Origin of the sequence: Sphingosinicella xenopeptidilytica (assembly GCF_042676985.1) — a bacterium.
Taxonomy (GTDB): Bacteria; Pseudomonadota; Alphaproteobacteria; order Sphingomonadales; family Sphingomonadaceae; genus Sphingosinicella; species Sphingosinicella xenopeptidilytica.
Window position 1 is genome coordinate 1 of the sequence record NZ_JBHTIK010000012.1, and the last position, 111575, is coordinate 111575.

A 111575-nucleotide genomic window follows, 5' to 3' on the forward strand; every position below is an offset into this window, starting at 1 on the left:
AGCCCACCAGGGCGACCACGACCGCCGGAACTCTCTCTTATCCGGTGGACCCGCCTAATGGGGCAGGTCACTTTGATGCGGCCAGCGGACAAGATGACAAAGGGTGGCTTTCAAAAAGCCCGTGCAATCCCTCTAACGTCAGCTCTGTCGGCGCTATCCGTCGATGGACTGATAAGTGATCCTCACGCCGGAAACTGCTTCGTTCTGCATGAACAGTCGAGATTTTGCAGCATATCGGATGAGCAAGTGATCTGACGAAAGCCACTGCATTTCTGCCCATGGACCGCCCCAGTCGCCTACGCGTGTCGTACCCTGATTGTTGTCGGAGCGAAATGCGTTACCGCCTTCAGAAATCTTACCTTCTGGGTTCAAGATCGAGATTTGTGTCGAGAACCCTGTTGTCGCTCCGCAATCACGTTGAAACAGGGTCGCGGTGTGGCGGCCGTCAGGCGATAGGCTGTGTGAAGCTATATCATTGTGGCAGGCATCTGAGCATCCAGCGCAGGCCAGTAGAGCGGTGAGCGATAGCGACCCCTTCATTGGGTCTCACGGTAACGCAAGCTCGATCTCCGTCAACAGCAGGTTTCGGCGAGCGCATTTCGCGCTCTGAACGTCAGCTCTGTCGGCGATCTACCAGAAGCCGAAGTTCTGCAAGGGGCCGAGAGCTTCATCAGACATGTACGCATCCATCTTTTAGTGTTTTGGCTGGTGATGGCAGAGCCCGCAGGATTCCCGGCCATACGTGCCGATGATGGGCGCAATACATAGCTCGAGCATGCCCGTCATATTGTTGCGCTATACGAGACAATGTTGCGTAATGTGTTGATGAAATATCTTGGCAGTGATACGTCTGCCGCAATGTCCGTGAAGTGTTCCGCGCAGGTAAGACGCGGAGGCGGCCGGGCAACGAGGATGGGAGCTATGCGGAGGGGGTTATGAAGACCAGGAATCGTGTGCTTTTCGGCGGTTGCGCATTTGCCGTGCTTGCTCATGCGTCAATTGCAGTGGCTGATCAGGCCGTGGCGGCTGCGGCCGATGCTCCGGCGTCGCCTGCTGAAGTGTCCGATGCGGAAATTATCGTTACCGGCTCGCGTATCGCGTCCACGGGATTTACCGCGCCGACGCCGACGACCGTTATCGGCGAAGAGTTGATCGAAGCGCGCGGCATCACCAATGTCATCGATGCCATAAACGAGGTTCCGGCATTCCGGCCGAGCCAGACACCGGCCGCAGCGGCGCGGGGCGGCACGTCGAGCGGCGGCAGTTTCGTCGATCTTCGCGGTCTCAGCGCGGTTGGCGGCGCGCCGACCGCGCGCACGCTGGTGCTTGTCGATGGCCGGCGGTTCGTGCCGTCGAACCAGATCGGTCAGGTCGACCTCAACCTCATTCCCACGAGCCTCATCCGGCGGACGGAAGTGGTGACGGGTGGCGCGTCGGCGGCGTGGGGTTCGGATGCGGTTGCGGGTGTCGTCAACCTGCTGCTGAAGGACAAGCTCGAGGGTTTCGAAGGGTCGATCGCCTACGGCCAGTCCGATGAAAGCGACTACAAGGAATATTCGCTGAGTCTGGCGGCGGGTACCGGTTTTGCCGGCGGACGCGGCCATATCATCGCGGGCATCGATTACGTGGACAACAAGGGTGTCCCGGATGCATTCAACTCGCGCGACTGGGGCAGGGAGGCTTATGGCAACCTTGCGCTCTCCGCGCGCCCGGCAGGAACGCCGTCGCGAAACATTCTTCCGGATGTGCGCATCTCGGATCGCATGGCGCCGGGCGGCGTGATCGTAGGTGGCCCGCTCGACAACATCGAGTTCCTGCCCGACGGGATCACGCGCACATTTACGCCGGGAACGCTTGTTGGCGGTAACCAGATGCTGGGCGGCGGGGCGAACAACAGCAACGACGGCATCTATTTCGCTGCCGGTTCCAACCTCGTGAACCCGATTGAGCGCTATGCGGCGTTCGCGCGCCTCACCTACGAAGCGTTCGACGGCGTCGAGTTCTTCGTCGAGGGATCGCGAGCCGAATCGAAGTTCTCGGGCTATTCCGCGAGCCACCGCGACGATGCGAACCTCACCATTCGGGTCGACAATGCCTTCCTTCCAGAAAGCGTTCGTACGCAGATGCAAACGCTCGGTCTGCAGTCGATCACGGTTGGGCGCATTGCCTACGACGACAATTTCGGTTTCTACAAGCTGAAGACCGACCAGGAGGTCGATCGCATCGCGCTCGGCGCCAAGGGCAAGCTGTCTGAACGCTGGTCGTGGGACGCCTACTATCAGTGGGGTCGCAGCAATTACGTGCAGCGCAACGAAGGCACCGATATGTCGAATTATCGGGCCGCTATCGATGCCGTTTTCGATGGCACTGGAAATACCGTTTGCCGTTCCGGAGCGACGGGCAGCCCGGATGCGGGCTGCGTACCCTTCAACATTTTCGGCCAGAACTCCCCTTCGGATCAGGCTGTGGATTATGTTCGAAAGATCATGATCAACGATGTGACGACGAAGCAGCAGGTGGCGGCTGTCAATGTTGCCGGTGATGCGTTCGATCTCTGGGCCGGTCCGGTGTCCGTGGCATTCGGTGCCGAGTACCGCGAAGAAAAGGTGCACAGCACCGTCGACGCGGATTCGCAGGCGCGCCGCTTCGATTATGGAAACTATCAGGCGATCAGCGGCAAGTACGATACGAAGGAGCTGTACTTCGAAACGGTCGTGCCGCTGGCGCGTGATGCGGCGTTCGCGAAATCGCTCGAACTGAACGGCGCGATCCGGCTTACAGATTATTCCACCAGCGGCACGGTCACGACATGGAAGATCGGTGCCAGCTACGAGCCGTTTTCCGACCTCAGGTTCCGTGCGACGCAATCCCGCGACATCCGCGCGCCGAACCTCAACGAACTGTTCGCAGGCGCGGTCGTCGGGCGTGGCCTCGTCGTCGACCCCGTCCTGGGCACGAGCTATCAGGTCAATTCGATCGTCAGCGGCAACCTTGATCTCGATCCCGAGAGGGCGGACACGTTCACCGGGGGCGTGATTTATCAGCCGGAATGGTTGCCGGGGTTCCGTGCATCGGTGGATTACTACAACATCAAGATCAAGGACGTGATCACGCAGCTCACCGCGCAGAACATCGTCGATCAATGCGAGGACGGCGACCTTGATCTGTGCGCGCTCATCATCCGGAATACCGGCGGAACGATCACCGAGGTGCGCGGGCAATCGCTCAACTTCAATTCGCTGAAGACGGAAGGCGTCGATGTCGAGCTGTCCTATGCATTGCCGGAGGATACCCTGATCCCTGGCAGCATCACGCTGCGGGCGCTCGGTACCTATGTCGACAGACTGGTGCTCACTGGCGTCACCGGCCCGATCGATCGCGTGCGTCAGCTCGTCCCGAAATGGACGTGGAATGCGTCGATCAACTATTCGAACGGCCGATTTGGTGCGATGGCGCAGCTCCGCTACCTCGGATCGACGCTGTTCGACTCCACCCTGGTCGGCCCGGACGATCCCGATTACGATCCCGCGAGTTCGGACAGCATCAATCTCAATCGCCGCTCGCCCGTCGCCTACCTCAATCTTTCGGCGCAGTACGACATCGTGCAGGATGGGGACCGATCGTTGCAGCTGTTCGGGGTCGTCAACAATGTCTTCGACAAGGATCCGCCGCCGATGGGTGGTTACAACCCGGTCGGCGGCGTGCTCTACGATCTCATCGGGCGGGCCTATCGTGTCGGCCTGCGGTTCAAGTTCTAGTGCAGTAGAGGAGATTGTCGGTGATGGACGATGATACAGGGGCTGGCTCCGTCGGCAGGCGCCGTTTCCTCCGGGGTGCGGCGTTGACTGCGGCGGGCCTGGCTTCGGCGCCCGCCTTCGCGCAGCAGGCCGCGGACCATTCGGCGTACAACCCCGCCCATGGCGCGCCCGGCCACGATCATGCGAAGATGATGGCGGAGGGCGGACGCCGGCCGATGATGGGCGTGTTCGGGGCCGGCGGGCGCGGCCCGGGCCGCCCGGTGATCGCGATGCTCATCCACCCTGCGATGGTGATGCAGGATTTCATCGGTCCGCTCACCGTGTTCAACCTCATGCATTCCGAAATTCACCTCGTGTGGAAAGACCTGAATCCGGTCTCGACAGAGGTCGGCATTCCGGTGACGCCGAGCACGCTGTTCGCCGATTGTCCGAAGGATCTCGATGTCCTGTTCGTGCCGGGGGGCCTCAACGGGTCGATGATGGTGATGCAGGATGCCGAAGTGCTCGCGTTCCTCGCCGATCGCGGCAAGACGGCGCGCTATATTACCAGCGATTGTACGGGCGCGCTCGTGTTGGGCGCGGCCGGACTTCTGCAAGGCTACAAGGCAACCGGGCATTGGCAGATTCGGGATCAGCTCGCGCTGATGGGTGCGACACCGGTTCACGCACGCGTCGTCGTCGATCGCAACCGCGTGACCGGCGGTGGCGTGACGGCGGGGATCGATTTCGGCCTGACGCTCGCGGCGATCCTGAAAGGCGAGGATGAAGCGAAGCGCGTCCAGCTCACGATCGAATATGCGCCCGCGCCGCCGTTCGACGCGGGAACGCCGGAAACGGCGCCCAAAGCGATCTACGACCGGATCATGACGTCTCGTGGCCCGACGATTCAAAAGGCTGCGGATCTCGCCGCTGCGGCGGGAAAACGGCTCAAGGTTTGAATAAATGGAGCGAGCTGGGTGATTTCGGAATTACGCAGCCTGCTCTCTTTGTCGGCGCTTCGTCTTTAGCGCAAAGCCGATTCCCGCTTTTGTGCAAGACTGCCTAGCGAACCGCCGGAAAGCGGATCGAGGAACCGAGCTGGCGTGAACAGGTTTCCGCGCACGCCAGCAGCGCCGCGACAAGGTCGGCGGGCGGCGCCGCGTCGGCGATTTCGTGGCTCGGCAGCATGACGGTCACGCTTGCGATGAGCGCCATGTCCCGGTCGAAAACGGGTGCGGCGATGGCGGCATAGCCGTGGCTGAACTTGTTCGCGTCCCATGAATGATAGCGGCGCTGGATCGCCGAGACCTCGTCTTCGAATGCGGCCTCGTTCTCCAGCCGGAAGCCGGGCTCGCGGCGGCGCAGATGTTCGATGAGCGCCTTGCGCGTTTCGCGGGGCTGGAACGCGTAGCAGACACGGGCCGTGGGCGAATGCGGCAGGGCGAGCAGCAGGCCGGTTTGAACATCGATGCGAAAGGCGCTGGGCGCCGGGAGACATTGAATGACGATCGCATCGCCGCCGGCAGCGGCACACAGCAGAACGGTCCGTCCGCTGCGTTCGTTGAACGCGCGAAGCGGCTCGGCCAGAATCTGTGCGAGCGCCATGCGGCTGGAAGCGATCTGTCCCCAACGGATCGTGCGCCAGCCGAGCCGGAAGCCGCGGCCCGAACTGCCGCGCGCGACCAGGCCGAGCGATTCGAGATTGGTCATGTGCCGCGAAACCCGCGATTTCGTCATGCCGAGCAGATCGGCAATGGCTTGCACGCCGAGCGGCTCCTCGCGTTCGGCGAGCAGGTCGACGATCGCGGCGGCGGTTGCGACGGTTTCGATGCTGGCGGGCGCAGACAAGGGCGCGCGGCGGCGAGGATCACGTTCCGACATGCGCGCACCATACGATGAAGTTTCGTATAACGCAACTTATCATTCAATTTGTTGCGATATACGTGAGAATTTGACCATTTCTTCGCTCATGAAAAAGAACAGGGAGATCATCGGGTGAGAGCCGGTCAGAACGAGCGCTTGACGCGCGTTGGGGCGGGTACGCCGATGGGCGAATTGCTGCGCCGCTACTGGCATCCGATCGCGGCGACGGCGGAGCTTGATGATCGGCCGGTGAAGCGGGTCCGCCTGCTTTGCGAGGATCTCGTTCTGTTTAAGGCGGCGAGCGGCGCCTATGGCCTCGTCGCCCGCAACTGTCCGCATCGCGGCGCCGACATGGCGCACGGCATCATCGAGCACGATGGGCTTCGGTGCAGCTATCACGGCTGGTGTTTCGCCGCGTCCGGTCAATGCCTCGAACAGCCGTTCGAGGATGTCGCGAATCCCCGCGCACGCTTCCGCGACAAGATCCGCATCACCGCTTACCCCGTGGAAGAGAAGGCGGGTATGCTGTGGGCGTATCTCGGCCCGCAGCCCGCCCCGCTGGTGCCGAACTGGGAGCCGTTCACATGGGAGAACGGTTTCCGGCAGGTCGTGTTCGCCGACGTTCCGTGCAACTGGCTCCAGTGTCAGGAAAACAGCCTCGATCCCGTGCATTTCGAATGGATGCACCGCAACTGGTCGTCGCGGCTTTTCGGCAACGGCGCCTATGGTCCGACGCACCTTGAGCTGAAGTTCGACGAGTTCGAATTCGGCCATATCTACCGCCGCGTGCGCGAGGATACGGACAAGGACAACCAGCACTGGACCGTCGGCGCGACGGCGCTGTGGCCCCATGCGTTCTTCCTCGGTGACCACATCGAGTGGCGCGTGCCGGTGGACGACGAGAACACGCTCAGCATCACGTGGATGTTCCACCGCGTGCCGAAGGATCGCGAGCCTTACGTCCAGAAGCGCGTGCCCTACTGGACGGGTCCGGTGAAGGACGAGAACGGCGAATGGATCGTCAGCCACGTGCTCAACCAGGATATCGTGGCCTGGGTCGGGCAGGGCACGATCGCCGACCGCACCAGGGAGCATCTCGGGCAGAGCGATCGCGGCATCGCGATGATGCGGCGCGCGTATGAGGACAGCATCAAGGCGGTCGAGGAAGGGCGCGACCCAAAGGGAGTCATCCGCGATCCCGAATTCAATCGCTGCGTCGAATTGCCGATCAAGCATAGGGAATTGTTCACGACATCCATGTCGCTCGAGGAAAGCCGGGCTCTGGGCGACTCGCTCGCCTACCGCCTCAACCGGCCGGACTATCAGCACCAGATCGGGCAGCCGGATACCGTGAAGCGCGAATATCAGGAGGCGATGGGCATGATCCCGGAAGGTGCCGACCTGATCTGAATCGAAGACCAATAAAAACAGGACTGCCGCGCTGCGGCGAGGAGAGGAGCGACCATGAAACTCGGGACGATCAGGTATCAGGAAAGGCCCACGGTGATCGCGCGCGTGGCGGACGACAAGGCCGTCGCGCTTGAATACCGCTGGATGGAAGATCTCATCGAGGCGGGAAATGCCGGGCTCGATGCCGCTGCAGCTGCGATCGAGGCGGCGATCGCGGGCAAGTTTCCGATCATTGATCTTGCGGATGCGGACTGGATGGCGCCCAATCCGCGCCCGTCCAAGATTCTCGGCTGCGCGGTCAACAACAACAATCTGAACCAGTATGCCGTGCGCCCGATGACGGCGCCGATGTTCTTCACGAAGGGACGCTCGGCGCTCACCGGGCACAACAAGACCATCGATATCCTGAAGGATCACGGCCAGTCGATCCCCGAGCCGGAGCCTGTCGTGGTGTTCGGCAAGACGGCGAAGAACGTGCCGCCCGAAAAGGTCATGGATCATGTCTTCGGCTACACGCTCACCAACGACGTGACGGCGAGCGGCGTCAAGTTCTCGCAGGATTCGATCGCGCTCAAGCAGCGGCCCGAGGTCATCAAGCCGCATCATCTGGCGTGGCGCCCGAAGTTCGAGGGCGAGGACACCTATCTGCTGTTCATCTATCACAGCAAGTCGAAGGGCGCGGACACGTTCGCTTCGATGGGGCCGTGGCTGACGACGAAGGACGAGATTCCCGATCCCAACGCCCTGCGCGTGCGCGGTTATATCGACGGCGAATGCTACGCGGACGACAGCACGGCGAATTATTTCTTTCCGGTCGAGCGCGTTCTTTCCGAAGCGACCAAGTGGTTCACGATGGAGCCGGGCGACTGCATCCACACCGGCACGGCGTCGAAGGGCACGGAGAAGCATCCGCGCGGCAACATCGGAACCTATCTTCACCTCTACGACGGCAAGCTGACCGACGTCGAGGTCGAAGGTCTCGGCCGCCTCTCCAACCGCATCAACCTGGAGAAATAGCCGCCATGCCCGTCATCGACGTTCACACCCACATGCTGAGCGCGTCATGGGTGGAGGAACTCCGCCGCCACGGCGCCCCCAAATACGATGTCCGCCCGACGAAGGCCGGGCAGGAATCGGTGTTCCTCCGCGGCGCGCCGTTCGTCACGCTGACCCCCGAGATGTTCGATTACGACCTGCGCGTGAAGAACATGGACAAGGCGCGCGTCGATGTCGCCATCGTCTCGCTGACCTGCCCGAGCGCCTATTGGGGCGGGCCGGAGGTGAGCGCGGCGACGGCGGCGGCGATGAACGATCTGATGGCATATCAGCAGGGCCGCTACCCGGATCGTATCCGCTGGTTCGCGACGCTGCCGTGGCAATATGCCGACCGCGCGGTCGCGGAACTGGACCGCGCGGTGAAGGCGGGCGCAGCGGGCGTGTTCGTAACCGCGAATATCGATGAGAAGAACCTCACCGATCCGGCGTTCGCGCTGGTGTGGGAAGCGATCGATCGCCATGCGCTGCCGGTGCTCGTCCACCCCACGGCGCCGCAGGGTGCGGATGCGATGGGCATGGACGAATACGGTCTGGTGCCGCCCGTCGGCTTCATGTTCGATACGACGCTCGCGATCTCGCGCATGATCTTCGACGGCTTCTTCGATCGCTACCAGAAGCTCGGTATCATCGCGGGGCACGGCGGCGCCGCGCTGCCCTATCTCGCCGGGCGGCTCGATCGCTGTCACGAACGCATTCCGGCATGCGCCGAAAAGATCAGCGCACGGCCGTCCAGCTACCTGAAGCGCATCTACTACGACACGGTGGTCTATGAAAAAGGCGCGCTCGATCTCTGCATCGAAGTCGCGGGCGGGCCGGAGCGGGTGATGTACGGTTCGGATTATCCGCACAACATCGGCGACATGGAAGGCTGCCTCGCGCGCGTCGACGCGCTCGGCGGCGATGCCGCGCGCATGGTGCGGAGCGGCGCGGCGGAAAGGCTGTTCCGGCTATGAGCACGCCCGTGCTGATCGTGGATGGAAAGCCGCTGCAAACGGCCGCGACATTCCCCGTCATCAATCCTGCGACCGGCCGCGCCTTCACAGCGTGTCAGCTCGCGAGCCTCGACGATCTGGAAACCGCCGTGGCGGCCGCCCGGCGGGCGTTTCCCGGCTGGTCAGCGACCCCGGTCGATATGCGCGCGGCGGCGCTCGCCGCCATTGCCGACGCGGTGGAGGCAGAGAAGGAGGCGCTCGGTCGCCTCCTTTCCTCCGAGCAGGGCAAGCCCGCGCGCACGGCGGCGATGGGCGAGATGAACGCCGCGATCATGTGGACACGCGCGACCGCGAAGCTGCGGCCTGCGATGGAAACGATCCGCGACGATGAGAGCGGCACGGTGCAGGTGCACCGCCTGCCGCTTGGCGTCGTCGGTTCAATCACGCCATGGAATCACCCCGTGCTGATCGCCGTATGGCACATCATGCCCGCGCTGCTCGCGGGGAACACGGTTGTCATCAAGCCGTCGTCCTACACGCCGCTCAGCACGCTGCGCCTTGTCGAGATCGCAAGCGCGCATCTGCCCCCGGGCGTGTTGAACGTCGTGACGGGCGAGGGTGACATGGGTCGCGCGATCTGCGCACGTCCGGGCATAGACAAGATCGTCTTCACCGGCTCGACGCCCACAGGCCGCAGCATCATGGCGAGCGGCGCGGCGAACCTCAAACGCCTCACGCTCGAACTCGGCGGCAACGATGCCGCCATCGTGCTTCCCGACGCGGATGTCGATGCCATCGCGCAGAAGATCTTCCTGAAGGCGTTCAACAACAGCGGCCAGACCTGCGCCGCGCTGAAGCGGCTTTACGTGCACGAAAGCCTTCACGATGCGCTCGCCGAACGTCTCGCAGACCTCGCGCGTGCGTCCGTGATGGGGCCGGGCGACGATGCGGCGAGCGAATACGGCCCCATCCAGAACAAGGCGCAGTTCGATTTCGTCTGCAGCCTCGCCGAAGATGCGATTGCGAACGGCGGACGCTTCCTCGCGGGCGGCGCGCCGCTCGACCGCGACGGCTATTTCTTCCCGCTCTCGATCCTCGTCGATGTAACCGACGGGATACGCGTCGTGGACGAGGAGCAGTTCGGCCCGATCCTGCCCATCATCCGCTATACGGACGCGGAGGATGCGCTCGCCCGCGCCAATGCAGGGGAAAACGGTCTCGGCGGGTCGGTATGGTCGTCGGATATCGCGGCGGCGACGGCGCTGGCGCGGCGTCTCGTCTGCGGAAACGTCTGGGTGAACGATCACTCGGTCATATCACCGGACGCACCGTTCGGCGGCGCCAAGCAGTCCGGCATCGGCACCGAGTTCGGCCTGCACGGGCTTGATGAATACATGCAGCTCCAGACGGTACGTGTTCCCCGTTAATCGGGCCGCGCGTCGATCGTGTTGCGAAGGATGCCGATGCCTTCGACCTCGAGTTCGATGACATCGCCGGGTTCGAGATAGCGCCCTGTCTCGAACCCGCAACCGTTTCCGGCGGTGCCCGATCCGAAGATATCGCCCGGATACAGCGTCTCGTCGCGCGATACGAAGGCGATGCAATCCGCGAAGCTGTGGCGCATGCCCGATGATTGTGCCCGCCCCTGCACCGCGCCGTTGATGCGCGATTCCATCGAGAGATCGGAAACGTCGGGGAGTTCGTCGCGCGTCACGATCCATGGCCCCATGGCATTGCCGGTATCGAAGTCCTTGCCCTTCGATGGCCCCATGCGGAATTGCTGGTCGCGAACCTGCTCGTCGCGCGCGCTGAAATCGTTGTAGATCGTGTAGCCGAAGATGCAGTCGCCCGCGTCTTCGCGCGCGACATTCACGCATGTCCTGCCGATCACCGCCGCGAATTCGAGCTCGTAATCCAGCGTCGTCGTGAAGCGCGGCCAGCGGATCGTCGCATCGTGCCCGGAGCAGGTCATGCGATTGCCCTTGAAGTAGAAGGGACGCTGATACCAGATCGGCGGCAGGTCATAGGCGCCGCTCGCCTTGAAGCGCGCATAGGCCGCCTCCGGGTCCGCCTCGCCGTGTGCGCGCGTTCTCATGCTGGTTTCCAGCGCCTGCAGGCAGTGCAGCTCGAAATTGGCGAAATCGCGGATCGAATTGGGAACGGGGAGCGGCGGCAGGAAGCGCACGCTTTCCGGTGTATGGGCATGATCGCCGCGCCAGCGTGCCGCTAGCGCGCGCGCTGTATCGAGGCCTGCGTCGCCCGCTTCGATCAGCGTCTGCATCGAGGTGAAAAATATGCGTTCGTCCGGGTTCGCGGCGGCAGCGAGGTCGAGCAGCACATCGCCCACAAGAGCGCCGATGCTGACCCGACCGCCGGCTTCGAATGTCACGAGTTTCATCGTAAACGCATCCGTTGTTGTATCGTAAATCGTAATATTGTAACGAATAACGTAACAAAGTGGCAGGTCAAGCGAGGAGTGATTGTGGCGAAAATCGTGCTGGGAATCGGATGCGCGCACACGCCGCAACTGCACACGCTCGCGCGCGACTGGGACCTGCGCGGCGATCGCGATCGTCAGGACGGTGTGCCGCTGTGGTTCCGGGGGCGAAAACTCTCCTACGCGGAACTGGAGCGTGAGCGTGCCGCCGAAAATCTCGGCCGGTATCTCGATATGGCGACGCGCGAGGAATCGCTCCGCCGAAGCTTCGCGGCGATGGACGCGCTTCACGCATCCTTCGTCGCGGCGGCGCCCGATGTCGTTGTGATCGTCGGCAACGACCAGAAGGAAATCTTCTCCGACATGATCCCGGCCTTCGCCGTGATCGCGGCGGACAGCATCGTCAACGTGCCCAGAACATCCGAACAGAACGCGCGCCTCCCGATCGGTATCGAGATTTCCGATCACGGCCATCTGCCGAACGATCGGACGATTTATCCCGGCCACCGCGCGCTCGGCCTCCACCTTGCGTCGCATCTCGTCCGCGATGGTGGCTTCGATGTCACGCTCTGCCATGAAAAACCCACGGTGCAGGATGATCGCTCGCTGCTCTTCGGAATGCCGCACGCTTACGGTTTTCTCTACAAGAACGTGATGCGCGATCATGTCGTGCCGCACGTCCCCGTCGACGTGAATTGCTGGTACTACGAGAACAGCCCCACGGCGGCGCGCTGTCACGATTTTGGCACCGCGCTCGCCGATGCCATCGCCGCGTGGAACGTCGATGCGAGGGTGGCGGTCCTCACGACGGGCGGCCTCACCCATTTCGTCGTGGATGAAGCCTGGGACCGCATGTTCCTCGAAGCGATGCGCACGCGCGACGCGAAAACCCTGCGGGCCTTGCCCCAGAATGAACTCATGGCGGGCACGTCCGAGTGCAAGAGCTGGATCGCGGCGTCGGCCGCGATGGATCGGGCGGGGTTGTCGATGACGGTGGTCGATTATCAGAAGCTGTACCGCACGGAAGGGGGCACGGGCTCGTCATGCGCGTTCACGCGCTGGCTGCCGGCGGCGTGATCGAGGCGGATCGGGAACGGGCTTCTCGGTGCCGGGGCGACATGTTAGAGCCGAATGAACAGGCAGGCTCTCCCTGCGGGCATGGGAAGACGAATGGCGGCAGGAAGAACGCGAAGCAGTGAAGGCGCGGCCTCGGCGCGGGTCAAGAGCGTCGAGGTCACCGTGCAGATTCTGGACGTGCTTTCGGAAGCCTCGGGCGCGGTCCGTGTCACCGATCTCGCCCGCCAGCTCGATATGACCAAGGCGCGCGTCTCGCGCCATTTGCAGACGCTCACCAATCTCGGGCTGGTCGATCGTGCGCGCGAGGGCGAGGGCTATGTGTTCGGCCGCAAGCTGCTGAAGTTCGGGCGGGCGGCCGTCTACCGCAGCAATATCGTGGAAATCTCGCGGCCCTTCATCACCGATCTCCATAATGCGACCGGGCACACCGCGCTGCTTTCCACGCCGACACGCGGCGGCGCGATGGTCGTACTTTCGGTCAACAGCCAGTTCGAGCCGGGGATCATGATTCATCCCGGCGCGGTCCTGAGCCTGCCGGAATCGCCCGCGGCGCGCCTGATCTATTATTTCGAAAAGAAGAAACCGACCCCGCCGCGCGTGGTGGAAAACCTGAAGCGTTATGCCGTCGATTTCGAGGCGAACGTGCGCGGTAACGGACTCGGCGGCATCGCGGCACCGCTTTTCGAACCGGACGGGCTCATCGCCGCCACGGTCAGTATCATCCTCTCATCGGCGCTTCTGATACCCGATCCTGATCCGGAACTTCTCGAAAGCGTGAAGGCGACCGCGCGCGCGATTCAGGATGAATATGCCGAAGGCGTGGTTTCACCTCTGATGCCGCCGCAGGGCGCATAGCCGCGTTTATTCGAAAGGGATTGTCGCAAGACGATCCATGAAATCCTCGCAAAGCGCGAGCTGATCCAGCAGAACGAACTCGTCGGGCTTGTGGGCCTGGCTGATCGAGCCGGGGCCGCAGATCACCGCCGGTATGGCGCTGGCCTGAAAAAGCCCGGCCTCGGACCCGAAGGTCACATGGCGCGGCGCGGCGTTGCTGCGATTGAGCCGCTGCACATAGCGGGTCAACGGCGCATCCTCGTCGATCGCAAAGCCGGGCACATGACCGATCCGTGCGATCTCGATGGCGGCGTTCGGCGCGATTGTGCGCATACGCGGCAGCAGCGCGTTTTCGGCATAATCCCGGATTTCCGCGATCAGCGTTTCGGCATCGGTCCACGGCAGCGTGCGGATGTCGAAACGGAATGTGCAGGCGGCGGGCACGATGTTGGCGGCATGGCCTCCGCCGATCACGCCGGTCTGCATCGTGGAGTAGGGAACTTCATAGCCATCGTGGCGGCGTTCTTCCTGCGCCAGGCGCTCGGCGATCTCTGCGATCCGGTTCACCAGCCGCGCGGCATATTCCACGGCGTTCACGCCCTGCGGCGCGAGAGAGCTGTGCACTTCCAGCCCCGAGACCGTGCAGGAATAGACGGCACCGGCCTTGTGGCCGACAACCGTGTTCATCCTCGTCGGCTCACCGACGATGCAGCCGCGCGGAGCAAGGCCGCGCGCGGCCAGATCGCTGAGCATGTGGCCGACGCCCTTGCAGCCGATCTCTTCGTCGAAGGAAAAGGCGAGGTGGATGGGCTCCCGCCCCGCTGCCGCCTTCAGCACGGACACCTTGGCAAGCGCGACCGCGATGAAGCCCTTCATGTCGCACGTGCCGCGACCATAAAGCTTCCCGTCGCGTTCCGTGAGTGCGAACGGGTCGGTGGACCATGCCTGCCCGTCGACGGGCACGACATCCGTATGGCCGGAGAGCACGATGCCGCCGTTACCGCTGCCGATCGTGGCGAAGAGGTTCGCCTTGCGCGCGTCCTCGCCGCGCGTCAGCACGCTGTCGATGCCGTGCCCCGCCAGATAGTCCCGCACCCATTCGATCAGATCGATGTTGGAATCGCGGCTCACCGTGGGAAAGCCGACAAGCGTTTTCAGAATGTCGATCGTTGCTGGATCGGGGCGGCGCATGATCTGGCGGGTTCCTTTCAGCGCACCTTGCGCCCGTGCACATGCTTCCACGGCGAGGCGGTCTTGCCAAGGTCGCTCGGCACCTCGATCAGCACCGGCCCGTCGACGGTTTTCGCGCGGGCAAGGGCTTCGCGCAGGCCCTGCGGCCCCTCGGCGCGGATACCCGTTGCGCCGAAGGTTTCGGCAAGGGCCACGAAATCCGGATTGTGAAGATTGGAGGCGATCAGGCGGCCGCCGTACTTGTTCGCCTGTATCCGGCGAACGTTGCCGAAATTCCCGTCGTTGAAGACGATCGCGATCAGCGGGATGCGGTGCAGCACCGCGGTTGCGAGTTCCGGCATCGTATACAGGAAGCCGCCGTCGCCGTTCACCGAGATCACGCGTCGTGCGCCCGCGCCGACCTGCGCGCCGAGCGCGGTGGCGAAGCCGTACCCGAGCGTGCCCTGGTAGCTGGAATTCACATAGGTGCGCGGCGTGTGGATCGGCAGGCCGTAGCGGGAGGCGTAGCCGACCTGCGTCATTTCATCCACGAACACGTCGTCGTCCGCCATCGCCTCGCGGATCACGTCGAGGAACGACATCTGCGGCTGGATGTCCCGTTCGATCTCCTCGCGGAACGCGGCGCGAATCGCGGCGAACGCCGCCGTGCGGGCCGGTTTTTCAACGCCGCGCGCGGCGAGCGCGTCGGCCAGCAGCGCCGTGGCCTCCGCGGCATCGGCGCAGATGCCGACGGTCGGTGGTGTCACGCGGGTCATTTCCGCCTGATCAAGGTCGATGCGGATGACCTTGAGCGCTGAATCGTATCCCCATTCCCGAAGCTGCTGCAGCCGCGTGCCGATGCCGATCACGACGTCGACATCCTTCCAGTGCGGAAGCGCGGCGGCGGCGGGCAGGGCATAGGCATCGTCCGATCGCACGACGCCGCGCCCCATGTGGCGGCTGACGACTGGCGCCTGCAGGATTTCCGCGAGCCGGCGAATCTCCGGTCCGGCGTCCTGCGCGCCGCTGCCGACGACGATCATCGGTCTTTCGGCATCCGCGCACAGTGCCGCCGCTTCCGCGATCATGTCGGGGTCGATGTCGGGGGTCGTGAGCGCGGGCTTTTCCGGCCATGCGATCATCGCGGTCTGCGCGAGGATGTCGGGCGGAACTTCCAGCGCAACCGGGCGTGGACGGCCGGTCAGAAGCTGGCGGAAGGCCTCGTCGAGAAGCGCGGGGATTTCGCTCGCGTGCGCGGCGCGCGCGCTCCATTTCGTCAGGCTGCGGAGCAGGCCGTCCTGGTCGTTGATCTCGTGCAGCGCGCCCTGGCGGCGATCGATGAGCGCGCTGTTCACGGTGCTCGTCAGGCACAGCACGCGCGCGTTGCACGCATAGGCCGTGGAAAGCGCCGCGCCGGCGTTGAGGAGGCCGGGGCCGGGCACAACGGCGCAGACGCCGGGGCGCCCCGTCACCGTCGCATAGCCGAGCGCCATGTAGGCCGCGCCCTGTTCGTGGCGCGTGTGAACGAGCCGGATGTCCCCGCCGTTCCGGTGGAGCGCGTCGAATAGCTCGTCGAGCTGCACGCCCGGCACCCCGAACATGTCGGATACCCCCCAGCGCTGCAGCCCCGCGACGAGAATGTCGCCGCCCGTCATCCGCTTCGCCGTTGCCGTCGATATCGCTTTTGCTTCGTTCCCCACGCTCGCTCGTCCTGCAATATGTTACGTAATACGATACTATGTTGCGAAAAATGAGATAATGTGCAAGTGCCAATCCGACGCACCGTCTGCGTCGTGTCAGTTGAAGAGGGAGTTCGTCATGTTTTCCGACCTTGCCGCGCCCAAGGCCGATCCCATCCTCGGGCTCACGAAACTCTTCGCGGACGATACCTCGCCCGATAAGGTCGATCTCGGAATCGGCGTCTACAAGGATGAAGCCGGCGAGGTTCCCGTGCTCGCCACGGTGAAGGCCGCCGAGCGCTGGCTCGCCGAAACGCAGACGAGCAAGCGCTATCTCTCTTCCGCCGGCAACGATGCCTTCAACAGCGCAACCCGCGCGCTGCTCTTCGGTGCCGGAACCGACGCGTTCACCCGCAGCCGCACCGTACAGGCACCGGGAGGCACCGGCGCGCTTCGCCTCGGCATGGATTTCCTGCGCGTTGCACGGCCGGGCGGACGCGTTTTCGTTCCGACCCCAACATGGACCAACCACGGCCATCTGCTCGCCGCAGCCGGATGCGAGATTGTCCATTACCCCTATTACGATGTCGCCACCGGTAATCTGCGTTTCGATGAGATGATGGAGGCCTTGCGTGGCCTTACCGAAAAGGACGTACTCCTGCTGCACGGGTGCTGCCACAACCCTTCCGGCGCAGACCCCGACGCGGAGGGTTGGAAGGCGATCGCGGAGACTCTGGAACGTTCGGGCGCATTGCCGTTTGTGGATCTCGCCTATCTTGGCTTTGCCGAAGGGCTGGAAGAGGACGCGCACAGTGTCCGCCTGCTCGCGCAGCGGCTGCCGGAGGTCGTCATCGCCTCCAGCTATTCGAAGAACTTCGCGCTTTACCGCGACCGGGTCGGCGCGCTCACGATCGTCGGCACGAACGCCGCCGACAGCGATCGTGCCCACGCGCATCTGATGCCGCTCGCGCGCGCGCTGTGGTCGATGCCGCCCGATCACGGTGCGGCCGTTGTCGCGCATGTTCTGCAAGACAAGGCGCTCGCCGCCGACTGGCGGCGGGAACTGGCGGAGATGCGCACGCGCATCAACACGGTCCGCGCCGCTCTTGTGAAGCATCTCGCGGGTGCTCCGCGCGATTATGCGTTTCTCGGCCACCAGCGCGGCATGTTCGCGCTTCTGGGGCTCAGTCCGGACGCCGTGCGCACGCTACGTGAAGAACACCATGTGCACATGACCGGAACAAGCCGGGCCAATGTCGCGGGGCTCAACATGGCGAATGTCGAACGCGTCGCAACGGCTATCGCTTCGGTGAGCGATCTATAGAAACGATTCCGGGGCGGGAGGGGACGGTATGTTCAGGGTCGATGCAGCGTTCAGTGGCGAACTGCGTGAAAACTGGCGTATTCTATTGATTGCGTTCGCCGTGCTTTTTTTCGGCTTTTCAGCGCCTGCCTATGCGCTGCCGTTCCTCTATCCCGAAGTGATCGCCGAATTCGGATGGACGCGCGAGCAGGCGACACTGCTCGCCTCAGCAAAGTATCTGACCGGCGCGGTGGCTTCGATTCTGGTCGGGCGGTTTCTCGACGTGACCGGCGTATGGATCGCGCTCCTGTTCTCGATCACCATCGGTGGTCTGGCGCTCGTCGGCTTTCTCTTCATCGGTGATCTCACCACATACTACATCGCGGGTGTCCTGCTGGGCATCGCGGGGCCGGGCGCGATGGTTACCGTGTTCGTGATGATGGCGCGGACATTCCGTGAAGCGCAAGGGACGGCAACGGGCATCGCGCTCCTTGGAACCGGGCTCGGCGGTGTCGTCATGCCGCTGGTGACGGCGGCACTGATCGGTTCGGTCGGGTGGCGCATGGGTATGGCGCTGCTTTCGCTGGGGATCTGGCTGATAGCGGTCCCACTGCTTATATGCGGCATGCATTCCGTTCCCGTCGGCCGTGGCGAAGAACGTGAGCGGAATGCATCAGACGAGCCGAAGGCGAATGGCCCCGTCGCGTATATCGGCAGCCTGATGCGCGGCCATACGTTCTGGCTGCTTTCAATCGCCTTCTTTCTTGTCACCATCGTCGATCAGGCACTGGTTCAACACCAGGTGCTCATGTTCAATGACGCCGGTGTCTCACCCGAAATGGCAGCAGTCGGTGTGAGCCTGATCGGGCTGCTCAGCATGGCGGGCCGGATCGCGGCGGGTACGGTGCTCGATCGCTATTCGAACAGGGGCCTCGCGCTTTTTTATCTCCTGCTGACGGTGGTCGCCTTCCTTTGCCTGTTTTTGGCAAATCCCGCCGTCTTTGCGCTCTTCATCGTGCTACGCGCGTTAGCCCACGCCGGTGTAATGATAGACGGTCCTGTCCTCGGCCGGCATTGCTTTGGTGTGCGTCACCTCGGCGTTCTGCTCGGTCTGTTCACTGCCATGGCGAACATCGGCTCGGCGGCGGGGCCGTGGTTGATGGCCCGTTTGTTCGATCAGGCTGGCTCATACGACGATGCGCTGCTGCTGTTTACGCTGCTGCCCGTTATTTCAGCGGTCGCGATATCGGTGTTGAAACCCAAGATCTGGCTTCAACAGCGGGCACGGACCGCCGCTACTGAAGGCCGTATTCGTTGTTGACGCCTACCCACATCGAAACGGGAGGGATCTGTGGATCCACCCATTGATGCACAGTTCTCAAATTAGCCATGCACATTGGGGCGTCGGCGCCGGGTGGAATCTGGAGGAAATGCAGAACCATGGGACCAATCCGAAAACGCGGATGAAGCTTCTCAGGGAAAGAGTGGGAGCGATGCGCGAGATATGGTCCCAGGAACAAGCGGAGTTCCACGGAGATCTGGTCGATTTCGATCCAATTTTCTCGTGGCCAAAACCCGTGCAAAAGCCCGGTGTGCCCATCATCGTTGGTGGAAGCGGACCCACGGTTCTCGATCGTGTTGTGGCCTTCGGTGATGGATGGTTTCCTGGACACCAGCAAGACCTGGATGAACTCAAGGCTCGCATGGATGAGCTTCAGGAAAAAGCAGAAGCGGCGGGCCGCGTGCCTATTCCGGTCACGATCATGGGCGGACTACCAGCCTTCTTCGAACGCTATGTCGAAATGGGCGCCAGCCGCTGCGTATGTGTGTTGCCGGCAGGGCCAACTGACGCGAGCCTGGACGCTCTCAATCGCCTTGCGCCGTGTGTTCGAGAGCTGGGCTTCAATAGCTGATAGGGCCTCCTCATTTCGTGTGCCTTTCAGGAGGAGGGCGGACGTTGTCCGCTCTCCCCCAGCCATTGGTAAGGCTCGTGGATCAAATCCCAGATCGAGCGCCTGCTCCATCCTGCGAGCCCTGATCGGCTTTGTCGTTTCGGATCACGGCGCCTCTAGTCATCACGAAGCGGACGTTCTTCAGCGCCGACACGTCTTTCAAGGGATCACCTTCGACGGCGATGATGTCGGCGGCTTTGCCGGCCGCGATAGATCCGGTTTCCGAGGACAGGTCGAGTTCCGCCGCCGCTGTCGTTGTTGCCGAAGTGAGAATTTCGGTGGGAGTCATGCCGCCGAGGCTTGCCATCAGTTCGGCTTCATGCGCCCCTTCGCCATGCGGATAGACGCCGGAATCGGTTCCGAAAACGATGCGTACACCGGCGCGCCGGGCGGCCTGGAACATACGCCCGACGACGCGGGCGACTTCGGCGTTCTTCTGGTCGACGAGCGGTGAATAGACGCCCGTACCCACGGTGCGGCGCACATGATCGAGGGCTGACAGGGTGGGGGAGAGCGCGCCGCCCTGCTGGCGCAGCAGTTTCGCCTCCGCATCTTGCCCGAACGTGCCGTGTTCGATCGTGTCGACGCCGGCAAGAATTGCGGCCCTCACGCCGTCTGCGCCGCTCGAATGAGCGGCGACGCGCATACCGAGGCCGTGCGCGGTCTTGACGATCGATGTGAGTTCCGTGTCCGTGAAATGTTGGCCTAGCGCATTGCCGGGTGTCATCGATCCGCCGGTCGCCATGATCTTGATCGCCTGCGCGCCGTTCCTGAAGGCGAGGCGCACCTTTGCGGCGCATTCTTCGGCGCCCGTGCACGAAGTTCCGTGGTCGAGCGCATCCATCACCTCCGGATTCATGCGTGCGGGCTCGCCGTGACCGCCGATGATGGAAAGCTTCGCAGCCGCGATGATGCGTGGGCCGGGGTGCAGGCCTGCTGCAACGGCGTCGCGCGCGGCCTGACTGAAGAACTGGTCGGGGCCGAGATCGCGCACCGTCGTGAAGCCGGCACGCGCCAGCGTTTCGGCGTGATGCAGCGTGATCGCCACGGCGTATTCGCGGGTTTCGGTGACCGGGTTCCAGCGGATGTTGGGGTCGAAGGTGAGGTGCACATGCGTGTCGATCAGACCCGGCATTACCGTATAGCCGGAAAGATCGATTGTACGCGCATCCTTTGGCACTGCTATGTCGTCGCCGATCGCTGTGATGCGCCCGTTTTCAACGAGAATGATAGAAGTCCCTCGCGGCGGCAGCGCGGGATCGGTGATGACCCGGGCAGCCTTGATGGCGATGGTTTCCGCTGCCGCCGTCATGCTGCCGAACACGGTGCCCGACACAATACCTGCCAGAAGGCAGGCCTTCGCAACGGCATTCAAAGTCTTCTTCGCTTTCATGTTTGCCCCTTCCCTTTCATCCCTCATCGTCAACCGTTAGCCGCGCGGCCTTGCCACCGCGCCGATCCAGAAACCCCTGGGGGCGAACTGGAGCGATTTCTGCATCATCACATAGCCGGCTTGCGGCGCGCGTATCGCGGCTTTCTCCCGGCCGTAGTGGTCGGTGACGATGCCGATGCACGCGCCTTCCTCGATCCAGTCGCCGGGTTTGAAGGCCTTTTCCACGATCCCGCTTTCGGGGCTCGTGATCCATTCGTACTGGTCGAGATACTGCTGAGCCCGTGGTTCGCGCACATTACCGCCGGTCATGCCGAGCAGTGCTGCGAGTTCCCGAATTCCATTCCGGTGCCATGCGATCGAGTCCGGGTCGGCCATCCCGAAATCCCCGGCTTCGGAAACAAGCGCGATGCGTCTCCGCGCGGCAAGCGCCGTGCAACAGCGGCCCGGCTCGTTCATCGCGGAGGCGTGGAGCGCTACGACAAGGGGCGTATCGAAGCAAGCGGCGGCGGCTTCGGCGCGGGCATCGAATTCAGGATCGCCGGTCGACTGGATGACGACATAGCGCGCCATGCGCTCGTCGAGGTCACCGCCGTGCATGTCGACGAGAACGTCGGCATTGGCAGCCCATTCGTTGATCAGCGCATCGGCGAGGCAGTCGTTGAACGTGCCCTGCGGGTTGCCCGGATACGACCAGTGCAGGTCGCGATCGCCCGAAGGCGGAGAGACGGCCGTATATTTGAAGATGTTGTGCGTGCTCACGATCGGGATGATGGAGAGCGTGCCGCGAAAATGCCGGGGATCGAAATCGCCCGCGATCGCGATTGCAGCAGCGATGCTTGAGGCTTCATTGATGTGGATGCCGGCCATCACGCACAGCCGGGGACCGGCTTCGGCGCCGCTGAGTTCGATGATCGGGCATGTATGACCCTTCAGCGCCGGATTCCCGAACGTGATCTCCCCAATCCTGATCCCGGGTGTGGTTTCGTTTTCCCAACGGGTTTGCATTCGTACTCCTCTTCCGACGCGACGCGGAGAAGGCATAACGAAAAGGGGATATGCGTCAAATTAATCTAACTAACACATATAATTATCATTATTTATTCAATGTGCGGCCTGAGTTCGGTCAGGATATCGAGAAATGCGCGCGCCGCGGGGGAGATCGTTTCCTGTGACGGCGCAGCGAAAGCGACCCTGCGGACGATGCCGGGTGTCACCGGAGCCACGACCAGCGCCGGATCCTGATCCGCAACGGCGGAGTAGGGCATAAGCGTGTATCCGCCGCAGGTTTTCAGAAGCGAAAGCGTCAGCGATGCACTGTGCGCCACCACCGACATCGCGATTCGGGGACGGAAACCGGCGGAGACGAAAGCCGCCTCGATGAGTGGCTCGAGTGCGCCGCGCGGATAGAGGAACGGGGCGTTCTCATATTGCTTGAGATCGCCGCCGGTGCCGAAATTGCTGCTCGCGACGATGCAGAGATTGTCGTCGAAAATGGGAAGTGTCCAAAGGTTGCTGCACGGCAGATTGACCATCCCGAGATCGATGCGCCGTTCCATTACCGCCAGCGCGCAGCTGTCGTCCGCAGCCTCGATCAGATGGACGTCGACGGAAGGATAGCGCCGGGCGAACTCCGCGACCGCCGATGGGAACAGCCAATGCGCCGCGCTTGCAAAACAACCGAGACGGAGCGTTCCCGATTCGAGTGCGGCCTGGCCTTTCACCGCGTATTCCAGCCGTTCCATGTGGATAAGGGCGAGCCGGGCCTCCTTGACGGCGAGCAGGCCCGCGGCGTTCGGGGTCGTCCGGTCGCGTTGCCGTTCGAACAGCGGCTGCTGAAGCATCTCCTCGATCTGCCGGATGGCATGGCTGATCGCAGGCTGCGTGACGTGCAGGCGCTCCGAAGCGAGCGTGAAGCTGCCGGTGTCGGCGAGGGTGACGAGTGCCTTGAGCTGGGCGACAGTGAGATTAGTTGTCTTCATTCAGAATATCTATGATATTAATTTGACATATAGCAAGCCTTCTCTAGCCTTTCCTCATTCTTGGAACGTCGCGCTCTGGGGGAGACTGCACATTCTTAACCTCGACGATATCGAAGCGGCCGCGCGCATCATCTATGCGCACATGCCGGCGACGCCGCAGCATCGCTGGCCGCTGCTCGGCGAGGCACTCGGCTGCGAGGTCTGGGTGAAGCACGAGAATCATAGTCCTATCGGCTGCTTCAAGCTGCGCGGCGGACTCTCCTATCTCTCGTATCTCGCCGAAGCCGGGCTTGCGCCGAACGGTGTCATCGCGCCGACGCGCGGCAACCACGGACAGAGTATCGCCTACGCATCGCGGCTGTTCGGGCTGCCCGCGTACATCGTCGTGCCGCACGGCAACGGGCCGGAGAAGAATGCGGCGATGCGCGCGCACGGCGCCATACTGATCGAACACGGCGACGATTATCAGCAGGCACGCGAGTTCGCGATCGGTCTTGAACAGAGCAAGGGCCTGCACATGGTCCGCTCGTTCACGCCGCAGCTTCTGCGCGGCGTTGCGACCTATCCGCTCGAATTGCTGCGGAGTGTTGAAGATCTCGATGCCATTTACGTGCCGATCGGCATGGGGTCCGGAATCTGCGCGACGCTGCTCGCACGCGATTTGCTTGGCGTCCACACGCAGGTGATCGGTGTCGTTGCCGATGGTGCACCAAGCTATGCGCTCTCGTTCGAGGCCGGCCACGTCGTGACCACTGATACGGCGGAGACCGTTGCCGATGGACTCGCCTGCCGGTCGCCCGATCCAGGTGCGACGAAGCTGATTTGCGAGCGTGCGGAGCGGATCGTGCGTGTGACGGACGAGGAGATTCTTGCCGCCGCTGCGCTGATGCTGCGCGCGACGCACAATCTCGTCGAGGGGGCGGGCGCTGCAGCACTCGCGGCGCTCACAAAAGAGCGTGAGGTGATGCGAGGCAAAAAGGTGGCCGTGATCGCCAGCGGCGGCAACCTCGACACGTCGTTGCTGCCCAGACTTCTGCCGTTCCTGGTTGTCGGAGGTGAATAAAATCACCTCATAGAATGTATCTAGAGTATTAATTTGACATATATTTATCGGCCCATCAGCATGAAGAAAAAGGGGCTTTCACGGAATGTCGCGTACTCTCGCCATACCTGTGCGAAGTGAGCTCGCCGCCCGCCCGGCCACGGCGTGGTTCGTGGTGGCGTTTCTGGTGCTGGCCTATGTCCTTTCCTACGTCGACCGGACGATCATTCTGCTGCTGGTGGGGCCGATCCGCGCCGATCTCGGCATAAGCGACACGCAGTTCAGTCTGCTGCAGGGTTTTGCCTTTGCCGTTCTCTATACGCTCGCGGGCATTCCAATCGCGGCACTTGCCGACCGGTTCGATCGGGCGCGGATCATAGCCACAGGCATTGGGTTCTGGGGCATCATGACCGTCCTCTGCGGATATGCGGGCACGTTCTGGCAGCTTTTCGCGGCGCGCGTCGGCGTCGGCATCGGCGAGGCGGCGTTGTCGCCGCCCGCCTATTCGCTCATCACCGACCTCGCGCCGCGCCGTCAGCTCGGCCGTGCGCTCGCAGCCTATAATGTCGCGGTCTACGTGGGGATCGGCTGCACGTTTGTCGTCGGCGGATGGCTCGTCGACACACTCGTCGCTGCCGGTGGCGTATCGTGGCCGTGGCTGGCGGGCTTCGCGCCATGGCAGCAGGTGATGATCCTTGTCGGCCTGCCGGGCATCCCGATGGCGATCATCGCCTTTGCGATGCTTCCCGAGCCGCGCCGGGCCACGGCGCGTTCGGCGGAGCGTGCGCGCTCGCAGCCGCTTCTTCCCTTCATGGTCGAGAACCGGAAGTTCCTGCTTGCGCTGTTCGCCGGGTTCGCGTTCGTCTCGCTGCTGTTCAACGGCTATCTCGCCTGGCTTGCCGAATATTTCCTGCGCGCGCACGGCTGGTCCAAATCGCAGACAGGTTTCTGGATCGGCGTCGTCATGCTTGTCTGCGGGCCGCTCGGCCTCGCCGCGAGTGGCTGGGCGACGGATACGCTGCTGAAGACGCGTCCGCTGTCGGCGCCCGTCCATGTCGGTTTCTGGGGCGCGGTTGCGCTGCTGCCGTGGCCAATGTGGGCGACCGTCGTTGCGGATCCCTGGCTCGGTCTCTGCGGCATCGCCTTCATCATCCTCTTTTCGTGCTTCTGCTTCGGACCTGCCGTCGTCGCCATTCAACTCGCGTCGCCGCCGGGGCTGCGCGCGCGCGTATCCGCTGTCTACCTGTTCGCAATGAACCTCGCGGGCATCGGGGCAGGCGGAACCTTGATCGCAGCGGTTTCCGATCATGTGCTGCGCGACGAGGCACGCATCGGCGATGCGATGGCGCTTGTCGGTTCGGCGGCTGTCCTGCTCGGCGTTTTATTTCTGTGGGCTGCGCGAAGGCTTATCGTTCATCAGGAAGCGCGCGGCGAACCACCGCCCACACGCTGAAGCCACCATTTTCAAGCAAATCAACGAAAACATCGGGGGAACTATGTCTAAAATCCATCTATTGAACAGCATCTGTCTTCGATCCCTGCTCGTCGCGGCAAGCATGGTGAGCGCGCCTGCGCTGGCACAAGAGCTTGTCGAAAGCGCGCCTGCGGAGACCGCTCCCGTCGAAAACGATCTCATCGTCGTCACGGGATCGCGCATCCACCGGCCCAACCTCACCTCGAACGTCCCCGTCTCGTCGATGCAGGTGGAAGAGGTGACCGCCACAGGCGATCTTTCCGTCGGCGACGCGCTGACGGAGTTGCCGACCATCCGCCCGACGATGACGAATGCCAGTTCGGGCCGGAACCTGACGACGGCGGGCCTCAGCCTCCTCGATCTGCGTGGTCTCGGCACGACGCGCACGCTCGTGCTCGTCAACGGCCGCCGCCACATCACGTCGCAGGCCGGCACGTTCGGGGTCGACATCAATACCATTCCCACCGATCTCATCGATCGTATCGACATCGTCACCGGCGGCAATTCGGCGATCTACGGTTCCGATGCCGTCGCGGGCGTCGTGAACTTCGTGCTGAAGCGCGATTTCGAAGGCATTCGTCTGCGCGGTCAGACTGGTCTTTCGGACGAGAACGATCGCGGCTCCTATTCTCTCAATCTCACGGCCGGCAAGAACTTTGCCGACAATCGCGGCAACATCGCCGTCAATCTCGAATATTCGAAGCAGAACACATTGTACTTCACGGACCGGGACAATCAGACCGGCGCCTTCTCGGGTCGCAGCCTTTTCAACAACACGGAAATCACCGGCCCCAATCTCAATCCGTCCGCCGGGCCGATCCGGACCGGTGCGGAAGCGGCGATCGGCAACGGGATTCCCGACACCACCTTCCTCACGGGTGTTCGCAACAACAATATTTCCGAAGGCGGTCTTTATACCGCTGCCTGCCCAACGGCGGCGGCCACAGGAGAATCCGAAGCCGCCTTTCTCGCGCGGCGTGCTGCGGCTTGCTCGGGCGTGCCCAATCCGGCGAGTTCCAATGCGCTGGCGCAGCTTGGCCGCACCTACGTCTTCATGCCGGACGGCACGCTCGTCGCCAATCCGTGTGTTCAGGATCTCCGCCAGTACAGCGCGACGACCTGCATCGGTGGCTATGGTTCCACACTGCGCCGCACCGGCTTGCTGCAACCGGGGGTCGAGCGCAAGATGGGCAATCTTGTCGCGAGCTTCGAAGTGTCGCCGGCGTTCCGGCCGTTCATCGAAGCCAAATATGTCAGCGTGAATGCGCTTCGAAATGGCCAGCCGTCGTTTTTCAACAACAGTTTCAGCATCGACAATCCGTTCCTGACGGACCAGGCGCGCGCTGCGATCAGCAGCACGCTCGCACCGGGGCAGACGACATTCTCGGCGCTGCGCTTCAACGTCGATTTCGGCAGCATCGGCGCCAATATCGAACGCAACACCTATCGGATCGTCGCGGGCTTTGACGGGACGTTCAATGACGACTGGCAATATGAGGTCGCATTCAACTACGGCCGTCTCGATACGAACTTGAAGACCAGTGGCAACGTTCTGATGGCGCAGTATGCGCGCTCGATAAATGCTGTTCGAAACGGTACGGGCACCATCGTTTGCGGTGTCAATGCCGATGCAGACACGACGAACGACGATCCCGCTTGCGTCCCCGTGAACCTGTTCGGCGACGGCCAGGTCAGCCAGGCTGCGCTCGACTATTTCGGCCATACATCGAGGCGCAAGGAAAAGGCCGAGCAGTATAACGCGACCGCCTTCATTTCCGGTGATACGTCGCAGTGGTTCGAATTGCCGGGCGGTCCGGTGGGCTTCGCGATCGGCGCGGAGTATCGCCGCGAAACGGCATTCTCAACCTCCGACCCGATCACGCAGCAAGCAGGCGCGACCTTCTTTAGCCTCGGGCCGACGTTTGATCCGCCTGCCTATGTCGTGAAAGAAGCGTTCGGCGAAATTCGAATCCCGCTGCTCGCGAACATGCCGTTCGTCCACGAATTGTCGATCGAGGCATCCGGCCGCGTGTCGGACTACAACCTTGGGTCGACGGGCACGGTATTCGCTTACAATGTCGGTGGCACCTGGGCGCCGCGATCGGATATTCGCTTCCGTGCCGGTTATTCGCAATCAGTGCGCGCGCCGACGCTCGGAGACCTGTTCACGACCGCAAGCCCCGTGCAGGCACCGCTCGGGCTTGCCGATCCGTGCGGACAACAGAACATCAACAACAATCCGAACCGTGTCCGAAACTGTGCCGCGGCAAGCGTGCCGACGACGCAGACGTTCGCCGTCAACGGCGTCACCACGACGGAGCCGTTCACGAACCGGCCGGTCTCATCGATCAACGGCGCGACGAGCGGCAATCCCGATCTTCAGGAAGAGCGCAGCCGCAGCCTCACGCTTGGGCTGGTCGCGCAGCCGGAATTCGTTCCGGGGCTTTCGGTCACGGTCGATTATTATGATGTGAAGATCGACAATGCCATTGCCGTGCTCGGCGTGCAGACCATTCTCGATCTGTGCTATGATGATCCGACCGGGATCGACAACCAGTATTGTGCTCTGATCAATCGCAACCCCAACGGCACCTTCCTCGGACAAGCGAACGTCAACCACGCGGGTTCGACGGTGACGCTCGCGACGACCGGCAATTCGTTCGTCCAGCAGCCCTTCAACTTCGCCAAGACGGAAACGTCGGGCATCGATTTCGACGTTTCGTACCGCACCTCGATTTCGCCCTCGGTGGATCTCAGTCTCCGTGCCGTGGCGAGCTATGTGCTCAAGCGGAACAATTTCACCAACATCAACGATCCGACATTCTCGAATCGGCAGAAGAGCGAACTCGGCGACCCGACATGGCGCGGCCGCCTGTCGATGACGCTCGATTTCGGGCGCTGGGATTTCGGTTACCAGCTCCAGTATATCGGCCGTCAGACAATCGCGACGGAATACGAGACGCAGCTGTCGCATCAGGGTCGGGCGCCCACGAACCCGGATGCCTTCCCGGTGATCTGGTTCCCCGAAGTGTTCTACCACAGCTTCCGTCTGGGCTTCGACGTGGACGAGCGGTTCAACCTCTATGCGGGCGTCGACAACGCCTTCGATCGCCTGCCGCCCTACAACATGGTCACGGGTGATCAGGTGACGCCCACGGGAAGCTCGCCGTACGACAACATCGGCCGCTACTTCTACATTGGTGCAACTGCGAAATTCTAAGTCGCCAATATCATCGCCGTCCTTGGCCGCCGTTGCAGGATTTGCAGCGGCGGTCCTTTTTCGTCCGCCGCCACCCCGAACGGTCTGCCGCGTTTCTCGCCCGGAAGGTCGGAGAGAGGCTTATCCGCGCGCGCGAAGACGCCTAGCTGGCCGGGTATCAATCGGGGGTTGTGTATGGGTCCGGAAGAGTTTGCGAACCAGATCAATGCCATGGTGCAGGCCGGAACGCTCCTCACCAGACGCGCCGACGTGATACTGGAGGCAGCGGCGCGGGCGCACGTCACCGATCCCGAAGCGTTCAATACCGCCGCGAAGGCGATTTCCGAAGGGCAGCTGTCGGAAGACCACCTGCGCGTGCTTGCCGAGCGGGCGCCCGCCTTCGTCGATATGTTGCGCACGGGGCTGCGCCCCCTTCTCGGCCCGGTAACCGAGGCGCGGCTCGTCGGCCTCGCGCGGCATGGGCACATCACCACGTCCGTGCTCGACCGGGCGCTCTGCAACGTGTTGCGGGCGAAAGCGGCGTAGGCGCGGCCTGCTCTCGTCCAACGTTGCTGTTCCGTGCTGACAGGGGGCTGCGGCATCGGTATCAATCAGCGCCATGCCATCCGCGGCTCTCTTGACGATTGCGCTGATGCTCGCGCCGACTGTGGCGACGGGCGAGCCCCCGGTCATTCCCGAAGCCGTGCTCGATGGTGACCCGGAGACGCTGGAACCCGCGCAGCCTGCCGGGCCCGCCGTTGAAACCGAGCCGGACCCCAGCCTCCTTGCGCTGCAGCCTGCAACGACGCGGCTTTTTCATGCGCTGAAAAGCGGGGCGGCGGACGAGGAATTGGAAAAGCTCGTTTCGGCGACGGTGATCGAGCTTGATGTGAACTGTCCGCGCGTTCGCGAGTATCAGGTGTTCCGTTCCTCCGCGCGCGCGCGCACGCTGAAGGTGAAATGCACGGAGCGGCCGCTCTATGCGATCACGGTGGGCGCGTCGGGCGAGGGTTTCGTTTCGGGCGGCGACGGCACGATCGATCAGATGCGCCTCGCGGACGGCCCCATCAAGGCGGTGATGGGGCTTCGCGTCGAGGAATATCTGGCGCACGAACAGGCCGGCGCGCGCAAGGCGCAAAGCCCGGGGGATGAGGACGAGGCGCTGCCGGATGAGGCGGTCGCGACGCCGCGCGAGGTGGAAACGCACGAGGGCCGTCAGTGGCTGGCTGGCCTCGCGATGGGTGTCGGTCTTGCGGCAGGTGGTGCCGTGCTCTGGCTGGTGGTGCGTGAGCGGCGGCGGCAGCGCCGCACCTATTCGCGCTGGCGCGGCCTCGACACCGCCGCGAAGGACCAGCTCGTCGAGGAGTCCGAGGAAGTCTATCCCAACCTCTACCGGCATCCGGAGGGCGTGTTCATCGCGCGCGGGCGGCGGGGCAAGCGCCGGCTGTTTTCCTCGCTCGTGCTCGCCTATCTGTACGCGAGCCGGAGCATCAAGCTGTTCGAGATTCGCTGAGCGTGACGGTGCGGGTGGATGCGCGCGGAATGCGTTGCCCGCTCCCCGTGCTGCGGCTGGCGCGTGCGCTCCGCGAGCATCCGGAGACGGCCGAGTTCGAGCTTGTCGCCGATGATCCCGCCGCGGCGCGCGATGTGCCGGCATTCGCGGGTGAGCAGGGCGTTGTGGCCGAGGAAACGGGACCGCTCCGCTGGCGCATCAGGCGGGCTACACCCTAGACACTGTCACCTTCGCCATTTGCGCCGTCCCCTGATTCATGCAGCATGACGCAAAACGGGGAGGATCGGGATGATGCGCCTTTGGATCGTGGTGGCGCTTGCGGCAGCGCACCCTGCGGCGGCGGAAGCGCCGAGCGCGGCGACGAAGGCCGCGAACAGCGCGGCAGCGGCGGCCCTGCCCTTTGGCGACACCGAGGACTTCGATTTTGCGCGGCGCGGCCTTCTCGCCCGGCCGGACGCTGATGTGCTTGGGGCGGATGGCCGCGTGATCCGGTCGTTCGCCGACGATGCGAAGGTCGCCGGCGCGGCGCCCGATACGGTGAACCCCAGCCTGTGGCGGAACGCGCAGCTGGTGAGCGAATCCGGCCTGTTCGAAGTGGTGCCCGGCATCTGGCAGGTGCGCGGTTTCGACCTTTCGAACATGACGCTGATCCGCGGCAAGACCGGCCTCATCGTCGTCGACCCGCTGACGACCGTGGAGACGGCGCGCGCTGCGATGGCGCTTGCCCGGAAGCACATCGGCGACCTGCCGGTTTCGGCGGTGATCTACACGCACAGCCACATCGACCACTTCGGCGGTGTGCGCGGCATTGTGGACGAGGCGGAGATGAAGGCGGGGAAGGTGCGGATTTACGCGCCGGACGGGTTCATGGCGCACGCGACCTCGGAGAACGTGATCGCCGGGCCGGCGATGAGCCGGCGGGCCATCTTCATGTTCGGGAACATGCTGGAGCGCGGGCCGGAGGGGATCATTTCGGCGGGGATCGGGCCGGTGGTGGCAGGGGGGACGTACAGCCTGATCGCGCCGACCGATACGGTGCGGGCGGGGGCGGAGACGACGCAGGTGGATGGGTTGAGGTTCGAGTTCCAGCTGACGCCCGGCACCGAGGCGCCCGCCGAGATGAACTTCTATTTGCCGGACTTCCGCGCGCTCTGCCTTGCCGAGAACGCGAACGGCGCGATGCACAACGTGCTGACTCCGCGCGGCGCGCTCATCCGCGACGCGAAGGTGTGGGCGGACTATCTGACGGAGGCGCTCACGCGCTTCGGGCCGAAAAGCGACGTTGTGTTCACCTCGCACTTCTGGCCGCGCTGGGGCGGCGAGACGCTGCGCCGCTATATGGCGCTGCACCGCGACGCCTATAAATACCTGCACGACCAGAGCGTGCGCATGATGAACGCAGGGCTGAACGGCAACGAGATCGCCGAGGCGATCCAGCTTCCGCCCGAGCTTGGGCAGGCCTGGTTCAACCGGCCCAACTACGGATCGCTGAAGTTCAACGCCCGCGCCGTCTACCAGCGCTACATGGGCCACTACGACGGCAACCCCGCGCACCTCGATCCGCTGCCCGACGTGGAGCGCGGCAAGCGTATCGTCGCGGCGATGGGCGGCGCCAAAAAAATGCTCGCCGAGGCCGCGAAAGCGCGCAAGGCGGGGGACGAGCGCTGGGCGGCGGAGCTCCTCTCCCACCTCGTGATGGCAGAGCCCGAAAATGCCCGCGCGCGCGAAATGCTCGCCGCCAGCTTCGAGCAGATGGCATGGGCCACCGAAACCGCGCCGTGGCGCAACATCTACCTTTCCGGCGCGCGCGAGCTGCGCGGACTCCCCACGAGCGGCGGCGGCGCGAACACGTCCGAAATCGCGATGTCGACGCCGCTTGCCGACCTCCTCGACCTGATGGCGGTGCGCCTGTCGCCCGAAAAGGCGGCCGGTGCCGACCTTTCGATCGGCATCGTGCTTGCCGACAGCGGCGAGCGTCGCCTCGTGAGCGTGCGGAACCGCGTGCTCGTGCATCAGCCGTGGATGGAAGGCGCTGCCCCCGCGGTGACGCTCACCAGCCCGCGCCGCGTGTTCCTCGGCCTCGTCGGCGGGCAGGTGAAAGCGGCGGATGCCGTGCAGAAAGGCCTCCTGCGCATCGACGGCGATGCCGCACAGCTGCAGCGCTTCACCGGCCTTTTCGAGCCGCCGCCGGCCACGTTCGGCCTCGCGCTTCCATAACCATCGTAACCCCTCGGCAAGCATCGCCGGAAACCAAAACTTTACCCGCGTGCCCGATGATCATCGCGCAGAATAAGGTAAGGATCGCGCGCGTGGAGAAGCTGGACATCACCGACCCCGGTTTGCCGGTGGTCGACATCGAGGTCTTCGAGAAGACGCGTGCCACCATGGGCGCCGGGTTCATCAAGATCATCACCTATTTCGGGGAGGACGGCGCCAAGGCCGTCGCCGAGATCGAGGCCGCGCAGCGCGAGGGCAATGCCACGCGCATGGTGATGCCCGCGCACACGATGAAATCGGAAGCCCGCCAGTTCGGCGCGATGACGCTCGGCGAGCTTACCGAGCGCATCGAGATGGGCGCGCGCCGCTGCGTGGAGCATCAGGAGACGCCCGACGAACTGCTCGTGCTCGTCGCGCGGCTGAAGCCGCTGTTCCGCCGCACCATGGAGGTGCTGGAGCGCGAGACGAACCCGCTCGTCCAGCGCCGCGGCGAAGTGCGCAGCGCGGCAGGCAACCAGAGCTTCGGGCGCATCTGACCCGCGAGACGCACCATATTGCGCGTGCTAATCTCCAAGCGATGGGGAAACAGGGCATGATCCGGTCGTCGCTGCTCTTCGCCGCGCTTTTGCTCGTGGCTGCGCCCGCGATGGCGGAGGGGCCATCGTGCGACACGTCGATCCGCGTGCGCGGCTGCCGCGCCGAGCTGTTGACGGAAGGGAACACCGTCACCATCCGCACTTCGACCGACCAATGCTCTGTGGTGGACTGGACGCTGGACGGTGCGCCCCGCTCCACGGTGGTGACGGACGGCGAGGCGAAGATCGATATCGGTGCTCCGGCGGGCACGGCCGTGCTCAAACAGTGCGGCATCGTGAAAGACCTGCGCGGCGTCGCGGCGCGCGAATTCGGCACCAGCGACGCGAGCGTGATCGGCAAGCCCCCCGAGGGCGGCGGCGAGACGATGGCCTGCAAGACCCTGCGCGAAGCGGCCGTGGCGGCGCAGCAGCGCGCGGCGGCGGTCTCCAACTTCGACACGCGCAAGGCCTGGTCCGACAAGCAGACCGCCTGCACCGAAATGCTGGCGAACTTCGAAACGCTGAACGCCGTGCTGCCCACGTTCATGGACGCCGCCGTGAACTATGCCCGCCAATGCCAACCGCCCGGCCGTGCCGACGCGCTGCGCACCGAATTCTCCCGCCGCGTGAACACGGCCCGGGCGCAGCACGAGAAAGTACGGCGGGCTTGCGTTAACGGCAGCTAGCGGCTGTCCAGGACCGATCGACATTCAGCCCTGACGGCCTGCAAATGGCGGCTCTCCGCGCGCGCCTTGGCTCACGTACCTTTAGTACGCTCCGCTCCGGGTCACGAAAATCCACCATTTTCGCCACGTCATCTTCTGAATGTCGATCGGTCCTAGGGGGCTAAGGTTTTCTTCCGCGATCAAGGCATTATGCTCTGCCCATATCGAGGGCAGGGGGAGCGACATGCACTATCGGCGATTTGCGGCGATCATCGCGGCGGGCATGATTCTGGCGAGTGCGGCGAGCGGCGCGGCAAGTGCGGAGGGGCCGCGTGCGCGTGACCTCGGCGTGCCGTTCGCGGGAAAGCCGGGTGCGAACAATGCGATCACGGACGTTGCGGGGGTCGAGGTCGGCTATGTCAGCCTGATCTCGGGAGACGGCAAGCTCGAGCGCGGCAAGGGACCGGTGCGCACGGGCGTGACCGCCGTGCTGCCGCGCGGCAAGGCTTCGCGCGCGCCTGTGTTCGCGGGCTGGGAAACCAGCAACGCCGCCGGGGAGATGACCGGCACGGTGTGGCTGGAAGAGCGTGGCTATTTCGATGGCCCGGTGATGATCACCAACACGCACAGTGTCGGCGTGGTGCGCGACGCGGTGGTGGGGTGGCTCGCCGATGTGAAGTGGCCGGGGGCGTGGTTCACGCCGGTGGTGGCCGAGACCTACGACGGGATGCTGAACGACATCAACGGCTTCCACGTGAAGCCCGAACACGCGATGCGCGCGATCCAGACTGCCGCGACCGGCCCGGTCGCCGAGGGCAATGTCGGCGGCGGCGTCGGGATGCAGTGCTTCGGCTTCAAGGGCGGCACGGGCACGGCGTCGCGCATGGTCGAGATGGACGGCAAGGCCTACACGGTCGGCGTGCTCGTGCAGTGCAACTTCGGCATGAGGGCGTGGCTGCGCGTGGCGGGCGCGCCGGTGGGTGAGGAACTCGCGGGCAAGTACCTGCCCGAAACGCGCGGAGTGAAAACGGCGGCGGCGAATACCGACGTCGCGCAGCGCGTTGCACCCGGCGACGGTTCGATCATCGTGGTGATGGCGACGGACGCGCCGATGCTGCCGCATCAATTGAAGCGCCTCGCCAAGCGTGCGGCGGCGGGCATGGGCCGCATGGGCGACGCGGGCAGCAACGGTTCGGGCGACATCTTCGTCGCCTTCTCGACCGCGAACGCAAACGTGCAAAGCGTGGGCGGCAATGTCATCAGCGTCGAGACGACGCCCAACGACAAGCTGACCCCGATCTTCGAAGCGGCAACGCAGGCGACCGAAGAGGCAATCACCAACGTGCTGGTGGCGGCGGAGACGCTGACCGGTGTCGACGGCTACACCATCCAGCGCCTGCCGCACGCGGAACTGCGCGCGGTTTTGAAGAAGTACGGGCGGTTGGCTGGCGCGAAGTGAGCATGGACACTCCTGCGAGACTATCCTGACAAGGCCGCCGCCACGCCGGGACGCGGCGGAATTTTGTCAACTCCGCTCGGCAATGCCCTCGCCCGCACCGACGTGAGCTGATCATGGAAGTCGTTTCAATTTTCTCAATGCTTGAGAATACCCCTGACCTAGGGTTCTTGTTGTTCTAGATAAGGTGTATGTCAGAACTAAGCGATCTTGAAACTCTTGTTCTAGATTTCTTTCTTACATCAGCGCGCAATGGGCGCTTCAATGGTGTACGGGCTGCTGATGCGATAGCGCGTCACACACAAACAGGCTCTTTCCAAGAGCTATTGGCGCAGCTCATCGAAGGTGGAAGCATTGAATGTGTGTTCGCCCGTCGCGATGTCAATCCTCACATTAAACGGCTACCGATTTTACCGAAAGACAAGCAAATCGAATGGGTTAAAATTGAAAGCCTGGATAGCTATTGCCTTTATCCGAGTCCTGCGCTGCTCGCAGAAAAAATCAGCCCAATTGAATTGGCTGATCGGCCTTTCTCACGTGCCCTGCTACTGGGCGAGGCCCAGCTCGCGTTCGCGACCTTTGAACTCGGTGTTCTTGGTCGGTACCGGAATGACCCGCGATTTGTAGTTCAGTTTCACGACTATATGGGTGACATGTGCATTTCGGGTGAATATTACGACAGCATTAAGGTGCCTGATCGCGATAAGATTTCTGTCGAATCCTTTGGTCTTGGCCTGAACGCAGATCTTATTCCGCATATCATCGTGTTTTATCGCTACCTTGCCGATCTGACCCCAGAGCATCAGCAGTATTGGAACAGTTTCGTTGCTGATCACGTGCCGATGTGTGAGCCCTATTTCCAGTCGGCCGTTATTGGAGATTGGTGGGAGAATCGATCGATCCGCTATGCGATCCAGGAGGAGATGCGCCTCATTAACGAGATGGCAAATGCTGCTTTTTCAAAAAGGCTATTTCGTAATGAGATGACTGACGACCTATCGTTCGACCTTTCAGCCTTCCTTGTGCCAAGCAGTGATAATTTTTCCTCCTTTATTCACAGTTGGGACAAACTGCTTTCAGATAATATCGAAAAGGATTTTTTCGAGACAAGGTTGATTTGATCAATGAACAAAAGCGATCAGATGGAAGAATTTCTGTTCGCGACAAAGGAACAATCAGTCTTTTACAAGAATGGCTAGATATTTTTGTTGTAGGAAAAGATAAACGGGAAATTATAAATGCGATCATTGGGCCAATGCGGCGTATACGCAAGCTACGTCAACAGCCGGCGCATAGCTTCTTGAAGAACGAGTTTTCACATGATTTTCACGCAAAGCGCCGGGAAGTGTTGACAGAGGTTTTGGAAGCTCTTGCTTTATTGCGGACCATACTGTCACGCCATCGCCGCGCGCGGCACATCAACGTACCCGCATGGCTCGATTCCAGTAATATTCACGTCTTCTGAGGTGTGCGTACTTATCGAATTGAGGCTTCAGGCATTCCGCCCCATCAGCGTCGGGAAGAAGCCCTCGTAAGCATCACGAAGCGTGGCGAGGGTGACGGAGGCGGTGCCCACGGTAACGTCGTCGCCGCCCGTCGCGCCGATGCGTTTCACCGGCACCGGTGCGCCGTCGAGCGCGCCTTCGGGGGCGGTGACGACGTAGAGGCCCTGATCCTCGCCGAAGGCTTCGGCGGTGGTGAGGACGTCGAGCTTCGCGCCGGTGCCGCCTGCGAGCGCCATTTCGGCGATGGTGACGAGGAGGCCGCCGTCGGAGATGTCGTGGACGGCGGTTGCCTTGCCCTCCGCGATGAGCTTGCGGACGTATTCGCCTGCCTTGCGCTCGGCATCGAGGTCCACCGGAGGAGGCGGGCCGTCTTCGCGGCCGTGGATTTCGCGGAGCCAGATCGACTGGCCGAGGTGGCCGCCTTCGCGCGTGCCGACGAGCCAGATCGGCTCGCCTGCGGCCTTGAAGGCGATGGTGGCGCTGTTGGTGTAATCCTTGAGCAGACCGACGCCGCCAATGGCGGGGGTGGGCAGGATGCCGACGCCGTTCGTCTCGTTGTAGAGGCTGACGTTGCCCGAGACGACCGGGAAGTCGAGCGCCTTCGACGCCGCGCCCATGCCGGAGACGCAGCCGACGAACTGGCCCATGATCTCGGGGCGCTGCGGATTGCCGAAGTTGAGGCAGTTGGTGATGGCGAGCGGGGTGGCGCCCACCGCCGAGAGGTTGCGATAGGCTTCGGCGACCGCCTGCTTGCCACCCTCGAACGGGTCCGCGAAGCAGTAGCGCGGCGTGCAGTCCGTGGTGATGGCGAGGCCCTTCCGGGTGCCGTGGACGCGCACCACCGCGCTGTCGCCGCCGGGGCGCTGCACGGTGTCGGCGCCGACCATGTGGTCGTACTGCTCCCACACCCAGCGGCGGCTGGCGATGTCCGCCGAGCCGATGAGCTTCACGAGATCGGCGGTGAGGTCGGCGCTTTCGGGCACGGCGCCCAGCGGCGCGCGCTTCGGCGTTTCGACGTGCGGGCGGTCGTAGAGCGGCGCCTTGTCGGCGAGCGGGGCGAGCGGGATGTCGGCGGCGGTTTCGCCCTTGAACTTCAGCACGAGGCGGCCGGTTTCCGTCACCGTGCCGATAACGGCGAAATCGAGCTCCCATTTGCGGAAGATCGCCTCGGCCTCGGCCTCGCGGCCCGGCTTCAGGATCATGAGCATCCGCTCCTGGCTTTCGGAGAGCATCATCTCGTAGGGCACCATGCCGGTCTCGCGGCAGGGTACGGCGTCGAGGTTGAGCTCGAGGCCGACGCCGCCCTTCGAGGCCATCTCGACCGACGAGGAGGTGAGGCCCGCGGCGCCCATGTCCTGAATCGCGACGATGGCGTCCGACGACATGAGTTCGAGGCAGGCTTCGATGAGGAGCTTCTCGGTGAAGGGGTCGCCGACCTGCACGGTGGGGCGCTTCTCTTCCGAATCGTCCGTGAATTCCGCCGAGGCCATGGTGGCGCCGTGGATACCGTCGCGACCGGTCTTGGAGCCGACGTAGACCACCGGATTGCCGATGCCCGCGGCGGCCGAATAGAAGATCTTGTCGGTCTTCGCGACGCCCACGGTCATGGCGTTCACGAGGATGTTGCCGTTGTAGGCCGGGTGGAAATTCACCTCGCCGCCCACGGTGGGGACGCCGACGCAATTGCCGTAGCCGCCGATGCCGTGGACGACGCCCGCGACGAGGTGGCGCGTCTTCGCGTGGTCCGGCGCGCCGAAACGCAGCGCGTTCAGGTTGGCGACGGGGCGCGCGCCCATCGTGAACACGTCGCGGAGGATGCCGCCGACGCCCGTCGCCGCGCCCTGATAGGGCTCGATGAACGAGGGGTGGTTGTGGCTTTCCATCTTGAAGATGGCGGCGTCGCCGTCGCCGATGTCGATGATGCCCGCGTTCTCGCCGGGGCCGCAGATCACCCACGGCGCCTCGGTGGGCAGCGTCTTCAAATGGATGCGGCTCGATTTGTAGGAGCAGTGCTCCGACCACATCACCGAGAAGATGCCGAGCTCCGTGAGGTTGGGCGTGCGGCCCATCGCGGCGAGGATGGTTTCGTACTCGTCGGGGGTGAGGCCGTGCTCGGCGACGATCTCGGGCGTGATGATGTCGGTCATGCGCGCGCTCATAGCGGCGCCGGGCGCGCGGTTCCAGCGCCTATTCGTGGAACTCCGCCATGTCGGGGATGCGGTGGAAGGCGATCTTCGCGCCGACATGGTCGATGCGGCCGCCCATCAGCGGCCCGAGCGTGACGGCGTTGCGGCCGAACTTCGCGTTCGCCTTGTCCATCGCCTCGCTGAGACGGAGGCCGCGCGCTTCGCGGGCGAGGGCGTGGTCGATGTCGTCGCGGTCGAAAAGCGCGCCCTGTTCGTGGCCGGCGGGCGCGATCTCCGCGAGCGTGACGCCGATCATGCGGATGCGCGCGCCGGTGGGCTGTTGCCGCGCGGCGTCGGCGAGGCGGGGCCAGAGCGCATTCAGCTGCGCGAGGAAGCTGAAGCTGTCCTGCGTCAGCGGCAGGCGCTGGTGCGCGGCGAACTTGCCGCCGTCTTCCAGCCGGGCGTGGAGGAGGAGGCTGCGCGCGGCATAGCCTTCGCGGCGCAGGCGGCTCGCGGCCTTGAGGCACAGGCGCCGCGCGGTGGCGAGCGCGGCGACGGGGTCGCGCTTCGAGGGGGAGAGCACCTGGCTGTGCCCGATCGAGCGGTGCTGCGTCTCGATCTCGGGCACTTCGCGGCCGGTGAGCGACCACCACAGGCGGTCACCGTTTACCGCGCCCCATGCCTCGCCTGCGCGCTTCGGGCCGCGCGCGATGAGGTCGCGGATCGAGAGCACGCCCTTGGCGGCGAGGCGGCGCTCCATCTTGCGGCCGATGCCGGGGATGTCGGTGAGTTTCAGGACATAGAGGCGCTCGGGCAGCTCGTGCGCTTCAATCACGGTAAGGCCATCCGGCTTCTGCATGTCGCAGGCGATCTTGGCGACGAGGCGCGTCGGCGCGACGCCGATCGAGCATTTCAGATATTCGCCGACATTCGCGGCGATGCCCGCCTTGATGCGCCGCGCGAGATCGCGGACGAACGCCGGGTCGTTCTCGTTGTCCATCAGGCGGCAGGCGACCTCGTCGATCGAGCAGACCTTGGTGACGGGAATGTGCCGATCCACCTCCGCGACGATGCGGTTGTGGTATTCCACATAGGCGCCGTGGCGTGCGGGGGTGATGATGAGATCGCGGCAGAGGCGCTTTGCTTCCCAAATGGGCGTGCCGGTGCGGATACCGAAGGCCTTCGCTTCGTAGCTCGCGGCGATGGCGCTCGTCGTGTCGGTGTCCACGGGCGACACGACGACGGGCTTGCCGCGCAGGTGCGGCTGCAACTGCTGCTCGACACTGGCGAAATAGCTGTTCAGATCGAGAAACAGCCAGCGGAGCGGCGAATCGGGGCGCATAAGCGGGAGTGTAGCGCATGAGGAACAAATTGTGAACGAAGTTCATGCACCTCGCGCCGTGGAAGCGGAGTCGCTGCATGGGCGGCCGCTGCGCTACTTCGATTTCGTGATGGCGGCATTCGTCACCATCCTGCTCCTTTCCAATGTGCTCGGCGCGGGGAAAGTGGCGGTCGTGGACTTGCCCGGCATCGGCGACTGGCCGTTCGGCGCGGGCATATTGTTCTTTCCCGTTGGCTACGTGCTCGGTGACGTGCTCACCGAAGTCTATGGCTACGCACGGGCACGGCGCTGCATCTGGGCGGGGTTCGCCGCACTCATCTTCATGGCATTCATGGCGTGGGTGGTGGTGGCGCTGCCGCCCGCGGCGGACTGGACCGGGCAGGCGAGCTATGAGGCGGTGTTCGGTCAGGTGCCGCGCATCGTCTTCGCCAGCATCGTCGCCTTCTGGGCGGGCGAGTTCACCAACTCCTACGTGATGGCGAAGATGAAGGTGTGGTCGCAGGGCAAGCACCTGTGGATGCGCACGATCGGCAGCACGGTGGCGGGGCAGGGCGTCGACAGCCTGATCTTCTATCCGCTGGCGTTTCTCGGCGCGGCGGGGTGGACGAACGACCTCGTGCTGAAGGTGCTCATCACGCAGTGGGTGCTGAAAGTGAGCTGGGAAGCGATCCTGACGCCCGTGACCTATGCGGTCGTCGGGTTCCTGAAACGGCGCGAAGGCCTGGACGTCTACGATCGCAAGACTGATTTCACGCCGTTCAAGACGAGTATCTGAACCTGAAAGGAACCTGTTATGACGACGATCAGCGAAATCCCCCTGAAGAAAATCGATGGAAGCGCCGCCACGCTCGGTGACTATGCGGGCAAGGCGCTGCTTGTGGTGAACGTCGCATCCAAGTGCGGGTTGACGCCGCAGTACGATGGGCTCGAAGCGCTCTATGCGCAGAAAAAAGACGCGGGGCTCGTCGTTCTCGGGTTTCCGGCAAACGATTTTGCCGGTCAGGAACCGGGCACGGACGGCGAGATCGCCGACTTCTGCCGGTCCACCTTCGGCGTCGATTTTCCGATGTTTTCGAAGATCGCGGTGACCGGAGCGGATCGGCATCCGCTTTATGGCGCGCTCGTTGCTGCGCGGCCGCAGGCGACGCAGAATCCGGACGGCGATCTGCGTGCGAAGCTGGAGAAGCACGGCCTTGCGCCCACTGATCCGACGGGCGTGATGTGGAACTTCGAAAAATTTCTGATCGGTCGGGACGGAAAGGTGGTCGGCCGCTTTGCTCCCGATATTACGCCCGACGATCCAGTGCTCGTGAAGGCGATCGACGAAGCGCTTTCTGCCTGAAAGGCAATCCGGCCCCGGGCCGACAGCGCGCCGGTGCCGGTGTCCGCAACGATACCGGCGGCGGTTCCCGCACGGGTCGCTGTTTTTTGCTGGAGACACAGCAAGCGAAGCGGGGCGCATGAAGGCCGTCCAGCGATTGGAAGGGGACGACCGCGTCCCGGTCTGCTAACCGGCGGAAAGGCCGTTTTTCGGATTGCAAGCGCGGCCGGCACAGGGAGAGTTGTACGGTGTCGAAACCCAAAACCGCGCGTCAGCCCGCGGAGTATTACAGGCTCCCGGAGAACAGCATCGGCTATCTTTCCCGCGTGACGTTCCGCTCGTTTTCGCGCGCGCTCGAACGGCGTACGCTGGAGCACGGCGTCTCCGCGGGGCAGTGGCGCTTCCTGCGCCAGCTTTGGCGTGAGGACGGCATCACGCAGCGCGAACTCAGCACGCGCGTCGGGATGCGCGAGCCGACCACGGTGGTTGCGCTGAAAGGCCTGGAAGCGGCGGGGCTGGTGCGGCGCGAGAAGTGCAAGATCGATCGCCGCAAGATCTATATTCACCTCACGGATCACGCAAAGGCGCTCGAAGGCGTTCTGGTGCCGATGAACGCGGAGGTGCATGACCTCGCGACGGAGGGACTGTCCGACGCGGAGGTGGACGTGCTGCAATCGCTGCTGCGCCGCGTGATCGCCAATCTGACCGAGGAAGCGAAGGACGCGCCGACATTGAGCGACCTTAGAGTGTAACGCTGCCGGAGCCGCTCCGCAGGTTCGCGAAGGCCATGGAAAAGGACGCCTGGGCGCCGTGCAAGACGAAACCGTGATCGAACACCTGCGCGCCTGCGGACTTGTGGCGCCCGATGAGACGCCCCGGATGACACCGCTGTCCGGTGGCGTTTCGTGCGACGTGTGGCGCGTCGATACCGCGGCCGGGCCGATTGCCGTGAAGCGCGCGCTTCCCAAGCTGCGCGTGCAGGCGGACTGGTTCGCGCCTGTGGAGCGCGCCGAGAGCGAGGTGCGCTGGCTGCGGCGCGTCGGCGCGTTCGCACCCGGGATCGTTCCCACGATCGTCGCCGAAGTGCCCGAAGAGCACCTCTTCGCGATGCGCTTTCTGGAGCCGGCGCAGCACCCGGTCTGGAAGGACGAACTCATCGCCGGGCGTGTCGATCCGGGCTTCGCCGCGAAGGTTGGCGAAGCGCTCGTCGGTATTCACGCCGCGACGGCAAACGACCCCGCCATTGCGCGCGATTTCGATACCGGCGCGATGTTTCATGCGCTGCGCGTGGAGCCGTTCCTGCTCCATGTCGCGCAGCATGATGCGGAGGTCGCGCCGCGCCTGCGGGCGCTCGCCGCCGATCTCGAAACGCGGCACGTCGCGCTCGTCCACGGCGATATCAGCCCGAAGAATATCCTCGTCGGCCCCGGTGGTCCCGTGTTCCTGGATGCCGAATGCGCGGTGTACGGCGATCCGGCATTCGACCTTGCGTTCTGCACCACGCATCTTCTGCTGAAGGCGGTGTGGCTGAAGCCGCACGCGGCGGAACTGACGGCGTCCGCCACGCAAATGGCGGAGGCCTATCGCGCGGGTATCGCCTGGGAGGATGCCGATGCGCTGATGCGGCGCGCGGGCGCGCTTACGGCGGCGCTGCTGCTGGCGCGCGTCGATGGCAAATCACCCGCGCCGTATCTAACGGACGAAGCGGACCGCACCGAGGTTCGCACGCGCGCGAAGCACCTGCTCACCGGCCGGGACGCAGAATTGTACGCGGGCCTGGAGCCATTAATCGCAGGTTGGCGGGACGGTCGCCCGAGCGGCGGTCAGTAGCCGAAGAGCTTGCCGACGCCTGAACCCGCGACGATGGCGCCGACGGTTTCCTGCGCCTCGGCGCTCAGTTCCTGCCGCCATTTCGCGGCCGATTTCGCAGGATTCTGGTTGAGGCTGAAATAGCGATCGCCGGTGCCGTCGAAGCCGCGCAGACGATCGAAATAGGCCTGCACCTGCGCCGGGCGGTCGAGCCCCGCCCAGTCGAACAGCGACGCGGCTTCGGGATCGAGGTTCGCCGCGAGCCGGTCGTAGACGAGCGTGTAGACGTTGGGGAGGTCGGCGACCTCGCTGTAGACCCACTCATTCGTGATGAGCCAATCCCACGCCAGCTTCTCGATGTTCGTCATCGCGTCTGCGCGCGCCTTGTCGAGGCCGGCGGCGCGGGCGGGCGGCAGCGCCAGCACATCCGAATAGAGCGTCGCGGCGCCCATCTTGCCGAGCTCCGCGCCGCGCAGCTTCGAAGAGACGACGCCGCAGGGGTGGCGGACAATGTAGATGAACTTCACGCCGGGCAGCGCGCGCGCGAACACGGGGAGGCGCGGGATCGAATCGACCGACTTCATGACGAGGCAGGGCGTTTCGCCCTCGTTCGCGAAATCGGGCACCTGAAGGTTGCGGCTGCGGCCCACGGCGGGAAGCACGGCATCGACGGCGCGCAGCGCGCGGACGATCGCGGCGCGCGCCTGATCGGCGATGCCGCCGCGGTAGCTCTTGGGAAACAGTGTCGGCGTGTGGACGCTGCGCAGCGAGCGATTGTGTGCCAGCCGCTCGAAATAGTCGCGGGTGATCCGGTCGATGTCGGCCGGAAGCGCGCCATAGGGCACGAACGGAAGCCGCGGTTCCTTCTCGATGACGTCCGGCTCGTGGAGGTAGAGCGTCTGCGGATGCGAATCGAACAGCGAGCCGACCCAGGTCGTGCCCGATCGGGGGCTGCCGAAGATCATCAGCGGGCCGGCCATGTCGCCCGCCGTGGTCACGCGTCGACGAAGGCCCGCACGAGGCCTTCGAACAGGCGGCGGCCATCGGTGCCGCCCTGCGCCGCCTCGATGGCGCGCTCCGGGTGCGGCATCATGCCGAGCACGTTGCCGGTTTCGTTGACGATGCCCGCGATGCGGCGCTGCGCGCCATTCACGTCCTCGGCGTAGCGGAAGACGACGCGGCCCTCGCCCTCGATCCGGTCGAGCGTGTCCGTGTCCGCAAAATAGTTGCCGTCGTGGTGTGCGACGGGAATGTGGATCGTTTCGCCCGCCTTGTAGGCCGACGTGAACGCCGTCTGCGTGTTCTCGACCGTCAGCGGCACGTCGCGGCACACGAAATCGAGCCCGGCGTTGCGCATCAGCGCGCCCGGCAGCAGCCCGGTTTCGGTGAGTACCTGGAAGCCGTTGCAGACGCCGAGCACGAAGCGGCCCTGCTCGGCGGCGCGCTTCACCGCGGCCATGATCGGCGACTGCGCCGAAATGGCGCCGGTGCGCAGGTAGTCGCCGTAGGAGAAGCCGCCCGGAAGCGCGATCACGTCCACGTCGGGCAGCACGGTTTCGCGGTGCCAGACCATCGCGGGCGCACGTCCCGTCACCTCGCGGAGCGCGACCGCCATGTCACGGTCGCAGTTGCTGCCGGGGAAGACGATGACCGCGCTCTTCATCTCAGGCGATCTCGATCCGGTAGTTCTCGATCACGGTGTTGGCGAGCAGCTTGCGGCACATCTCCTCGATGCGCGCCTCGCTGGTGCCGTCGGCGAGTTCGAGCTCGATGAACTTGCCCTGCCGCACGTCCTGCGCCTCGTCGAACCCCAGGGATTCGAGCGCGTGGCAGATTGCCTTGCCCTGCGGATCAAGGACGCCGTTTTTCAGCGTGACATAGACTTTGGCTTTCATGGCGCGCCTTATGGCGCTCCCGGCGCCGCGCCGCAACGCCCAAAATCGCGGGCGCGTGGGCGCATGTGAGGGTTTTGTTAAGCCTGTGTGCCTATGGTTATGGCTGGGTCATTCTGAGGTCGGGGTCTGGGGCAACGTGGACTATCTCGCCATTGCCTTGTTCGTGGTGCTGTTCGCGACCGCCGAGAATTTCGTCGGCGGCTACATCTTTCCGTGGCTGACACACGATCAGGAGGTACAGCTCGCGCTTGTCGCGTCGTTCCTGTTCGGCATCATTTCCGCCTGGCGAAAGGACGGCTGATGGGCCTTCTCGCCGCCTCCATGTTCGTGGCGCTGTTCGTCTATTACGAGGACATCCTCGGCCAGATGCGCGGCTCGAACCTGCACATCGCGCTGTTCTGCGCGTTTCTGTTCGGCATCATCTGCGGATATCAGGTCAAGAAGAAGCGCGCCAAGCGGCGCTGATGTCTTCCGCGGAGGAAGGAAGGGCGAGCCCTGCGGCCCGCCCACCCTGTCATGCCGCCTTGCGCCGCCGTGCAAAGCCAAGCCCTGCAACGCCGAGGCCGAAGAGCGCGAGCGCTGCCGGTTCAGGAACATCGACCGGCAGATCGAGCGAGCTCACGCGCAGCTGCAGGCCGTTAAAGGGCGCTGTCCCGGTGCCGTTGTAGTACCATGTGTCGCCGACGGTGCCGGAGGCGTCCTGCGCGCCGACCGTGAGATCCGCGGGCAGCGCGCCGAGCGGACCGTAGGTAAACGTGATGTCCTCTATACCGTTGACGCCGATCCAAATCTGGAACGTATAGGTCTGGGCGCTGCCGAACCCGTGCACACCGGCCCAATCGCTGACGAGCCAAGTGTTTACCCCGTCGGTCAGCGTCGCAATGCGGAAAGCCCCGCCCAGGCCAAAATCAAGATCGGTCCAGAAGGGGGCCAGGATATTCTTGGGAGAGGAGGCGTCAGGCAAGGCGGTGTTGGCAAAAGAACTGTCCGCGCTCGTGCCGCCGCCGACCTTGAGATAGCCGTTGCTGGATATCCCCACGCTGCCCCATGTTTCTCCTCCAAAGACAAACGAGGGGGTCGTGAAATTGACGATGCTCTCGTCGCCCATCCCCGCGGTGGGCGCGATGCCGAAAACTGAAAGAGGGAGATAGCCGCCAGCGGGGCTGTCACCAGGCTCAATGGAAATGCTCGGCATGGCCAAGGCCGGAGATGCGGTCAGTACGACAAACGCCACGGGCGCCAGAATTCTGGATACGTTCATTTCAAGCCCCTTCCCTGTTATGGGAAAGTTCATGCAAGAAAAGGACCAGCAGACAAAATCAATGACTTGGCGAAAACGCTGCTGAAAAGTGTAAAGAAAAGCAGACAGGCCGAAGCCTGTCAGCTGTCTTTCTTGCCGCGAGCCTTGCGGTGCTCGTCGAGGTCGAGGACCGTGGAGACCGAGCCTTCGGGGAGCAGGCCGAAGCGGCGCGCGACTTCCTGATAGGCTTCCACCTCGCCGCCGAGATCGCGGCGGAAGCGGTCCTTGTCCAGCTTCTCGTTCGTGGTGCTGTCCCACAGGCGGCAGCCGTCCGGGCTGATCTCGTCGGCAAGGATGATGCGGCTGTAGTCGCCATCCCACAGGCGGCCGAACTCCAGCTTGAAGTCGATGAGGCGGATGCCGACACCGGCGAACAGGCCGGACATGAAGTCGTTGATGCGGATCGCCATGTCGGCGACGTCGTGCATCTCTTCCTGCGTCGCCCAGCCGAAGCAGGCGATGTGCTCGTCGGTGATCATCGGGTCGCCGAGCGCGTCGTCCTTGTAGTAATATTCAAGGATCGTGCGGGGCAGCGGCGTGCCTTCCTCGATACCGAGGCGCTTCGAGATCGAGCCGGCGGCGACGTTGCGCACCACGACCTCGACCGGGATGATTTCCACCTGCCGCACGAGCTGCTCGCGCATGTTGAGGCGGCGGATGAAGTGCGTGGGGATGCCGATCTGGCCGAGCAGCGTGAAGATATGCTCGGAGATGCGGTTGTTGAGCACGCCCTTGCCGCTGATCGTGCCCTTCTTCTGGGCATTGAACGCGGTCGCGTCGTCCTTGAAATACTGAATGATGGTGCCGGGTTCCGGCCCTTCGTACAGGATCTTGGCCTTGCCTTCGTAAATCTGGCGGCGGCGGGACATCGGCGGACCTTCTCGATTCGGAGTCTGAAAAAAGCACCGCCCCGGTTCGCACCGGCTGACTGGCGCGTGCCCGAGGCGGGGAAACACACCACCCGCCATAGCGGAAGCCTGCCGGGCTGACAATGCAAGCGCTTTGGGTCAGCACTCCGGGCAAGCGCTCGGGGAAGCGGCTCAGACCGCGCCGAGCGCCATGATGATGAGCATGAACAGGGTGAGCACGACGATCGCGAACATCGAGAGCAGGAGCGTTCGCGCGAGTGCGCCGCCGACGCTGAGGCCGTAGGCGCCCTTCAGCTGCACGAACATGTGGACGGGCGGCACGAACGTGCTGATCGCCATCGCGCTGCCGAAGCTGATGAGGCCGATGCGTGCGAGCAGCACGGCGAACACGAACAAAAGCGACATGAACGACAGCGAATAGAGCGTGAAGACTGCGTGATCATAAAGGCGCGCGCTGCGCCGGAAGGGGAAGAGCAGCCACACGAACGGCAGCGACAGTGGCACCAGCAGGAACGAGAACTTATAGGCGGACTGCTGCATCTTGTAGAACAGCAGCTCGGGGTTCCTCAGCGCCTTCCTGAGCTTCGCATCGAGGCCGGGGTTGCCGGTGTTGACGGTCGGGGACTCCTTGTCGACGACCTTCGTGAGCGCCTCCCGCCAGTCCGGCGGCTGTGGCGCATCGGGGTTTTCCGGGTCGCGCGGCACGACGCCCATGGTGCCGAGCGTCGCCTTCATGATGCCGATCTCGGTGCGCAGTTCGTTGATCTGGGCTTTGAGCTCCGCGGCCTCGCCGGGCACCGGCTTCGGCTTTGCCCTTGCGACGGCCAGCTTCGCCTCGAGCGCGTTCAGCTTCTCCGTCTCGGTGACGAGCTCCTGCTGCGCCGCCTCGACGCTCTTGGGATCGAGATGCACCGCGTCCGCAAGGTTGACGTTGGGCCCGCCGACCATGGCGAAGGTGAAATACATCACGAACACGGTAAACAGGAACATCGAGAAGGGCGCGACGTAGCGGGCGCGCTTCCCCTCCACATAGTCGCGGGTCAGCGTGCCGGGACGCGTCACCAGCATCGGCAGGGTGCGCCAGCCCTTGCTGTCGAAGTGCAGCACGCCGTGCATGATGTCGTGGAAGATATGGCCGATCGACCGCGGAAGATGCGCGCTTTGCCCGCATTCGTGGCAGTAATGGCCGACGATGGGGGTGTCGCAGTTCGGGCAGATCGTCTGTACGTCGCCCGCTTTGCCGTCCTCACCATCGAGCGCGGAGGCCACGAGGCCGCCCGCGATCAGGGTGCCCGCCGCATCGATCTCGCCGCTCATCGCTTCCCGCCCCGCCTGCCTGAATGTCCGCCCGGCAAGTTTCGGCGCAAAAGCTGCGACGATCAAGCGTGCTGCTTGCAGTTGAACCGGGTGCGGTGCCTCTCTATCTAGGCCCCGATAACCCGGCTTGCCAGCCAAGGAAGGACACACGCCCGTCATGACCAATCTCAACGACCGCGAAAAGGCTTTCGAGAATCGCTTCGCGCGCGATGCCGAGCTGCAGTTCAAGGTCACGGCGCGGCGCAACCGCCTGCTCGGCAACTGGGCGGCGGAAAAGCTGGGGCTGACGACGGCCGAGGCCGATGCCTATGCGCGCGAGGTTGTGGCCGCCGACTTCGAGGAAGCCGGCGACGACGACGTGTTCCGCAAGGTCTACGGCGACCTGACCGCCAAGGGCGTGGAGGTTTCCGAGCACGAGGTGCGCCGCGCGATGGAGGAAAAGCTCGTCGAGGCGCGCCGCCAGTTCATCGAGGAAGTTTGAGGGCCGCGCGATGCCGATGGACGCAGGCGCGATCGAAGGGATGATCCGCACGGCGCTGCCGGATGCGGTGGTGGAGATCACCGACCTTGCCGGCGACGGCGATCATTATGCGGCGCGCGTGGTCTCGGAGGCCTTCCGGGGCCTGCCGCGCGTTCGCCAGCACCAGATGGTCTATGCGGCGCTCGGCGGCCGCATGGGCGGCGAACTGCACGCCTTGCAGCTGACCACCGAGGTTCCGGCCTGAGCCGGACGAGGAGCAACACATGACCGATATCAACACCCGAATCGCCGAGAAGGTGAACGGCAGCGACGTCGTGCTGTTCATGAAGGGCACGCCGCTGTTCCCGCAGTGCGGCTTTTCGAGCCGCGCCATCGCCATCCTCGAGCATCTCGGCGTCGAATACGACAGTGCCGACGTGCTACAGGATGCCGAGCTTCGGCAGGGCATCAAGGCGTTCAGCGACTGGCCGACGATCCCGCAGCTCTATGTGAAGGGCGAGTTCGTGGGCGGCAGCGACATCATGATGGAAATGTTCGAATCAGGCGAGCTGCACGATCTGCTCGCCGAAAAGGGCGTTCCGCACGCCGCCTGAACCGGTGTTTTTCAATAAGGGGGATGATGCGTGGCGCTAGCGATCGGCAAGGCCTGGACCGACACGATCGCTGACGTGCAGCGCCGCTTCGGCGAGTTTGCGCTGCCGGCCGCCGCCTTCGTGTTCATGCCCTCGCTGCTGATCGCGCGCTTCGCCGATGAAAAGGCGCTCGGCGAGCAGAATGCCCAGCTCGCGCAGGCCGTGGGCGGGCTTATCGGCGTGATCGGGCAGGCCGCGATCGTGCTGCTGGTGCTGTTTCCCAGCATCGACGCCGGGTCGGCGATTCGCCGTGCCGTGGGCCTGACGCCCCGCATCGTCCTTGCCAGCCTTGCCGTTGTCGTTGTCTTCATGCCGGTCGGCGTCATGTATCTGGCGGGTTTGCAGCAGGCGTCGACGGCGACGGGCGCACTTCTGCTCCTGCTCACGGGGGTCGCGGTCTATTTCGCGCTGCGCCTGTCGCTGCTGGCGGCGATCATCGCGGGCGAGAATGCGCGCGCGGCCGATGCGCTGCGCCGCAGCTGGGCGATGACCGCGGGCAACGTTGGCCGCATTTTCGCGATTTTCGCGGTGTTCGTGCTGATCTTCGCGATCCTGAGCGGCCTTGTCGGCGCGATCGGGCTCGCCGCCACGGGCGGCACGCCGGAAGACCCCTCCTTCCTCACCGAGCTTCTGATCTCGATCGTCGGCGCCGTGTTCAGCGTCTTCGTCTCGGTGCTGTCCGCCAATATCTACCGCCAGCTGGCGGCTTAGCGTCCCGGTTTCACTCCCACGTCGCCACCGGCGGCAGGCTCATCAGGATCGCGTCGATGTTGCCGCCGGTCTTGAGGCCGAACAGCGTCCCCCGGTCGTAGACGAGGTTGAACTCCGTGTAGAGCCCCCGGTAGGCGAGCTGCCGGGCGCGGTCTTCCGCGGTCCAGTCCTCATGCATGTGGCGGCGGACAAGCTCCGGGTAGGTGCCGAGGAACGTTTCGCCGACGTCGCGCGTGAAGGCGAAGTCCGCGTCCCAGTCGCCGCTTGCGAGCTGGTCGTAGAAAATGCCGCCCTGCCCGCGCGCCACGTTCCGGTGCTTGATGAAGAAATACTCGTCGCACCATGCCTTGAAGCGCGGGAAGTAGTCGGGGTCGTGCCGGTCGCAGCTGGCCTTGAAGGCGGCGTGCCAGTCGGCGGTGTCCGCCTCCACGGGAATCGGCGGGTTGAGGTCCGCGCCGCCGCCGAACCACGCTTTCGTGGTGACGAGGTAGCGCGTGTTCATGTGAACGGCGGGCACATGCGGGTTCACCATGTGCGCGACGAGGCTGATGCCTGTGGCAAAAAAGCGCGGGTCTTCGGCCGCGCCGGGGATCGTTTTTGCAAACTCGGGATCGAACGCGCCGTGGACGGTGGAGATGTTGACCCCGACCTTCTCGAACACGCGGCCCTTCATCACCGACATCGTGCCGCCGCCTCCGGGGGCGCCCGAATGATCGGCGCGCTCCCAGCTCCTGCGTTCGAATCGGCCGGGCGCGGCATCGCCGCCAAGATCGTCCTCAAGCGCCTCGAAAGCCGCGCAGATGCGGTCGCGAAGGGTTCGGAACCAATCGGCTGCGGCTGTCTGGCGGGCGTCGAAAGTCGTCATTGGGGAGAGAATCCTGTTTGTCTGAGGGCCTCGCCCGCCACCATCGCGGCGGCAAGCGCGACGTTCAGCGAGCGCAGGCCCGGCTTCATCGGGATGCGGACACGAAGCGCGGCGGCTTCGTGCACGAAATCGGGGGCGCCCACCGTTTCCTGACCTACCACCAGCACGTCGCCCGGCAGGTAGGTCGCGTCGGTATAGGGCATCGCGGCCTTGGTCGTCAGCAGCACGCGGCGGCCGGGCACATCTTCCTGAAACGCTGCCCAGTCGGCGTGGATATGGATGTCGGCGTGCTCGAAATAGTCCATCGCACTGCGGCGAAGCGCCTCACGTCCCAGCGGAAAGCCGCACGGGCGGATGATGTCGACAGGAAGGCCGAGACACGCGCCCATCCGCACCAGCGTGCCGACGTTGGGCGGCAGATCGGGCTGGAAAAGGGCGATGCGCATGGCGCCTTGCGCTAGCCCAGCCATGCCTCGACAGCAATGCGCCAATTTTGACCATTGCGGCCAAGGGGCATCGGCGGCTATCAGGCGCCCAAGCATCGAACCTAAGGGGGCGTTCGGGCGGAGCCTGCCCGAATATCTCCCGCGCGCGGGGTTAGTGAATGACGACAGTCGAAGACACCACCGGTCATCCGATCACCGATGAAGGCGTGCGCCGCCGCGACTTCATCCATGTCGCAACCGGCGCCTTTGTGGGCGTCGGCGCTGCGGCGGCCGCCTGGCCGCTCGTGGACCAGATGAATCCGTCCGCCGACGTGCTGGCGCTCGCCTCGATCGAGGTCGATCTCGCACCGGTCGCGGTCGGGCAGGCGATCAAGCTCAACTGGCGCGGCAAGCCCGTGTTCGTGCGCAACCTGACGCCCACCGAGATCGCCGAGGCGAACAAGGTGCCGGTTTCGGACCTGCGCGACCCGCAGACGCTCGCCGAGCGCACCAAGGAAGGCAAGGCGAACTGGCTGATCACGCTCGGCGTCTGCACCCACCTCGGCTGCGTGCCGCTTGGTGCCGCGGAAGGCGAGAATCGCGGCGACTACGGCGGCTACTTCTGCCCCTGCCACGGTTCGCACTACGACACCGCGGCGCGTATCCGCAAAGGCCCGGCACCGAAGAACCTCGAAGTGCCCGAGTACGCCTTCACGTCCGACACGCGCGTTCAGATTGGATAACCGGCGATGAGCTTTCCCTGGGCAAACCACTATCAGCCGAAGCACCCGTTCATGCAGTGGCTGGATTCGCGCCTGCCGCTGCCGCGCCTCGTCTACAACAGCGTCGGCGCTGGCTATCCGGTGCCGCGCAACATCAACTACTGGTGGAACTTCGGCGTTCTTTCGGGCCTTGCGCTGCTGATCCAGATCGTCACGGGCATCGTGCTTGCGATGCACTTCGGCGCGAACACGCTCGTCGCCTTCGATTCGGTCGAGCACATCATGCGCGACGTGAACTACGGCTGGCTGCTGCGCTATGCGCACGCCAACGGGGCGAGCTTCTTCTTCATCGTGGTCTACATCCACATTTTCCGCGGGCTCTACTACGGCAGCTACAAGGCGCCGCGCGAGCTCGTGTGGATGCTCGGCGTCGTCATCCTGCTGCTGATGATGGCCACGGGTTTCATGGGCTACGTGCTGCCGTGGGGCCAGATGAGCTTCTGGGGCGCGACCGTCATCACCAACCTGTTCTCGGCCATTCCGGTGGTCGGCGACAGCATCGTGACGCTGCTGCTCGGCGGCTTCGCGGTCGATAACGCCACGCTCAACCGCTTCTTCAGCCTGCACTACCTGCTGCCGTTCGTGATCGCGGGCGTCGTCATCCTGAAGATCTGGTCGCTGCACATCCCAGGTTCGAACAACCCGGCGGGCATCGACGTGAAGGGCCCGGCGGATACGCTGCCGTTCCACCCCTATTTCACCGCGAAGGACCTGTTCGGCGCGGGCGTCTACCTGATCGTCTTCTCGGTGTTCGTGTTCTTCCTGCCGAACTATCTCGGTCACCCGGACAACTACATCCCGGCGAACCCGATCTCGACCCCGGCGCACATCGTTCCCGAATGGTACTTCTGGCCGTTCTACGCGATCCTGCGCGCCTTCACGGTGGACTTCATCCTGCCGGCGAAGCTTTGGGGCGTGCTCGCGATGTTCGCGGCGATCCTGCTGCTGTTCTTCCTGCCGTGGCTCGACGGCTCGAACGTCAAGTCGAACCGCTTCAAGCCGGTTTCGAAGCAGCTGTTCTGGGTGCTGATGTTCGACCTGCTCATCCTCGGCATCTGCGGCGGCAAGCCGGCCGAAGAGCCGTGGGTGCGGATCAGCCAGATCGCGTCGATGTATTACTTCGCGCACTTCCTCATCATCCTGCCGATCGTCTCGCGCATCGAGCGGCCGCTCCCGCTGCCCAACTCGATCGCCGAAGCCGTGCTCGGCAAATCTGAACCCGCGCCCGCCAACGCGGCGCAGCCGGCCGAATAAGGGACACGACGTCATGGTTCGTCTTTTCGGAATCGCCATCGGCGCCGTTTTCTGCGTGGTCCTGCTGTTCGCGGCGCTCTCGCCCCGCGAAGCGACGGAAGTTGATCCGACGCTCGCGTTCCACGAGCACCCCAAGAAGGTGCACTGGTCGTGGGACGGCCCGATCGGACTCGGCGTGTTCGGCGGCTACGACCGCGTTCAGCTGCAGCGCGGCTTTCAGGTCTACAAGGAAGTCTGCTCGGCCTGCCACAGCCTGAACCGCATCGCGTTCCGCAACCTCGGCGAGATCGGCTTCTCAGAGGCCGAAGTGAAGGCGATCGCCAAGAACTGGACGCACGAAGTGCCGACGATCAATGCGGACACGGGCGAGGCCGCAACCCGCACGGCGGTCCCGTCGGACAAGATTCCGCTCGTGTACGCGAACGAGATCGCCGCGCGTGCCGCGAACAACAACGCGCTGCCGCCCGACCTCTCGCTGATCACCAAGGCGCGCCCTGACGGTTCGAACTACGTCTACTCGCTGCTCAGCGGCTTCGCGGACGTGCCGGCGAACTTCCCGGCGGACCGCCGCCCCGAGGCGCCGCTCCACTACAACCCCTACTTCCACAGCCTCGCGATCGCGATGGCACCGCCGCTCAGCGCGGGCCAGGTGACGTACGCGGAAGGCCAGCCGGAAGCGACCGTTGACCAGATGTCGCAGGACGTCGCGGCGTTCCTCACCTGGGCGGCCGAGCCGAAGCTCGAAGCGCGCAAGCGGGCGGGCGTGGGCGTGATCGCCTTCCTGCTGATCCTGACGACGCTGGCCTACCTCAGCTATCGCAGGGTCTGGGCGGGCATCAAGCACTAGGCCCGGTACCGGGCGATGGGGGGCAAGCTCGGCATCATCGGCGGCAGCGGGCTCTATGCCTTGGGCTCGCTCAGCGATGTCGCATGGCGCGCTGTCGATACGCCTTTCGGCGCGCCTTCCGATGAATTGCTGTTCGGGCGGCTCGGGCAGGCGGACCTCGTCTTCCTGCCCCGCCACGGCCGCGGTCACCGGCTGACGCCCTCTGAAGTTCCCTACCGCGCCAACATCGCCGCGCTGAAGGCGGCGGGCTGTACGCACGTGCTGTCGCTGTCGGCCTGCGGCTCGTTCAAGGAAGCGCTCAGCCCCGGCACGTTCGTGCTCGTCGACCAGTTCGTCGATCGCACGCGTGGGCGGACGAAATCGTTCTTCGGAAATGGCATCGTCGCGCACGTCAGCCTTGCCGATCCTGTATGCGGCCCGCTCGGCGCGCGCGTCGCGGACGCGGCGAAGGCGCTCGGCATTCCGTTCGTTTCGGGCGGCACGTATCTCGCGATGGAAGGCCCGCAGTTCTCGACGCGCGCCGAATCGCGGGCGTACGTCGCGGCTGGCTTCGACGTGATCGGCATGACCAACATGCCCGAGGCCGCGCTCGCCCGCGAGGCGGAGCTTTGCTACGCGAGCGTCGCGATGGTGACGGACTACGACAGCTGGCGCCCGGCCGAGGAGGGCGCGAACGTCGCCGATATTCTGGAAGTGATGCACGGCAACAGTGCCAATGCACGCGCGCTCGTCGCGGCGGTCGCGGCCGCGTGGCCCGCCGCACCGGCGGCATGTCCGCAGGGCTGCGACCATGCGCTCGACCATGCGATCATCACCGATCCGGCGCTGTGGCCGGCGCCGGTGGTGGAGACGCTGCGCGGCGTTGCGGGCCGGGTGCTCAAATGAGCGAGCGGAACGCCGACCCCAATGCTGACCTGCGTGCGCTGGTTCGCACGATTCCCGATCATCCGAAGCCCGGCATCCTGTTTCGCGACATCACCACGCTGCTGCTCGATCCCGCAGGCTTTGCAGCCACGATCGACCGGATGGCGGACACGGTGGCGGGGCCCTTCGATCTCATCGCCGGCATCGAGGCGCGTGGCTTCGTATTCGCCGCCGCGCTCGCACACCGGCTGAACGCGGGCGTGCTGCTCATCCGCAAGCGCAACAAGCTCCCCGGTGCGGTGATCGGCGTCAACTACGCGCTCGAGTACGGCGAGGATCGGGTGGAGATGCACGCGGACGCCTGCGCGCCCGGCGCGCGCGTGCTGCTCGTCGACGACCTGATCGCCACGGGGGGCACCGCCATCGCCGGCGCCGAACTCATCCGCCGCGCGGGCGGTGTCGTCGCGCAGGCGGCATTCGTGATCGACCTGCCCGACCTTGGCGGTGCGGACCGGCTACGCGCCGCGGGCGTGGAGCCCGTGACGCTGATGGCGTTCGAAGGCCACTAGGGCCGCTCGCCATTCAGCTCTGACGGCCTGCAAATGGCGGCTCTCCGGGCTTCCGGTGCTCAGGTGCCTTTAGTACGCTCCGCTCCGGGTCACGGAAATCCACCATTTTCGGCACGCATCTTCCGAATGGCGAGTGGCCCTACGCCTTTAGGCGGGTCGCCGACGTACGAGCCCGACCGATTTCATGGTCATCACCGGCTCATCGTTCTGATTGAACACGGTGAGGTCGCTGTGCACCGAGCCCATGTCCTGCCGGGTACGCGAAGGGCGGACCTCGGTGACGACGGTTTCCACGCGCAGCGTGTCCCCCGGATAGACCGGCTTCAGCCAGCGGAGCTGGTCGACGCCGGGAGAGCCGAGCCCGGCGTGGCGGTTTGCCGTGAGATTGTCCACGATCATGCGCATCGTCATCGCGCACGTGTGCCAACCGCTTGCGGAAAGGCGGCCGAAGTACGTTTTTGCAGCGGCCTCATCGTCGAGATGGAAAGGCTGCGGATCATACTGCGAGGCGAAATCGATCACGGCCTCGCGCGTCACGGCATAGCTGCCGAAAGCGGCGTGATCGCCGACGTTCATGTCTTCAAGATACTTCATGGTATCCGTCATAGCGCACCGTTCCTTTGGGCAAAGTCACACTTTGGATGGGGTCAGTCCGCCGGCTTCAGGATCGGAGACAACGTTTCGGCGCGCCCATCGCTGCCTGCGATGGGCGCGATGCCGACGAGGCGGGCGAGCAGCGGATAGACATCGACATTGTCGAAGACCGGGAGTGCGGCGCCAGACGTGATCGCGGGGCCTGCCGCGATGAACACCGCCGCCATATCGGGCTCCGCGGGATCGTAACCGTGCATACCCTTCAGGATATGCTCGCGGTCGCGTGCCTGGATCGCCCAGCCGCTTGCCGCAAGGCACAGGAATTCGGGGACACGCGGGTTCTTGCCGTAGGCGAAGCGCGCGGGAAGCGTGCCTTTGCGCCAGCACTGCATGTGGTCGTGCGGCGCGAGCAGCGTCGCGGCGACCGCGCCGTCCTTGCCGGGCAGGGCATTGACGCCGGAGAGCGGCCCTTCGGTGACGATGGTGCCGACATCCGGTGCGATCATGCGGTCGATGCGGATGACGCGCTCGTCGGCGGTGGCGCCCATGCCGTGATCGGAGACGAGGACGATGTTCGCGGGCTGGCCGAGCGCCTTCAACCCGGCGACGAGTTCACCGACGTGGCGGTCGACTTCAGCGAACGCGGCGGTGGTTTCGGGCGCGTCGGGGCCGAGCTCGTGGCCCGCGGTGTCGACGGTGTCGAAATAGAGCGTGACGAAGCGCGGGCGGATCGCGGCGGGGCGGCGCATCCAGTCGAGCACGGTGTTGATGCGCTGCGTGCCGCTCACCGCCTTGTCGTAGCGCAGCCAGTCCTGCGGGCGCGTGCCGTGGATGGCGACTTCGGAGCCGGGCCAGAACATCGTACCGGTGCGGATACCTGCCTTCTCGGCCGTCACCCAGATCGGCTCGGCCTCGTCCCACCAGAACGGATCGAGCGACTGGCGCGGATCGCCGAGCGTGAAGCGCACGTCGGGACGGCGCGCGTCGACCATCGTGTTGTCGACGATGCCGTGGCGGTCGGGGCGAAGCCCGGTGACGAGGCTATGGTGATTCGAGAAGGTGAGCGAGGGAAACGAGGGGCGCATCGATGCCTTCACGCCTGAGGCGGCGAGCGCGTTGATGTTGGGCGAGACGCCGCGGTCCAGATAGTCGGGCCGCAGCCCGTCGACCGAGATGAGGATCGTGACCGGTGTCCGCGCTTCCACCGCGATCGCGGCGACGGGGCGCTGCGTGCCCGCACAGGCGGACAGGACGAGGACGGAGAATGCGGCAAGCAGGGTACGGAGGCGATTGTGCATCCTGCCTATCTCCCTTGTTCCCGTGACCGGCGGATGACTAGACGTTGAAGCGGAAGTGGAGGACGTCGCCGTCCTTCACCAGATACTCCTTGCCTTCGAGACGAAGCTTGCCCGCTTCCTTCGCGCCGTGCTCGCCGCCGAGGCTGGTGAAATCATCGTAGGCGATGGTTTCGGCGCGGATGAAGCCCTTTTCGAAATCGGTGTGGATCACGCCCGCTGCGTTGGGGGCGGTGGCGCCCTTTTCGACCGTCCACGCGCGGGCTTCCTTGGGGCCGACGGTGAAGAAGGTGATGAGGTGCAGGAGATCGTAGCCGGCGCGGATGACGCGGGCGAGGCCGGTTTCTGTGAGCCCGAGGTCCGAGAGGAAGTCGGGGCGGTCGGCCGGGTCCATCTGGCTGATCTCGGCCTCGATGGCGGCGGAGATGACGACACTCGCCGCGCCTTCCGCCTTCGCCTTGGCGGCGACCTTTTCGGAAAGCGCGTTGCCGGTCGCGGCTTCGTCTTCGCCGACGTTGCAGACGTAGAGCACGGGCTTCGCTGTAAGGAGCTGCGCCTGCGCGAGCACGCGGGCTTCCTCCTCGTCCTTTGGCTCCACCATGCGCGCGGGCTGACCCTCTTTCAGCACGTCGAGCGCACGGCCGAGCACGGCACCGGCGACCTTCGCCTCCTTGTCGCCGCCCTGGCCCTTCTTCACGAGCGCGGGTACGCGGCGTTCGAGGCTTTCGATGTCGGAGAGCATCAGCTCGGTCTCGACGGTTTCGGCGTCGGCGATCGGATCGACGCGGCCGTCGACGTGCGTGATGTCGCCGTTCTCGAAGCAGCGCAGCACGTGGACGATGGCGTCCACCTCGCGGATGTTGCCGAGGAACTGGTTGCCGAGGCCTTCACCCTTCGAGGCACCGCGCACAAGGCCGGCGATGTCGACGAAGGCGAGCTGCGTTTCGATGATCTTCTGCGAGCCGGCGATCTCGGCGAGCTTGTAGAGGCGCGGATCGGGGACAGGCACCTGCCCGACGTTGGGCTCGATCGTGCAGAACGGGAAGTTCGCCGCGGCGGCGGCGGCCGTTTCGGTGAGCGCATTGAAAAGCGTCGACTTGCCGACGTTGGGCAGGCCCACGATACCGCACTTGAAACCCATCAGATCAGGCCTTTCCGTTCGTTTGCAGCGCGAGCGCCACGTCGCTCATGAAGCGCGCGTCGTCCCCCGCCGCCAGCCACTTCGCCTCGCGCGCGATGGCGCCGAGGAGGTCGGCGAGCGGCTCTATTTCCGTCTTCGCGTAGTTGCCGAGCACATGGCCCGTCACCCGCGCCTTCTCGCCCGGGTGGCCGATGCCGATGCGCACGCGGCGAAAATCTTCGCCGATGTGCGCGGCGATCGAGCGGATACCGTTGTGGCCCGCCGCGCCGCCGCCCGTCTTCACCTTTACCTTCATGGGCGCAAGATCAAGTTCGTCGTAGAACACCGTCACGTCGCCGGTCGACAGCTTGTAGAAGCGTATCGCCTCGCCGACGCTGCGGCCGCTGTCGTTCATGAAGGTCTGCGGTTTCAAGAGCAGAACGCGCTCGGTGCCGATGCGGCCGTCCGCGATCAGTCCCTTGAACTTCTTCGTCCACGGGCCGAAGCGATGGACATCGGCGATGGTATCGGCAGCCATGAAGCCGACGTTGTGCCGGTGAAGCGCATACTCGCTCCCCGGATTGCCGAGGCCGACGAACAGCTGCATCGCGCGTAGAAACGCCCGGCGCGAAGGCCGGGCGTCCTAGAGTCAGGCGGCGCCTTCGGCGGCGGCCGCTTCGCTGTCCTCGGTCGAGCGCAGCGCCGACGGGGCAACGATGGTCGCAACCGTGAAGTCGCGGTCGTCGATCACCGGCTTTGCGCCGGCCGGCAGCTTGAACGCCGAGATGTGGATCGATTCGCCCACATCGAGGCCCTTCAGCGAGGCGACGAGATCGTCGGGGATCGCATCGGCCGGGCAGATCAGCTCGACTTCGTGGCGGACGATGTTGAGCACCGCGCCGCGCTTGATGCCGGGCGACTCTTCTTCATCGGTGAAGCGCACCGGAACCGCGACCGTGACGCGCGCATTCTTGGACAGGCGCAGGAAGTCGACGTGGATCGGACGGTCGGTGACGGGGTGGAACTGCACGTCGCGGGGCAGCGTGCGTTCGGCCTTGCCGCCGATCTCGATCTCGACCACCGAGTTCAGGAAATGGCCCGTCTGCAGCATCTTGACGAGGGCTTTCGCCTCGACATGGACCTGCACGGGTTCCTTCTTGTCGCCGTAAATCACGGCGGGTACGCGGCCTTCGCGACGGATTGCACGGGAGGCTCCCTTGCCTGCCCGGTCGCGCGCTTCAGCCGCGAGCTTCAGCGCTTCACTCATCTGTATCTCTCCATTTTCTCAATCCCCGCGGCCGCCTCCAGGGATGACCAGCCGCTCGGGAAGCGGTGCCCCTACACGCCGAAGCGCGGAAATGCAAGGGATTCGGGGTTAGAGTCTGAGACAGAGATTCACGTTTCAGGCTGAAGAAGCCTGAAACGATCGCGGTCTAGTTGAGACGCTCCACCTTCAGCCCCTTGGCCTCCAGCATCGACTGTACGCTGTCCTTGCCCGCGAGGTGTCCGCTACCGACGGCGACGAACACGGTGCCGGGCGTGGTTTCGAGGCGCTTCTCGATCCAGTTCGCCCAATTGAGGTTGCGATCGGTGAGCAGGCGCTTTGCGAGGCCCGGCGAATCGCGCGTGTCGTCCTCAAGCAGCTCGGCGACGGCATCGACATCGCCTGCCTGCCAGCTTTTCACCGCGCTTTTGATGACGGCGTCGATGTCCGTGATGTCGTCGAGCGAGTTGACGAGGAGCGTGCGCTGCTCGGCCTCGGGCAGCGTGTCGAAGAAACCGAGCTGCTCGGTCATCGTCTCCAGCCCTTCGATCCGCTTGCGCTGCGCGGCGGCGCGCGTGGAAAGCTGATATTCTACGCCGCCCTCGATGCCGTAGCCGAGTTTCTGGATGCGCGCGGTGGAGAGCGACATCGTGGCGAGCCAGGTTTCCATCGCATCGAGCGCGGGGCCCGGAACGCCGGCGTGGGTGATCGCGGCGGCAAGCTCGGCGCGGTCGTCCGCCGGCACGCGCTCGGCGAGCGGCGGCAGGCCGGGCGTGTAGCCCATCTTGAGGATGATCGGTGTCGTTACCTTCGCGTCGTTGGTGCCGAGCACCTCGAGCACGAGCGTGTCGGAGGCGTCGAACGCCTTCGCGATCGGAGGCATCAGCCACTGCGTGCCCTCGGGCAGCATGTGGATCGTGCCGAACAGGTAGATCGTCGTGTCGGCGTCCTTCACCGCCCACAGCGCCGGGCCCTTGCCCGATGCGGCAGCGGCTTCGGCGTTCGGGGCAGACGCCTTTTCCTTTGCGGTGCCCGGCGCTTCCGACGTGCAGGCGACCAGCATCGCCGCCGCTGCGAGCGCTCCCAATATGCGACCCATCATGTCTATCCCGTCCGGTTTTCGTGGTGCCTGCCCTAAGACAGGCCGTCTGTCGGAGGGATTAACGCGTGGCGGCGGCCTTGTAACGGTCCTTGAGCAGGCGCTTGTAGAGTTTGCCCGTGTCGTGTCGCGGCAGTTCCGCCTCGAAATCGATGGAGCGCGGGCATTTGACATGGCTGAGGTTCGCGCGGGCGAAGGCGATGAGTTCGGCTTCCAGCGCCGGGCCGGCGTCCGCCCAGTCGCGCGGCTGCACGACGGCCTTCACCTCTTCGCCCATCTCCTCGTGGGGAATGCCGAACACCGCGACGTCCGACACCTTGGGGTGCATGACGAGCACGTTTTCGGTTTCCTGCGGATAGACGTTCACGCCGCCGGTGATGATCATGTAGGCGGCGCGGTCGGTGAGGAAGAGGTAGCCGTCCTCGTCGAGGTAGCCGATGTCGCCGAACGTGGCGCCGTGCTCCGGGTGCTGGGCGCTTTTCGTCTTCTCGGGATCGTTGTGATAGGCGAACGCGCCGCCGCCGGCGAAATAGATGCGGCCTTCGCGGCCGGGCGGCAGCGCATTGTCCTCCTCGTCGAGGATGCGGATCTCGCCGACGAGCGAGCGGCCGACCGTGCCGGGCTTCTTCAGCCATTCCTGCGGGCTCACCGCGCAGAAGCCGGTGCCTTCGGTGGAGGCGTAATATTCGTAGATCGTCTCGCCCCACCAGTCGATCATGCGGCGCTTGACCTCCACGGGGCAGGGCGCGGCGGCGTGGATCGCGACCTTGAGGCTGGAAAGATCGTGCTGCGTGCGGATGTCATCGGGCAGCTTCAACATCCGCACGAACATCGTCGGCACCACCTGCGTATGCGTGATGCCGTATTGCTCGACGAGCGCGAGATAGCGCTCGGGGTCGAACTTTTTCATCACGATGAGCGTCCCGCCCGCGCGGTGCACCGACATCGAATAGCGCAGCGGCGCGGCATGATAGAGCGGTGCGGGCGACAAATAGATCATGTCGGCGTCGAAGCCGTAAAGCATCTTCGAGATCATGAAGAGCGGGCTCACCTCGTCGAGCGGCCCTTCGGGAAGCGGCCCGATCACGCCTTTGGGGCGGCCGGTGGTGCCCGACGAATAGAGCATGTCGCGGCCCTGCGATTCGTCGGCGATGCGCGTGTCCGGCATCGCGGCGACGGCTGCGCCGAAATCCTCGAAGCCTGGAATCGCGCCGCCCACGGCAAAGCGCGGGCCGGGCACTTCGAGCCGTGCCGCGATGTCGGCGAGGCCGGGGCTGGCGAACAGCATCCGCGCACCGGAATCGGTGAGGATATACTGCGCCTCATCCAGCCCGAGCTTGGTCGACATCGCCGTGAACACGATGCCGGACCGCTGCGCACCCCAGCAGATCGGGATGAACTCCAGGCTGTTTTCCATCATCAGCGCGACCACGTCGCCGCGCTTCAGGCCGTGCGCGCGGATGAGCTGCGCGACCCGGTTGGATAGAGCTTCAAGTCCCCCGTAGGTGAGCGTTTCGCCCGTCTCGGCGATGATGATCGCGGTTTTTTCAGGGGTCTCTTCGGCAAAAACATGTGGATGCATGATGGTTTTGGTCCTCCCGGTCCCAAGGCTATCAAAAGCTGTTGCACAAAGACACGCTGGCGGCTTCGTCAGGTTGTCGGGCATGGGCCTGACCATTGACGACGGCAGGGCTTGGCCCTATCCGCCACTAAGCGTTTCGAAGCGCCAGGGAGGCGGTATCGTGCGGCGTTCCGGTGGCCCGAGTGGGGTGGGCTTCTGGTCATGCGCGGTGCCGTTGGCAGTATCTGAAAGGGCCCCATGAGCACGTTCCGCGTCACTTCGTCGTTTATCGCCAGCGTTTCCCTGATCGCGCTTGCCGCCGGGCCGGCCGCCGCGGCGGATCTGACCGTTACGGGCACGCGCAACACGGCGATCACCACATCGAATGCGAACAGCGGCCCGGGCAACGTCATCGTCGACGGCACCGTCGACGTTTCGAGCGGCACGGCGATCACGGTCGATTCCAGCAACAGCGTGACAGTGAACGCTTCGCGCACGGTGAAGACGACGACGCAGTCGAACGGCACCGGCGTCGCGGTGGTGACGCCCGGTGGCGGGCTTTCGGGTACGATCACCAACAACGGCACGATCCAGGTGACGGGCACCGGCGCGAGCGACGCGGTCGGCACCAACAACGTCGGCCTGCTGATCGGCGGCACGGGCACGTTCACCGGCAACGTGGTGAGCGGCGCAGCCAGTTCGATCACGGTGGGCGGCACGGACTCCTACGGTGTTTCCGTGACCTCGCGGCTCAACGGCAACCTCGGCGTGAACGGCGTTTCGGTGACGGGCGCGCGCTCCACAGCGGTTTCCGTGTCCGGCGAGGTCACCGGCAACGTGAAGGTGACGGGCGGCGTTTCTTCGATCGGCGCGGACGGCGCTGCGCTCGCGGTCACCGGCACGGTCGGCGGCGGCATCGCGAACGCGGGCACCATCGCCACCGGACAGTCGCAGACGACGAGTTCGGACGGAACCGTCGTTCCCGCCGTGGCGGGCAAGGCGAGCGTGCTCATCTCGGGCACGGTCGGCGGCGGCTTCGTCAACGATCGCTACTATGTGGACGCCGACGGCAACCGCGTCGCACCGGCCGATGTCGATACCACCAAGCACACGCTCGTCGCGGGCACGATCGCGGCGATCGGCGGCGCGCCGGCGATCCTCGTGTCGCCCGGCACCACCGGCACGGCGAACACCGTCGTCGGCAATGTCGGCACGGGTGCGGACGCCTACGGCATCGTCAACCGGTCGGTGGTCACGGTGAGCGGTAGCACTGCGGGCCGCGAGACCGACGCGATTCGCGTCACGGGCGGCAACGGCTTCACGGCGAGCGTCGGCGGCGGCATCAACAACCAGTCGAGCGCCAGCATCAGCGCCTCCGCGATCGATGCGTCAGCAAGCGGCATCCGCGTCGGTGACGGCGGCATCGCCCCCGATATCGTGAACGGCGGCCGCATCACCGTGCGCGGCAACCGCACCGCGAACAGCGACGGCACCTTCGGCGTGGGCGGCAACGCATACGGCATCCGCGTCGATTCGGGCGCGGCGGTGAATAGCGTGACGAACAGCGGCACGATCCAGGTGACGGCGAACGGCAACAACCGGACCGCCTACGGCATCTATTCGGCCGGGAACGTCTCCACGATCACCAACAGCGGCACGATCGACGCGACGGGCTTCAGCGGCGAAAACGTCGCCGCTTACGCGATCGATACTTCGGCGAGCGCCACGGCCGTCACGCTGAACAACTCGGGTACGATCGACGGCGCGGTTCGCCTCGGGGCCGGCAGCGACACGATGAACGTCACGGGCGGGACGATCACCGGCGCCATCAGCTTCGGCGGCGGCACCAACGCGCTCAACATCAGCGGCGGCACGGTTTCCGGCGGCCTCTCCGCGACCGGCGGCACGCTTGCGCTCGGCATGACCGGCGGCACGCTCGACCTTACGGGGCAGGACAACCTTGCGCTCCAGAGCCTGAACGCATCCGGCGCTTCGAAGATCATCCTCGACGTCGGCACGGATTTCACCGGCATCGACGTTGCGGGCGCGGCGAGCTTCACGGGCACGAGCACGATCCAGCTCAACATCACCGATCTTCTGGCGGGCGAGCGGACGATCAATGTTGTCAGTGCCGGCGGCGGCCTCACCACCGACCACCCGGGCACGATTCTCACCGCCGACAGCGTGCCCTATATCTACGCCGTCGACGACGTGACCGTGGACGCGGACTCGATCAGCATCGATCTGCGGCGCAAGGGCGGCAGCGAGTTGGGCCTCAGCAGCGAATACAGCAAGATCTACGAAGCTTCGATCGGCGCGCTTGCCGAGGAGCAGGCGCTGACGAGCGCGGTGAATGCGCTTCGCGACGAAGCCTCCGTGCAGGCTGCTGTACGCCAGATGACGCCGACGACGTTCGGCAGCGCCGCGGCGCGCGTGCTGATCGCCAATCAGGACGCCGGCTTCGGCGTGCTCGGCCACCGGATGCAGACGATCCGCCAGTCGTTCCACGGCGGCGGCATCGACGCGGTGGAGCGAGCACGCTTCGGCGTGTGGATCCAGCAGACCGGCAACTTCTTCAGCAAGAAGGAGCGGGACAACGATCCGGCCTTCGACGGCAACTCCTACGGCCTCACCGTCGGCGGCGACCTTCTCATGGGCGAAAAGGCGGCGGTCGGCGTCGGTCTCAGCTACATTTCGAGCGAGATCGATCCGGACGGGCTTTCGGACAGCCCGCTCGTCGTGAAGAACCTGCAGGGCGACATCTACACGACGATCCGGTTCGGCCGCGTGTTCGTGGATGCGACCGCGGGCTATGCGATGAACGACTATCGCAGCCGCCGCGTCATCACCTTCGGCGGGTTGGACCGCGAGGCGGAGGCGAAGTTCTCGGGCTCTCAGCTTTCGGGCAACCTCACCGTCGGCTACGAAATGCCGCTCGGCAAGCGGCTGCGGGTCACGCCCAGCAACAACATCAATTTCCTGAAGGTGAAGCAGGACGGCTACACCGAAGACGGCGCCGATGCGCTCAACCTCGATATCGAAAGCGTGTCTTTCGACCTCGTGCGCGGCACATCGAAGCTGGCGCTCGGCTACGGCATCCCGCTCGGCGACGGCGAGCTGTGGCTGGAGATGCGCGGCGCCTACATCTACCGCCTCGCCGGCGATCAGGTGATCGGTACGAAGGGCCAGTTCGTGGCGACGGGCGCGGCCTTCTACCTCGAATCGAAGTCCTCGCTCGACAGCGGCTGGCGCGCGGGCGCGAGCGCGAACTACATCGGCGGGCGCACGGCGCTTGGCGTGAACTACGACCGCGAAGGCGGCTCGGGCTACGCCAACGATGCGCTGACCATGTCATTGGCGATGCACTTCTGAAGACCGTGATGCTTGCCGGAAGGGCCTGCGGCCGTTAGACGCGACCCGACTTTTTTGCACCTGCGAAGGGCGGACGCGCGTGGCACTCAGTTTTCAGGAGATCATCCTTACGCTTCAGCGTTTCTGGGGTGACCGGGGCTGCGTGATCCTGCAGCCCTACGACATGGAAATGGGCGCGGGCACCTTCCATCCGGCGACGACGCTGCGCGCGCTCGGCCCGAAGCCGTGGAACGCCGCTTATGTGCAGCCCTCGCGTCGCCCGACCGACGGCCGCTATGGCGAGAATCCCAACAGGCTGCAGCACTATTACCAGTTTCAGGTCATCCTGAAGCCGAGCCCGCCCGACATTCAGGAGGCGTACCTCGATAGCCTCCGCGAGATCGGCGTCGACCTCGCCAAGCATGACATTCGCTTCGTGGAGGACGACTGGGAGAGCCCGACGCTCGGTGCGTGGGGCCTCGGCTGGGAGGTCTGGTGCGACGGCATGGAGGTGACGCAGTTCACCTACTTCCAGCAGGTCGGCGGCTACGACTGCAAGCCGGTGGCGGGCGAGATCACCTACGGGCTGGAACGGCTCGCCATGTATATTCAGGGCGTCGACAACGTGTACGACCTCGATTTCAACGGGCGCGGCGTCACCTATGGCGATGTGTTCCTCGCGAACGAACAGCAGCAGAGCGCCTACAACTTCGAACATGCGGATACCGAGGCGCTTTTCCGCCAGTTCCGCGACGCGCAGGCCATGTGCAAAACGCTGATTGAGAAGGATCTGCCGCTCCCCGCCTACGAGCAGGCGATCAAGGCGAGCCATATCTTCAATCTTCTCAACGCGCGGGGCGTCATCTCGGTCGCCGAGCGTCAGGCCTACATCGGCCGCGTGCGCGACCTCGCGAAGGGAGCGTGCGAAAGCTGGATGAAGGTCAACAACTGGCTGGAGACGGCATGATGGCCGACTTCCTGCTCGAACTGTTCAGCGAGGAAATCCCGGCGCGGATGCAGCGGCAGGCCGCCGCCGACCTCGCGCGCCTGCTCGCCACCGAGATCGCGGGCGCGGGGCTGAAGGCGGGCGCTGTCGAGACCTTCGTGACGCCGCGCCGCGTGGCGCTCATCGCGCGCGGGCTGCCGGCCGAAACGGAAGCGGTCTCTGAAGAGCTGAAAGGCCCGCGCACCTCTGCGCCGCCGCAGGCGCTCGAAGGGTTTCTTCGCAAGACCGGCCTGACGCAGGACCAGCTCGAAGAGCGTGATGGCGTGTTTTTCGCGGTTCTGAGCAAGCCCGGTCGCAAGACGGCGGACGTGCTCGCCGAGGCCGTCCCCGCCGTGGTGCGCGCCTTCCCGTGGCCGAAGTCGATGCGCTGGGGCGAGGCGAGCCTCTCCACCGAATCGCTGCGCTGGGTTCGGCCGCTGAAGGGCATCGTCGCGCTTCTGGGCGGCGAGGTGGTGCCGTTCGAGATCGCGGGCGTCGCCTCCGGGCGCACGACGCTCGGCCACCGCTTCATGTCCTCCGGCGCGATCGAGATCGCGGACGCGGACGACTACGCGCCGAAACTGCGCGCCGCGCACGTGATCGTGTCGTCGGAAGAGCGCGCGGGCATCATCGCGGACACCGCCGAGCGCCTTGCGACGGATGCGGGGCTGGCCCTCGTGACGGACGCGGCGCTCGCCGAGGAGAATGCTGGCCTCACCGAATGGCCGGTGCCGCTGCTCGGCCGCTTCGATCCGGCGTTCCTCGACGTGCCGCCGGAGGTGATCCAGCTCACCGCCGCGAAGAACCAGAAGTATTTCGTCTGCCGCGACAAGGCGGGCAAGCTCGCTCCGGCGTTCGTCTGCACCTCGAACATCGTCGCGAGCGACGGCGGCGCGTCCATCGTCGCGGGCAACCAGAAGGTGCTCGCCGCGCGGCTTTCGGATGCGCGCTTCTTCTGGGAGCAGGACAGGAAGAAGACGCTCGCAAGCCACGCGGAGAAGCTCTCCGAGATCGTGTTCCACGAAAAACTTGGAACGGTTGCGGACAAGGTGGAGCGCGTGGCGAAGCTCGCGCGCTGGCTGGTCGAAGAAGGCGTTGTTGGGGGTTCGAGTCCCTCCGGGCCCACCACCGTCACCCCGGCGAAGGCCGGGGCCCATGGGGCCGTGGGCATGGATCCCGGCCTTCGCCGGGATGACGAGGAAAGGAAGGCTCTCGCCGATCTTGCCGAGCAGGCGGCGCGGCTCTGCAAGGCCGACCTTACGACCGGCATGGTCGGTGAGTTCCCCGAACTCCAGGGTCTGATGGGCGGTTACTACGCCTGCGCCGAGGGGCTGCCCGATGCCGTCGCCGACGCGATCCGCGATCACTACAAGCCGGTCGGACAGGGCGATGAGGTGCCGACTGCGCCGGTGACGGTTGCTGTGAGTCTGGCGGATAAGCTGGACACGCTAAGCGGCTTTTTTGCAGAAGACGAAGCACCGACCGGATCTCGTGATCCGTACGCTCTTCGGCGAGCGGCGCTTGGCTTGATAAATCTCATCGTAGACAATCATCTACGTCTTCCACTGCTTGAAGCATTGATTTTTGCTCAGAGCCTACGCTTCCGTGAAGTACAGGAAGGGGATTTTCGACACTTCGCGCAAGCGGTGCGTGATGCGTTCTACGGTAGCAACAAATCATCACTCGATGGTTTGGGGTTTGTGGTTGTTGCCATGCGGGTGTGGGATGTCATGGACTTCTTCGCAGACCGCCTCAAGGTCCAGCAGCGCGAGGCCGGTGTCCGCCACGACCTGATTGATGCCGTGTTCGCACTTGGTGGGGAGGACGATCTCGTCCGCCTGCTCGCGCGCGTGAAGGCGCTGCAGGCCTTCATCGGCACGGACGACGGCACCAACCTGCTCGCGGGGTACAAGCGCGCGGCGAATATCCTGAAGGCCGAGGCGAAGAAGGCTGAGCTTCCTTCCGCGCCCGATACGCCCGCTTACACGCCCGAGCCTGCCGAGGCCGCGCTGATCGCGGCGCTGGGCGTGGCCGCGCCGAAGGCTGAGGCGGCCGTCGCGGCGGAGGATTTCGAGGGGGCGATGGCGGCGCTTGCATCACTCCGCGCGCCGATTGACGGGTTTTTCGAGGACGTGACCGTCAACGACAGCGATCCTGAAAAGCGGGCGTTCCGGCTGGCGCTGCTGGTGCGCGTGCGCGATGCGGTGCACCGCGTTGCAGATTTCTCAAGGATTGAGGGGTAGCGGCGGGCAGTTCATCCGCTGACGAAAAAAACTGAAGGAAGCGAGCGACATGACGCAGTGGGTTTACAGGTTCGGCGGCGGCGTTTCCGATGGCGGAAAGGGCGACAAGAACCTGCTGGGCGGCAAAGGCGCAAATCTGGATGGCATGGCCTCGATCGGCCTGCCGGTGCCGCCGGGCTTCACCATCTCCACGCCGATGTGTACGCATTATTACGAGGCGGGCGAGAGCTTCCCGGATTCGCTGCGCGAACAGGTCGCGAAGGGCCTCGCGCATATCGAGGGCATCACCGGCAAGCGCTTCGGAGATAGCGGCGATCCGCTGCTCGTCTCGGTCCGCTCGGGCGCGCGCGTCTCGATGCCGGGCATGATGGATACGGTGCTCAACCTCGGGCTCAACGACACGACCGTGGAAGGGCTTGCCGCATCGTCGGGCGACGCGCGCTTCGCGTGGGACAGCTATCGCCGCTTCATCCAGATGTATTCGGACGTGGTGCTCGGCATCGATCATTACATCTTCGAAGACGCGCTGGAGATCGCCAAGGAGGATAAGGGCGTCAACCTCGACACCGATCTCGGCGCCGAGGACTGGCAGCGGCTTGTCGGCACCTACAAGGCGAAGGTTGAGGAGGCGCTCGGTCGCCCGTTCCCGCAGGACCCGATGGATCAGCTGTGGGGCGCGATCGCGGCGGTGTTCGGCTCGTGGCAATCCGAGCGTGCCAAGGTCTACCGGCGTTTGAACGACATCCCGGCCGATTGGGGCACGGCGGTGAACGTGCAGGCGATGGTGTTCGGCAACATGGGCGACACATCGGCGACGGGCGTGGCCTTCACGCGCGACCCCGCGATCGGCACACGCGCCTACTACGGCGAATACCTGATCAACGCGCAGGGCGAGGATGTCGTCGCGGGCATCCGCACGCCGCAGTACCTGACGAAAGCCGCGCGCGAGGCGGCGGGCGCGACAGCGGCCTCGATGGAAGAGGCGATGCCGGAGACATACACCGAGCTCGCGCGCGTCTTCGATCTCCTCGAAACGCACTACCGCGACATGCAGGACATCGAGTTCACCGTGGAGCGCGGCAAGCTGTGGATGCTGCAGACGCGGAGCGGCAAGCGCACCGCGAAGGCGGCGCTGAAGATCGCGGTCGACATGGCCGAAGAGGGCCTCATCACGCAGGAAGAGGCGATCCTCCGCGTCGAGCCGGGCGCGCTCGATCAGCTTCTGCACCCGACGCTCGACCCCGCCGCGGTACGCGACGTGGTGACCACGGGCCTTCCGGCGAGCCCCGGCGCGGCTTCCGGCATCATCGCCTTCGATGCGGATGAGGCGGAGCGGCTCGCCGCGCTTGGCGAGGACGTGATCCTCGTGCGCGTCGAGACGTCGCCCGAGGACATTCACGGGATGCACGCGGCGCGCGGGATTCTCACCGCACGCGGCGGCATGACCAGCCATGCGGCGGTCGTTGCGCGCGGCATGGGCCGCCCTTGCGTTTCCGGCGCGGGTGCGCTCAGCATCAACATGCAAGAGCGCGTGATGCGCATCGGCGGGCGCAGCTTCAACGAAGGCGACACGCTCACCATCGACGGCGGCACCGGCGAAGTGATGGCGGGCAAGGTCGCCACGATCCAGCCGCAGCTCGCGGGCGATTTCGGCACGCTGATGGTGTGGGCGGACAAGGGCCGCCGCATGAAGGTGCGCACCAACGCCGAAACCCCGGCCGACTGCGCAGTGGCGCGCGAGTTCGGCGCAGAGGGCATCGGGCTCTGCCGCACCGAGCACATGTTCTTCGATCCCGCGCGCATCACGGCGGTGCGCCAGATGATCCTGTCGGAAAATGAGAAGGGCCGCCGCGCCGCGCTCGACCGGCTGCTCCCCGAGCAGCGCAGCGACTTCGTGGAAATCTTCCGCATCATGTCGGGCCTGCCGGTGACGATCCGTCTGCTCGATCCGCCACTCCACGAGTTCCTGCCGCACCGCGAGGAGGACTATCAGGAGGTGGCACAGGCCTCCGGCGTCTCCATCGACGTGCTGAAGCGGCGTGTGGGTGAGCTGCACGAGTTCAACCCGATGCTCGGCCATCGCGGCTGCCGTCTCGGGATCACCTACCCCGAGATTTACGAGATGCAGGCGCGTGCCATCATCGAGGCGGCGCTCGCTGTCGCGGACGAGACCGGCGAAGCCGTGGTGCCCGAGATCATGATCCCGCTCGTGATGACGACGCGCGAGTTCGAACTGATGAAGGCCGTCGTCGACAAGGCTGCCGAAGCCGTGTTCGCGGACAAGGGCAAACGGCTCGACTATCTCGTCGGCACGATGATCGAGCTGCCGCGCGCGGCGCTGATGGCGGGCGAAATCGCGGGGCAAGCCGAGTTCTTCTCGTTCGGCACCAACGATCTCACGCAGACGACGCTCGGCATCAGCCGCGACGACGCGGGCAAGTTCCTCTCGGCCTATGTCGACAAGGGTGTGCTGCCGAAAGACCCGTTCGTCAGCATCGACGTGGACGGCGTCGGTCAGCTCGTGAGCCTCGCTGCAGAGCGCGGCCGTGCGGCGCGCGACGGGCTGAAGCTCGGGATCTGCGGCGAGCATGGCGGCGACCCGGCTTCGATCGCGTTCTGCGAGAAGACCGGGCTCGATTACGTGAGCTGTTCGCCCTACCGCGTTCCGATCGCGCGGCTCGCGGCGGCGCAGGCGGCGCTTCGGGCCAACAAATGAGCGAGTTGGCATCGCCCCGCCGCATGTCATGCTTCGCGGCATGAGGCGGTGGGGCATCTGGCTGCTGGCGGTTATCGCGGGCATCGTGATCGGGTCTGGCGGCGCGTGGCTCTCCTTGCGCGCCGGGCTTGGCGCCGGGGCGACGAAATCGGGGCCGTGGGTGACGTCCTCCCTCACCGGCTCCACCGATGCCGATCTGCGCACACGTGCAACCGTTGCCATCGCCGGGCTGCTTGCGCTCTCCGCGAAGGAGGCGATCTACTTCAACGCCGAGGAGGACAGCGCGGGCGCGCCGCTCGACGGGCGGTGCCGCTACCGTGTGACCGGCAGCGATCCGAAAGCGCGCTGGTGGAGCCTCACGCTCTACGGCGCGGACCATTTCCTCGTCACGAACCCGGCACAGCGTTTCAGTTTCCACATGCGGAACGTGCCGCGCACGGGCAATGGCGGGTTCGCCTTCGATGTCGCACCGTCGGGCGAGGGCGATGGCTGGCTGCCGACCGGCGGGCAGGCGCACTTCGCGCTCACGCTGCGCGCCTATAATCCCGATCCCGCGATCATCGGCCGGCCGGACCGCGCACATCTGCCGAGAATCGAAAAGGTCTCGTGCGCATGAGGTGGCTTGGCCCGGTCCTGCTCGCCGCGCTCGTTGCCGTGGGTACGTATGCGGCGACGCTGTGGGCGACGCCCTATGGCATCATGGCGAAGGCGATGGACAAGCTCGGCGCGGACGGCATCAACGTGATGCGGCATCAGGGACTGCCGACCGCCGAGAACCGCTGGATCGTTCGCCCCAGCCCCGATCTCGCCTACAGCGTCTGCGTGTTCGATCTGGCGGAGGGGCGAGTCGCGATCGACGCGTTCGTGCCGCCTCAGCGCTACTGGTCGCTTTCGGTCTTCGATGCGAACACCGACAACATCTTCTCGGTGAACGATCGTGCGGTAAAGGGCGGGCGCTATGCGCTCATGCTCTCGAAGGGGGGCACGAATGGATCACTTGCCGTGCCGGGGGGCAAGGGCATCGCCCTTATCCGCATCCTCGTGACCGACGCGAAAGACCTCGCAAGCATCGATACGCTCCGCCGCCGCAGCACCTGCGCGCCGGCTTAGTCAGGAAATGAAGAGTGCCGCGCCGGCTTCCTTCGCGATCGCGCGCCGGTAGCCGTCCCGCGCCTGCATCCGCGCCCAGTAGGCTGCGACGTTTTCGGGGAAGGCGCCGAGCTTCAGGATGTCGGCAAGCCGCAGCGCGTAGGCAAAGCCGATGTCGGCGATCGTGAAACGTTCCGCCGCGACATAGTCTCTATCGCCCAGCAGCTTCGCGGTGCCCTTCAGGCGCGAGAAGAACCAGCGTGTGTAGTCTTCCACGGCCTGCGGCAGCCGGCGCTCTTCGGGCTCGAACACGCCGTAGCGGAGCACGAGCGTCTGCGGGAAGGTAAGCGTCGCGTCGGACTGGTAGAGCCAGTTGAGATAGCGGCCGTAACCGGGCTCATTCGGCCGCACCGCGAGCGACGTGGGGCCGTAGCGCTCCGCGAGATAGTGGCAGATGCCGGTGGATTCGGTCATCAGCGTATCGTCGTCGGTGAAGGTCGGCACCGTGCCGAAGGGGTTGAGCTCCAGATAATCGGGCTCGGTGAAGCGCGGTGGGAACGCCATCAGGCGGAGGTCGTAGGCAAGCCCCATCTCTTCCAGGCACCAGAGCGGCCGGAAGGAGCGCGCGCCCGCGCAGTGCCACAGCTTCATGCGATCAGCATTTCCTCAAGGTGATCGGGGCGCCGCCATCGCGCGACACGGTCATCGTGTCTGCTGCCGGATAGGCGAGCGCCCATTCCTCGCGCGACCACTTGCCTTGCGACTGACAGACCATGCGGCGCTTCTCGTCGGTGCTCGCGGCATCGGGCGGAAGAATGTCGCAGCGCAGGCTGGTCTTGGTGAGCAGTTCATCGTTCCAGAAGCGCCACCAGCCCTCGGTGCACTGATCGGCGGTTTCCGCCCAGCGACCCACGTAGCGTGGCGGTGGCGGCAACTGCACAGCGGGTTCGGCTGGGGCCTGCGGCGTTTCCGTTGTCGCGACTGTCTTTTCTGCAGGTGCGGACTCGGGTGCACTGCCGCACGCCGCGAGGGTGGTGAGAAATGCAATGAGAGCGGTGCGCATCAGTCGCTGCCGAGCTTGCCGAAGCGGGCTTCGTATTCGGTGAGGCGGCCGCTCGCGAGCAGCTTCGCCTGCTCGATCAGGTGGTCCTTTTCGATGCGGCCGCGGAAGTTGTCGAGCTTCGCATCGACGAGCTTCACCTCTTCGGGGCTCCAGTCTGCGATCTGCGCGAAATAGAAAACGCCGATCTCGCGAAGCCGCGCGGCGAGGCGCGGGCCGACGCCTTTCAGGAGCGAGAGATCGTCGGTGGGGCCGATCGGCGCTTCGAGAAAGGTCGGCAGCTTCCGGCCTGGTTTCCAGCCGATTCCGGGGAGCGGCACCGTGCTCGGCGCACTGTCTGCGGGCGGCGGAGCGCCCGCGCTTTCGGCCTTGCGCGCGGCCTTCTCGCGGCGCAGCCGATCGACCTCGTCGGCAAGCGGCTTCACCTGGTCGCGGGCGCTCGCAAGGTCCTTTTCCAGCCGCGCGATCTCCGCGCCGGCGCTTGCCAGCCGCGAGGCAGCCTGATCGTGTTCGGCTTGCAGCAGCTCCAGCTTCGTCGTGCCGCGGAACAGCGCCCAGCCGAGCGCGAGCCCGATGACAAGGCCGGGCAGGCCGAATGTCAGCAGCGCGGTGATGTCGATGGCCATGATCCTGTCCTTGCTTGGCGACGCTCTTCCAAACTGATAGCGCGGTCGCCGCCGAATCCAAGGAGACAATCGCGATGGGACCGCTTTCCGGGCTCAAGGTTCTCGATCTCTCGCGCGTGCTCGCGGGGCCATGGGCGACACAGATTCTCGCCGATCTCGGTGCCGAGGTGGTGAAGGTGGAGCGGCCCGGCGCGGGCGACGACACGCGAAGCTGGGGGCCGCCGTTCATCGCGGGCGCGGACGGGACGCAGGGCGACGCCGCCTACTATCTCGCGGCGAACCGCAACAAGAAGAGCCTCGCCATCGACATCGCCGATCCGCGCGGTGCGGCGCTCGTGCGGACGCTCGCGGAAAGCGCGGACGTGGTCGTCGAGAACTTCAAGGCGGGCGGGCTCGCGCGCTACGGGCTCGACTATGCGGGGCTCGCCGCCGTGAAGCCCGACATCGTCTATTGCTCGATCACCGGCTTCGGGCAGGACGGGCCGAATGCCGAGCGGCCCGGATATGACTTCGTCATCCAGGCGATGGCGGGGCTGATGAGCATCACCGGCGCCGCCGGCGGCCAGCCGACCAAGGCGGGTGTCGCCATCGCCGACATCACGACGGGGCTTTACGCGACCATCGCCATCCTCGCCGCGATCCGCCACCGCGACGCGACCGGCGAGGGGCAGCACATCGACATGGCGCTGTTCGACACCACGCTCGGCTGGATGGCGAACCAGGCGATGAACTATCTCGTCTCGGGCAAGGTGCCGCGGCCGATGGGGAACGCGCATCCCAATATCGTGCCCTATCAGGATTTCCCCACGGCGACGCGCCGCATTGCGGTCGCCGTGGGCAACAACGGCCAGTTCCGGGCGTTTGCGAAGGTGCTGGGGCGGCCCGAATGGGGCACGGACGAACGTTATGCGTCTTCCCCGGCCCGCGTCGCCAATCGCGAGGCGCTCGTTGCGGAGATCGAGGCTGCGCTCGTGCGTGAGCCTGCCGAGCACTGGCTTGCCGCGCTCGACGCGGCGGGGGTTCCCGCCGGGCCGGTCAACGATCTCGCGCAGGCCTTTGCCGAAGAACAGACAAAGGCGCGGGGCCTCGTGATCGAGCAGGCGCACCCGCTTGCGGGTACGGTGCGCACGATGGCGCAGCCGATGCGCTTTTCGAAGACCCCGCCCGACTATGCGAAGGCACCGCCGGAACTCGGTGCGGACAGCGCGGACGTGCTGCGCGCCGCAGGTGTTTCCGATGCGGAGATCGAGGCGCTGGTGGCGGCGGGCGTCGTCGAAACGAACGCCCGCGCCTGAGAGCCGATCAGCTCGTGAAGTTGTCGGCGATCGCGCAGGCCGCCGGCCCGAGGATTACGACGAACAGCACGGGCAGAATAAACAGGATGAGCGGCACGGTCATGATCGCCGGAAGCCGCGCGGCCTTTTCCTCGGCGCGCATCATGCGCTCGTTGCGGAATTCGGCCGAGAGCACGCGCAAGCTGGAGGCGAGAGGCGTACCGTATTTCTCGGTCTGGATCATGGTCGTCACGACACCGCGCAGCGCTTCGAGATCGACGCGGTTCGCGAGGTTCTCGAACGCCTGGCGGCGATCGGTGAGGAAGCCGAGCTCGATCGCGGTGAGCGCGAACTCGTCGGCGAGTTCGGGATAGCCGTTGCCGAGTTCCTTCGCGACGCGGTTGAACGCGGCGTCGACAGTGAGACCGGCTTCGGCGCAGATCACGAGCAGATCGAGCGCATCGGGAAGGCCCTTGCGGATCGCATCCGAACGCTTCGTGATCAGGTTCTTCACATAGATGTCGGGCGCCTTGTAGCCGAGCAGCAGCGCGCCGCCCACGATCATCGCCTTCGTCGAGGAGGCGTAATCCGGAAACCCGCCGAGGCCGTAGATGTAGAAGGCGACGAGTGCGCCGAGTGCGAACGGCGCGATCAGGCGGCCGAACAGGAACACGACGACCGCGTCCTTGGAACGGATGCCGGCCTGCACGAGTTTCGCTTCGGCGAGCTTCGTCTGCTCGTCCTGCATGACCGACATCTTCTTGAGGATGCCGCGCATGAAATCGGTGGCTTCGGTCTTCGCCGCGAGGCTTGAGCGTCGCCGCGGTGCGACGATGCCGGCCTTCAGCTGTTCGCGGCGGTCCTGAAGCGCTTTCACGCGGCCGCGCATCGGATCGCGGACGGTCGCCACCGACCAGATCGCGACCATCATGGCGAAGACACCGAGCGCTGCGAGCAGCGTGGCGAGATCGGTCCCGGTCATGCCGAGAAGGAGGGTTTTCTCTTCCATCAGATTTCGAAGCTCACCATCTTGGCCATGATAAAGGCGCCGATTGACATCCAGATAAGGCCGCCGACGCCCGCCACCATCAGGCGCGGATCGGTGAAGAACGGCGCGAGGTAAGAGGGGTTCATCGTGTACACCAGCGTGAACACGATGAATGGCAGTGAGCCGACGATGTAGGCTGACGCTTTCGATTCAGACGACATCGCCCGGATCTTCAACTTCATCTGCGCACGCTTGCGCAGCACCTCGCCAAGATTGTTCAGCGTTTCGGCAAGATTGCCGCCGGTCTCCCGCTGGATCGACAGCGTGATGACGAAGAACTGGAATTCGGGCGTCGTCAGGCGGTTCGCCGTTTCCTGAAGCGCCTGCTCCATCGTGCGGCCGATGCGGATCTTGTCGGAGACCTGACGGAATTCGTATCCGACCGGGTCCAGGATTTCCTTGCCGACAACGCCGATCGATTCGGAGATCGGCAGACCGGACCGGAGACCGCGCACGAGAAGATCGATCGCATCCGGGAAGCGGTCGTTGAAATTCTTGATGCGCTTCTTGATGAAGAAGCTGACCACCATGTGCGGCAGGAACAGGCCGAAGAACACGCCGGCGAGAGCCGCGAGCGCCATCGGCGCGCCGGCGCCCGAAATGGCGATGAAGGTGAGCGCAAGAATGCCGAGGCTCGCAACCGCATACTGCCCAAGCGACCAGGATTTGCCTGTACGCTCCAGCCGCTGGCGAAGCAGCGCGCGGTTCGGGATCAGGCCCTGGAACATGTTGTCGAGCCTGCTCTCGCGCGAGGCGAGGATGCGGCGCATCTGCACCTGCGCAAGCACTTCTCGCGAGGACGAATGCCGCTCGCGGAGCTGCTCCAGCCGCTTCGCGCCGCGCTTCGCATTGCCATCGCCGCTCATCAGAATGATCAGCGCCAGCATCAGGAAGACACAGCCGAAGATCACGGCGATCATCAGGTCACGGCTCATCCCATGCACTCCATCAAGGCGCGGCCAAGGCCGAAGTATTCCGCGCGTTCGTAGCAATTCGGGCGCAGGCCCGTGCTGATGTATTCGCCCTTCAGCTTCCCGGTCTCGTCCTCGCCGTTGTAGCGGTAGAGGAACAGGTCCTGCATGGTGATGACGTCGCCTTCCATGCCGACCACTTCCGAGATATGCGTGATGCGGCGGCCGCCGTCACGCATACGGCTGATCTGCACGACGAGATTGAGCGCGTCGGAAATCTGCTGGCGGATGGCGTTCGGGCTGAGATTGAGCCCGGCCATGTTGATCATGTTTTCAAGACGCGTCAGCGCCTCGCGCGGGCGGTTTGCGTGCAGCGTGCCGAACGAGCCGTCGTGGCCCGTGTTCATGGCGGCGAGCAGATCGAACGCCTCGGGTCCGCGAACCTCGCCGAGGATGATGCGATCGGGACGCATACGCAGTGCGTTCTTCACCAGGTCGCGCATCGTGACCTGGCCGTTGCCTTCGAGGTTCGCGGGGCGCGTTTCGAGACGCACAACGTGCGGCTGCTGCAATTGCAGCTCGGCCGCGTCCTCGATGGTGACGATGCGCTCGCCCGGATCGATGTTGCGCGAAATCGCGTTAAGCATCGTCGTCTTGCCCGAGCCCGTGCCGCCGGAGATCAGGATGTTGAGACGGCAGCGGCCGGCGATATTGAGGAACTTGCACATGGCCGGCGACATCGATCCGCCTTCCATCATGCGGTCGAGCGTCAGCTTGATCTTCGAGAATTTCCGAATTGAGATCGACGTGCCGTCGATGGCGAGCGGCGGGATCACAACGTTGACGCGGCTGCCGTCGAGAAGGCGCGCATCGCAGATCGGCGAGGTTTCGTCGACGCGGCGGCCGACCGCGCTGACGATGCGCTGCGCGATGTTGAGCAGGTGCGCGTCGTCGCGGAACTTGACCTCGGTCTGCGCGAGTTTGCCCTTGCGCTCAGCGTAGACGATGTTCGGTCCGTTGACCATGATTTCGCTGACTTCGTCGTCGTTCAGCAGCGGTTCGAGCGGCCCGAGGCCGAGCATGTCGTTGAGGAGCAGCGTAACGAGATCGCGCTGCTCACGCTGGTTCAGGCCAATCTTCTCCTGAACGAGAATCTCGGAGATGACGTCGGAGATCTGCTCGGCAAGCTCGCCGCGCGAGAGGTCTGCGATGACGCTCGCGTCGATCCGTTCCATCAGGATCGGGTGGACACGTTCCTTGGCGGCGAGCACGCTCTGGGTGCTCGCGCTCGCGGCGCGCGCGGTCCGCTCGGCCGTCTCCGTAGCGGCGGATGGCTTCAAGCCGCCGACGAGGTTGATGAGTTCGTTGAGAAGAACGGTGACGGTGTCGCGCACCTGCCCGTCATCGATCGTCATACCCTGAATATCGGCGAGACGCTTGACGGTGTCTTCTATCTGCGCGGCGAGTTCGCCACGGCGGCGCGTGCGCGTCTTCGCAGGCGGAAACAGTTCGGAAAGCTGCGGCGAGAGGATCGCGTGCAGTTCCCACACACAGTTTTCGGTGCTGCGCCCGCGCGGCGTTTCAACGGGCTTCGAAAGGCCAAAATCCCCGGAATCGGCAACAAGCGGCCGCCTGCCGGTGCTGGCGGCGGAATTCTGTCCGAAACCGTCGCCAACAACCTGCAATCCTGCGCCGCTTCGTTTTCCGAACCCTTTGGGCTGCATACCTTACCCCGTTTACGCGCGTGCGCCCGGCCGGTTCACTCGGCCGGGAAGCATTACTTCTTGCCTGAAGCCTTGGCGGTGCCCTTCTGGGGCAACAGGCTGCGAACTTTGCTCATCAGCGTTTTCGCTTCGACCTCGGCGGCGATTTCGCCGGCGAGCTGGACAGCGAGCGCGCTGAAAGCGCCGCCGACCTTGCCGTTCGCGACCGCAGCGAGGGCACGGCCCTGCTTCGCGGCGCCCACGGCCTGCTTGACGTCGAGCGGAATGACGATATCGAGCTTGCGTTCGATCGACGCCTCGAAATCCTTGCGCGCAACTTCGGGCGGCGGATTCGTGCCGACGCGGTTGGCGACCATCGTCACCTTTGCGTGCGGCGCATTCGCTTTCAGGAAGCCGAGCAGGCGGATCGCATCGCGCGTCGAGGCCAGCGTCTGTTCGGTCACCACGACGACGTGGTTGACGTCGCTGAGCAGGTGCGGGTGCTGGACGGCAACGGTGCGCGGCAGATCCACGATCACGGTTTCGAAGGCATTGCGCATCTCTTCCTGAAGCTGGAACAGCGCACTGCCGTCAGCAATCAGCGGCTGGCTGATCGGCGCTTCGGCCGAAAGCACGGCGAGCTTTTCACCCACGCGCACCATCGCGCGTTCGATGAAAAGGCCGTCGATGCGGCTCGGGTTCTCGAGTGCGTCGGTGAGGCCGCGGCCCGGTTCGAGATCGAACGAGAGCGCGCCGGTGCCGAACTGGACATCGAGATCGAGAAGCGCCGTGGAACGCCCCTGACTCTCTGCCGAGAGCCACGCGAGCGAGCTTGCAACGGTCGATGCGCCGACGCCGCCGCGCGTGCCGATCACTGCGATCGTCGTGCGCGGTCGGTCGCTGGTATCGGCCTCGACATGCTTCGGCCCCTGCAGTGTGACCTGCGCGTGCATGAACGCTTCGCGCATCGCGTCGGCGGAAAGCGGCTTCAGCAGATAGTCCTGCAGGCCGCTCGCCACGAGATCGCGGTAGAGCTTCACATCGTTGATCATGCCGACCGCGATCACGATTGTGCCCGGCTCGCAGACTTCGGCAAGTGCGTTGATGTCGTTCAGCGGATCGCCCGATTCCGACAGATCGACGAGCAGCACCATCGGGCTCGACGAGACCGAAAGGGTCTGCACGGCGTTGCGAAGGCCGCCCTTGTTGACCTTCTCGACCGCCCAGCCGAGCTCGGCGGCTACGACCTTGACGGCATCAGCCGTCTCGTCGTCGCAGACGAAGGCGTTGAAGGCGTCGCGTGCACCGACACCGGTTTTCGGATTCCAAGGCGCGTTCATACCTGCATCCCCTCGTTTAATTGCTGCCGGCCTGGCCGACGGTGCTCTTGACCTTGCTGGTGCCTTCGCCGGCCTTGCCGCGGTAGGTTTCGATCGCCTTCACGGTGGTGAGCGCGTCGGTGCCCGTGTGAGGCTTGCCCGATACGAGGTCGTTCGCGTCGACGACCATCGCGGCGAGGTTGCTCTCACTCGCGCATCCGTAGTTGCTCATCGTCGAGGCTTCGAATTCGAGCTGCGACGGACGCGACCAATCCGGGCAGCCCGGGACGCTGGCAGTTGCGCGCATCACGACCACGCGTGCGCCGGCATTGCCTGCACCGACCGTGACCGGCACCTGATCGTTCAGAAGCAGCCCGTATCCAGCCAGAACCGAAGCAATCGCCGCACGGCGTGCGCCCGAGCCACTGCCGCTGTCGTCGACACTGACGCGGTCGCCGTAGCGAATGCCGATGCCCTCGAACCATTCCGCGAGCGACTTGCGCTGGTCGCTCGAAAGCCCGTCCGTTCCGGCATAGCCGAGATCGTGAACGAGGATCGTCTGTGCAACGACCGCAGCCTTCGCCGAGGCCATGCCCGGATTGGGAGCGCTGCCGCCGCAGGCGCTGAGCGCGAGGGACGAGGCGAGAAGGGTGCCCGCTGCGAGGCGGCGCACGGTGATGATCTTCATGGTCATTGTGCCGCTCTCCATCAATTGTTCGAGAAGCCGGGCGCAGCCGAGCCGGCGACCGTTGGCGGTCCGGCTGTTTTCGCTTCGGCGACCGGCGCCTTGGCGCCCTTGAACGTCTTGCCCAGAAGCCAGCGTTCCGCATCGTTCGGGATAGCAAGGCCGTCGGTCGGCAGAGCGAGGCGGGTGTTCGACGGCTTCACCAGATATGGTGTCACGATGATCACCAGTTCCGATTCGTCTCGCGCATAGCGGTCCGACTTGAACAGCGCGCCGAGGATCGGAAGATTGCCAAGCAGCGGCGTCTTGTCCTGTGTCGTGCCGACGCGGTTCCTGAGCAGGCCGGCGATCATGAAGCTCTGGCCCGAGCCCAGCTCAACCGAGGTTTCGGCCCTGCGCGTGGTGAGCGCCGGGATCGAGATGTTGTCGAGACGGATTGCACCGGCTTCGGAAAGCTCGGAAACTTCCGGGCGGACGCGAAGGCTGATGCGGCTGCCGTCGAGCACGGTGGGGGTGAAGGCGATGCCGACACCATATTCCTTGAACTCGACGCTGATGCCGCCGTTGCCGTCGGTCACCGCGATCGGGAACTCGCCGCCTGCGAGGAAGCTCGCGGTTTCACCCGAAAGTGCTGTGAGGTTCGGTTCCGCGAGCAGCGAGACCAGACCGTCCTGCTCCAGCGCGTCGATCATGCCGAACACATCCATGCCGAGGAAACGCGCATCACCGAAGATGCTGGTCGCGTCGGGACGTGAGATCAGCACATTGCCGTTCGTGCCTTCGGTGATGAAATCACGGCCGCGGCCAAGGAAGAAGTTTATGCCTCCAGCATTGGTGCCGAATGCCTGGAGATTGAGACCGAGCTCCTTCACCAGACTGCGGCTTACCTCGGCGAATTTCACGCGGAGGTTCACCTGCGCCGGCGTTGCGGTCTGCAGCTTGTTGATGATGGCCTGACCTTCGCCGACGAAGGTCTTGACGAGGCGTGTCGCCTCTTCGACCTCTTCGGGATTGGCGACGGTGCCCGTGAGCAGAGTCATGCCGTTCATCGAATTGACCGTGATCGCGGCGCCCGGCATCGCAAGGCCCAGCATAGTGCGGATCTGATCGATGTTCTGCGCGACGCGGACGTTCGCGGAATAGACGATGCGCCCGGCGCCGTCCGTCGCGTAGATCGTCGTTTCACCGGCGCCCACGCCGTAGACGTAGAGCAGGCGGTCGGACCGGACCTGCACGTCGGCGATCTTCTGGTTGGCGACGAACACATCGCTCATCGACCGTTCCAGCCGGATCAACGTGCCCTTGTTGACGCCGACGTTGAGCGAGGACGATGCCGACGTGATCGTCGTGTCCTGCGCCTGCGTCGCCGGCGTGGCCATGGCGGCCAGCGACAGTGCGGCGGCGCAGCCGCACAGGATTGCCTTGAGCTTCATGTTATTCTGCCCCCACGGAAACTTCAGTGGCCTTGTTGCCGCGGAACACGCGGACGCTCGGACCCGCCGGCTTGCCGGACTTCACCGCCACCGGGCGTGGATCGAGGTTGGATGCGAAGCGCGAGACTTCGCCGCCAGTCGTGAACGACGGATTGCGATCGTTCGGCTGCGTCTGGAGTGCAATCTGCAGGCGCTTTTCCTGCGTGGTGTTCAGGTCATCGCTGACCTCCACCTCGCCGGTCGCGATCATCTGCTCCAGCTCCTGCGTGTTCTCCGCGATCGGGCGCAGGCTGAGCGAGATTTGGCCGAGGGTCTGCGCGACCGCGATCTTCTCGACGAACTTCGGCGGCACTTCGAACGTCACGGTACGGCCGGTCTTGGGACCGGAACCTTCACCGCCGAGCTCGTTGGTGCGCTGATCGATGGCGAGCACGCGCACGTTGCGCATGATGGTTTCGGAAACGCGCAGTGCCGGGGCAGGCGTACCTTCCTCGGTATCCCCCTGATAGCTGACGCCGTGCGTCAGCACCATGTCCACGCGGTCACCAGGGAACACGAAACCGGCGACGCCGCTCTCAGCGTTGGTCGAAACGGTGACCGCGCGCATACCGGGCGTCAGCGCCGCGGCAAGGAAGCCACGCTCGCCCGGCCCGACGATCGAACCCTTGGTGAGCGGCTGTCCGGCCGGGACCGAAACGCGCACAACCTTGCCGTTCAGGCTCTCGAGATTGGTCTCGCCTTCAAGGAAGTAGACGTTCTCGACGAGATCCTTCGGCCACGGCTGGAGCTTGAACATCTCCTGCGTGAGGATCGTGCCGAGCGGCAGCGGCTTGGTGGCGACGAGCACCTTCGGGCCCTTCTGCTCGACCTCGCCAGCCTGCACCTGCTGTGTGCCGCTGTCGCTGACAAGCGCGCGCACGAAGAAGGCCGAGATACCCGCTATAACGAGCGCGCCGACCAGCAATATGATCTTCTTTACGTCCATGACCCCTGTAGCCTCCAGGCGAAAACCCCTGCGTGCACTATCCAGCCAATTGCTTAACAATCGGTTCGCCAAGCGCGACGAAGGTCGCGAGGCAGATTGCGCACCCGTATGGAATCTCCGGATTGCCCGCTTTTCCGCGCTTGCGGTGCCAGACGAGGTAGGCGAGCGTGAGGACGCCGCCGATGATCGACATGAGCACGAGCATCCGCAGATATGGGATGGCGGGCAGCCAGAGCGCGAGCGCGGTGAGCAGCTTGACGTCACCGCCGCCCATGGCACCCAATGCGAAGATTCCGGCGAAAACGGCGAACACGCCAACGGCCAGCAAGAGCTGCCAGCCAACAAGCGGCCACAGCGCCTCGCCCGATCCCAGCCAGAAGGGAACGGCGAGCAGCGCGACGGCCGCATTGACGATGTTCGGAATGATACGCCGGGTTACGTCACTGTAAATGACATAGGCGAGCAGCGCGAAAAGCACTGCGACGCTGATGATCTGAAGAGCCCCGGCCATGTCGACCGGTCCTAGACGTCATGACTGAAAAAAACGTAACCATGCGCCCGTGACGCCCGACCCGCTCTCCGACGATACCCTGACCCGCCGCCGCTCGCTGCCCCCGGAGGCCCGGTGGGCGGACTGGATCGCCGCCGACAGCTGGCGCATCCGCACGGTGAGCTGGGCGCCAATAGCGGGCAAGCCATCGATCCTGTTCCTGAACGGGCGCGCAGATTTCATCGAGAAGTATTCGGAGAGCTACTGGCACTGGCGGGACCGGGGCTATGGTCTCTTCACCTTCGATTGGCGCGGGCAGGGGGCTTCGGGACGTTTCCCGGCTGGTGCCGAAGGATATTTCGGCGCGTGGCTCGCCGATCTTGAGGGGCTTAGCACCCATACGGCGACATTGCTTGGCGGGCCGATGGTGCTGGCGGGACACAGCATGGGCGGGCATCTCGCGCTCCGGCATCTCGCGGCCGGTGGCACATCCCGCTACAGCCGCGCCGTGCTGTTCGCACCGATGGCGGGCATCGCCGCACAGGGAGTGCCGCCGCGCGTGCTATCGTGGCTGGCGCGGGCCTACGTGAACGCGGGCGCGGGCGATACCTATCCGCCGCTGCAGGGGCCGTACGGGGAGCGCTCGCGCGGCGTGCACCGCCAGCGCATCCTGACCGGCGATCCGGAGCGGTTCGCAGACGAAGCTTGGTGGATCGACGGAAATGCCGCGCTTGCCTTCGGCGGGGCAAGCTGGCGCTGGGTGTTCGAGGCATCGGCATCGTGCGGCGTACTGGCCGCGCCCGGCGTGCCCGAGGCGATCACGCTGCCTATCGACGTGTTCATCGGCGACAACGAGCGCTTGGTGGACGCAGCGGCGGCGCGGCGGCTCGTTCAGCGGTTGCCCGATGGGCGTCTGCACGTCATTGCGGGCGCCGCGCATGAATTGCTGCGCGAGCGGAGCGCGGTGCAGGACGGCGTGCTTGCGGCGGTTGACGGGTTGGTGGCGTTATGACGGGTCGGTACGACGTTGTTGTCGTGGGGGCGGGCATCGGCGGCGCGAGCCTCGCATGGTTTTTGAGCGAACGGGCCTCCGTGCTGCTCATCGAGGCCGAAGCGCATCCGGGCCTGCACAGCACTGGCCGCTCGGCCGCGTTCTTTGCCGAGACCTATGGTGGGCCGGGCGTGCAGCCGCTGACCACCGCATCGAAGGCCTTCCTGCTCCAGCCTCCGGAGGCTTTCGCGGATGGCCTTCTGGTGACGCAGCGCGGCGCGCTTCATATCGCCGGGCCGGATGCGCACGGTGCGCTCGATCATATGGAAAGCGCGTTCCGGGCCTCGGGTGTTGCGATCGAACGCCTCGATGCCGATGGGACGGCCGCGCGGGCGCCGCTGCTCTCCGCCGCGTGGCGGCAGTGCGGGCTCTGGGAGCCGGGGTGCAGCGATATCGAGGTCGCGCGGTTGCACCAGGCGTTTCTCGCCGGCGCGCGGCGGCGTGGGGCCGTGCTTGTTACCGATGCCCGCGCACGCGGCCTTGATCGCAGCGGCGGGCGTTGGCGGATCGAAACCGGGGCGGGGTGCTTTGAAGCCGATGTCGTGGTGAATGCGGCGGGCGCGTGGGCGGATCAGGTCGCAGTGCTGGCGGGTGCGCGGCCGCTGGGCGTGCAGCCGCTCAGGCGGACGATGATCGTGGCTGATCTTGGCGGGCCTGTGGAGCCTGATCTGCCGGTCGTGCTGGATGCGGCGGGCAGCTTTTACTTCAAGCCTGATGCCGGGATGATGTGGGTGAGCCCCCATGACGAAACGCCCGTGCCGGCGAGTGATGTGCAGCCTGAGGAGCTGGACGTTGCGATTGCCGTGGACCGGTTCGAGACCGCGACGACCGCGACGGTGCGTCGGGTGGTGCGATCCTGGGCGGGGCTGCGGAGCTTCGCGCCGGATCGGCTTCCGGTGTACGGTTTTGCGTCGGACGCACCCGGCTTCTTCTGGTGCGCGGGACAGGGCGGGTTTGGGGTGCAGACATCGCCTGCAGCGGGGGCGATGGCGGCGGCACTGATCACGGGCGCGGCGTGGAGCGCGCCCGGGGTCGACCCCGAACGCTATTCCCCCAAGCGGTTCAGTTGAAAATCAGGCCCGGCGGCGGCGGCGTGCGGCGCCGATGCCGAGGAGGCCAAGGCCGAAGAGGCCGAGCATCGCCGGTTCGGGCACGTCGCTCGTGTAGAAGTTCATCATCGCGAGTTTGAACGAATCCGGGCTGTCGCCCTTCAGGCCGGCGTAATAGAGGTCGGCCGCGATGATGATGACGTTGCCGTAGTGGCCGCCGGCATCGAAGCCGACATAGGGGCTGGACGGCGTCGTCTTGATCTGGATCTCGTGCAGATCAGTCGAGAGGTCCGGGAATGCCGCCTCGACATCGAGGAACTGGTTCCAGCCGGTGCCGACGGTGCCGATCAGGATCGTCGCGTCATTGTCCTTGGTCCAGTTGCCGCCGCTGTACATGTCGTAGGCATTGAGGACGACCGCCGAGGGCGAAACGAGCTGGTCGAACTGCAGGACGATATAGTCCTTGGAGCCCGCATTGTCGGTCGTGTGGCGTCCCTGCGCGCCGCCCGCGTTGTTGCCGGAGGCGGCATTGCCGTCGCCGCCGCTGCTGACCGAACCTGCCGCCGTGACGCCGAGGCCGCCGTCATAATAGCCGAGGAACGCCTGGTCGTGATCGCCGCTGTTCCAGGTGCCGCCCTTGATCGTCCATGCCGTGGCGCGCACGTTGACGATGCTGCCGTCCGATGCGGTGGTGGTGAAGGTGCGGGCGTTGCCGTCGGGGCCGTCGATGCCGCAGTTGACCGAGCAGCCGCCGCTGAGATCGAGGCTGCCGATGGCGACCGCGAAGGCGGGCGATGACGCCAGCGCCGCTGCGGAAAGCGCGAGCGCGCCCAGCACTGCGCGGCTTGAATTCGACCTGCTCACAATCAATCCCCTGTACGAACGCCCTGCGCCGAAGCACATCCGCGCACTCCCAAGCAATTTATGTACCAGACAAGAAAAAGGCTTTGGATTCAATACACGCCGCGATTGTTGCGGATGCGTATGTAAAATCTGCCGACGTTATGCGCTCGAGAGCTCTGCGACCGCAAGATTGGCGAGTTCGTCGGCGCGTTCGTTCTCGGCATGGCCGTTGTGGCCCTTCACCCAGTGCCATTCGACACGGTGGGGCGCCGCCGCGGCGATCAGGGCCTGCCACAGATCGGCGTTCTTCACCGGCTTCTTGTCGGCGGTGCGCCAGCCGTTCCGCTGCCAGCCGTGCACCCATTTGGTGATGCCGTCCCGCACGTAGACCGAATCGGTGGTGAGCTTCACGCTGCACGGGCGTTTCAACGCCTTCAGCGCCTCGATCGCCGCCGTGAGTTCCATGCGATTGTTGGTGGTCAGCGGCTCCGCGCCCCTCAGCTCCCGCTCCTGGCCCTTCGCCCGGAGGATGGCGCCCCAGCCGCCCGGGCCGGGGTTGCCCTTGCAGGCGCCGTCCGTGAACACTTCGACGTCGGAAGCGGCGCTCATTCGGCCTCGCGGTAGTGGAGGAGCCGCCGTGCGAACGCCATCGGATCCTTGCGAGTGACGAGCGCGCCGGGAGGCGTGTTCAGCCAATCCCACGCGCGCGTCAGCAGGAAGCGCAGCGCAGAGGCGCGGCGCAGCACGGGCATGGCTGCCGCTTCCGCCGCCGTGATCGGGTGCGCGGCGCGGTAGCCAGCCTCGAGCGCTTCGGCGCGCTGCGAATAGAAAACCGCGCCGTCGTTGCTGAAGCACCACGCGCCGTGCATCACGGCAAGGTCGTAGGCGCGCGCATCGGTGCAGGCGAAATAGAAATCGATGATGCCGGTGACGGTGTCGTCGAGCGCGAGCACATTGTCCGGGAACAGATCGGCGTGGATCGTCCCCTGCGGCAGGTCGGCGCGCCAGTGCGCTTTCTGGAACGCCATCTCGGTCTCGATCAGCGCCGCGAGGGCGGGGTCGATCTCGCCGGCGCGCGGCAGACACTTCGCGGCAAGCTCCAGCCGCCCCTCATGACCGAGCGCATTGGCGCGCACGCCGCCGAAATCGGCGGTTGCCGCGTGGAGACGCCCAAGCGCTTCCCCGGCGGCATGGCAGAGCGCGGGGGTGGGTTCGGTAACCGATATGCCGGTCAGGAACTCGATCACGCACGCCGGGCGGCCGGAAAGTTCCTGCAAGGGTTCGCCGGCCTTGTCCTCGATCGGCCTCGGCACGGGCAGGCCCCCGTCCGCGGCATGGCGCATCAGCGCGAGGAAATAGGGGAGATCGGCGGTGTCGACGCGCTTTTCGTAGAGCGTCAGGATGTAGCGCCCGCGCGTCGTATCGATCAGGTAGTTCGAATTCTCGACGCCCTCGGCAATGCCCTTCGCCGCAACGAGCGCGCCGATGTCGTAGCGCGCGACGAACGCGGACAGATCCTCCGCGGGAACATGGGTGTAGACGGCCATGGGTTATTCCGTGAGCACGCGCGGAAGTTTGAAGGCGACATCCTCGACGGCGGTCGAGATCTGCTCGACGCTGAGCTGGCGGCGCGCGGCGAGCGCGTCCAAAAGCTCCTGCACCAGCACTTCGGGCGCGGAGGCGCCGGCGCTGATGCCCACTGTTTCCGCGTCGGCAAGCCATGCCCAGTCGAGCTCGCTGGCGCGCTGCACCAGATGGGCGCGGGCACCGCAGCGCTCCGCGACCTCGCGCAGCCGCAGCGAGTTCGACGAGTTGGGCGCGCCGATCACGAACACGACATCGCACTGCGTGGCGATGGCCTTCACGGCATCCTGCCGGTTCGAGGTGGCGTAGCAGATATCCTCGCCGCGCGGCGCCTGAATCTCCGGGAAACGGCGACGCAGCGTCTCGACGATGGCGTGGGTATCATCCACCGAAAGCGTCGTCTGCGTGAGGAAGGCGATACCCGAAGGATCGGCGACGGCGATGGTTTCGGCGTCTTCGACCGTTTCCACCAGCGTCATCGCACCCTGCGGCACCTGCCCGAACGTGCCGATCACCTCCGGGTGCCCGGCATGGCCGACGAAGATGATGTGCCGCCCCTGTTCGATCAGCCGCTCGGCCTGCCGGTGCACCTTCGACACCAGCGGGCAGGTCGCGTCGACATAGACCATCTTGCGGGCCTCGGCGGCCTTCGGCACGCTTTTCGGAACGCCGTGGGCCGAGAAGATCACCGGCACGTCTTCCGGCACCTCGTCCAGCTCCTCGACGAACACGGCGCCCTTGGCGCGCAGGCTATCGACGACGAAGCGGTTGTGGACGATTTCGTGACGCACGTAGACGGGGGCGCCCCACTTTTCGAGCGCAAGCTCGACGATGCGGATGGCGCGGTCGACGCCCGCGCAGAAGCCGCGCGGGCCTGCGACGAGCACGCGGAGCGGGCGCTTCAGTTCTGGATCGATGTCGGCCATGACGGCGCCCCCTCTACGCGATTGCTTGCCGCTTCAAAAGCCGCTTCCTATAGAGGCGGGCGACAGGGGCGCCAAAGGGCGTCTTGAGCCCGATGCGGGAAGGACCGTCACACGTGCGCCAGTTTTTCGTTGTTGTGCCTGCGCTCCTCATGCTGGCGGCCTGCGGCGGCGGCAATCCGCTGAAGATCACGCGCAGCCCCTGCCCCGCGGCCGGCACGCTCCAGTACGCGAGCGAGGTGACCCTGTTCTCGCCGGAGACGAGCCGCGACGCGAACGCCATCGACGTGACCGCCACGATCACCAACGTGCGCGCCACCTGCGCCGAATCGACGGAGCGGCTGAACAGCCAGCTTTCGTTCGACGTCGTGGCGCAGCGCGCGAACGCCAGCGGCGCGCGCGACGTGACGCTGCCCTATTTCGCCGTGGTGCTGCGCGCGGGCGACCAGCTGCTCTCGAAGCAGCTCGGCAGCGTGACGCTGCGCTTCGAGGACGGCCAGCTGCGCGCGCGCGCGACCGGTTATGCGCGCAGCGACATCAGCCGCGCCGCCGCCGCACTGCCTGAAAACATCGCGCGCGAGCTGACCCGCGAGCGCAAGCCCGGCGACGCCGACGCCGCGATCGACCCGCTCGCCGCGCCGGAAGCGCGAAGCGCGCTGAAGAACGCCAGCTTCGAACTGCTGGTCGGCTTCCAGCTCGACGACGCGGCGCTAGCCTACAACGTCGGGAAGTAGCGCCCGCGGGCCCTATCCCCCGTTGACAGAATCCCTGCCGCCCCGCATGGAGGCCGGGCCGTCGGTGCCCCGGCACCGGTGACGCGCGGGAGAGTCCGCATTCTTCGGGATGCGGCGCCGAAGGAGCAACCGCCCCCGGAATCTCTCAGGCCCAAGGACCGCGCGGCCACCTCGTACGGCGCTCTGGAAAGCGGATGCGGCTTCGGGCGCATCCCACCGACGGGGTAAGCGCAGGTTCGAGCAGATCGAGCGGCGCGAAACTCTCAGGTTCCGTGACAGATGGGGGCGGCCCGGCGCGGCTTTGCGCCGGGAATCTGTGTCACGAACGGAGCCTCGATGTCTGAAGCTGATGAAACCGCGCTGGCGCTGCCGCTGGACGCCCTGCACCGCGCCCTTGGCGGCCGCATGGTGCCGTTCGCGGGCTATGCCATGCCCGTGCAGTTCGAAGGCATCATGGCCGAGCACAACTGGACGCGCGAGAGCGCCGGCCTTTTCGATGTGAGCCACATGGGCCAGCTCGAATTCCGCGGGCAGGGCGTCGCGGAGGCGCTCGAAAGCCTGATGCCGGGCGATTTCCTGGCGCTGCGCGAAAACCGGATGCGCTATTCGCTGCTGCTCGACGACAATGGCGGCATCATCGACGACCTGATGGTGACGAACCGCGGCGATCATTTCTACGTCGTCGTCAACGGCGCCACCAAGCACGGCGACATTGCGCACATCTCGGCACGGCTTGCGGGCGGGGTTTCGCTCGTTCACCGCACCGATCTCGCATTGCTCGCGCTGCAGGGGCCGAAGGCGGCGGATGCGCTGGCGCGTGTCGCGGGCGAGGTCTCGACGTTGGTGTTCATGAAGGCGGGGGCGTTCCGCATCGAGGGCGTCGACGTGTGGGTGAGCCGCTCGGGCTACACGGGCGAGGACGGGTTCGAGATTTCCGTGCCCGCAGACAAGGCCGAAACCGTCGCCAGTGCGCTGCTCGCGCAGCCGGAGGTGAAGCCGATCGGGCTCGGCGCGCGCGATTCGCTGCGGCTGGAGGCGGGGCTGCCGCTCTATGGGCACGACCTCTCCACAGCCTCGACGCCGATCGAGGCCGATCTCGGTTTCGCGATTTCCAAGCGCCGCAAGCTCGAAGGCGGGTTTCCGGGCGCCGAGCGCGTGCTCGGCCAGCTTCTGAACGGTGCGCCGGTGAAGCGCATCGGGCTTCGCATCGAGGGCAAGCTGCCCGCGCGCGAGGGTGCGGAGATTTTCGCCGGGACCGAAAAGGTCGGCGTCATTACCTCGGGCGGGTTCGCGCCCACGGTGGGCGCGCCGATCGCGATGGGCTTCGTCTCGGCGAGCCACGCCGCGGACGGCACCGCGCTTGAAATCGATGTTCGCGGACGGCGGATCGCCGCCGTCGTTGCGCCCATGCCGTTCGTTCCGCACCGTTATGTCAGACAGGGAGGCCAGTGATGACCGTCTATTATTCGAAAGAGCACGAGTGGGTCCGTGTCGAGGGCGATACCGCCACTGTGGGCATCACCGACTATGCGCAGAGCCAGCTTGGCGACGTGGTGTTCGTGGAGCTTCCCGCCGCCGGCAAGGCGCTGGTGCAGGGTAAGGATGCCGCCGTCGTCGAATCGGTGAAGGCCGCGAGCGAGGTCTATGCGCCGATCTCGGGCAGCGTCAGCGAAGTGAACGATGCGCTTGAAGCCGATCCGTCGCTCGTCAACAGCGCAGCGGAAACCGATGGCTGGTTCTTCAAGATGAGCATCGGCAATGCCGCCGAGCTTTCCGGCCTGATGGACGCGGACGCCTACGCGGCGTTCTGCGCGGACCTCTAGGGCTTCGATGGCGCGGCAGCACAATTTCGATCCGGCCGCGTACGCCGCCCACGCGGCGTTCGTGCCCGCGCTCGGGGCTGCCGTGCTGGGTCTGCTTGCGCCGAAGGCCGGCGAGCGGATTCTCGATCTCGGCTGCGGCGACGGCGTGCTGACGCTGAAGCTGGTCGAGGCGGGGGCGAGCGTGCTCGGCACCGATGCCGATCCGGCGATGGTGGCGGCCGCGCGCGCCAAGGGGCTCGACGCCGAAGTGATGGACGGCCAGCGCCTGACCTTCGACGGCGGCTTCGACGCTGTGTTCTCGAACGCCGCGCTGCACTGGATGCCGAATACGGCGGCGGTGTTCGCGGGCGTGCACCGGGCCTTGAGGCCGGGCGGGCGTTTCGTCGCCGAGTGCGGCGGCTTCGGCAACATCGCCGCGATCCGCGCCGGGCTGCGCGGCGTGCTGAAGGCGCGCGGTTATGCCGTGCCGGGCCGCGAGGACCAGGTCTACATGACCGCGTTGCAGGCGCGGGGCGCGCTGGAGGCTGCCGGGTTCAGGGTCGAGGCCTGCGATATCATCCCGCGCCAGACGCCGCTCGCCAGCGGCATGGCGGCGTGGCTCACGACGTTTCGCACGGGCTTCCTCGATGCGCTGAAGGTCACGGACAGTGACCGGCAGGCGGTGATCGACGAAACCGTCGAACTTCTCCGTCCCATCCTCTGCGATGCGGACGGCAACTGGATGGCGGATTACGTGCGGCTGCGCTTCGCGGCCACAAAACCGGAGTAGCGAATGCGATACCTGCCCCTCACTGCCGACGACCGTGCCGCGATGCTCGGGCGTATCGGCGCACCCAGCGTCGACGACCTGTTCCGCGACGTGCCTGCCGCCGCGCGGCTTTCCGGCCCGGTGGAGGGCCTGCCGCTCCACATGAGCGAGATGGAGGTGGAGCGCGCGCTCTCCGCGATGGCGCGGAAGAACCTGACCGCGACACACGTGCCCTTCTTCCTCGGCTGCGGCGCCTACAAGCATCACGTTCCCGCCAGCGTCGATCACCTGATCCAGCGCGGCGAGTTCCTGACGAGCTACACGCCCTATCAGCCGGAAATCGCGCAGGGCACGCTGCAGTATCTGTTCGAGTTCCAGACGCAGGTCGCGCGCCTGACCGGCATGGATGTGGCGAACGCCTCGATGTACGATGGGTCTACGGCGTGCGTGGAAGCGATCTTCATGGCGCGGCGGGTGACGCGGCGCGCGAAGGCGCTGCTCTCGGCGGGGCTGCACCCGCACTATGTCTCGGTTGCGAAGACGCTGACGCATTTCACCGATGACGAAGTGGTGGCTTCGGTTCCGGTGCTCAACGAGGGCGCGCCGGGCGACGATATTGCCGCGCTCATCGCCGCGATCGACGACGAGACGAGCTGCGTTGTCGTGCAGAACCCGAACCTCTTCGGCCATGTCGCCGACCTTTCGGAACTGGCGGCGCGCTGCCACGAGAAGGGGGCGCTGCTGATCGCCGTGGTGACGGAAGCCGTTGCCTTCGGCGCGGTCCGTTCGCCGGGCGCGATGGGGGCGGATATCGTGGTGGGCGAGGGCCAGTCGATCGGCGGCGGGCTCAGCTTCGGCGGGCCGTACCTTGGCCTCTTCGCCTGCAACCACAAGCACGTCCGCCAGATGCCGGGGCGGCTCTGCGGCGAGACGGTGGACGCGGAAGGGCGGCGCGGCTTCGTGCTGACGCTCTCGACGCGCGAGCAGCATATCCGCCGCGAGAAGGCGACCTCGAACATCTGCACCAACTCCGGGCTCATCAGCCTTGCGTTCACGATCCACATGAGCCTGCTCGGCGAGAAGGGCTTGCGCGACCTTGCGGCGCTCAACCACGCCCGCGCGGTGCAGGTGGCGGAGCGGTTGGCGGCAATTCCGGGCGTCGACCTGCTGAACGGGCCGTTCTTCAATGAGTTCACGCTGCGGCTTTCCGTCGAGGCGCGGCCCGCGATCCGGCGCATGGCGGACGCGGGCGTGCTCGGCGGCGTCGCGCTCGGGCGGCTCTATCCGGGTGAGGCGAGCCTCGCGAACGGCGTCGTCGTCGCCGTGACGGAAACGCAGACCGACGAGGATATCGACAGACTTGTCGCCGCGTATGAGGAGGCCGTGTCATGCTGAACCGTCAGGGACGCGAAACGGCGCCGGGCGCCATCGAGACCGGCGAGATCGAGACCTTCACCGGCAACCGGGGCCTTGCGCTCGAAGAACCCTTGATCTTCGAGATCGGCGACAGCGAACGCACCGGCGTCGACCTGCTCGCGCCGCCGAAGGTCGCCTCGCGCCTCGGCGGGCTGGAGCGTGAGCCGATCGGGCTGCCGGGCCTTTCCGAGCCGGAAGCGGTGCGGCACTACACGCGCCTCAGCCGCCAGAACTTCGCGATCGACATGGGCCTGTTCCCGCTCGGCTCATGCACGATGAAGCACAACCCGCGTCTCAACGAGAAGATGGCGCGCCTGCCCGGTTTCTCGGACATCCACCCGCTGCAGCCGGTCGACAGCGTGCAGGGCGCGCTCGAACTCATCGACAGCCTTGCGCACTGGCTGAAAACGCTGACCGGGATGCCCGAAGTCGCCATGAGCCCGAAGGCGGGCGCGCACGGCGAGCTTTGCGGGATGCTCGCGATCCGCGCGGCGCACGAGGCGCGCGGCGAAGCGCGCAAGGTGGTTCTGGTGCCCGAATCGGCGCACGGCACCAACCCGGCGACCGCTGCCTTCTGCGGCTATGAGGTGGAGAACATCCCGGCGACGCCGGCGGGTCGTGTCGATCTCGCGGCATTGAAGGCGCGCCTCGGCGCCGATGTCGCGGCGGTGATGATCACCAATCCGAACACGTGCGGCCTGTTCGAGCCGGACATGATTGCGATCTCCGAGGCGACACACGCGGCGGGCGCCTACGTCTATTGCGACGGCGCAAACTTCAACGCCATCGTCGGGCGCGTCCGCCCCGGCGACCTCGGCGTTGATGCGATGCACATCAACCTCCACAAGACCTTCTCGACGCCGCATGGCGGCGGCGGGCCGGGCGCGGGGCCGGTGGTGTTCTCGGCGGCGCTGGCGCCGTTCGCGCCGCTGCCGTTCGTGCGTCACACGGGTACGCATTTCGAGCTGGTCGAGGAAGAGCAGGCGCATGGACGGGGCGACGCGCACGCGCGGAGCTTCGGCCGCATGGTCGCCTTCCACGGCCAGATGGGCATGTTCGTGCGCGCGCTCAGCTACATCATGAGCCACGGCGCCGACGGCCTGCGACAGGTCGCCGAGGACGCTGTGCTGAACGCGAACTACGTGCTGCGCAGCCTCGACGACGTGATGACCGCGCCGTTCGGCACATCAGGCCCCTGTATGCACGAGGCGCTGTTCGACGATCATTTCCTCGAAGGCACCGGCGTCACCACGATCGACATCGCCAAGGCGCTGATCGACGAGGGCTATCACCCGATGACGATGTACTTCCCGCTCGTCGTCCACGGCGCGATGCTGATCGAGCCGACGGAAACCGAGAGCAAGGCGACGCTCGACCAGTTCATTGCGACGTTGCGCCATCTCGTGGCGCGCGCGAAGGCGGGCGAAGTGGAGCACTTCAAGGCCGCGCCGCACCTCGCACCGCGTCGCCGCCTCGACGAGACGCTGGCGGCGCGGAAGCCCGTGCTGAGCTGGGTGCCGGAAAGCATCGCGGCGGAGTAGGCGCACGGCCTGTTAAGCGCGCACATGGCAAGACGGCGGCGATGGGAACGATCGCTTACTATCTGATCGCGGTGAACCTCGCCGCCTTCGCCGCCTATGTTTGCGACAAGCATTTCGCCGAAACGGGCGGGCGCCGGATTTCGGAAAGCACGCTGCTCGGCCTTGCCCTCGTCGGCGGTTCGCCAGGCGCGTGGGCGGCCATGCGGCTGGTTCGTCACAAGACGCGCAAGGCGTCTTTTCAGACGTGCTTCCGCGCGCTTGTGGCTGTGCAGGCGGTGATTCTGTTTGCCGCGTCTACCGAGAGGGGACGCGCGTTCCTGATGGCGTTTGCCTAACCTTCGGGGTCGGCGGTGAATTCGCTGAAGCGCCAGCCTTCGGCAGCTTGATCGAAGTAGAAGACATAGGGCGCACAGAACACGACGAAGCGATTCTCTTCGGTCTGCGGCTGCGCCCGGCCCATGCATTCGCGCACCGCAGGGGTGAACAGGCCCATCCAGATCGAATCGAAGCGATCGGCAGCGAGTTCCCGGCCTTCGAACAGGAACGGGAAGCGGGTCAGCGCCTTGACGGTCGCGGCGTCGCCTGTGGCGGCGGCGGTGGCGAAGCGGGTCCAGTCCGGCGCGAACGATGCGACCGCGCCGGGGGCGATACCGCCTATGCTCGCAGCGGAGCCCGCAGCCGGGCCGAGTTCGAACTTGAGGATGCGCTTGTCGTCCCACTGTTCGTGGTAGGTGACGCGGGCGCGCATCCCGTTCTGGATGGGAATGGGCGGATCGCCGCGGTTCGTGAAGCTGGCACCCGAAGGCTGGAAGCCGCGCCAGTAGCCGAAGGTGACGCCGCCGACGGTGAAACCCTCCCACGTACGGTAACGATAGCCGATGTCGCCCGGGCGGCGGGCTTCGCGGCGTTCCTGTGTCCAGGCATCGCTGACGACGCCCTCGGCGACCTTGATCTCGCGGCCTTCGGCCATCACGCGCTGCAGGGCGTGATAGTCCCACAGCGGGATGAGCATGATCAGGAAGGTGAGCGCGGCGAACACCAGCAGCACTTTCGACCAGCGCTGCGTCTTGCTCCGCCAGCGCCCGATGGCCGCCAGCGCGAACAGTGCGAGCGGGATCGCGAAGAAGACCCATTCCTCGTAGCGCGTGTTCGCGATGTCGAAGACCGTCTGCATCAATGTGCCGTGCCCGCCCCGTGCCAGCTCTGTGCCAGCTCTGTGCCAGCTCTGTGTCCTGTCGCCGGATGCTGCGGCGTTTCGGTGCGCCGTGCAAGCTGCCAGCCCAAAGCCCTGTTGACCGCCGCGCATCGCCCGTCCAAAACGCCGTACACCGAAAGTGTACGGGGAGTGAGATGACCGGCGCGGATACGGCATCGCTGGAAGGGCTGAGCTTTGAGGCTGCGCTCGCGCGGCTGGAGAAGATCGTGCACCAGCTCGAGGCCGGTGAAGTCGATCTCGAAGCCTCGATCGGCCTTTACGAACAGGGCCAGCAGCTGAAGGCCTATTGCGAAGCAAAGCTGAAGGCGGCGCAGGCGCGCATCGAGCTTATCCAGATCGGCCCCGACGGCGAACCGAAGGGCACGCGACCCTTCGATACCGAATAGGCGCCGCGGTGTACGCTTCGCTCAGCCTGAAGCCCGCGCTCGATGCCATCGGAACCGCGATCGATCAGCGTTTCGACAAATTGCTGCCGATCCCCGCCGATCCGCGCCGGCGCCTCGTGGAGGCGATGCGCTATGCGGCGATGGGCGGCGGCAAGCGGATGCGGCCGCTGCTCGTGGTCGCCTCGTGCGACCTGTTCCATGTCGACAAGGAACGCGCACTGCGCACCGCGATCGCCACCGAATGCGTGCATGTCTACAGCCTCGTCCACGACGACCTGCCCTGCATGGACGACGACGACACGCGGCGCGGCAAGCCGACGCTGCACAAAGCGTTCGACGAGGCGACGGCGGTGCTCGCGGGCGACGCGCTGCAGGCGCTCGCCTTCGAGGTTCTCGCCGACGAGGCCACTCACGAAGACCCCTATGTGCGCGCCGAGCTGGTGCTCGAACTCGCGCGGGCCAGCGGCCCCACAGGCATGGCGGGCGGACAGATGATGGATCTGGTGGCCGAGGCGGAGACGTTCGACCTGCCAACGACGACGCGACTGCAGCAGCTGAAGACGGGCGCGCTCATCGGCTTCGCGATCGAGGCGGGCGCGATCATGGGCAAGGCGAGCGCGGACAACCGGGTGAAATTGCGCGGCTATGCGCGCGACCTCGGCCTCGCGTTCCAGATCGCCGACGATCTGCTCGACGTGGAGGGCGACAGCCGCCGCACGGGCAAGGCCGTGCGCAAGGACGAAGGCGCCGGCAAGGCGACCTTCGTGTCGCTGCTCGGCATCGAACGCGCGCGCAAGCAGGCGGAAATGCTGATCGATCAGGCGATCGGGCATCTGCACGGCTTCGGCCAGTCCGCCGATCTCTTGCGCGCCATCGCGCGCTTCGCGATCGAACGCGACCGCTAGACCAGCAAGCAGGGGAATACGTCATGCGCATCGGCGTTTATCCGGGCACGTTCGACCCGATCACGCTCGGCCATATCGATATCATTCGGCGCGGCGCCAAGCTCGTCGACAAGCTGATCATCGGCGTGTCGACGAACCCGTCGAAGTCGCCGATGTTCACATTGGAGGAACGGCTCGATCAGGTGCGCCGCGAAATCGCAGGTATCGCGAACGGCACGATCGAAGTCGTCTCGTTCAACGCGCTGCTGATGGATTTCGCCGCGAGCCAGGGCGCCAGCATGATCGTGCGCGGCCTGCGCGCGGTCGCCGATTTCGAATACGAGTATCAGATGGCGGGCATGAACCAGCAGCTGAACAGCGAGATCGAGACGGTGTTCCTGATGGCGGACGTGGCGCTGCAGCCGATCGCCTCGCGACTGGTGAAGGAAATCGCCATATTCGGGGGCGAGATCGGCAAGTTCGTGACGCCGGCGGTGGCGGCGGCGGTGAAGACGAAGGTTGCCGCGAACAGATCATGATATTCAGCACGGATGCAGCCTTTCCGGGCTATGGCGTGCAGCACGTTGGAAATCGAGGGTTCGGCATGAAACGAGTATGGACTGCGCTGTTTGCAATGCTGGCGGTCGCGATGGCGTCGCCCGCATCCGCGCAGGAGGCGAGCAAGATGTCGCCGGAACAGGCGATGAAGGTGCAGCAGGAGGCTACAACGGCGCCTGCGCCGGTTGCCGCGCCAACCGCACAGGACCCGGAGAATATCCTCTATCTCGACCTTTCGACGGGCGGGCGCGTTGCCATCCTGATGCGGCCGGACATGGCGCCGAACCATATCGAGCGCATCAAGACGCTGGTGCGCCGCGGCTTCTACGACGGCATCATCTTCCACCGCGTCATCGAAGGCTTCATGGCGCAGACCGGCGATCCGCAGGGCACCGGGCAGGGCGGCTCCGACCTTCCCGACCTCAAGGCCGAGTTCAATTCGCTGCCGCACCTGCGCGGCACCGCCTCGATGGCGCGCACGCAGGCGCCGGACAGCGCGAACAGCCAGTTCTTCATCATGTTCATGCCGATGACCGGCACGATGGACGGCAACTATACGGGCTGGGGCCGCGTGATCTCGGGCATGGAGTTCGTGGACAAGATCGCGCGCGGCGAGCCGCCCGCGAACCCCTCCCGCATCCTCAAGGCTTCGATCGCAGCCGATAACGTGCCGCCGCCACCGCCTGCGATCGCGGCGCCTGAAGCCGCGCCCGCCGTGCTGCAGGCGGCCGCTCAGGCACCGCCGCCGCAGAACTGACTTGCGCGTCGACGATTTCGATTTCGAGCTGCCGCAGGACCTGATCGCGCTTCGCCCGGCCAGCCCGCGCGATGCGGCGCGGATGCTCGTCGTGCGCCCCGGCCGCCTCGAAGACCGGGTGGTGCGCGATCTGCCGGGGCTGCTGGAACCGGGCGACGTTCTTGTCTTCAACGACACGCGCGTCATCCCCGCGCAGCTTTTCGGCCGCAAGGGTGAGGCGAAGATCGGTGTTACGCTCCACAAGCGCGAGGGGCCGTATGACTGGCGGGCGTTCGTTCGCAACGCCAAGCGGCTGAAGGCGGGCGACCGCGTCGATTTCGGCGCGGGGCTGGAAGGCATTGTCACCGAGAAGGCGGCGGACGGCAGCATCCTGTGGCGCTTCGAATGCGAGGGGCCTTTGGAGGCTGCACTGCACGCGGCGGGCACGATGCCGCTGCCGCCGTACATTGCGGGCAAGCGCCCGGCGGATGCGCGCGACGCCGAGGACTATCAGACGATGTTCGCCGCGCGCGAGGGTGCGGTCGCCGCGCCCACGGCCGCGCTGCACTTCACGCCCGAACTGATCGCGGCGCTGGACGCGCGGGGCGTGGGGCGCGAGACACTGACGCTGCACGTTGGTGCGGGGACGTTCCTGCCCGTGAAGGTGGACGACACGCGCGACCACCGGATGCACGCCGAGTGGGGCGAGGTGAGCGCCGAGGCGGCGGCGCGGCTCAATGCCGCGCGCAAGGCGGGCGGGCGCATCATCGCCGTCGGCACTACCTCGCTGCGCCTCCTTGAAAGCGCGGCGCGCGAGGATGGCGAAATCGTACCGTTCAGGGGCGATACCGACATCTTCATCACGCCCGGCTACCGCTTCCGCACGGTGCAGGGCCTGATGACCAACTTCCATCTGCCGCGCTCGACGCTCTTCATGCTGGTGAGCGCGTTGATGGGGCTGGAGACGATGCGCGGCGCCTATGCGCACGCGATCGGGGGCGGATACCGCTTCTACTCCTACGGTGATTCGAGCCTGCTCTTGCCGTGATCAGGCCTCTGCTGTATTATTCATATAATACGGTTAATGAGGTGCTCATGATGAAGCTGATGATTCCCGCTCTCGCCATGCTCGGCCTTGCCGCGTGCGACGCGCCCGCCGATCAGCCCGAGAAGGGCGCGGACGTCGCCATCGTCGCGGCGAACGAACAGGGCAAGCGCGTGTTCGAGGCCGCAGCGGACGGCAAGACGGGCGCGGTGACGGTGACGACGCCGGGCTTCGACCTCAACCTCAAGCTGCCCAAGGTGGCGCTCGGGGCAGACGATTTCGATATCGACGGCGTGAAGCTCTACCCCGGTTCGACGATCGGGGAGATCCGGGTCGATGCCGGCTCCAAGGACAAGAAAGGCGACGCCGCGGTGGATGTCGGCTTCACCGCGCCTGCCGACGCGAAGACCGTGGCGGGCTGGTTCGCGCGGCGCTTCACGCAGAAGGGTATCGCCTTCGAACGCGAGGGCGACACGCTGACTGGCGAGACGAGTGACGGCGATGCGTTCGTCGTCGAACTCGTCGACGAGACGGTGGACGGCGCGGCGGGGGCGAAGGGCAGCATCCACGTCGTCAGCGGATAGAGGTTTCCTGCGCGCGCGCTTCGCTCTATGCGGCGCGCCATGACGCGTTTCGACTTTTCCATCCACGCGCGCGACGGCAGGGCGCGCACCGGCACGATCCATATGATGCGCGGCGAGATTCGTACGCCCGCGTTCATGCCGGTCGGCACCGCCGCGACCGTGAAGGCGATGAAGCCCGCGGACGTGCGCGCCACGGGCGCCGACATCATCCTCGGCAACACCTATCACCTGATGCTGCGCCCCGGCGACGAGCGCATGGCGCGCCTCGGCGGGCTGCACCGCTTCATGGGCTGGGACCGGCCGATCCTCACCGATTCGGGCGGGTATCAGGTGATGAGCCTTTCCGACCTCACCAAGGTGACGGAAGAGGGCGTGCGCTTCGCCTCGCACCTCGACGGCTCGCGGCACCTGCTGACGCCGGAACGCTCGATGGAAATCCAGCGCAACCTCGGCAGCGACATCGTGATGGCGTTCGACGAGTGTACCGCGTTTCCCGCGCCGCACGGCGTTGCTGCGAAATCGATGGAAATGTCGATGCGCTGGGCGAAGCGTTCGCGGGACGGCTTCGACGGGCATGAGCACGCGGGTCGCGCGGCGCTGTTCGGCATCCAGCAGGGCTCGATGTTCGAAGACCTGCGCCGCGCCTCCTCGCAGGCGCTGACGGAGATCGGTTTCGACGGCTACGCGATCGGCGGCCTTGCGGTGGGCGAGGGTCAGCCGCAGATGTTCGAGGTGCTCGATTATGCGCCGGGGCTGCTGCCGGAGGACCGGCCGCGCTACCTGATGGGCGTCGGCAAGCCCGACGACATCGTGGGCGCGGTCGAGCGCGGCATCGACATGTTCGACTGCGTGCTGCCGACGCGATCGGGCCGCAACGGGCAGGCGTTCACGCACGATGGGCCGATCAACCTTCGGAACGCCCGCTTCGCCGAGGATACGGGGCCGCTCGATCCCGATTGTGCCTGCGCGGTCTGCCACGGTTGGAGCCGCGCCTATATCCACCACCTGATCCGATCGGGCGAAATCCTTGGCGCGATGCTGATGACGGAGCACAACCTCTCTTTTTATCAGCAGTTGATGGCAGGGCTCCGACAGGCCATCGCGGAGGGGCGGCTGGAGGCGTTCGCGCGTGCGTTCGTCGGCCGCTACCGGAAGGAAGGCTGATGGCGGTTGTCGAAGTTGAGCGTTGCGGAGGTTACGCTGTTGTCACGATGAACCGCCCGGAGGCGATGAACGCGCTTTCGAAGGCGCTTCGCAGCGAACTCGCCCGCACCTTCGACGCGCTGGAGGCCGACCCCGATATCCGCGCCGTCATCCTGACCGCCGCGGGCGACCGGGCGTTCACCGCCGGGCTCGACCTCAAGGAACTGGGATCAGGCGCGACGAGCCTTGCCGACGCCGTGGAAAAGGAAGACCCCGTAAGTGCGCTCGGCCGTTTCTCGGGGCCTGTGATCGGCGCGATCAATGGTGTCGCGATCACCGGCGGCTTCGAACTGGCGCTCGCCTGCGACGTACTGATCGCGTCCGAAACCGCGCGCTTCGCCGACACGCACGCGCGCATCGGCGTGATGCCAGGCTGGGGCCTCAGCCAGCGGCTGAGCCGCACCATTGGTATCTTCCGCGCCAAGGAAATGTCACTGACCGGCAATTTCATCGACGCTGCGACGGCGGAACGCTGGGGCCTTGTGAACCGGGTCGTCGCGCCCGCCGAACTGATGCCCACGGCGCGGCGCTTCGCGGAGGATATGCTCTCCGCCGATCCGGGGATGCTGAAGGCGCTGAAGGCGCTCATCGACGACGGCTTCGCGCTCCCCTTCGGTGAGGCGATGGCGCTGGAAACGGAGCGGTCTGCGGGCAATAGCGCGATCGGCGCCGCAGCGGTCGAGGCGCGCCGCAGCGCCGTTCTCGATCGGGGGCGTTCGCAGGCGGGCTGACTAGCGCCCCTTGAAGTTCGCGGGGCGCTTTTGCAGGAAGGCGGTAACGCCCTCCGCGAAATCTTCCGTGAGACCGGCGAGCCGCTGGTTGCGACGCTCGACCATCAGCCCTTCGCTGAGCGGCTTGTCGAGGCATTGGCGCAGGCCCTGACGGATCAGCGCATAGGCGCGCGTCGGCCCCTTCGCCAGCCGCGCGGCGAGCGCGTGGGCCTCGGCCATCAGCGCGTCGTCGTCGACCACCTTGTAGATCATGCCCCAATCGAACGCCTGCGCGGCGGGCACCTTCTCACCGAGCATCATCATCGCCTGCGCCCGGGCGCGGCCCGCGAGGCGGGGCAGAATCCATGTCGAGCCGACATCGGGCACGAGGCCGATGTTGACGAAGGCCTGCAGGAAATAGGCGGAGCGGGCGGCGATGACGATGTCCCCCGCCAGCGCGATCGATGCGCCCGCGCCTGCCGCGGGGCCGTTCACCGCGGTGACGAAGGGTAGGGGCAGGTCCATCAGCCGTTCGAGCAGCGGATTGAAATGGGTTTCGAGCACTTTGCCCGCATCCATCGGGCCTGCGGGGAGCCCGCTGCTGTCCGGAGCGGCGCCTGCATTGCCGCCCGAGAGGTCGGCGCCCGAGGAAAAGCCGCGGCCCGCGCCCGTCATCAGCAGCACGCGCGCGGTGCCGCGATCGCGCACGGAATCGACCGCGTGGATCATCTCGGCCACCGTGTGCGTGCTGAGACCGTTCAGCACCTGCGGCCGATTGATCGTCAGCGTCGCAATGCCATCCTGTTCTTCGAGCAGGATGTGTTCGTAGGCCATGTGCGTCTCCCCGTATCCAGTTCGGGGATGCTTAGCCGCATCGAGCGGCTAGGGAACCGGTCATTTGAAAGGGGGGCGGATCATTTGACCGGTTCCCGCCGTTCGACGAGAGACTGATTCACGTTTCAGGCCGTAAAGGCCTGAAACGATCGCGGTCTAGTCGTCGAAGCGCCGGTCAAGCACTTCACCGGTCCGGCGATCGATCAGCAGTTCCACTTCCCGGTTCTGCGCATCGCGGCCTTCCACCTTCACCGCGGCGCCCTTCACCTCGATTTCGTGCGCGCGAACGCCGAGCGCGGCGGCGCGCTTCTCGACGGCATCGAGCGACATGGTCTTCGCGGCGGGCGCCGCCGCGTTCGCGATGAACGGCGTTGCCGCGGCAACGAGCAGGACGGCGGGCAGAATGATTCGTTTCATGGTCGGATCTCCTTGGGTTTGTGGAGAGATGCCTAGCGAATCGCCGCTGACGCGCGCCCAGCGCGGGTCGTCAGCCAAGCGTCAGCGGAGACGTGATAGCGACCGGACATGCGTATGACTCCATTTCCATCCTTGCGCCTCCGCCGGGCTTTGCCGGTTGCGCTCGCGGCCGTGGCGGTGCTGACCATCGCGGGCGGCGCCCCGGCAAAGGACAAACAGGTCAAGAAGGCGGAAGCGGCGACTTCGATCCGCGCCGCCGTCGAGCGCGGCGATATTCTGCCGCTGCCCCGTATTCTCGCGCTTGCACAGGCGCGCGTAAAAGGGGAAGTGCTGAAGATCGAACTCGAGCAGGACGACGGCGTGCTCAGCTATGAGGTCAAGATTCTGACCAAGAAGGGTCGTGTGCGCGAAGTCGAACTCGATGCCCGCACGGGCGCGCTCATCAAGATCGAGGATGATTGATGCGCCTGCTGGTGGTGGAGGACGATCCCGATGTGGGGGACGACCTCGTCCGCGCGCTGGGTGAAGCGGGCTTCGTCGTCGATCTTGCCGTGACCGGCGACGATGCGTGGTATCGCGGCGATACCGAGAACTATGCCGCCGTCATCCTCGACCTCGGCCTGCCGCGCCTCGACGGGCTCAGCGTCCTCAGGCGCTGGCGGAGTGCGGGGCGCAATTTCCCCGTGCTGATCCTCACCGCGCGCAGCGAATGGACCGAGAAGGTCGAGGGCATCGATGCCGGTGCCGACGATTATCTCGCGAAGCCCTTCGCGATGGGCGAACTGGTGGCGCGGGTACGGGCGCTGCTGCGCCGTGCGGCCGGGCATGGGTCGCCGCTGATCCGTGTCGGGCGCCTGACGCTCGATACCAGCCGTATGTCCGCGCATGTCGACGCGCGCGCGATCCGGCTGTCGCCGCTCGAATACCGCTTCCTCGAATTCCTCGCGCACCAGCAGGGCAGCGTCGCTGCCGCGCACGACATTGCAGAGCATCTCTACGGCACCGCCGATTCGGGCGACACCAACGCCATCGAGGCGCTCGTCACCCGGCTGCGCCGCAAGACCGGGCCGGGCATCGTCGAGACGCGGCGCGGCTTCGGCTACTTCCTCTCGGAGGAGAGCTGATGGCGCTGCGTTCGCTGCGGCTTCGGCTGCTGGCGAGCGCCGCCGCCGCGATTTTCCTTGCGCTCGCGCTTGCGGGCTTCGGGCTCAACTTCCTGTTCGAGCGCCATATCGAACGCCGCGAGGCGCTGTCGATGGAGGCGAAGGCAAGGGAACTGCTCGGCGCGCTGAGGCTCGATGGGAGCGGCAAGCCATTCGTTGATACGCTGCCCTCCGACAACCGCTTCAATGAACCTGCGGGGGGGCTTTACTGGCAGGTCACGACGGCGGCCGGGCAGGAGCATTCGCCTTCGCTCTGGGACCAGTCGCTTCCCGCTGCAATGGAAACGCCCCGTGATCACTGGCGCGTGCGGCGCATACCGGGACCGTTCGAGCAGGGATTGCTGGTGATCGAGCGGATGGTGCGGCCCGACCAGAGCGGCCGCCCGGTTCTGGTGCAGGTGGCGACCGACGACGGCGCGCTCCTCGACGCGCAGCGCGAATTCGGCCGGGAAATGATCGGCTCGCTTGTGCTGCTGTGGCTGGTGCTGATCGGCGCCGCCTACGGCCAGGTGGTGCTGGGGCTGAAGCCGCTGGCGCGCATCCGCGACGAGCTCGACCGGATGCGGCGCAATCCGGGCGCGCGGCTATCGGCGGACCATCCGACCGAAATCGATCCACTGGCGAACGCGATCAATTCGCTCGCCGATGCGCGGGCGGGAGATGTCGATCGTGCGCGCCGCCGCGCTGCCGATCTCGCGCACAGCCTGAAGACGCCGCTTGCCGCGCTCGCCGCGCAGAGCCGCCGCGCGCGTGAGGCGGGAGCGCATGAAGCGGCGGACGGGCTCGACCGCGCCATCGCGGCGGCGGGTGCGGCGCTGGAGGCGGAACTCGCGCGCTCGCGATCGGCGGTGGCGCGCGAGGCGCAGGCGTCCGAACGTGCGAACGTGCTCGACGCGGCGGAAGCCGTCGCCGCCGTCATCGAGCGCACCGAGGCGGGCGAGCGCATCGTGTTCGAGATCGACGTGCCGGAGGATCTGGAATTGCCGTTCGCGGCTTCGGATCTTGCCGAAATCCTCGGCGCGCTGATGGAGAATGCCGCGCGTTTCGCCCGGCGGCGGGTGGCTGTCTCCGGCGTTGTCGCGGGTGACGAGGTTCGGATCAGCGTCGGGGACGATGGCCCCGGCATCGCCGATGCGCGCGCGGCGACGGCGCTGGTGCGCGGCGGGCGTCTCGACGAGGCCGGGCCGGGCCACGGTTTCGGGCTTGCCATCGTCAGCGATCTGGTGAGCGCGACGGACGGCACCATGGCGCTCGGCACCGGCCCGCTCGGCGGCCTTGAAGTCCGCCTCGCGTGGCCGGTGCTTGCTGCATCCTAGAAGTTGACGAGGAAGTTCAGGCGCAGGCGGTTCTGCCAATCGACTGGGCCGATGACGCCGTCCTTCTGCCGGTAGTGGTAGTAGGTGGCGTTGAGCACGAGGTTGTGCTTCGGCACGAAATCGATCGCGAGCGTGTGCTGCATGTAGTTCGTGCCGATGTTGGTGTTGTCCTGGCTGAACGCCGCCAGCACCGCGTCCGTCTCCGCCTCGGCGTAGCCGTAGGTGAAGCGCCAGTCGCCGGGCTTGCTCGCGCGGCCGACGAGGAGGTCGACGCCGAAGCCGGTGTCGGCATCGGTCGCCGCGCCGTAGTTGTGCACATAATCGCCGACGATGCGCACCGGCCACTTCTCGCCGAGGCCGTTCCAGGTGAGCGCGGCGATCACGTCGAGCAGGTTGAAGTCGGAGAGATAGCGCCCGCCCGCGAACAGGTTTGAACGGAAGTCGCCCGCGTCACCGCCTGCGAGGCTGCGGAGCGAGTAGTCGTAGTAACCGACCGCGAGTTCGGCCTGAATGGGCGCCGACGGCGTCTGCACCGAGAGCTGGCCGCCGATCATGCGGCTGTCCGGCCCTGCGACGGATTCGTCGACGAGGAAATAGAGCCCGCTCGCCTTCACCTTCACGCCGCCGAAATCGGCGCTGTACGCGGCGGACGCGCCCTGCGGGGAGACGTCGCCGTCCCACACAAGCTCGGTGCGCACGAACGGCTGCGGGATCTTGCCGAGGTGGACCTGAAGGTCGCCGGGGGTGAGGCGGATATAGGCCTGATCGAGGCTGACCTGGAGGTCGTCGTCGAAGTTCGACAGCGTCATGTCGGTGGAGTTGGGATCGTCCAGATCGCCCGTGGCGAGCTGGCCGCCGACGGTGAGCCAGTCGTTCACCGCATAGGCGGCACGCAGGCGCGCGCGGAGCACGCCACGATCACGGTCGCGCGCACCGGCGATGCCGAAGTTGGACTCGTAGCGCACGCGCATGTCGCCGGAGAGGCTGAGGCGCGAGGGCGCGCTGCTGACGGGCGCGGCGGTCGTGACGATGGCGCTCGGCGCAGGGGCGGGCGCAGCCGCGACGGCGACGGGCGTTTCGCGCTGCTTTGCGAGCGCGCCTTCAAGCTCGGCGATGCGCGCCTTCGCGCGCGTCTGTTCGGCGCGGAGTGCCTCGACGGCGGCCTTCAGCTCGGCGATGTCGTCGGCCGGAGCGGCCTGCGCGGACACGGGCGCCAGCGCGCTTCCAAGCAACAACGACGCGCAGACAGGCAGGCGCCATCCACGCAGAAAATGGAACGTGTACGTCATAAATTCCCCTTTTGGGTATGCAACCGGAGCGCCGGGGCCGGCACCGCACGCTGCCCATAGCAGCCCTTCGCTGGCATGTCGCTGACGCGCGTCGTCAGCGAAGTGTCAGATTCGTCGCAGGGGAAAGGGAAACGGCCTCAGTGCGGCGCGGGGACGTCTGCCGCCTTCACCTTCGCGCGGAAGGCGTGAAGCAGCGGCTCGGTGTAGCCGCTCGGCTGGGCCACGCCTTCGAACACCAGCGCGCGCGCCGCCTGATAGGCGAGGCTGGTGGCTTCGTTGCCGGACATTGGCCGGTAGAGCGGGTCGCCTGCGTTCTGCGCGTCCACTTTCGCGGCCATGCGCGCGAAGGCGGCGTCGACGTCCGCCGCCGTGCAGACGCCGTGCAGCAGCCAGTTCGCCATGTGCTGCGAGGAAATGCGCAGCGTTGCGCGGTCCTCCATCAGCCCGATGTCGTGAATGTCCGGAACCTTCGAGCAGCCGACGCCCTGATCGACCCAGCGCACGACGTAGCCGAGAATGCCCTGCGCGTTGTTGTCGAGCTCCTGCCCGATCTCTTCGGGGGACCAGTTGTGCCCGGCGGCGAGCGGGAGGGTGAGCAGCGCGCCGAGGCTGTCGATGCCCTCCGCGCGGCGCTCCGCCTGCCGTGCGAACACATCGACGGCGTGATAGTGCGTCGCGTGCAGCGTGGCGGCGGTGGGCGAGGGCACCCACGCGGTGTTCGCGCCCGTCTTGGGGTGGCCGATCTTCTGCTCCAGCATGTCCGCCATCCGGTCCGGCGCCGCCCACATGCCCTTGCCGATCTGCGCGCGGCCGGAAAGCCCGCAGGCGAGGCCGATCTGCACGTTGCGGTTCTCGTAGGCGGTGATCCACGCGGAGGTCTTCATGTCGCCCTTGCGGATCATTGCGCCCGCGCGCATCGAGGTGTGAATCTCGTCGCCCGTGCGGTCGAGGAAGCCGGTGTTGATGAAAACGATGCGGTTCTTCACCGCCGCGATGCACACCGCGAGGTTCGCGGACGTGCGCCGCTCCTCGTCCATCACGCCCACCTTGATCGTGTAGCGCGCAAGGCCGAGCAGATCCTCGATCGCGTCGAACAGGCGGTTCGTGAACGCGGCCTCATCAGGCCCGTGCATCTTCGGCTTCACGATATAGATCGAACCCGAGCGGCTGTTCACGAAACGGCCCTGACGCTTCAGGTCGTGAACGGCGATGAGACTGGTGACGATGCCGTCGAGAATGCCCTCGGGCGCTTCCGATCCGCCCGGCAGACGCACGGCGGGCGTCGTCATCAGGTGGCCGACGTTGCGCACGAAGAGGAGGCTGCGGCCGGGGAGCGTGAACGCCGTGCCGTCCGGCGCGGTGTAGCTGCGATCGGCATTCAGGCGGCGCGTCATCGGCTTGCCGCCCTTCTCGAACGTGTCCTCAAGATCGCCCTTCATCAGGCCGAGCCAGTTCGCATAGGCGGCGACCTTGTCCTCCGCGTCCACGGCGGCGACCGAGTCTTCGAGGTCGACGATCGTGGAGAGCGCGGATTCGAGAACGACATCGGCGAGGCCCGCCGGATCGTCCTTGCCGATCGGGTGCGCGCGATCGATCACGAGTTCGATGTGGATGCCGTTGTGGCGGAGCAGCAGATTGTCGCCTGCGCGGCCGACGAGCTGCGCCGGATCGGCAAGCGCGGGCGTGCCGCCCGTCCAGCCCGTCCACGATCCGCTCGCGAGTGGCACCGCGCGATCGAGGAACGCCTTCGCCCACGCGATCACCTCCGCGCCGCGCACGGGGTCATAACCCTTCCCTGCGGCGGCGCCCGGAATCGCATCGGTGCCGTAGAGCGCGTCATAAAGGCTGCCCCAGCGCGCGTTGGCGGCGTTGAGCACGAAGCGCGCGTTCAGGATGGGCACGACGAGCTGCGGCCCGGCGAGCGTCGCAAGCTCGGCATCGACGTTTTCGGTGGTGACAGTGAACGGCGCGGGCTCCGGCACCAGATAGCCGATCTCGCGCAGGAACGCCTGATACTCGGCGGCGTCCAGCGGCTTTCCGGCGCGCGCCGTGTGCCACGCGTCGATGCGCGCCTGAAGATCGTCGCGGGTCTTGAGGAGCGCGGCATTCTCGGGCGCGAAGCGGGCGTAGATGTCGGCAACGCCCGCCCAGAAGGCATCGGCCTCTACGCCCGTGCCGGGCAGCGCCCTGTCTTCGATGAAGCGGACGAGTTCGTCCGCGATCTGGAGGCCGTTCTTCTCGATCATGTCGGTCATTGTCATTTCCCCTGTCAGGCGTTCTGCGCCTTGAGTTTCGCCGCTGCTATTCCTGCCAGCGCGCAAAGCTCGTCGTTGTCCGAAGTGTCGCCGGTGACGCCGACGGCACCGATGGCCCGCCCTGCCTCGTCGACGACGATCACGCCGCCCGCCGCCGGAATGAGGCCGGCGGGTGCAATCGTTCCGAGAGACGCGACGAAGCTCGGGCGCTCTGCGGCCATTTCGCCGATCCTGCGGCTGGATAGGCCAAGCGCGAGCGCGCCGGCCGCCTTGCCGGTGGCGATCTGCGCACGAAGTGTGGAGCTGCCGTCCTGCCGTTCGAAGGCGATCAAATGGCTCCCGCTGTCCAGCACGGCGACGCTGAGCGGCTTCAGCCCGAGCTGCCCGCCGTGCGCAAGCGCGGCGGCGATGATCGTTCTGGCCTGATCGAGGCTGATATAACCCATGGGTTCTCCAGATGGCGGCGGCAAACCGTTCATAGACGAGTGCGAACTCGTGCGGTAGACGAACGAAAATTAAAGCAGCTTTTCGTTTCAGGA

At 65.5% G+C, this 111575-nt stretch carries 110 protein-coding genes and 2 riboswitches; of the genes, 65 read left to right on the forward strand and 45 right to left on the reverse strand.

Annotation, left to right across the window (positions count from 1 at the left end; translation table 11 throughout):
* Positions 1 to 1004 precede the first annotated feature (1004 nt).
* Together ACFQ00_RS15550 and ACFQ00_RS15555 are read left to right on the forward strand one after the other, a co-directional pair.
* Entirely contained in the window at positions 1005 to 3758 is a 2754-nt protein-coding gene (locus ACFQ00_RS15550; protein ID WP_381492790.1) for a TonB-dependent receptor plug domain-containing protein, read from the forward strand.
* 23 nt (positions 3759 to 3781) lie between these two features.
* Positions 3782 to 4696 carry a DJ-1/PfpI family protein gene (locus ACFQ00_RS15555; protein ID WP_381492793.1) on the forward strand — a complete coding sequence of 305 codons (915 nt, stop codon included), beginning with the start codon at positions 3782 to 3784 and terminating at the stop codon, positions 4694 to 4696.
* Between the two features lie 103 nt (positions 4697 to 4799).
* Here the strand turns inward: ACFQ00_RS15555 and ACFQ00_RS15560 are convergent, their stop codons facing one another.
* Positions 4800 to 5618 carry an IclR family transcriptional regulator gene (locus ACFQ00_RS15560; protein ID WP_381492796.1) on the reverse strand — a complete coding sequence of 273 codons (819 nt, stop codon included), beginning with the start codon at positions 5616 to 5618 and terminating at the stop codon, positions 4800 to 4802.
* A gap of 138 nt (positions 5619 to 5756) precedes the next feature.
* Here ACFQ00_RS15560 and ACFQ00_RS15565 point away from each other — a divergent pair, with 138 nt between their 5' ends.
* Genes ACFQ00_RS15565 through ACFQ00_RS15580 form a run of 4 tightly spaced genes read left to right on the forward strand, consistent with a single transcriptional unit; the run spans position 5757 to position 10425 of the window.
* Positions 5757 to 7010, forward strand: coding sequence for a Rieske 2Fe-2S domain-containing protein (locus ACFQ00_RS15565; RefSeq protein WP_381492799.1), 1254 nt, complete (start codon positions 5757 to 5759; stop codon positions 7008 to 7010).
* Positions 7011 to 7064: 54 nt separating this feature from the next.
* A complete protein-coding gene (locus tag ACFQ00_RS15570) occupies positions 7065 to 8027 on the forward strand; it encodes a fumarylacetoacetate hydrolase family protein (RefSeq protein WP_381492802.1) in 963 nt (320 codons plus the stop codon).
* Positions 8028 to 8032: 5 nt separating this feature from the next.
* The gene (locus tag ACFQ00_RS15575) at positions 8033 to 9019 is read left to right on the forward strand and encodes an amidohydrolase family protein (RefSeq protein ID WP_381492805.1); all 987 of its coding nucleotides are present in this window, start codon (positions 8033 to 8035) and stop codon (positions 9017 to 9019) included.
* The gene (locus tag ACFQ00_RS15580) at positions 9016 to 10425 is read left to right on the forward strand and encodes an aldehyde dehydrogenase family protein (protein ID WP_381492807.1); all 1410 of its coding nucleotides are present in this window, start codon (positions 9016 to 9018) and stop codon (positions 10423 to 10425) included. Before ACFQ00_RS15575 ends, ACFQ00_RS15580 begins: the two co-directional genes overlap by 4 nt.
* On the opposite strand, the gene ACFQ00_RS15585 is transcribed toward ACFQ00_RS15580, so the two are convergent.
* Entirely contained in the window at positions 10422 to 11396 is a 975-nt protein-coding gene (locus ACFQ00_RS15585) for a fumarylacetoacetate hydrolase family protein (RefSeq protein ID WP_381492810.1), read from the reverse strand. The genes ACFQ00_RS15580 and ACFQ00_RS15585 overlap by 4 nt on opposite strands.
* 96 nt (positions 11397 to 11492) lie before the next feature.
* On the opposite strand from ACFQ00_RS15585, the gene ACFQ00_RS15590 reads away from it, so the two are divergent.
* Together ACFQ00_RS15590 and ACFQ00_RS15595 are read left to right on the forward strand one after the other, a co-directional pair.
* The gene (locus ACFQ00_RS15590) at positions 11493 to 12512 is read left to right on the forward strand and encodes a DODA-type extradiol aromatic ring-opening family dioxygenase (protein ID WP_381492813.1); all 1020 of its coding nucleotides are present in this window, start codon (positions 11493 to 11495) and stop codon (positions 12510 to 12512) included.
* A 93-nt stretch (positions 12513 to 12605) separates the two neighbouring features.
* Positions 12606 to 13367 carry an IclR family transcriptional regulator gene (locus ACFQ00_RS15595; protein ID WP_381492816.1) on the forward strand — a complete coding sequence of 254 codons (762 nt, stop codon included), beginning with the start codon at positions 12606 to 12608 and terminating at the stop codon, positions 13365 to 13367.
* Positions 13368 to 13373: 6 nt separating this feature from the next.
* On the opposite strand, the gene argE is transcribed toward ACFQ00_RS15595, so the two are convergent.
* Entirely contained in the window at positions 13374 to 14537 is a 1164-nt protein-coding gene (gene argE / locus ACFQ00_RS15600; RefSeq protein ID WP_381492819.1) for an acetylornithine deacetylase, read from the reverse strand.
* A 17-nt stretch (positions 14538 to 14554) separates the two neighbouring features.
* On the reverse strand, positions 14555 to 16216 hold the full coding sequence (locus ACFQ00_RS15605; RefSeq protein WP_381492822.1) for a thiamine pyrophosphate-dependent enzyme: 1662 nt from the start codon (positions 16214 to 16216) through the stop codon (positions 14555 to 14557).
* A 118-nt stretch (positions 16217 to 16334) separates the two neighbouring features.
* On the opposite strand from ACFQ00_RS15605, the gene ACFQ00_RS15610 reads away from it, so the two are divergent.
* Genes ACFQ00_RS15610 through ACFQ00_RS15620 form a run of 3 tightly spaced genes read left to right on the forward strand, consistent with a single transcriptional unit; the run spans position 16335 to position 19411 of the window.
* Positions 16335 to 17519, forward strand: a complete 1185-nt coding sequence (locus ACFQ00_RS15610; RefSeq protein ID WP_381492825.1) for an amino acid aminotransferase — start codon at positions 16335 to 16337, stop codon at positions 17517 to 17519.
* A 28-nt stretch (positions 17520 to 17547) separates the two neighbouring features.
* A complete protein-coding gene (locus tag ACFQ00_RS15615) occupies positions 17548 to 18819 on the forward strand; it encodes an MFS transporter (protein ID WP_381492828.1) in 1272 nt (423 codons plus the stop codon).
* A gap of 46 nt (positions 18820 to 18865) precedes the next feature.
* Positions 18866 to 19411 (forward strand): LLM class flavin-dependent oxidoreductase, encoded by a 546-nt coding sequence (locus ACFQ00_RS15620; RefSeq protein WP_381493412.1) that lies wholly within the window; start codon positions 18866 to 18868, stop codon positions 19409 to 19411.
* An 82-nt stretch (positions 19412 to 19493) separates the two neighbouring features.
* Here ACFQ00_RS15620 and ACFQ00_RS15625 read toward each other — a convergent pair whose 3' ends face one another.
* From ACFQ00_RS15625 to ACFQ00_RS15635, 3 genes are all read right to left on the reverse strand, one after another.
* The gene (locus ACFQ00_RS15625) at positions 19494 to 20843 is read right to left on the reverse strand and encodes a metal-dependent hydrolase family protein (RefSeq protein WP_381492831.1); all 1350 of its coding nucleotides are present in this window, start codon (positions 20841 to 20843) and stop codon (positions 19494 to 19496) included.
* A 36-nt stretch (positions 20844 to 20879) separates the two neighbouring features.
* Positions 20880 to 21848, reverse strand: a complete 969-nt coding sequence (locus tag ACFQ00_RS15630) for a succinylglutamate desuccinylase/aspartoacylase family protein (RefSeq protein ID WP_381492833.1) — start codon at positions 21846 to 21848, stop codon at positions 20880 to 20882.
* A 92-nt stretch (positions 21849 to 21940) separates the two neighbouring features.
* Positions 21941 to 22822, reverse strand: a complete 882-nt coding sequence (locus ACFQ00_RS15635; RefSeq protein WP_381492835.1) for a LysR family transcriptional regulator — start codon at positions 22820 to 22822, stop codon at positions 21941 to 21943.
* Positions 22823 to 22844: 22 nt separating this feature from the next.
* On the opposite strand from ACFQ00_RS15635, the gene ACFQ00_RS15640 reads away from it, so the two are divergent.
* From ACFQ00_RS15640 to ACFQ00_RS15695, 12 genes are all read left to right on the forward strand, one after another.
* Entirely contained in the window at positions 22845 to 23885 is a 1041-nt protein-coding gene (locus ACFQ00_RS15640; protein ID WP_381492838.1) for a threonine dehydratase, read from the forward strand.
* Positions 23886 to 23970: 85 nt separating this feature from the next.
* The gene (locus ACFQ00_RS15645) at positions 23971 to 25317 is read left to right on the forward strand and encodes a spinster family MFS transporter (protein ID WP_381492841.1); all 1347 of its coding nucleotides are present in this window, start codon (positions 23971 to 23973) and stop codon (positions 25315 to 25317) included.
* A 61-nt stretch (positions 25318 to 25378) separates the two neighbouring features.
* Entirely contained in the window at positions 25379 to 28558 is a 3180-nt protein-coding gene (locus ACFQ00_RS15650) for a TonB-dependent receptor domain-containing protein (protein WP_381492844.1), read from the forward strand.
* 174 nt (positions 28559 to 28732) lie between these two features.
* Positions 28733 to 29083, forward strand: a complete 351-nt coding sequence (locus ACFQ00_RS15655; RefSeq protein ID WP_381492847.1) for a hypothetical protein — start codon at positions 28733 to 28735, stop codon at positions 29081 to 29083.
* A 106-nt stretch (positions 29084 to 29189) separates the two neighbouring features.
* A complete protein-coding gene (locus tag ACFQ00_RS15660; protein WP_381492850.1) occupies positions 29190 to 30050 on the forward strand; it encodes a hypothetical protein in 861 nt (286 codons plus the stop codon).
* A 14-nt stretch (positions 30051 to 30064) separates the two neighbouring features.
* Positions 30065 to 30268, forward strand: coding sequence for a sulfurtransferase TusA family protein (locus ACFQ00_RS15665; protein WP_381493415.1), 204 nt, complete (start codon positions 30065 to 30067; stop codon positions 30266 to 30268).
* A 70-nt stretch (positions 30269 to 30338) separates the two neighbouring features.
* Positions 30339 to 32267, forward strand: a complete 1929-nt coding sequence (locus ACFQ00_RS15670; RefSeq protein WP_381492853.1) for an alkyl/aryl-sulfatase — start codon at positions 30339 to 30341, stop codon at positions 32265 to 32267.
* 92 nt (positions 32268 to 32359) lie between these two features.
* Positions 32360 to 32803 carry an Hpt domain-containing protein gene (locus tag ACFQ00_RS15675; RefSeq protein ID WP_374595777.1) on the forward strand — a complete coding sequence of 148 codons (444 nt, stop codon included), beginning with the start codon at positions 32360 to 32362 and terminating at the stop codon, positions 32801 to 32803.
* Positions 32804 to 32859: 56 nt separating this feature from the next.
* A complete protein-coding gene (locus ACFQ00_RS15680; protein ID WP_381492856.1) occupies positions 32860 to 33528 on the forward strand; it encodes a hypothetical protein in 669 nt (222 codons plus the stop codon).
* A 223-nt stretch (positions 33529 to 33751) separates the two neighbouring features.
* Positions 33752 to 34966 (forward strand): DmpA family aminopeptidase, encoded by a 1215-nt coding sequence (locus tag ACFQ00_RS15685; RefSeq protein WP_381492859.1) that lies wholly within the window; start codon positions 33752 to 33754, stop codon positions 34964 to 34966.
* A gap of 188 nt (positions 34967 to 35154) precedes the next feature.
* Positions 35155 to 36084: a hypothetical protein gene (locus tag ACFQ00_RS15690; protein ID WP_381492863.1), complete on the forward strand. Its 930-nt coding sequence runs from the start codon at positions 35155 to 35157 to the stop codon at positions 36082 to 36084.
* A complete protein-coding gene (locus ACFQ00_RS15695) occupies positions 36081 to 36428 on the forward strand; it encodes a hypothetical protein (protein ID WP_381492867.1) in 348 nt (115 codons plus the stop codon). Before ACFQ00_RS15690 ends, ACFQ00_RS15695 begins: the two co-directional genes overlap by 4 nt.
* Before the next feature lie 27 nt (positions 36429 to 36455).
* On the opposite strand, the gene purL is transcribed toward ACFQ00_RS15695, so the two are convergent.
* Positions 36456 to 38615, reverse strand: a complete 2160-nt coding sequence (gene purL / locus ACFQ00_RS15700; protein WP_381492870.1) for a phosphoribosylformylglycinamidine synthase subunit PurL — start codon at positions 38613 to 38615, stop codon at positions 36456 to 36458.
* A gap of 40 nt (positions 38616 to 38655) precedes the next feature.
* Positions 38656 to 39936 (reverse strand): Y-family DNA polymerase, encoded by a 1281-nt coding sequence (locus ACFQ00_RS15705; protein ID WP_381492873.1) that lies wholly within the window; start codon positions 39934 to 39936, stop codon positions 38656 to 38658.
* 31 nt (positions 39937 to 39967) lie between these two features.
* On the opposite strand from ACFQ00_RS15705, the gene ACFQ00_RS15710 reads away from it, so the two are divergent.
* From ACFQ00_RS15710 to ACFQ00_RS15725, 4 genes are all read left to right on the forward strand, one after another.
* On the forward strand, positions 39968 to 40711 hold the full coding sequence (locus tag ACFQ00_RS15710; protein ID WP_381492875.1) for a queuosine precursor transporter: 744 nt from the start codon (positions 39968 to 39970) through the stop codon (positions 40709 to 40711).
* 18 nt (positions 40712 to 40729) lie between these two features.
* Positions 40730 to 41278, forward strand: coding sequence for a glutathione peroxidase (locus tag ACFQ00_RS15715; RefSeq protein ID WP_381492878.1), 549 nt, complete (start codon positions 40730 to 40732; stop codon positions 41276 to 41278).
* Positions 41279 to 41505: 227 nt separating this feature from the next.
* Positions 41506 to 42009, forward strand: coding sequence for a MarR family winged helix-turn-helix transcriptional regulator (locus ACFQ00_RS15720; RefSeq protein ID WP_381492881.1), 504 nt, complete (start codon positions 41506 to 41508; stop codon positions 42007 to 42009).
* A gap of 58 nt (positions 42010 to 42067) precedes the next feature.
* The gene (locus ACFQ00_RS15725; RefSeq protein WP_381492884.1) at positions 42068 to 43087 is read left to right on the forward strand and encodes a phosphotransferase; all 1020 of its coding nucleotides are present in this window, start codon (positions 42068 to 42070) and stop codon (positions 43085 to 43087) included.
* On the opposite strand, the gene ACFQ00_RS15730 is transcribed toward ACFQ00_RS15725, so the two are convergent.
* Genes ACFQ00_RS15730 through purS form a run of 3 tightly spaced genes read right to left on the reverse strand, consistent with a single transcriptional unit; the run spans position 43081 to position 44961 of the window.
* The gene (locus tag ACFQ00_RS15730) at positions 43081 to 44046 is read right to left on the reverse strand and encodes a sulfotransferase (RefSeq protein WP_381492887.1); all 966 of its coding nucleotides are present in this window, start codon (positions 44044 to 44046) and stop codon (positions 43081 to 43083) included. The two genes, ACFQ00_RS15725 and ACFQ00_RS15730, sit on opposite strands and share 7 nt — an antisense overlap.
* Before the next feature lie 14 nt (positions 44047 to 44060).
* The gene (gene purQ / locus ACFQ00_RS15735; protein WP_381492890.1) at positions 44061 to 44729 is read right to left on the reverse strand and encodes a phosphoribosylformylglycinamidine synthase subunit PurQ; all 669 of its coding nucleotides are present in this window, start codon (positions 44727 to 44729) and stop codon (positions 44061 to 44063) included.
* Between the two features lies 1 nt (position 44730).
* Positions 44731 to 44961: a phosphoribosylformylglycinamidine synthase subunit PurS gene (purS, locus tag ACFQ00_RS15740; RefSeq protein ID WP_121051114.1), complete on the reverse strand. Its 231-nt coding sequence runs from the start codon at positions 44959 to 44961 to the stop codon at positions 44731 to 44733.
* A gap of 136 nt (positions 44962 to 45097) precedes the next feature.
* Here purS and ACFQ00_RS15745 point away from each other — a divergent pair, with 136 nt between their 5' ends.
* Together ACFQ00_RS15745 and ACFQ00_RS15750 are read left to right on the forward strand one after the other, a co-directional pair.
* On the forward strand, positions 45098 to 45262 hold the full coding sequence (locus ACFQ00_RS15745) for a hypothetical protein (RefSeq protein ID WP_381492893.1): 165 nt from the start codon (positions 45098 to 45100) through the stop codon (positions 45260 to 45262).
* Positions 45262 to 45426 carry a hypothetical protein gene (locus tag ACFQ00_RS15750; RefSeq protein ID WP_381492896.1) on the forward strand — a complete coding sequence of 55 codons (165 nt, stop codon included), beginning with the start codon at positions 45262 to 45264 and terminating at the stop codon, positions 45424 to 45426. Before ACFQ00_RS15745 ends, ACFQ00_RS15750 begins: the two co-directional genes overlap by 1 nt.
* Before the next feature lie 49 nt (positions 45427 to 45475).
* On the opposite strand, the gene ACFQ00_RS15755 is transcribed toward ACFQ00_RS15750, so the two are convergent.
* The 3 genes from ACFQ00_RS15755 to ACFQ00_RS15765 all read right to left on the reverse strand — a co-directional run bounded on the left by ACFQ00_RS15755 (position 45476) and on the right by ACFQ00_RS15765 (position 48447).
* On the reverse strand, positions 45476 to 46222 hold the full coding sequence (locus ACFQ00_RS15755) for a PEP-CTERM sorting domain-containing protein (RefSeq protein WP_381492899.1): 747 nt from the start codon (positions 46220 to 46222) through the stop codon (positions 45476 to 45478).
* A 119-nt stretch (positions 46223 to 46341) separates the two neighbouring features.
* The gene (gene purC / locus ACFQ00_RS15760) at positions 46342 to 47130 is read right to left on the reverse strand and encodes a phosphoribosylaminoimidazolesuccinocarboxamide synthase (protein WP_374595762.1); all 789 of its coding nucleotides are present in this window, start codon (positions 47128 to 47130) and stop codon (positions 46342 to 46344) included.
* A 171-nt stretch (positions 47131 to 47301) separates the two neighbouring features.
* Positions 47302 to 48447 carry a DUF3667 domain-containing protein gene (locus ACFQ00_RS15765; protein ID WP_381492902.1) on the reverse strand — a complete coding sequence of 382 codons (1146 nt, stop codon included), beginning with the start codon at positions 48445 to 48447 and terminating at the stop codon, positions 47302 to 47304.
* A 157-nt stretch (positions 48448 to 48604) separates the two neighbouring features.
* Here ACFQ00_RS15765 and ACFQ00_RS15770 point away from each other — a divergent pair, with 157 nt between their 5' ends.
* From ACFQ00_RS15770 to ACFQ00_RS15785, 4 genes are read left to right on the forward strand one after another with little or no spacing between them, the layout of a single operon-like run.
* A complete protein-coding gene (locus ACFQ00_RS15770) occupies positions 48605 to 48928 on the forward strand; it encodes a DUF1476 domain-containing protein (protein WP_381492905.1) in 324 nt (107 codons plus the stop codon).
* 10 nt (positions 48929 to 48938) lie between these two features.
* Positions 48939 to 49172, forward strand: a complete 234-nt coding sequence (locus ACFQ00_RS15775; RefSeq protein WP_374595759.1) for a BolA family protein — start codon at positions 48939 to 48941, stop codon at positions 49170 to 49172.
* Positions 49173 to 49191: 19 nt separating this feature from the next.
* Entirely contained in the window at positions 49192 to 49521 is a 330-nt protein-coding gene (gene grxD, locus ACFQ00_RS15780; protein WP_374595758.1) for a Grx4 family monothiol glutaredoxin, read from the forward strand.
* A 30-nt stretch (positions 49522 to 49551) separates the two neighbouring features.
* On the forward strand, positions 49552 to 50271 hold the full coding sequence (locus ACFQ00_RS15785; protein ID WP_381492910.1) for a hypothetical protein: 720 nt from the start codon (positions 49552 to 49554) through the stop codon (positions 50269 to 50271).
* A 10-nt stretch (positions 50272 to 50281) separates the two neighbouring features.
* On the opposite strand, the gene hemF is transcribed toward ACFQ00_RS15785, so the two are convergent.
* On the reverse strand, positions 50282 to 51136 hold the full coding sequence (gene hemF / locus ACFQ00_RS15790; RefSeq protein ID WP_381492913.1) for an oxygen-dependent coproporphyrinogen oxidase: 855 nt from the start codon (positions 51134 to 51136) through the stop codon (positions 50282 to 50284).
* Positions 51133 to 51582 carry a tRNA (cytidine(34)-2'-O)-methyltransferase gene (locus tag ACFQ00_RS15795; protein WP_381492916.1) on the reverse strand — a complete coding sequence of 150 codons (450 nt, stop codon included), beginning with the start codon at positions 51580 to 51582 and terminating at the stop codon, positions 51133 to 51135. The genes hemF and ACFQ00_RS15795 overlap by 4 nt, the downstream gene beginning before the upstream one ends.
* A gap of 158 nt (positions 51583 to 51740) precedes the next feature.
* Between ACFQ00_RS15795 and petA the strand changes: the two genes are divergently transcribed.
* The 5 genes from petA to ACFQ00_RS15820 are packed head-to-tail and all read left to right on the forward strand — an operon-like array spanning position 51741 to position 55877.
* Positions 51741 to 52304 carry a ubiquinol-cytochrome c reductase iron-sulfur subunit gene (petA, locus tag ACFQ00_RS15800; protein WP_381492919.1) on the forward strand — a complete coding sequence of 188 codons (564 nt, stop codon included), beginning with the start codon at positions 51741 to 51743 and terminating at the stop codon, positions 52302 to 52304.
* Between the two features lie 6 nt (positions 52305 to 52310).
* Positions 52311 to 53597 (forward strand): cytochrome b, encoded by a 1287-nt coding sequence (locus ACFQ00_RS15805; protein WP_381492922.1) that lies wholly within the window; start codon positions 52311 to 52313, stop codon positions 53595 to 53597.
* Positions 53598 to 53610: 13 nt separating this feature from the next.
* A complete protein-coding gene (locus ACFQ00_RS15810) occupies positions 53611 to 54444 on the forward strand; it encodes a cytochrome c1 (RefSeq protein ID WP_381492925.1) in 834 nt (277 codons plus the stop codon).
* Between the two features lie 15 nt (positions 54445 to 54459).
* Positions 54460 to 55329, forward strand: a complete 870-nt coding sequence (locus tag ACFQ00_RS15815) for an S-methyl-5'-thioadenosine phosphorylase (RefSeq protein ID WP_381492928.1) — start codon at positions 54460 to 54462, stop codon at positions 55327 to 55329.
* Positions 55326 to 55877, forward strand: a complete 552-nt coding sequence (locus ACFQ00_RS15820; RefSeq protein ID WP_381492930.1) for an adenine phosphoribosyltransferase — start codon at positions 55326 to 55328, stop codon at positions 55875 to 55877. The genes ACFQ00_RS15815 and ACFQ00_RS15820 overlap by 4 nt, the downstream gene beginning before the upstream one ends.
* A gap of 147 nt (positions 55878 to 56024) precedes the next feature.
* Here ACFQ00_RS15820 and ACFQ00_RS15825 read toward each other — a convergent pair whose 3' ends face one another.
* From ACFQ00_RS15825 to ACFQ00_RS15855, 7 genes are all read right to left on the reverse strand, one after another.
* Positions 56025 to 56471 carry a MaoC family dehydratase gene (locus ACFQ00_RS15825; protein ID WP_381493418.1) on the reverse strand — a complete coding sequence of 149 codons (447 nt, stop codon included), beginning with the start codon at positions 56469 to 56471 and terminating at the stop codon, positions 56025 to 56027.
* 53 nt (positions 56472 to 56524) lie between these two features.
* The gene (locus ACFQ00_RS15830) at positions 56525 to 57769 is read right to left on the reverse strand and encodes an alkaline phosphatase family protein (RefSeq protein WP_381492932.1); all 1245 of its coding nucleotides are present in this window, start codon (positions 57767 to 57769) and stop codon (positions 56525 to 56527) included.
* Between the two features lie 37 nt (positions 57770 to 57806).
* Positions 57807 to 58907, reverse strand: a complete 1101-nt coding sequence (gene ychF, locus ACFQ00_RS15835; protein ID WP_381492935.1) for a redox-regulated ATPase YchF — start codon at positions 58905 to 58907, stop codon at positions 57807 to 57809.
* A 4-nt stretch (positions 58908 to 58911) separates the two neighbouring features.
* Positions 58912 to 59493 (reverse strand): aminoacyl-tRNA hydrolase, encoded by a 582-nt coding sequence (pth, locus tag ACFQ00_RS15840; protein ID WP_381492938.1) that lies wholly within the window; start codon positions 59491 to 59493, stop codon positions 58912 to 58914.
* Between the two features lie 42 nt (positions 59494 to 59535).
* The gene (locus ACFQ00_RS15845) at positions 59536 to 60153 is read right to left on the reverse strand and encodes a 50S ribosomal protein L25/general stress protein Ctc (protein ID WP_374595747.1); all 618 of its coding nucleotides are present in this window, start codon (positions 60151 to 60153) and stop codon (positions 59536 to 59538) included.
* A gap of 166 nt (positions 60154 to 60319) precedes the next feature.
* Positions 60320 to 61252 carry a TraB/GumN family protein gene (locus ACFQ00_RS15850; RefSeq protein WP_381492941.1) on the reverse strand — a complete coding sequence of 311 codons (933 nt, stop codon included), beginning with the start codon at positions 61250 to 61252 and terminating at the stop codon, positions 60320 to 60322.
* A gap of 58 nt (positions 61253 to 61310) precedes the next feature.
* On the reverse strand, positions 61311 to 62831 hold the full coding sequence (locus ACFQ00_RS15855) for an AMP-binding protein (protein WP_381492945.1): 1521 nt from the start codon (positions 62829 to 62831) through the stop codon (positions 61311 to 61313).
* Between the two features lie 237 nt (positions 62832 to 63068).
* On the opposite strand from ACFQ00_RS15855, the gene ACFQ00_RS15860 reads away from it, so the two are divergent.
* From ACFQ00_RS15860 to ACFQ00_RS15885, 6 genes are all read left to right on the forward strand, one after another.
* Entirely contained in the window at positions 63069 to 66182 is a 3114-nt protein-coding gene (locus ACFQ00_RS15860; protein WP_381492949.1) for an autotransporter outer membrane beta-barrel domain-containing protein, read from the forward strand.
* A gap of 79 nt (positions 66183 to 66261) precedes the next feature.
* Positions 66262 to 67128, forward strand: a complete 867-nt coding sequence (locus ACFQ00_RS15865; RefSeq protein WP_381492952.1) for a glycine--tRNA ligase subunit alpha — start codon at positions 66262 to 66264, stop codon at positions 67126 to 67128.
* Positions 67128 to 69389, forward strand: a complete 2262-nt coding sequence (gene glyS, locus ACFQ00_RS15870) for a glycine--tRNA ligase subunit beta (protein ID WP_381493421.1) — start codon at positions 67128 to 67130, stop codon at positions 69387 to 69389. The genes ACFQ00_RS15865 and glyS overlap by 1 nt, the downstream gene beginning before the upstream one ends.
* A gap of 49 nt (positions 69390 to 69438) precedes the next feature.
* Positions 69439 to 72105 (forward strand): pyruvate, phosphate dikinase, encoded by a 2667-nt coding sequence (ppdK, locus tag ACFQ00_RS15875; RefSeq protein WP_381492955.1) that lies wholly within the window; start codon positions 69439 to 69441, stop codon positions 72103 to 72105.
* Positions 72106 to 72145: 40 nt separating this feature from the next.
* Entirely contained in the window at positions 72146 to 72721 is a 576-nt protein-coding gene (locus ACFQ00_RS15880; RefSeq protein ID WP_381492958.1) for a DUF1214 domain-containing protein, read from the forward strand.
* A complete protein-coding gene (locus ACFQ00_RS15885; protein WP_381492961.1) occupies positions 72718 to 73215 on the forward strand; it encodes a DUF1254 domain-containing protein in 498 nt (165 codons plus the stop codon). The genes ACFQ00_RS15880 and ACFQ00_RS15885 overlap by 4 nt, the downstream gene beginning before the upstream one ends.
* Here the strand turns inward: ACFQ00_RS15885 and ACFQ00_RS15890 are convergent, their stop codons facing one another.
* The 3 genes from ACFQ00_RS15890 to ACFQ00_RS15900 are packed head-to-tail and all read right to left on the reverse strand — an operon-like array spanning position 73216 to position 74880.
* Positions 73216 to 73845: a glutathione S-transferase family protein gene (locus ACFQ00_RS15890; protein ID WP_381492964.1), complete on the reverse strand. Its 630-nt coding sequence runs from the start codon at positions 73843 to 73845 to the stop codon at positions 73216 to 73218.
* A gap of 4 nt (positions 73846 to 73849) precedes the next feature.
* A complete protein-coding gene (locus tag ACFQ00_RS15895; protein WP_381492967.1) occupies positions 73850 to 74257 on the reverse strand; it encodes a hypothetical protein in 408 nt (135 codons plus the stop codon).
* Positions 74257 to 74880: a hypothetical protein gene (locus ACFQ00_RS15900; RefSeq protein ID WP_381492969.1), complete on the reverse strand. Its 624-nt coding sequence runs from the start codon at positions 74878 to 74880 to the stop codon at positions 74257 to 74259. Before ACFQ00_RS15900 ends, ACFQ00_RS15895 begins: the two co-directional genes overlap by 1 nt.
* Before the next feature lie 74 nt (positions 74881 to 74954).
* Between ACFQ00_RS15900 and ACFQ00_RS15905 the strand changes: the two genes are divergently transcribed.
* Positions 74955 to 76175, forward strand: coding sequence for a CaiB/BaiF CoA transferase family protein (locus ACFQ00_RS15905; RefSeq protein WP_381492972.1), 1221 nt, complete (start codon positions 74955 to 74957; stop codon positions 76173 to 76175).
* Positions 76176 to 76182: 7 nt separating this feature from the next.
* Here ACFQ00_RS15905 and ACFQ00_RS15910 read toward each other — a convergent pair whose 3' ends face one another.
* From ACFQ00_RS15910 to ACFQ00_RS15945, 8 genes are read right to left on the reverse strand one after another with little or no spacing between them, the layout of a single operon-like run.
* On the reverse strand, positions 76183 to 77163 hold the full coding sequence (locus ACFQ00_RS15910) for a type II secretion system F family protein (protein ID WP_381492975.1): 981 nt from the start codon (positions 77161 to 77163) through the stop codon (positions 76183 to 76185).
* The gene (locus ACFQ00_RS15915) at positions 77163 to 78137 is read right to left on the reverse strand and encodes a type II secretion system F family protein (protein ID WP_381492978.1); all 975 of its coding nucleotides are present in this window, start codon (positions 78135 to 78137) and stop codon (positions 77163 to 77165) included. Before ACFQ00_RS15915 ends, ACFQ00_RS15910 begins: the two co-directional genes overlap by 1 nt.
* Positions 78134 to 79837, reverse strand: a complete 1704-nt coding sequence (locus ACFQ00_RS15920) for an ATPase, T2SS/T4P/T4SS family (RefSeq protein WP_381492981.1) — start codon at positions 79835 to 79837, stop codon at positions 78134 to 78136. Before ACFQ00_RS15920 ends, ACFQ00_RS15915 begins: the two co-directional genes overlap by 4 nt.
* A gap of 53 nt (positions 79838 to 79890) precedes the next feature.
* Complete coding sequence (locus tag ACFQ00_RS15925) at positions 79891 to 81156, reverse strand: AAA family ATPase (protein ID WP_381492984.1); 1266 nt, start codon at positions 81154 to 81156, stop codon at positions 79891 to 79893.
* A gap of 16 nt (positions 81157 to 81172) precedes the next feature.
* On the reverse strand, positions 81173 to 81829 hold the full coding sequence (locus ACFQ00_RS15930) for a CpaD family pilus assembly protein (protein WP_381492987.1): 657 nt from the start codon (positions 81827 to 81829) through the stop codon (positions 81173 to 81175).
* Between the two features lie 14 nt (positions 81830 to 81843).
* The gene (locus tag ACFQ00_RS15935) at positions 81844 to 83253 is read right to left on the reverse strand and encodes a type II and III secretion system protein family protein (RefSeq protein ID WP_381492989.1); all 1410 of its coding nucleotides are present in this window, start codon (positions 83251 to 83253) and stop codon (positions 81844 to 81846) included.
* A 1-nt stretch (position 83254) separates the two neighbouring features.
* Positions 83255 to 84238, reverse strand: a complete 984-nt coding sequence (gene cpaB, locus ACFQ00_RS15940) for a Flp pilus assembly protein CpaB (protein WP_381492992.1) — start codon at positions 84236 to 84238, stop codon at positions 83255 to 83257.
* A gap of 37 nt (positions 84239 to 84275) precedes the next feature.
* Positions 84276 to 84749, reverse strand: a complete 474-nt coding sequence (locus ACFQ00_RS15945; protein ID WP_374595709.1) for an A24 family peptidase — start codon at positions 84747 to 84749, stop codon at positions 84276 to 84278.
* Between the two features lie 49 nt (positions 84750 to 84798).
* Between ACFQ00_RS15945 and ACFQ00_RS15950 the strand changes: the two genes are divergently transcribed.
* Positions 84799 to 85740 carry an alpha/beta fold hydrolase gene (locus tag ACFQ00_RS15950; protein WP_381492995.1) on the forward strand — a complete coding sequence of 314 codons (942 nt, stop codon included), beginning with the start codon at positions 84799 to 84801 and terminating at the stop codon, positions 85738 to 85740.
* The gene (locus ACFQ00_RS15955) at positions 85737 to 86849 is read left to right on the forward strand and encodes an NAD(P)/FAD-dependent oxidoreductase (protein ID WP_381492998.1); all 1113 of its coding nucleotides are present in this window, start codon (positions 85737 to 85739) and stop codon (positions 86847 to 86849) included. The genes ACFQ00_RS15950 and ACFQ00_RS15955 overlap by 4 nt, the downstream gene beginning before the upstream one ends.
* Positions 86850 to 86852: 3 nt before the next feature.
* Here the strand turns inward: ACFQ00_RS15955 and ACFQ00_RS15960 are convergent, their stop codons facing one another.
* The 4 genes from ACFQ00_RS15960 to ispH form a co-directional block, all read right to left on the reverse strand.
* Entirely contained in the window at positions 86853 to 87692 is an 840-nt protein-coding gene (locus ACFQ00_RS15960) for a PEP-CTERM sorting domain-containing protein (protein WP_381493001.1), read from the reverse strand.
* A 138-nt stretch (positions 87693 to 87830) separates the two neighbouring features.
* Positions 87831 to 88280 carry a ribonuclease HI gene (rnhA, locus tag ACFQ00_RS15965; RefSeq protein ID WP_381493003.1) on the reverse strand — a complete coding sequence of 150 codons (450 nt, stop codon included), beginning with the start codon at positions 88278 to 88280 and terminating at the stop codon, positions 87831 to 87833.
* Positions 88277 to 89218, reverse strand: coding sequence for a homoserine kinase (thrB, locus tag ACFQ00_RS15970; RefSeq protein WP_381493006.1), 942 nt, complete (start codon positions 89216 to 89218; stop codon positions 88277 to 88279). The genes rnhA and thrB overlap by 4 nt, the downstream gene beginning before the upstream one ends.
* Before the next feature lie 3 nt (positions 89219 to 89221).
* Positions 89222 to 90181: a 4-hydroxy-3-methylbut-2-enyl diphosphate reductase gene (gene ispH / locus ACFQ00_RS15975; protein WP_381493009.1), complete on the reverse strand. Its 960-nt coding sequence runs from the start codon at positions 90179 to 90181 to the stop codon at positions 89222 to 89224.
* A 113-nt stretch (positions 90182 to 90294) separates the two neighbouring features.
* Between ispH and ACFQ00_RS15980 the strand changes: the two genes are divergently transcribed.
* The 7 genes from ACFQ00_RS15980 (at position 90295) to ACFQ00_RS16010 (ending at position 96775) form a co-directional block, all read left to right on the forward strand.
* Positions 90295 to 90912: a hypothetical protein gene (locus tag ACFQ00_RS15980; RefSeq protein WP_381493012.1), complete on the forward strand. Its 618-nt coding sequence runs from the start codon at positions 90295 to 90297 to the stop codon at positions 90910 to 90912.
* Between the two features lie 76 nt (positions 90913 to 90988).
* A riboswitch (glycine riboswitch) is annotated at positions 90989 to 91083 on the forward strand.
* 2 nt (positions 91084 to 91085) lie between these two features.
* Positions 91086 to 91201, forward strand: a riboswitch (glycine riboswitch).
* 47 nt (positions 91202 to 91248) lie between these two features.
* On the forward strand, positions 91249 to 92364 hold the full coding sequence (gene gcvT, locus ACFQ00_RS15985; RefSeq protein ID WP_381493013.1) for a glycine cleavage system aminomethyltransferase GcvT: 1116 nt from the start codon (positions 91249 to 91251) through the stop codon (positions 92362 to 92364).
* The gene (gene gcvH, locus ACFQ00_RS15990) at positions 92364 to 92735 is read left to right on the forward strand and encodes a glycine cleavage system protein GcvH (protein ID WP_374595700.1); all 372 of its coding nucleotides are present in this window, start codon (positions 92364 to 92366) and stop codon (positions 92733 to 92735) included. Before gcvT ends, gcvH begins: the two co-directional genes overlap by 1 nt.
* A gap of 7 nt (positions 92736 to 92742) precedes the next feature.
* Positions 92743 to 93504, forward strand: a complete 762-nt coding sequence (locus ACFQ00_RS15995) for a class I SAM-dependent methyltransferase (RefSeq protein ID WP_381493017.1) — start codon at positions 92743 to 92745, stop codon at positions 93502 to 93504.
* A gap of 3 nt (positions 93505 to 93507) precedes the next feature.
* Entirely contained in the window at positions 93508 to 94878 is a 1371-nt protein-coding gene (gcvPA, locus tag ACFQ00_RS16000) for an aminomethyl-transferring glycine dehydrogenase subunit GcvPA (protein ID WP_381493021.1), read from the forward strand.
* Complete coding sequence (gcvPB, locus tag ACFQ00_RS16005; RefSeq protein ID WP_381493024.1) at positions 94872 to 96440, forward strand: aminomethyl-transferring glycine dehydrogenase subunit GcvPB; 1569 nt, start codon at positions 94872 to 94874, stop codon at positions 96438 to 96440. The genes gcvPA and gcvPB overlap by 7 nt, the downstream gene beginning before the upstream one ends.
* Before the next feature lie 41 nt (positions 96441 to 96481).
* Positions 96482 to 96775: a DUF1294 domain-containing protein gene (locus tag ACFQ00_RS16010; RefSeq protein ID WP_381493027.1), complete on the forward strand. Its 294-nt coding sequence runs from the start codon at positions 96482 to 96484 to the stop codon at positions 96773 to 96775.
* On the opposite strand, the gene ACFQ00_RS16015 is transcribed toward ACFQ00_RS16010, so the two are convergent.
* Positions 96772 to 97614, reverse strand: coding sequence for a hypothetical protein (locus ACFQ00_RS16015; protein WP_381493030.1), 843 nt, complete (start codon positions 97612 to 97614; stop codon positions 96772 to 96774). The genes ACFQ00_RS16010 and ACFQ00_RS16015 overlap by 4 nt on opposite strands.
* Before the next feature lie 176 nt (positions 97615 to 97790).
* On the opposite strand from ACFQ00_RS16015, the gene ACFQ00_RS16020 reads away from it, so the two are divergent.
* From ACFQ00_RS16020 to ACFQ00_RS16055, 8 genes are all read left to right on the forward strand, one after another.
* Positions 97791 to 98042: an exodeoxyribonuclease VII small subunit gene (locus tag ACFQ00_RS16020; RefSeq protein WP_381493032.1), complete on the forward strand. Its 252-nt coding sequence runs from the start codon at positions 97791 to 97793 to the stop codon at positions 98040 to 98042.
* 8 nt (positions 98043 to 98050) lie between these two features.
* On the forward strand, positions 98051 to 98947 hold the full coding sequence (locus ACFQ00_RS16025; RefSeq protein ID WP_381493035.1) for a polyprenyl synthetase family protein: 897 nt from the start codon (positions 98051 to 98053) through the stop codon (positions 98945 to 98947).
* 23 nt (positions 98948 to 98970) lie between these two features.
* Entirely contained in the window at positions 98971 to 99465 is a 495-nt protein-coding gene (coaD, locus tag ACFQ00_RS16030; protein ID WP_381493038.1) for a pantetheine-phosphate adenylyltransferase, read from the forward strand.
* Between the two features lie 65 nt (positions 99466 to 99530).
* A complete protein-coding gene (locus tag ACFQ00_RS16035) occupies positions 99531 to 100241 on the forward strand; it encodes a peptidylprolyl isomerase (protein ID WP_381493041.1) in 711 nt (236 codons plus the stop codon).
* 1 nt (position 100242) lies between these two features.
* The gene (gene queA / locus ACFQ00_RS16040) at positions 100243 to 101268 is read left to right on the forward strand and encodes a tRNA preQ1(34) S-adenosylmethionine ribosyltransferase-isomerase QueA (RefSeq protein ID WP_381493044.1); all 1026 of its coding nucleotides are present in this window, start codon (positions 100243 to 100245) and stop codon (positions 101266 to 101268) included.
* Between the two features lie 47 nt (positions 101269 to 101315).
* Positions 101316 to 101849 (forward strand): hypothetical protein, encoded by a 534-nt coding sequence (locus ACFQ00_RS16045; protein WP_381493047.1) that lies wholly within the window; start codon positions 101316 to 101318, stop codon positions 101847 to 101849.
* 39 nt (positions 101850 to 101888) lie between these two features.
* Positions 101889 to 103013 carry a tRNA guanosine(34) transglycosylase Tgt gene (gene tgt / locus ACFQ00_RS16050; RefSeq protein WP_381493050.1) on the forward strand — a complete coding sequence of 375 codons (1125 nt, stop codon included), beginning with the start codon at positions 101889 to 101891 and terminating at the stop codon, positions 103011 to 103013.
* Entirely contained in the window at positions 103013 to 103783 is a 771-nt protein-coding gene (locus ACFQ00_RS16055; protein ID WP_381493053.1) for an enoyl-CoA hydratase, read from the forward strand. The genes tgt and ACFQ00_RS16055 overlap by 1 nt, the downstream gene beginning before the upstream one ends.
* Here ACFQ00_RS16055 and ACFQ00_RS16060 read toward each other — a convergent pair whose 3' ends face one another.
* Both ACFQ00_RS16060 and ACFQ00_RS16065 read right to left on the reverse strand, forming a co-directional pair.
* Positions 103784 to 104596, reverse strand: coding sequence for an enoyl-CoA hydratase-related protein (locus tag ACFQ00_RS16060; RefSeq protein WP_381493056.1), 813 nt, complete (start codon positions 104594 to 104596; stop codon positions 103784 to 103786).
* Positions 104597 to 104752: 156 nt separating this feature from the next.
* The gene (locus ACFQ00_RS16065) at positions 104753 to 105013 is read right to left on the reverse strand and encodes a PepSY domain-containing protein (protein WP_381493059.1); all 261 of its coding nucleotides are present in this window, start codon (positions 105011 to 105013) and stop codon (positions 104753 to 104755) included.
* Positions 105014 to 105184: 171 nt separating this feature from the next.
* Between ACFQ00_RS16065 and ACFQ00_RS16070 the strand changes: the two genes are divergently transcribed.
* The 3 genes from ACFQ00_RS16070 to ACFQ00_RS16080 are packed head-to-tail and all read left to right on the forward strand — an operon-like array spanning position 105185 to position 107492.
* The gene (locus ACFQ00_RS16070) at positions 105185 to 105475 is read left to right on the forward strand and encodes a PepSY domain-containing protein (RefSeq protein ID WP_381493063.1); all 291 of its coding nucleotides are present in this window, start codon (positions 105185 to 105187) and stop codon (positions 105473 to 105475) included.
* Positions 105475 to 106137: a response regulator transcription factor gene (locus tag ACFQ00_RS16075; protein WP_381493066.1), complete on the forward strand. Its 663-nt coding sequence runs from the start codon at positions 105475 to 105477 to the stop codon at positions 106135 to 106137. Before ACFQ00_RS16070 ends, ACFQ00_RS16075 begins: the two co-directional genes overlap by 1 nt.
* Positions 106137 to 107492, forward strand: a complete 1356-nt coding sequence (locus ACFQ00_RS16080) for an ATP-binding protein (protein ID WP_381493068.1) — start codon at positions 106137 to 106139, stop codon at positions 107490 to 107492. The genes ACFQ00_RS16075 and ACFQ00_RS16080 overlap by 1 nt, the downstream gene beginning before the upstream one ends.
* Here ACFQ00_RS16080 and ACFQ00_RS16085 read toward each other — a convergent pair.
* The 3 genes from ACFQ00_RS16085 to ACFQ00_RS16095 form a co-directional block, all read right to left on the reverse strand.
* Positions 107489 to 108781, reverse strand: a complete 1293-nt coding sequence (locus tag ACFQ00_RS16085; RefSeq protein WP_381493071.1) for a putative porin — start codon at positions 108779 to 108781, stop codon at positions 107489 to 107491. The genes ACFQ00_RS16080 and ACFQ00_RS16085 overlap by 4 nt on opposite strands.
* 137 nt (positions 108782 to 108918) lie before the next feature.
* Positions 108919 to 111036 carry a malate synthase G gene (locus tag ACFQ00_RS16090; RefSeq protein WP_381493074.1) on the reverse strand — a complete coding sequence of 706 codons (2118 nt, stop codon included), beginning with the start codon at positions 111034 to 111036 and terminating at the stop codon, positions 108919 to 108921.
* A gap of 14 nt (positions 111037 to 111050) precedes the next feature.
* On the reverse strand, positions 111051 to 111482 hold the full coding sequence (locus ACFQ00_RS16095; protein WP_381493077.1) for a GlcG/HbpS family heme-binding protein: 432 nt from the start codon (positions 111480 to 111482) through the stop codon (positions 111051 to 111053).
* Positions 111483 to 111575 lie beyond the last annotated feature (93 nt).

Excerpts from the sequence above, each read along its gene's own strand:
- ACFQ00_RS15555 (WP_381492793.1), top strand. The coding sequence starts at position 3,782 with ATGGACGATGATACAGGGGCTGGCTCCGTCGGCAGGCGCCGTTTCCTC.
- ACFQ00_RS15560 (WP_381492796.1), bottom strand. The coding sequence starts at position 5,618 with ATGTCGGAACGTGATCCTCGCCGCCGCGCGCCCTTGTCTGCGCCCGCC.
- ACFQ00_RS15570 (WP_381492802.1), top strand. The coding sequence starts at position 7,065 with ATGAAACTCGGGACGATCAGGTATCAGGAAAGGCCCACGGTGATCGCG.
- ACFQ00_RS15575 (WP_381492805.1), top strand. The coding sequence starts at position 8,033 with ATGCCCGTCATCGACGTTCACACCCACATGCTGAGCGCGTCATGGGTG.
- ACFQ00_RS15580 (WP_381492807.1), top strand. The coding sequence starts at position 9,016 with ATGAGCACGCCCGTGCTGATCGTGGATGGAAAGCCGCTGCAAACGGCC.
- ACFQ00_RS15585 (WP_381492810.1), bottom strand. The coding sequence starts at position 11,396 with ATGAAACTCGTGACATTCGAAGCCGGCGGTCGGGTCAGCATCGGCGCT.
- ACFQ00_RS15595 (WP_381492816.1), top strand. The coding sequence starts at position 12,606 with ATGGCGGCAGGAAGAACGCGAAGCAGTGAAGGCGCGGCCTCGGCGCGG.
- argE (WP_381492819.1), bottom strand. The coding sequence starts at position 14,537 with ATGCGCCGCCCCGATCCAGCAACGATCGACATTCTGAAAACGCTTGTC.
- ACFQ00_RS15610 (WP_381492825.1), top strand. The coding sequence starts at position 16,335 with ATGTTTTCCGACCTTGCCGCGCCCAAGGCCGATCCCATCCTCGGGCTC.
- ACFQ00_RS15615 (WP_381492828.1), top strand. The coding sequence starts at position 17,548 with ATGTTCAGGGTCGATGCAGCGTTCAGTGGCGAACTGCGTGAAAACTGG.
- ACFQ00_RS15620 (WP_381493412.1), top strand. The coding sequence starts at position 18,866 with ATGCACAGTTCTCAAATTAGCCATGCACATTGGGGCGTCGGCGCCGGG.
- ACFQ00_RS15625 (WP_381492831.1), bottom strand. The coding sequence starts at position 20,843 with ATGAAAGCGAAGAAGACTTTGAATGCCGTTGCGAAGGCCTGCCTTCTG.
- ACFQ00_RS15630 (WP_381492833.1), bottom strand. The coding sequence starts at position 21,848 with ATGCAAACCCGTTGGGAAAACGAAACCACACCCGGGATCAGGATTGGG.
- ACFQ00_RS15635 (WP_381492835.1), bottom strand. The coding sequence starts at position 22,822 with ATGAAGACAACTAATCTCACTGTCGCCCAGCTCAAGGCACTCGTCACC.
- ACFQ00_RS15645 (WP_381492841.1), top strand. The coding sequence starts at position 23,971 with ATGTCGCGTACTCTCGCCATACCTGTGCGAAGTGAGCTCGCCGCCCGC.
- ACFQ00_RS15655 (WP_381492847.1), top strand. The coding sequence starts at position 28,733 with ATGGGTCCGGAAGAGTTTGCGAACCAGATCAATGCCATGGTGCAGGCC.
- ACFQ00_RS15660 (WP_381492850.1), top strand. The coding sequence starts at position 29,190 with ATGCTCGCGCCGACTGTGGCGACGGGCGAGCCCCCGGTCATTCCCGAA.
- ACFQ00_RS15670 (WP_381492853.1), top strand. The coding sequence starts at position 30,339 with ATGATGCGCCTTTGGATCGTGGTGGCGCTTGCGGCAGCGCACCCTGCG.
- ACFQ00_RS15680 (WP_381492856.1), top strand. The coding sequence starts at position 32,860 with ATGATCCGGTCGTCGCTGCTCTTCGCCGCGCTTTTGCTCGTGGCTGCG.
- ACFQ00_RS15685 (WP_381492859.1), top strand. The coding sequence starts at position 33,752 with ATGCACTATCGGCGATTTGCGGCGATCATCGCGGCGGGCATGATTCTG.
- ACFQ00_RS15690 (WP_381492863.1), top strand. The coding sequence starts at position 35,155 with ATGTCAGAACTAAGCGATCTTGAAACTCTTGTTCTAGATTTCTTTCTT.
- purL (WP_381492870.1), bottom strand. The coding sequence starts at position 38,615 with ATGACCGACATCATCACGCCCGAGATCGTCGCCGAGCACGGCCTCACC.
- ACFQ00_RS15705 (WP_381492873.1), bottom strand. The coding sequence starts at position 39,936 with ATGCGCCCCGATTCGCCGCTCCGCTGGCTGTTTCTCGATCTGAACAGC.
- ACFQ00_RS15715 (WP_381492878.1), top strand. The coding sequence starts at position 40,730 with ATGACGACGATCAGCGAAATCCCCCTGAAGAAAATCGATGGAAGCGCC.
- ACFQ00_RS15730 (WP_381492887.1), bottom strand. The coding sequence starts at position 44,046 with ATGGCCGGCCCGCTGATGATCTTCGGCAGCCCCCGATCGGGCACGACC.
- purQ (WP_381492890.1), bottom strand. The coding sequence starts at position 44,729 with ATGAAGAGCGCGGTCATCGTCTTCCCCGGCAGCAACTGCGACCGTGAC.
- purS (WP_121051114.1), bottom strand. The coding sequence starts at position 44,961 with ATGAAAGCCAAAGTCTATGTCACGCTGAAAAACGGCGTCCTTGATCCG.
- ACFQ00_RS15750 (WP_381492896.1), top strand. The coding sequence starts at position 45,262 with ATGGGCCTTCTCGCCGCCTCCATGTTCGTGGCGCTGTTCGTCTATTAC.
- ACFQ00_RS15755 (WP_381492899.1), bottom strand. The coding sequence starts at position 46,222 with ATGAACGTATCCAGAATTCTGGCGCCCGTGGCGTTTGTCGTACTGACC.
- purC (WP_374595762.1), bottom strand. The coding sequence starts at position 47,130 with ATGTCCCGCCGCCGCCAGATTTACGAAGGCAAGGCCAAGATCCTGTAC.
- ACFQ00_RS15765 (WP_381492902.1), bottom strand. The coding sequence starts at position 48,447 with ATGAGCGGCGAGATCGATGCGGCGGGCACCCTGATCGCGGGCGGCCTC.
- ACFQ00_RS15770 (WP_381492905.1), top strand. The coding sequence starts at position 48,605 with ATGACCAATCTCAACGACCGCGAAAAGGCTTTCGAGAATCGCTTCGCG.
- ACFQ00_RS15775 (WP_374595759.1), top strand. The coding sequence starts at position 48,939 with ATGCCGATGGACGCAGGCGCGATCGAAGGGATGATCCGCACGGCGCTG.
- grxD (WP_374595758.1), top strand. The coding sequence starts at position 49,192 with ATGACCGATATCAACACCCGAATCGCCGAGAAGGTGAACGGCAGCGAC.
- hemF (WP_381492913.1), bottom strand. The coding sequence starts at position 51,136 with ATGACGACTTTCGACGCCCGCCAGACAGCCGCAGCCGATTGGTTCCGA.
- ACFQ00_RS15795 (WP_381492916.1), bottom strand. The coding sequence starts at position 51,582 with ATGCGCATCGCCCTTTTCCAGCCCGATCTGCCGCCCAACGTCGGCACG.
- petA (WP_381492919.1), top strand. The coding sequence starts at position 51,741 with ATGACGACAGTCGAAGACACCACCGGTCATCCGATCACCGATGAAGGC.
- ACFQ00_RS15805 (WP_381492922.1), top strand. The coding sequence starts at position 52,311 with ATGAGCTTTCCCTGGGCAAACCACTATCAGCCGAAGCACCCGTTCATG.
- ACFQ00_RS15810 (WP_381492925.1), top strand. The coding sequence starts at position 53,611 with ATGGTTCGTCTTTTCGGAATCGCCATCGGCGCCGTTTTCTGCGTGGTC.
- ACFQ00_RS15815 (WP_381492928.1), top strand. The coding sequence starts at position 54,460 with ATGGGGGGCAAGCTCGGCATCATCGGCGGCAGCGGGCTCTATGCCTTG.
- ACFQ00_RS15820 (WP_381492930.1), top strand. The coding sequence starts at position 55,326 with ATGAGCGAGCGGAACGCCGACCCCAATGCTGACCTGCGTGCGCTGGTT.
- ACFQ00_RS15825 (WP_381493418.1), bottom strand. The coding sequence starts at position 56,471 with ATGAAGTATCTTGAAGACATGAACGTCGGCGATCACGCCGCTTTCGGC.
- ACFQ00_RS15830 (WP_381492932.1), bottom strand. The coding sequence starts at position 57,769 with ATGCACAATCGCCTCCGTACCCTGCTTGCCGCATTCTCCGTCCTCGTC.
- ychF (WP_381492935.1), bottom strand. The coding sequence starts at position 58,907 with ATGGGTTTCAAGTGCGGTATCGTGGGCCTGCCCAACGTCGGCAAGTCG.
- pth (WP_381492938.1), bottom strand. The coding sequence starts at position 59,493 with ATGCAGCTGTTCGTCGGCCTCGGCAATCCGGGGAGCGAGTATGCGCTT.
- ACFQ00_RS15845 (WP_374595747.1), bottom strand. The coding sequence starts at position 60,153 with ATGAGTGAAGCGCTGAAGCTCGCGGCTGAAGCGCGCGACCGGGCAGGC.
- ACFQ00_RS15850 (WP_381492941.1), bottom strand. The coding sequence starts at position 61,252 with ATGATGGGTCGCATATTGGGAGCGCTCGCAGCGGCGGCGATGCTGGTC.
- ACFQ00_RS15855 (WP_381492945.1), bottom strand. The coding sequence starts at position 62,831 with ATGCATCCACATGTTTTTGCCGAAGAGACCCCTGAAAAAACCGCGATC.
- ACFQ00_RS15860 (WP_381492949.1), top strand. The coding sequence starts at position 63,069 with ATGAGCACGTTCCGCGTCACTTCGTCGTTTATCGCCAGCGTTTCCCTG.
- glyS (WP_381493421.1), top strand. The coding sequence starts at position 67,128 with ATGGCCGACTTCCTGCTCGAACTGTTCAGCGAGGAAATCCCGGCGCGG.
- ppdK (WP_381492955.1), top strand. The coding sequence starts at position 69,439 with ATGACGCAGTGGGTTTACAGGTTCGGCGGCGGCGTTTCCGATGGCGGA.
- ACFQ00_RS15880 (WP_381492958.1), top strand. The coding sequence starts at position 72,146 with ATGAGGCGGTGGGGCATCTGGCTGCTGGCGGTTATCGCGGGCATCGTG.
- ACFQ00_RS15885 (WP_381492961.1), top strand. The coding sequence starts at position 72,718 with ATGAGGTGGCTTGGCCCGGTCCTGCTCGCCGCGCTCGTTGCCGTGGGT.
- ACFQ00_RS15890 (WP_381492964.1), bottom strand. The coding sequence starts at position 73,845 with ATGAAGCTGTGGCACTGCGCGGGCGCGCGCTCCTTCCGGCCGCTCTGG.
- ACFQ00_RS15895 (WP_381492967.1), bottom strand. The coding sequence starts at position 74,257 with ATGCGCACCGCTCTCATTGCATTTCTCACCACCCTCGCGGCGTGCGGC.
- ACFQ00_RS15900 (WP_381492969.1), bottom strand. The coding sequence starts at position 74,880 with ATGGCCATCGACATCACCGCGCTGCTGACATTCGGCCTGCCCGGCCTT.
- ACFQ00_RS15905 (WP_381492972.1), top strand. The coding sequence starts at position 74,955 with ATGGGACCGCTTTCCGGGCTCAAGGTTCTCGATCTCTCGCGCGTGCTC.
- ACFQ00_RS15910 (WP_381492975.1), bottom strand. The coding sequence starts at position 77,163 with ATGGAAGAGAAAACCCTCCTTCTCGGCATGACCGGGACCGATCTCGCC.
- ACFQ00_RS15915 (WP_381492978.1), bottom strand. The coding sequence starts at position 78,137 with ATGAGCCGTGACCTGATGATCGCCGTGATCTTCGGCTGTGTCTTCCTG.
- ACFQ00_RS15920 (WP_381492981.1), bottom strand. The coding sequence starts at position 79,837 with ATGCAGCCCAAAGGGTTCGGAAAACGAAGCGGCGCAGGATTGCAGGTT.
- ACFQ00_RS15925 (WP_381492984.1), bottom strand. The coding sequence starts at position 81,156 with ATGAACGCGCCTTGGAATCCGAAAACCGGTGTCGGTGCACGCGACGCC.
- ACFQ00_RS15930 (WP_381492987.1), bottom strand. The coding sequence starts at position 81,829 with ATGACCATGAAGATCATCACCGTGCGCCGCCTCGCAGCGGGCACCCTT.
- ACFQ00_RS15935 (WP_381492989.1), bottom strand. The coding sequence starts at position 83,253 with ATGAAGCTCAAGGCAATCCTGTGCGGCTGCGCCGCCGCACTGTCGCTG.
- cpaB (WP_381492992.1), bottom strand. The coding sequence starts at position 84,238 with ATGGACGTAAAGAAGATCATATTGCTGGTCGGCGCGCTCGTTATAGCG.
- ACFQ00_RS15945 (WP_374595709.1), bottom strand. The coding sequence starts at position 84,749 with ATGGCCGGGGCTCTTCAGATCATCAGCGTCGCAGTGCTTTTCGCGCTG.
- ACFQ00_RS15955 (WP_381492998.1), top strand. The coding sequence starts at position 85,737 with ATGACGGGTCGGTACGACGTTGTTGTCGTGGGGGCGGGCATCGGCGGC.
- rnhA (WP_381493003.1), bottom strand. The coding sequence starts at position 88,280 with ATGAGCGCCGCTTCCGACGTCGAAGTGTTCACGGACGGCGCCTGCAAG.
- thrB (WP_381493006.1), bottom strand. The coding sequence starts at position 89,218 with ATGGCCGTCTACACCCATGTTCCCGCGGAGGATCTGTCCGCGTTCGTC.
- ispH (WP_381493009.1), bottom strand. The coding sequence starts at position 90,181 with ATGGCCGACATCGATCCAGAACTGAAGCGCCCGCTCCGCGTGCTCGTC.
- gcvT (WP_381493013.1), top strand. The coding sequence starts at position 91,249 with ATGTCTGAAGCTGATGAAACCGCGCTGGCGCTGCCGCTGGACGCCCTG.
- gcvH (WP_374595700.1), top strand. The coding sequence starts at position 92,364 with ATGACCGTCTATTATTCGAAAGAGCACGAGTGGGTCCGTGTCGAGGGC.
- ACFQ00_RS15995 (WP_381493017.1), top strand. The coding sequence starts at position 92,743 with ATGGCGCGGCAGCACAATTTCGATCCGGCCGCGTACGCCGCCCACGCG.
- gcvPA (WP_381493021.1), top strand. The coding sequence starts at position 93,508 with ATGCGATACCTGCCCCTCACTGCCGACGACCGTGCCGCGATGCTCGGG.
- gcvPB (WP_381493024.1), top strand. The coding sequence starts at position 94,872 with ATGCTGAACCGTCAGGGACGCGAAACGGCGCCGGGCGCCATCGAGACC.
- ACFQ00_RS16010 (WP_381493027.1), top strand. The coding sequence starts at position 96,482 with ATGGGAACGATCGCTTACTATCTGATCGCGGTGAACCTCGCCGCCTTC.
- ACFQ00_RS16015 (WP_381493030.1), bottom strand. The coding sequence starts at position 97,614 with ATGCAGACGGTCTTCGACATCGCGAACACGCGCTACGAGGAATGGGTC.
- ACFQ00_RS16020 (WP_381493032.1), top strand. The coding sequence starts at position 97,791 with ATGACCGGCGCGGATACGGCATCGCTGGAAGGGCTGAGCTTTGAGGCT.
- coaD (WP_381493038.1), top strand. The coding sequence starts at position 98,971 with ATGCGCATCGGCGTTTATCCGGGCACGTTCGACCCGATCACGCTCGGC.
- ACFQ00_RS16035 (WP_381493041.1), top strand. The coding sequence starts at position 99,531 with ATGAAACGAGTATGGACTGCGCTGTTTGCAATGCTGGCGGTCGCGATG.
- ACFQ00_RS16045 (WP_381493047.1), top strand. The coding sequence starts at position 101,316 with ATGATGAAGCTGATGATTCCCGCTCTCGCCATGCTCGGCCTTGCCGCG.
- tgt (WP_381493050.1), top strand. The coding sequence starts at position 101,889 with ATGACGCGTTTCGACTTTTCCATCCACGCGCGCGACGGCAGGGCGCGC.
- ACFQ00_RS16055 (WP_381493053.1), top strand. The coding sequence starts at position 103,013 with ATGGCGGTTGTCGAAGTTGAGCGTTGCGGAGGTTACGCTGTTGTCACG.
- ACFQ00_RS16060 (WP_381493056.1), bottom strand. The coding sequence starts at position 104,596 with ATGGCCTACGAACACATCCTGCTCGAAGAACAGGATGGCATTGCGACG.
- ACFQ00_RS16065 (WP_381493059.1), bottom strand. The coding sequence starts at position 105,013 with ATGAAACGAATCATTCTGCCCGCCGTCCTGCTCGTTGCCGCGGCAACG.
- ACFQ00_RS16075 (WP_381493066.1), top strand. The coding sequence starts at position 105,475 with ATGCGCCTGCTGGTGGTGGAGGACGATCCCGATGTGGGGGACGACCTC.
- ACFQ00_RS16080 (WP_381493068.1), top strand. The coding sequence starts at position 106,137 with ATGGCGCTGCGTTCGCTGCGGCTTCGGCTGCTGGCGAGCGCCGCCGCC.
- ACFQ00_RS16085 (WP_381493071.1), bottom strand. The coding sequence starts at position 108,781 with ATGACGTACACGTTCCATTTTCTGCGTGGATGGCGCCTGCCTGTCTGC.
- ACFQ00_RS16090 (WP_381493074.1), bottom strand. The coding sequence starts at position 111,036 with ATGACCGACATGATCGAGAAGAACGGCCTCCAGATCGCGGACGAACTC.
- ACFQ00_RS16095 (WP_381493077.1), bottom strand. The coding sequence starts at position 111,482 with ATGGGTTATATCAGCCTCGATCAGGCCAGAACGATCATCGCCGCCGCG.